Origin of the sequence: Methylorubrum sp. Q1, assembly GCF_004683995.1 — a bacterium.
In the GTDB taxonomy this organism is placed as follows: Bacteria; Pseudomonadota; Alphaproteobacteria; order Rhizobiales; family Beijerinckiaceae; genus Methylobacterium.
The window spans coordinates 1-114001 of record NZ_SRHQ01000002.1; the positions used below are offsets into that span (position 1 = coordinate 1).

The 114001-nt window shown below is 70.3% G+C and carries 102 protein-coding genes, 3 pseudogenes and 1 riboswitch (1 of these 106 cut by a window edge); of the genes and pseudogenes, 38 read left to right on the top strand and 67 right to left on the bottom strand.

Annotated elements, in window-relative coordinates; genetic code table 11:
- The 6 genes and pseudogenes from E4V01_RS01930 to E4V01_RS01955 form a co-directional block, all read right to left on the bottom strand.
- Positions 1 to 473 (bottom strand): annotated as a pseudogene (locus E4V01_RS01930) (transposase); the annotation flags it as partial.
- Positions 474 to 699: 226 nt separating this feature from the next.
- Positions 700 to 3591, bottom strand: coding sequence for an autotransporter domain-containing protein (locus E4V01_RS01940; protein WP_135297213.1), 2892 nt, complete (start codon positions 3589 to 3591; stop codon positions 700 to 702).
- A 21-nt stretch (positions 3592 to 3612) separates the two neighbouring features.
- Positions 3613 to 3747, bottom strand: a complete 135-nt coding sequence (locus E4V01_RS26490; RefSeq protein ID WP_256371237.1) for a hypothetical protein — start codon at positions 3745 to 3747, stop codon at positions 3613 to 3615.
- Between the two features lie 35 nt (positions 3748 to 3782).
- The gene (locus tag E4V01_RS01945) at positions 3783 to 7190 is read right to left on the bottom strand and encodes a hypothetical protein (protein ID WP_135297214.1); all 3408 of its coding nucleotides are present in this window, start codon (positions 7188 to 7190) and stop codon (positions 3783 to 3785) included.
- A 204-nt stretch (positions 7191 to 7394) separates the two neighbouring features.
- Entirely contained in the window at positions 7395 to 10562 is a 3168-nt protein-coding gene (locus tag E4V01_RS01950; protein WP_060769040.1) for an efflux RND transporter permease subunit, read from the bottom strand.
- Positions 10563 to 10570: 8 nt separating this feature from the next.
- On the bottom strand, positions 10571 to 11755 hold the full coding sequence (locus tag E4V01_RS01955) for an efflux RND transporter periplasmic adaptor subunit (protein WP_245517408.1): 1185 nt from the start codon (positions 11753 to 11755) through the stop codon (positions 10571 to 10573).
- Between the two features lie 485 nt (positions 11756 to 12240).
- Here E4V01_RS01955 and E4V01_RS01960 point away from each other — a divergent pair, with 485 nt between their 5' ends.
- The 3 genes from E4V01_RS01960 to E4V01_RS01970 all read left to right on the top strand — a co-directional run bounded on the left by E4V01_RS01960 (position 12241) and on the right by E4V01_RS01970 (position 14982).
- Complete coding sequence (locus E4V01_RS01960; RefSeq protein WP_060769041.1) at positions 12241 to 13317, top strand: sensor histidine kinase; 1077 nt, start codon at positions 12241 to 12243, stop codon at positions 13315 to 13317.
- Positions 13305 to 14057: a LytTR family DNA-binding domain-containing protein gene (locus E4V01_RS01965; RefSeq protein WP_060769042.1), complete on the top strand. Its 753-nt coding sequence runs from the start codon at positions 13305 to 13307 to the stop codon at positions 14055 to 14057. Before E4V01_RS01960 ends, E4V01_RS01965 begins: the two co-directional genes overlap by 13 nt.
- An 82-nt stretch (positions 14058 to 14139) precedes the next feature.
- A complete protein-coding gene (locus E4V01_RS01970; RefSeq protein WP_135297216.1) occupies positions 14140 to 14982 on the top strand; it encodes a hypothetical protein in 843 nt (280 codons plus the stop codon).
- Between the two features lie 121 nt (positions 14983 to 15103).
- On the opposite strand, the gene E4V01_RS01975 is transcribed toward E4V01_RS01970, so the two are convergent.
- The gene (locus tag E4V01_RS01975; RefSeq protein WP_060769044.1) at positions 15104 to 15982 is read right to left on the bottom strand and encodes a LysR family transcriptional regulator; all 879 of its coding nucleotides are present in this window, start codon (positions 15980 to 15982) and stop codon (positions 15104 to 15106) included.
- A 90-nt stretch (positions 15983 to 16072) separates the two neighbouring features.
- On the opposite strand from E4V01_RS01975, the gene E4V01_RS01980 reads away from it, so the two are divergent.
- On the top strand, positions 16073 to 16723 hold the full coding sequence (locus tag E4V01_RS01980) for a cysteine hydrolase family protein (RefSeq protein WP_135297217.1): 651 nt from the start codon (positions 16073 to 16075) through the stop codon (positions 16721 to 16723).
- Here the strand turns inward: E4V01_RS01980 and E4V01_RS26055 are convergent.
- The 3 genes and pseudogenes from E4V01_RS26055 to E4V01_RS01990 form a co-directional block, all read right to left on the bottom strand.
- Positions 16647 to 17438 carry an MFS transporter gene (locus E4V01_RS26055; protein WP_245517388.1) on the bottom strand — a complete coding sequence of 264 codons (792 nt, stop codon included), beginning with the start codon at positions 17436 to 17438 and terminating at the stop codon, positions 16647 to 16649. The two genes, E4V01_RS01980 and E4V01_RS26055, sit on opposite strands and share 77 nt — an antisense overlap.
- A pseudogene (locus E4V01_RS26060) lies at positions 17413 to 18027 on the bottom strand (MFS transporter); the annotation flags it as partial. The pseudogene E4V01_RS26060 and the gene E4V01_RS26055, both read right to left, overlap by 26 nt.
- Positions 18024 to 18197 (bottom strand): hypothetical protein, encoded by a 174-nt coding sequence (locus tag E4V01_RS01990; protein ID WP_245517390.1) that lies wholly within the window; start codon positions 18195 to 18197, stop codon positions 18024 to 18026. The pseudogene E4V01_RS26060 and the gene E4V01_RS01990, both read right to left, overlap by 4 nt.
- Positions 18198 to 18319: 122 nt before the next feature.
- On the opposite strand from E4V01_RS01990, the gene E4V01_RS01995 reads away from it, so the two are divergent.
- Positions 18320 to 18769: a substrate-binding domain-containing protein gene (locus E4V01_RS01995; RefSeq protein WP_245517392.1), complete on the top strand. Its 450-nt coding sequence runs from the start codon at positions 18320 to 18322 to the stop codon at positions 18767 to 18769.
- 182 nt (positions 18770 to 18951) lie between these two features.
- Here the strand turns inward: E4V01_RS01995 and E4V01_RS02000 are convergent, their stop codons facing one another.
- Positions 18952 to 22842: a glycosyltransferase gene (locus E4V01_RS02000; RefSeq protein ID WP_193763130.1), complete on the bottom strand. Its 3891-nt coding sequence runs from the start codon at positions 22840 to 22842 to the stop codon at positions 18952 to 18954.
- 658 nt (positions 22843 to 23500) lie between these two features.
- Here E4V01_RS02000 and E4V01_RS02005 point away from each other — a divergent pair.
- Positions 23501 to 24394 carry a hypothetical protein gene (locus tag E4V01_RS02005; RefSeq protein WP_135297220.1) on the top strand — a complete coding sequence of 298 codons (894 nt, stop codon included), beginning with the start codon at positions 23501 to 23503 and terminating at the stop codon, positions 24392 to 24394.
- A gap of 431 nt (positions 24395 to 24825) precedes the next feature.
- Here E4V01_RS02005 and E4V01_RS02010 read toward each other — a convergent pair whose 3' ends face one another.
- The 3 genes from E4V01_RS02010 to E4V01_RS02020 all read right to left on the bottom strand — a co-directional run bounded on the left by E4V01_RS02010 (position 24826) and on the right by E4V01_RS02020 (position 27870).
- Entirely contained in the window at positions 24826 to 25596 is a 771-nt protein-coding gene (locus E4V01_RS02010) for an anti-sigma factor (protein ID WP_135297221.1), read from the bottom strand.
- Positions 25597 to 25681: 85 nt separating this feature from the next.
- Positions 25682 to 26245 carry a sigma-70 family RNA polymerase sigma factor gene (locus tag E4V01_RS02015; RefSeq protein ID WP_135297222.1) on the bottom strand — a complete coding sequence of 188 codons (564 nt, stop codon included), beginning with the start codon at positions 26243 to 26245 and terminating at the stop codon, positions 25682 to 25684.
- Between the two features lie 320 nt (positions 26246 to 26565).
- The gene (locus E4V01_RS02020; RefSeq protein WP_060769051.1) at positions 26566 to 27870 is read right to left on the bottom strand and encodes a murein L,D-transpeptidase; all 1305 of its coding nucleotides are present in this window, start codon (positions 27868 to 27870) and stop codon (positions 26566 to 26568) included.
- Positions 27871 to 28154: 284 nt separating this feature from the next.
- Between E4V01_RS02020 and E4V01_RS02025 the strand changes: the two genes are divergently transcribed.
- From E4V01_RS02025 to E4V01_RS02050, 6 genes are all read left to right on the top strand, one after another.
- Entirely contained in the window at positions 28155 to 28568 is a 414-nt protein-coding gene (locus tag E4V01_RS02025) for a hypothetical protein (RefSeq protein WP_135297223.1), read from the top strand.
- Positions 28569 to 28647: 79 nt separating this feature from the next.
- Positions 28648 to 29706 (top strand): DUF1775 domain-containing protein, encoded by a 1059-nt coding sequence (locus tag E4V01_RS02030; RefSeq protein ID WP_135297224.1) that lies wholly within the window; start codon positions 28648 to 28650, stop codon positions 29704 to 29706.
- Between the two features lie 110 nt (positions 29707 to 29816).
- A complete protein-coding gene (locus E4V01_RS02035; protein ID WP_135297225.1) occupies positions 29817 to 30341 on the top strand; it encodes a copper chaperone PCu(A)C in 525 nt (174 codons plus the stop codon).
- Positions 30331 to 30978: an SCO family protein gene (locus E4V01_RS02040; RefSeq protein ID WP_135297226.1), complete on the top strand. Its 648-nt coding sequence runs from the start codon at positions 30331 to 30333 to the stop codon at positions 30976 to 30978. The genes E4V01_RS02035 and E4V01_RS02040 overlap by 11 nt, the downstream gene beginning before the upstream one ends.
- 142 nt (positions 30979 to 31120) lie before the next feature.
- The gene (locus tag E4V01_RS02045) at positions 31121 to 31477 is read left to right on the top strand and encodes a hypothetical protein (protein WP_135297227.1); all 357 of its coding nucleotides are present in this window, start codon (positions 31121 to 31123) and stop codon (positions 31475 to 31477) included.
- Between the two features lie 42 nt (positions 31478 to 31519).
- Entirely contained in the window at positions 31520 to 33667 is a 2148-nt protein-coding gene (locus E4V01_RS02050) for a TonB-dependent receptor (protein WP_135297228.1), read from the top strand.
- A gap of 87 nt (positions 33668 to 33754) precedes the next feature.
- On the opposite strand, the gene E4V01_RS02055 is transcribed toward E4V01_RS02050, so the two are convergent.
- Positions 33755 to 34261: a GNAT family N-acetyltransferase gene (locus tag E4V01_RS02055; protein WP_060769057.1), complete on the bottom strand. Its 507-nt coding sequence runs from the start codon at positions 34259 to 34261 to the stop codon at positions 33755 to 33757.
- A gap of 165 nt (positions 34262 to 34426) precedes the next feature.
- Between E4V01_RS02055 and E4V01_RS02060 the strand changes: the two genes are divergently transcribed.
- Complete coding sequence (locus E4V01_RS02060) at positions 34427 to 34669, top strand: type II toxin-antitoxin system VapB family antitoxin (RefSeq protein ID WP_060769058.1); 243 nt, start codon at positions 34427 to 34429, stop codon at positions 34667 to 34669.
- Complete coding sequence (locus tag E4V01_RS02065; protein ID WP_060769059.1) at positions 34670 to 35071, top strand: type II toxin-antitoxin system VapC family toxin; 402 nt, start codon at positions 34670 to 34672, stop codon at positions 35069 to 35071.
- 45 nt (positions 35072 to 35116) lie between these two features.
- Here E4V01_RS02065 and E4V01_RS02070 read toward each other — a convergent pair whose 3' ends face one another.
- From E4V01_RS02070 to E4V01_RS02080, 3 genes are all read right to left on the bottom strand, one after another.
- Positions 35117 to 36589: a carbohydrate porin gene (locus tag E4V01_RS02070; RefSeq protein WP_135297229.1), complete on the bottom strand. Its 1473-nt coding sequence runs from the start codon at positions 36587 to 36589 to the stop codon at positions 35117 to 35119.
- Positions 36590 to 36768: 179 nt separating this feature from the next.
- Entirely contained in the window at positions 36769 to 38229 is a 1461-nt protein-coding gene (locus tag E4V01_RS02075; protein WP_135297230.1) for a hypothetical protein, read from the bottom strand.
- A gap of 181 nt (positions 38230 to 38410) precedes the next feature.
- Positions 38411 to 39082: a GntR family transcriptional regulator gene (locus tag E4V01_RS02080; RefSeq protein WP_083530784.1), complete on the bottom strand. Its 672-nt coding sequence runs from the start codon at positions 39080 to 39082 to the stop codon at positions 38411 to 38413.
- A gap of 163 nt (positions 39083 to 39245) precedes the next feature.
- On the opposite strand from E4V01_RS02080, the gene dctP reads away from it, so the two are divergent.
- From dctP to E4V01_RS02115, 7 genes are all read left to right on the top strand, one after another.
- Positions 39246 to 40268, top strand: a complete 1023-nt coding sequence (gene dctP, locus E4V01_RS02085; RefSeq protein ID WP_135297231.1) for a TRAP transporter substrate-binding protein DctP — start codon at positions 39246 to 39248, stop codon at positions 40266 to 40268.
- Positions 40265 to 40999 (top strand): TRAP transporter small permease, encoded by a 735-nt coding sequence (locus tag E4V01_RS02090; protein WP_135297232.1) that lies wholly within the window; start codon positions 40265 to 40267, stop codon positions 40997 to 40999. Before dctP ends, E4V01_RS02090 begins: the two co-directional genes overlap by 4 nt.
- Positions 40996 to 42348 (top strand): TRAP transporter large permease, encoded by a 1353-nt coding sequence (locus E4V01_RS02095; RefSeq protein ID WP_135297233.1) that lies wholly within the window; start codon positions 40996 to 40998, stop codon positions 42346 to 42348. Before E4V01_RS02090 ends, E4V01_RS02095 begins: the two co-directional genes overlap by 4 nt.
- A gap of 167 nt (positions 42349 to 42515) precedes the next feature.
- Entirely contained in the window at positions 42516 to 42713 is a 198-nt protein-coding gene (locus tag E4V01_RS02100; RefSeq protein ID WP_135297234.1) for a NepR family anti-sigma factor, read from the top strand.
- A gap of 782 nt (positions 42714 to 43495) precedes the next feature.
- Positions 43496 to 43729 (top strand): hypothetical protein, encoded by a 234-nt coding sequence (locus E4V01_RS02105; RefSeq protein WP_060769066.1) that lies wholly within the window; start codon positions 43496 to 43498, stop codon positions 43727 to 43729.
- Between the two features lie 67 nt (positions 43730 to 43796).
- A complete protein-coding gene (locus E4V01_RS02110) occupies positions 43797 to 44843 on the top strand; it encodes a cysteine synthase A (RefSeq protein ID WP_135297235.1) in 1047 nt (348 codons plus the stop codon).
- Positions 44844 to 44955: 112 nt separating this feature from the next.
- Positions 44956 to 45111, top strand: coding sequence for a DUF3309 family protein (locus tag E4V01_RS02115; protein WP_135297236.1), 156 nt, complete (start codon positions 44956 to 44958; stop codon positions 45109 to 45111).
- Positions 45112 to 45210: 99 nt separating this feature from the next.
- Here E4V01_RS02115 and E4V01_RS02120 read toward each other — a convergent pair whose 3' ends face one another.
- Entirely contained in the window at positions 45211 to 46692 is a 1482-nt protein-coding gene (locus tag E4V01_RS02120; protein ID WP_135297237.1) for a serine protease, read from the bottom strand.
- A gap of 153 nt (positions 46693 to 46845) precedes the next feature.
- Here E4V01_RS02120 and E4V01_RS26065 point away from each other — a divergent pair, with 153 nt between their 5' ends.
- The 3 genes from E4V01_RS26065 to pbpC all read left to right on the top strand — a co-directional run bounded on the left by E4V01_RS26065 (position 46846) and on the right by pbpC (position 54761).
- The gene (locus E4V01_RS26065) at positions 46846 to 47043 is read left to right on the top strand and encodes a DMT family transporter (protein WP_245517394.1); all 198 of its coding nucleotides are present in this window, start codon (positions 46846 to 46848) and stop codon (positions 47041 to 47043) included.
- Positions 47044 to 47155: 112 nt separating this feature from the next.
- Positions 47156 to 52474 carry an alpha-2-macroglobulin gene (locus E4V01_RS02130; protein WP_135297238.1) on the top strand — a complete coding sequence of 1773 codons (5319 nt, stop codon included), beginning with the start codon at positions 47156 to 47158 and terminating at the stop codon, positions 52472 to 52474.
- Between the two features lie 4 nt (positions 52475 to 52478).
- The gene (gene pbpC, locus E4V01_RS02135; protein WP_135297239.1) at positions 52479 to 54761 is read left to right on the top strand and encodes a penicillin-binding protein 1C; all 2283 of its coding nucleotides are present in this window, start codon (positions 52479 to 52481) and stop codon (positions 54759 to 54761) included.
- A gap of 6 nt (positions 54762 to 54767) precedes the next feature.
- Here pbpC and E4V01_RS02140 read toward each other — a convergent pair whose 3' ends face one another.
- Positions 54768 to 55433 (bottom strand): hypothetical protein, encoded by a 666-nt coding sequence (locus tag E4V01_RS02140; protein WP_135297240.1) that lies wholly within the window; start codon positions 55431 to 55433, stop codon positions 54768 to 54770.
- 559 nt (positions 55434 to 55992) lie between these two features.
- Between E4V01_RS02140 and sugE the strand changes: the two genes are divergently transcribed.
- Positions 55993 to 56313, top strand: a complete 321-nt coding sequence (gene sugE, locus E4V01_RS02145; RefSeq protein ID WP_135297241.1) for a quaternary ammonium compound efflux SMR transporter SugE — start codon at positions 55993 to 55995, stop codon at positions 56311 to 56313.
- 4 nt (positions 56314 to 56317) lie between these two features.
- Here the strand turns inward: sugE and E4V01_RS02150 are convergent, their stop codons facing one another.
- The 3 genes from E4V01_RS02150 to E4V01_RS02160 are packed head-to-tail and all read right to left on the bottom strand — an operon-like array spanning position 56318 to position 60018.
- Positions 56318 to 57118, bottom strand: coding sequence for a helix-turn-helix transcriptional regulator (locus E4V01_RS02150; protein ID WP_135297242.1), 801 nt, complete (start codon positions 57116 to 57118; stop codon positions 56318 to 56320).
- A 51-nt stretch (positions 57119 to 57169) separates the two neighbouring features.
- Entirely contained in the window at positions 57170 to 57805 is a 636-nt protein-coding gene (locus E4V01_RS02155; RefSeq protein WP_135297243.1) for a class GN sortase, read from the bottom strand.
- The gene (locus E4V01_RS02160; RefSeq protein WP_135297244.1) at positions 57802 to 60018 is read right to left on the bottom strand and encodes a marine proteobacterial sortase target protein; all 2217 of its coding nucleotides are present in this window, start codon (positions 60016 to 60018) and stop codon (positions 57802 to 57804) included. The genes E4V01_RS02155 and E4V01_RS02160 overlap by 4 nt, the downstream gene beginning before the upstream one ends.
- Positions 60019 to 60262: 244 nt before the next feature.
- On the opposite strand from E4V01_RS02160, the gene E4V01_RS02165 reads away from it, so the two are divergent.
- Positions 60263 to 60874 carry a histidine phosphatase family protein gene (locus tag E4V01_RS02165; RefSeq protein WP_135297245.1) on the top strand — a complete coding sequence of 204 codons (612 nt, stop codon included), beginning with the start codon at positions 60263 to 60265 and terminating at the stop codon, positions 60872 to 60874.
- Between the two features lie 87 nt (positions 60875 to 60961).
- On the opposite strand, the gene E4V01_RS02170 is transcribed toward E4V01_RS02165, so the two are convergent.
- From E4V01_RS02170 to E4V01_RS02205, 8 genes are all read right to left on the bottom strand, one after another.
- Complete coding sequence (locus E4V01_RS02170; protein ID WP_135297246.1) at positions 60962 to 61702, bottom strand: hypothetical protein; 741 nt, start codon at positions 61700 to 61702, stop codon at positions 60962 to 60964.
- Positions 61703 to 61765: 63 nt separating this feature from the next.
- Entirely contained in the window at positions 61766 to 62779 is a 1014-nt protein-coding gene (locus E4V01_RS02175) for a nickel/cobalt transporter (RefSeq protein ID WP_135297247.1), read from the bottom strand.
- Positions 62770 to 63447, bottom strand: a complete 678-nt coding sequence (locus E4V01_RS02180) for a DUF1007 family protein (RefSeq protein ID WP_135297248.1) — start codon at positions 63445 to 63447, stop codon at positions 62770 to 62772. Before E4V01_RS02180 ends, E4V01_RS02175 begins: the two co-directional genes overlap by 10 nt.
- A gap of 206 nt (positions 63448 to 63653) precedes the next feature.
- Entirely contained in the window at positions 63654 to 64115 is a 462-nt protein-coding gene (locus E4V01_RS02185) for a cytochrome c-type biogenesis protein (protein ID WP_060769078.1), read from the bottom strand.
- The gene (locus E4V01_RS02190) at positions 64112 to 66112 is read right to left on the bottom strand and encodes a heme lyase CcmF/NrfE family subunit (RefSeq protein ID WP_060769079.1); all 2001 of its coding nucleotides are present in this window, start codon (positions 66110 to 66112) and stop codon (positions 64112 to 64114) included. Before E4V01_RS02190 ends, E4V01_RS02185 begins: the two co-directional genes overlap by 4 nt.
- A gap of 46 nt (positions 66113 to 66158) precedes the next feature.
- Positions 66159 to 66692, bottom strand: coding sequence for a cytochrome c maturation protein CcmE (ccmE, locus tag E4V01_RS02195; protein WP_135297249.1), 534 nt, complete (start codon positions 66690 to 66692; stop codon positions 66159 to 66161).
- Between the two features lie 162 nt (positions 66693 to 66854).
- Positions 66855 to 68417 (bottom strand): c-type cytochrome biogenesis protein CcmI, encoded by a 1563-nt coding sequence (gene ccmI, locus E4V01_RS02200; protein ID WP_135297401.1) that lies wholly within the window; start codon positions 68415 to 68417, stop codon positions 66855 to 66857.
- 148 nt (positions 68418 to 68565) lie between these two features.
- Complete coding sequence (locus tag E4V01_RS02205) at positions 68566 to 69981, bottom strand: ATP-binding protein (RefSeq protein ID WP_060769081.1); 1416 nt, start codon at positions 69979 to 69981, stop codon at positions 68566 to 68568.
- Positions 69982 to 70092: 111 nt separating this feature from the next.
- Here E4V01_RS02205 and E4V01_RS02210 point away from each other — a divergent pair, with 111 nt between their 5' ends.
- Positions 70093 to 70320: a type II toxin-antitoxin system VapB family antitoxin gene (locus E4V01_RS02210; protein WP_245517395.1), complete on the top strand. Its 228-nt coding sequence runs from the start codon at positions 70093 to 70095 to the stop codon at positions 70318 to 70320.
- A pseudogene (locus E4V01_RS02215) lies at positions 70320 to 70718 on the top strand (type II toxin-antitoxin system VapC family toxin). The gene E4V01_RS02210 and the pseudogene E4V01_RS02215 overlap by 1 nt, the downstream one beginning before the upstream one ends.
- 4 nt (positions 70719 to 70722) lie before the next feature.
- Here E4V01_RS02215 and E4V01_RS02220 read toward each other — a convergent pair.
- The 18 genes from E4V01_RS02220 to E4V01_RS02305 all read right to left on the bottom strand — a co-directional run bounded on the left by E4V01_RS02220 (position 70723) and on the right by E4V01_RS02305 (position 84269).
- Positions 70723 to 71400 (bottom strand): response regulator transcription factor, encoded by a 678-nt coding sequence (locus tag E4V01_RS02220; protein ID WP_026105562.1) that lies wholly within the window; start codon positions 71398 to 71400, stop codon positions 70723 to 70725.
- 38 nt (positions 71401 to 71438) lie between these two features.
- Positions 71439 to 71810: a PepSY domain-containing protein gene (locus E4V01_RS02225; RefSeq protein ID WP_245517396.1), complete on the bottom strand. Its 372-nt coding sequence runs from the start codon at positions 71808 to 71810 to the stop codon at positions 71439 to 71441.
- Between the two features lie 189 nt (positions 71811 to 71999).
- A complete protein-coding gene (locus E4V01_RS02230; protein WP_135297251.1) occupies positions 72000 to 72251 on the bottom strand; it encodes a hypothetical protein in 252 nt (83 codons plus the stop codon).
- A gap of 21 nt (positions 72252 to 72272) precedes the next feature.
- Entirely contained in the window at positions 72273 to 72626 is a 354-nt protein-coding gene (locus E4V01_RS02235) for a hypothetical protein (RefSeq protein WP_060769085.1), read from the bottom strand.
- A 49-nt stretch (positions 72627 to 72675) separates the two neighbouring features.
- Positions 72676 to 73266 (bottom strand): hypothetical protein, encoded by a 591-nt coding sequence (locus E4V01_RS02240; RefSeq protein WP_135297252.1) that lies wholly within the window; start codon positions 73264 to 73266, stop codon positions 72676 to 72678.
- 36 nt (positions 73267 to 73302) lie between these two features.
- Entirely contained in the window at positions 73303 to 73866 is a 564-nt protein-coding gene (locus E4V01_RS02245) for a lysozyme (RefSeq protein WP_060769087.1), read from the bottom strand.
- 120 nt (positions 73867 to 73986) lie between these two features.
- Positions 73987 to 75069, bottom strand: a complete 1083-nt coding sequence (locus E4V01_RS02250) for a DUF2793 domain-containing protein (RefSeq protein WP_135297253.1) — start codon at positions 75067 to 75069, stop codon at positions 73987 to 73989.
- Between the two features lie 24 nt (positions 75070 to 75093).
- Positions 75094 to 78996, bottom strand: coding sequence for a glycoside hydrolase/phage tail family protein (locus E4V01_RS02255; RefSeq protein ID WP_135297254.1), 3903 nt, complete (start codon positions 78994 to 78996; stop codon positions 75094 to 75096).
- Between the two features lie 26 nt (positions 78997 to 79022).
- Positions 79023 to 79487 carry an NlpC/P60 family protein gene (locus E4V01_RS02260; protein WP_135297255.1) on the bottom strand — a complete coding sequence of 155 codons (465 nt, stop codon included), beginning with the start codon at positions 79485 to 79487 and terminating at the stop codon, positions 79023 to 79025.
- A 7-nt stretch (positions 79488 to 79494) separates the two neighbouring features.
- Complete coding sequence (locus E4V01_RS02265; RefSeq protein WP_135297256.1) at positions 79495 to 80388, bottom strand: DUF2163 domain-containing protein; 894 nt, start codon at positions 80386 to 80388, stop codon at positions 79495 to 79497.
- 10 nt (positions 80389 to 80398) lie between these two features.
- On the bottom strand, positions 80399 to 81040 hold the full coding sequence (locus tag E4V01_RS02270) for a DUF2460 domain-containing protein (protein WP_060769092.1): 642 nt from the start codon (positions 81038 to 81040) through the stop codon (positions 80399 to 80401).
- A gap of 252 nt (positions 81041 to 81292) precedes the next feature.
- On the bottom strand, positions 81293 to 81919 hold the full coding sequence (locus E4V01_RS02275) for a phage tail tape measure protein (RefSeq protein ID WP_135297257.1): 627 nt from the start codon (positions 81917 to 81919) through the stop codon (positions 81293 to 81295).
- Complete coding sequence (locus E4V01_RS02280; protein ID WP_060769094.1) at positions 81919 to 82149, bottom strand: phage tail assembly chaperone; 231 nt, start codon at positions 82147 to 82149, stop codon at positions 81919 to 81921. Before E4V01_RS02280 ends, E4V01_RS02275 begins: the two co-directional genes overlap by 1 nt.
- A complete protein-coding gene (locus tag E4V01_RS02285) occupies positions 82146 to 82472 on the bottom strand; it encodes a gene transfer agent family protein (RefSeq protein ID WP_060769095.1) in 327 nt (108 codons plus the stop codon). Before E4V01_RS02285 ends, E4V01_RS02280 begins: the two co-directional genes overlap by 4 nt.
- Positions 82473 to 82474: 2 nt before the next feature.
- Complete coding sequence (locus E4V01_RS02290) at positions 82475 to 82885, bottom strand: phage major tail protein, TP901-1 family (RefSeq protein ID WP_135297258.1); 411 nt, start codon at positions 82883 to 82885, stop codon at positions 82475 to 82477.
- A 28-nt stretch (positions 82886 to 82913) separates the two neighbouring features.
- Positions 82914 to 83333 carry a DUF3168 domain-containing protein gene (locus tag E4V01_RS02295; protein ID WP_060769097.1) on the bottom strand — a complete coding sequence of 140 codons (420 nt, stop codon included), beginning with the start codon at positions 83331 to 83333 and terminating at the stop codon, positions 82914 to 82916.
- The gene (locus E4V01_RS02300; protein WP_135297259.1) at positions 83330 to 83671 is read right to left on the bottom strand and encodes a head-tail adaptor protein; all 342 of its coding nucleotides are present in this window, start codon (positions 83669 to 83671) and stop codon (positions 83330 to 83332) included. The genes E4V01_RS02295 and E4V01_RS02300 overlap by 4 nt, the downstream gene beginning before the upstream one ends.
- A 22-nt stretch (positions 83672 to 83693) precedes the next feature.
- Positions 83694 to 84269, bottom strand: coding sequence for a hypothetical protein (locus E4V01_RS02305; RefSeq protein ID WP_060769099.1), 576 nt, complete (start codon positions 84267 to 84269; stop codon positions 83694 to 83696).
- A gap of 33 nt (positions 84270 to 84302) precedes the next feature.
- Here E4V01_RS02305 and E4V01_RS02310 point away from each other — a divergent pair, with 33 nt between their 5' ends.
- Both E4V01_RS02310 and E4V01_RS02315 read left to right on the top strand, forming a co-directional pair.
- A complete protein-coding gene (locus E4V01_RS02310) occupies positions 84303 to 85058 on the top strand; it encodes a trypsin-like serine protease (RefSeq protein WP_135297260.1) in 756 nt (251 codons plus the stop codon).
- Between the two features lie 147 nt (positions 85059 to 85205).
- Positions 85206 to 86054, top strand: a complete 849-nt coding sequence (locus tag E4V01_RS02315; RefSeq protein ID WP_060769101.1) for a trypsin-like serine protease — start codon at positions 85206 to 85208, stop codon at positions 86052 to 86054.
- 6 nt (positions 86055 to 86060) lie between these two features.
- Here E4V01_RS02315 and E4V01_RS02320 read toward each other — a convergent pair whose 3' ends face one another.
- The 15 genes from E4V01_RS02320 to E4V01_RS02390 form a co-directional block, all read right to left on the bottom strand.
- Positions 86061 to 87329: a phage major capsid protein gene (locus E4V01_RS02320; RefSeq protein ID WP_135297261.1), complete on the bottom strand. Its 1269-nt coding sequence runs from the start codon at positions 87327 to 87329 to the stop codon at positions 86061 to 86063.
- Between the two features lie 31 nt (positions 87330 to 87360).
- Positions 87361 to 87831 (bottom strand): HK97 family phage prohead protease, encoded by a 471-nt coding sequence (locus E4V01_RS02325; RefSeq protein ID WP_135297262.1) that lies wholly within the window; start codon positions 87829 to 87831, stop codon positions 87361 to 87363.
- Positions 87832 to 87888: 57 nt separating this feature from the next.
- On the bottom strand, positions 87889 to 89061 hold the full coding sequence (locus tag E4V01_RS02330; protein WP_135297263.1) for a phage portal protein: 1173 nt from the start codon (positions 89059 to 89061) through the stop codon (positions 87889 to 87891).
- Between the two features lie 47 nt (positions 89062 to 89108).
- Entirely contained in the window at positions 89109 to 90374 is a 1266-nt protein-coding gene (locus E4V01_RS02335; RefSeq protein ID WP_135297264.1) for a DNA-packaging protein, read from the bottom strand.
- The gene (locus E4V01_RS02340) at positions 90337 to 90765 is read right to left on the bottom strand and encodes a hypothetical protein (RefSeq protein ID WP_135297265.1); all 429 of its coding nucleotides are present in this window, start codon (positions 90763 to 90765) and stop codon (positions 90337 to 90339) included. The genes E4V01_RS02335 and E4V01_RS02340 overlap by 38 nt, the downstream gene beginning before the upstream one ends.
- 423 nt (positions 90766 to 91188) lie before the next feature.
- Positions 91189 to 91950, bottom strand: coding sequence for a precorrin-3B C(17)-methyltransferase (gene cobJ, locus E4V01_RS02345; protein WP_135297266.1), 762 nt, complete (start codon positions 91948 to 91950; stop codon positions 91189 to 91191).
- Positions 91947 to 92744 (bottom strand): precorrin-2 C(20)-methyltransferase, encoded by a 798-nt coding sequence (locus tag E4V01_RS02350; protein ID WP_060769108.1) that lies wholly within the window; start codon positions 92742 to 92744, stop codon positions 91947 to 91949. The genes cobJ and E4V01_RS02350 overlap by 4 nt, the downstream gene beginning before the upstream one ends.
- Complete coding sequence (locus E4V01_RS02355; RefSeq protein ID WP_060769109.1) at positions 92744 to 93376, bottom strand: precorrin-8X methylmutase; 633 nt, start codon at positions 93374 to 93376, stop codon at positions 92744 to 92746. Before E4V01_RS02355 ends, E4V01_RS02350 begins: the two co-directional genes overlap by 1 nt.
- Positions 93373 to 94668, bottom strand: a complete 1296-nt coding sequence (gene cobG / locus E4V01_RS02360) for a precorrin-3B synthase (RefSeq protein WP_135297267.1) — start codon at positions 94666 to 94668, stop codon at positions 93373 to 93375. The genes E4V01_RS02355 and cobG overlap by 4 nt, the downstream gene beginning before the upstream one ends.
- A complete protein-coding gene (gene cobN, locus E4V01_RS02365) occupies positions 94665 to 98024 on the bottom strand; it encodes a cobaltochelatase subunit CobN (protein ID WP_135297268.1) in 3360 nt (1119 codons plus the stop codon). The genes cobG and cobN overlap by 4 nt, the downstream gene beginning before the upstream one ends.
- 13 nt (positions 98025 to 98037) lie before the next feature.
- Positions 98038 to 98934 (bottom strand): DUF4349 domain-containing protein, encoded by an 897-nt coding sequence (locus tag E4V01_RS02370; RefSeq protein ID WP_135297269.1) that lies wholly within the window; start codon positions 98932 to 98934, stop codon positions 98038 to 98040.
- Positions 98931 to 99965, bottom strand: coding sequence for a cobalamin biosynthesis protein CobW (cobW, locus tag E4V01_RS02375; RefSeq protein WP_060769113.1), 1035 nt, complete (start codon positions 99963 to 99965; stop codon positions 98931 to 98933). Before cobW ends, E4V01_RS02370 begins: the two co-directional genes overlap by 4 nt.
- Positions 99962 to 100369 (bottom strand): DUF1636 domain-containing protein, encoded by a 408-nt coding sequence (locus E4V01_RS02380; RefSeq protein ID WP_060769114.1) that lies wholly within the window; start codon positions 100367 to 100369, stop codon positions 99962 to 99964. Before E4V01_RS02380 ends, cobW begins: the two co-directional genes overlap by 4 nt.
- Positions 100362 to 101135, bottom strand: coding sequence for a CbtA family protein (locus tag E4V01_RS02385; protein ID WP_060769115.1), 774 nt, complete (start codon positions 101133 to 101135; stop codon positions 100362 to 100364). The genes E4V01_RS02380 and E4V01_RS02385 overlap by 8 nt, the downstream gene beginning before the upstream one ends.
- A gap of 30 nt (positions 101136 to 101165) precedes the next feature.
- A complete protein-coding gene (locus E4V01_RS02390) occupies positions 101166 to 101345 on the bottom strand; it encodes a CbtB-domain containing protein (RefSeq protein ID WP_060769116.1) in 180 nt (59 codons plus the stop codon).
- Positions 101346 to 101385: 40 nt separating this feature from the next.
- Positions 101386 to 101587: riboswitch (cobalamin riboswitch) on the bottom strand.
- 66 nt (positions 101588 to 101653) lie between these two features.
- Between E4V01_RS02390 and cobU the strand changes: the two genes are divergently transcribed.
- From cobU to E4V01_RS02415, 5 genes are all read left to right on the top strand, one after another.
- Complete coding sequence (gene cobU, locus E4V01_RS02395) at positions 101654 to 102187, top strand: bifunctional adenosylcobinamide kinase/adenosylcobinamide-phosphate guanylyltransferase (protein ID WP_193763131.1); 534 nt, start codon at positions 101654 to 101656, stop codon at positions 102185 to 102187.
- The gene (gene cobO / locus E4V01_RS02400) at positions 102187 to 102789 is read left to right on the top strand and encodes a cob(I)yrinic acid a,c-diamide adenosyltransferase (RefSeq protein WP_135297270.1); all 603 of its coding nucleotides are present in this window, start codon (positions 102187 to 102189) and stop codon (positions 102787 to 102789) included. Before cobU ends, cobO begins: the two co-directional genes overlap by 1 nt.
- A 230-nt stretch (positions 102790 to 103019) precedes the next feature.
- Positions 103020 to 104801 carry a PAS domain-containing protein gene (locus E4V01_RS02405; protein ID WP_135297271.1) on the top strand — a complete coding sequence of 594 codons (1782 nt, stop codon included), beginning with the start codon at positions 103020 to 103022 and terminating at the stop codon, positions 104799 to 104801.
- 57 nt (positions 104802 to 104858) lie between these two features.
- Positions 104859 to 105251 carry a response regulator gene (locus E4V01_RS02410; RefSeq protein WP_135297272.1) on the top strand — a complete coding sequence of 131 codons (393 nt, stop codon included), beginning with the start codon at positions 104859 to 104861 and terminating at the stop codon, positions 105249 to 105251.
- A 173-nt stretch (positions 105252 to 105424) separates the two neighbouring features.
- Positions 105425 to 105676 carry a type II toxin-antitoxin system HigA family antitoxin gene (locus E4V01_RS02415; protein ID WP_371688503.1) on the top strand — a complete coding sequence of 84 codons (252 nt, stop codon included), beginning with the start codon at positions 105425 to 105427 and terminating at the stop codon, positions 105674 to 105676.
- A gap of 106 nt (positions 105677 to 105782) precedes the next feature.
- Here E4V01_RS02415 and fae read toward each other — a convergent pair whose 3' ends face one another.
- Positions 105783 to 106322: a formaldehyde-activating enzyme gene (gene fae, locus E4V01_RS02420; RefSeq protein ID WP_060772186.1), complete on the bottom strand. Its 540-nt coding sequence runs from the start codon at positions 106320 to 106322 to the stop codon at positions 105783 to 105785.
- A gap of 179 nt (positions 106323 to 106501) precedes the next feature.
- On the opposite strand from fae, the gene E4V01_RS02425 reads away from it, so the two are divergent.
- Positions 106502 to 106771 carry a hypothetical protein gene (locus tag E4V01_RS02425; RefSeq protein WP_135297273.1) on the top strand — a complete coding sequence of 90 codons (270 nt, stop codon included), beginning with the start codon at positions 106502 to 106504 and terminating at the stop codon, positions 106769 to 106771.
- 23 nt (positions 106772 to 106794) lie between these two features.
- Here the strand turns inward: E4V01_RS02425 and E4V01_RS02430 are convergent, their stop codons facing one another.
- Entirely contained in the window at positions 106795 to 107241 is a 447-nt protein-coding gene (locus tag E4V01_RS02430) for a hypothetical protein (protein WP_135297274.1), read from the bottom strand.
- A gap of 228 nt (positions 107242 to 107469) precedes the next feature.
- Between E4V01_RS02430 and E4V01_RS02435 the strand changes: the two genes are divergently transcribed.
- On the top strand, positions 107470 to 108354 hold the full coding sequence (locus E4V01_RS02435; RefSeq protein WP_135297275.1) for an alpha/beta fold hydrolase: 885 nt from the start codon (positions 107470 to 107472) through the stop codon (positions 108352 to 108354).
- A 336-nt stretch (positions 108355 to 108690) separates the two neighbouring features.
- On the top strand, positions 108691 to 110742 hold the full coding sequence (locus tag E4V01_RS02440) for a methyl-accepting chemotaxis protein (RefSeq protein ID WP_245517398.1): 2052 nt from the start codon (positions 108691 to 108693) through the stop codon (positions 110740 to 110742).
- 35 nt (positions 110743 to 110777) lie between these two features.
- On the opposite strand, the gene E4V01_RS02445 is transcribed toward E4V01_RS02440, so the two are convergent.
- A protein-coding gene (locus E4V01_RS02445; protein WP_135297277.1) for a PAS domain-containing protein crosses the window boundary here: on the bottom strand, positions 110778 to 114001 show its 3' portion. 55 nt of this gene lie beyond the right edge of the window; 3224 of the gene's 3279 nt are visible here — the last part of the coding sequence; the start codon falls outside the window, past its right edge; it ends in the stop codon at positions 110778 to 110780.

The window sequence follows — 114001 nt, forward strand, 5'->3', positions numbered from 1 at the left end:
GACCTTGAAGCCGAAGTTGCGCAGCTGGCCGCGCAGGTCGCTCTCGATGTCGTAGGCCTTGCGCTGCAGGAGCTTACGCGAGGTCAGGAGGAGGCGGCGCTGCTGGCTGGCCGGTGTCTTGACGTAGACCGGCTTGAACAGCCCGACCCGCATCATCTGCGCGATGCCCAGGGCGTCGTTGCGGTCGGTCTTGTTGATGCGCGCCGAGAGGGCGGCGTGCATGTGACGGGTCTCGACGCAGATCGCCGGCAGTCCGACCTCGACCAGGCCAGCGTAGAGCCACGGCGAGAGCGGTCCCGCCTCCAGGCCGACCCCGCGCGTAGGCATGGCCGAGATCGATCAGATGCCGGCCGATCACCTCGGGGTGGCTCTCGACGGTGGCGCGGTGCACGACCTTGCCGCGGATATCGACGATGCAGATCGCTGTCTCCTTCACGGAGACATCGAAGGCCGACGTGGTGCTGCTCGCTCATGGTAGCGCTCCGGGATTGGATCGAAGCGCCATCATGCCGCCGCTTCCGCCGCGCGAGGCACTCCGAATACCACATCTGAGCCCCGCGCGCCGACGCGTGTGTGTCGAGCACATCGTTCAGACGATGAAGGTGTCCGAGCGTCGCGCGTGCCGTGCGCTCGGCCAGACAGGCGCACCGTGGCGCTGGATGCCCCACGACCTGCCGCTTTGGGCAGGGGGAGTGCCGACTACATGCGATAGGAGAAGGTCAGGAATCCGCCGTGGCTGATGGCCCGATCCGATAAACTGCCGTCGTACTGCATGCGCAGATCCAGGTTGTCACCGGCGAACACTTGCAGGCCGGCACCGACCCGCGCCGCGGCACGCGCCTGCGGGACGACGGTGGTGAAACCGTCCACCGTGGTCGGCGCGCCGATGAGACGCGTCGTCGTCCGCCACTGGGTGTCCGTGCGAACATCGACGCCAGCCGAGACGAAGCTGCGCAGGACGGTGTTCTCGGTCAGGCCCTTCCGCAGGCCGAACTCGATCGCCGGCGTGACCACCGCGGTAACCTGCTCGGACGCCTCGTGGCGCAGGCCGAACGCGCCGAGGCCCGCCTCCGTGTACGGCCCAAGACGTGAGTGGATCACATCAAGGTTGACGAAGGGGCGGATGTACAAGTCTTCGAACGCCACCGTGTAGGCGGCCCGTATCCGGCCGCCCAGGGTGGTGGGCGCCGTCGAGCCAACGCCCGTGCCGCCGAAGCCCGGCAGGCTGTTGGTGCGCCGCAGATCGATGTTGCCGATGGAGCCGAAGACTGCGCCGGTCATCAGCCAAGGCCCCTCCTGCCGCTTGACGGTCAGCACGGCGTGACCGACGTCGGCGATGCCGTGCACACCGTCGCTGGCGCTCATTCGTCCGTTCTCGTAGGCAAGGGCGCCCCCGAGGAACCAGCCCGGCGCCACCTCGCCCTGGCCGCCGGCCTGCAGGATCGTGTTGTCGGCGTGGAGCCGGCCACGGTCCCCGTCGCCGTTGGCGACGGCCGTGTGCCCCCCGAGTCTGGCATAGGTGCAGGTCCCCTCGGTCAGGAACGCCGTGCTGGCCGCGAAGATTGGGCAGGACATCGCAGCGTTCACGGCGAAGGCGGCGTTCTGCGCCCGCCACGCACCGACGGACAGGCTCGACCGGGGGCCGAGTTGGCCGAGATGCTGCCCGTATTCGCCGGGTGAGGCCGCGGCCCGGTCGAGGGCGGCGAAGAGCGTGCCGAACTGAGGTGTTCCGGCGGTGAACACGCGATCGAGATAGCCCGCCGCCGCCTGTCGTCCCGGCGTCAGCGCGAAGCGGGCGTCCGCAAGGCGTGAGCCCGTCGCGACGAGGTTGAGATGCTGGCCCGCCTGCGTGCTGGAGGGAACGACGGCGAAATCGAACAGCGCCGTGGAGGCGGCGGACAGGCTTCCCGTCGTCCGGCCCTGCACCGTGAGCACCGGAACCGGGCTGTTGGCGACCACGCTTGCGAGGCTGGCCTCGACACTGCCCGCCAGCGTCGCGTCACCGGTCACGACGAATTGCCCCGCAGTCCGCGCGGCGAAGTCGGCCCGCGTCGTCAGCCGCCCCGAGGGCGTCTGGACGAAGCTGCCGGTGATCACGGCCTGGCCCGTATCGGCGGTGGAGGGCTTGAGCGTGCCGTCGTTCGTCAGCGTGTACGCGTTCGAGCCGAGCCGGGTCGAGCCGGCGATCGTGCCGTCATTGGTGACGTTCACGCCCGATCCGCCGGTATAGTTGATCGCGAGGTTCGACAGGGCCGAGACGCTGGAGCCCTGGCCGACCGTGATGCGGTTGCTCGCGTTCCCGCTCTCGATCCAGATGCCCGCGCCCTGGCCGCTGCCGCCCGTCACCTGGGCCGGCGCAACATAGCCGAGATTGACCGTCACCGTGTTCGCGCTGACGTTCTGGCCGTTCACGCTCTGCGCGAACACGCCCACCGCGTTCTCGCCGGTGGCCGAGATGGTGCCCTGCAGGACGAGGGACGCGAGGCCGGCCAGACCGTCGCTGCCGCTCGGGTTGCCCATGGAGGCGGCGTAGAACTGCGAGCCGATCGTGCCGAGACCGCCGCCGCGCCCCACGCTCTGCGCGACGATGCCGAAGGCGCCGGGGCCGGTGGTGGTGATGTCGGCCAGCGACGTGACGAAGACGCTGCCGCCGTCGCCGCGGCTCGTGCCGAACGTCTTGGGATCGACGAGCGAAGGCGTGATACCGGCCTGATAGCCGGCCGCGATGCCACCGCCGCCGCCCACCGACTGCGCGACGAGGCCGTGCGCCCCCAGCCCGGTCGTAGCGATGGTGGCGTTGGAGGGCAGGTTGACCGTGATGCTGCCGCCGTCACCGCTCGACCCCTGGCCGCCGAGCCCGCTCAGGCTCGGCAGCACGCCCGAGCCGGTCGCGAGGCCGCCGCCGCCGCCCACCGATTGCGCGATCAGGCCGTAGGCGCCCATGCCGGCGGTGCGGATGTTCAGGATCGGGTTGTTGACCAGCACATTGCCGCCGTTGCCGGAGCTTCCCGAGGCGCCGCCGAGTCGCAGGTCGATCGTGCGCGCGGTGCGCCCGGCGGTGGACGCGCCGCCGGCCAGCCCGGTCGAACCGGCCCCGGTCAGCCCGCCGCCGGCACCGATCGACTGCAGCACGATGCCGTGCCCGGATTCTCCGTAGGTCGTGACCGTGATCGGGTTGCCGCTCGACGAGGGGGGCAGCGTGACCGATCCGCCGCCCCCGCTCGCCCCGCGGGCGCCGATGGTCAGCGCCGCGTTGCCGGAGAGGCCGCCGCCGGAGGACGCTGCGCTGCCGGACGGTCCGGTGCCGTCCACGGCGGTGCCGCCGCCGCCGCCGATCGACTGGGCCAGGATGCCGATCGACTGAAGGCCGCTGCCGAGGCTGCCCTGGCCGGCCAGGCCCGTGGTCACCGCCGCGCCGCCGATGAGCTTGATCGTGACGTCTCCGCCCGATCCCGAGGCGCCGCCGGCACCGCCCAGCGTCAGGGCGGTGTTCACCGTCAGCGCGCCGTCGGCGTAGGTCAGGCCGCTCGGCCCGTCGGCGACGAAGGCCGTGCCGCCCCGGCCGCCGCCGCCGCCGATCGACTGCGCCACGAGTCCCGGTGCGTAGTCGCCCTAGGTCGTGATCCGGCCGCTGTGCTGCAGGACCACGGAGCCGCCGTTGCCGGCCGAGCCGCCCGCCCCGCCGACGGTGAGGTTGAGCTTGGCGTCGAGGGCGATATCCGAGTCCGACGACGCCTCGGCGGCCATCGTGCGGCTCCCGCCGCCGGGCGCAGGAGACCGGCTCAGGGGCCTGCCGGGGCGCCATCGCCGGCGTCGGTGCCGGCCGAGCCGCCGATGCCGCCACCGCCGCCGACCGACTGCGCGAGCACGCCGGGCGCGTCGTTGCCGACCGTGGTGACCGAGCCGTCGCTGGTCACGGAGACCGCCCCGCCGGATCCGCCCGTGCCGCCGGTACGGCCGAGGCTGATCGTGCTGGCGACGGTCCCCTTCACCGAGCTCCCCTCGGGAAGGTCGATCGGGCCGATTCCCAGCGTGCCGCCGGTGGCATTGCCGCCGCCGCCGCCGATCGATTGGGCGAGGGCACCGATCGCCCCGGAGCCGGACGTTCGGATCGTGGCGCCGGAGCCGATGTCGAGCCCGGCCTGGCCGCCGTCATTGCCCGAGCCACCCGAGGCACCGAGGCTCATGGTCAGGTCGAAGGTGGTCGCGTTGCCGATGGCGTTGAAGCGCGACGCTCCGAGACCGGCATTGCCGCCGCCGCCACCGACCGACTGCGCGACGAGACCGAACGCGTAGTCGCCGGTGGTGAGGATGGAGACCGGACCGCTGCCACCTGCGTTCACGTTCGCCGTGTTGCCCGAGCCACCGTTCGCGGCCGAGCCGCCCATGGCCAGCGCCAGCTTGACGCTCGTCGAGCCGGCGTCCTGGGGGCCGTACTGCGAGACCGACCCGATCGTGCCGGCCATGGCCGAGGAATCGCCGCCCTGGCCGCCGCCGCCGCCTGTCGATTGCGCCACCGCGCCGTGGGAGCCGGTGCCGGCGGTGCGGACCGTCGCGCCGCCGCTCGTCCCGGCGGCACCGTTCCCGAGATTGACCACCGCGACACCGCCATTGCCGCCGCCGCCGCCCGTCCCGCCATTGGCGTAGGCCGCCGCGATCGCCAGCGTCGGCGAGTCCGGCAGCGACGGGCGGCTGATCGCGACGGCGAGCGCGTTGGCGCCGCCGCCGGCACCGCCGCCGCCGCCGATCGACTGCGCGAGCACGCCGATCGCATCGACCGGGGGCGCCACACCGGAACCGCTCCCGGTCGTGACCGTGGCGCTCCCGAGGCTGACGGTGACCGCGCCGCCGCTGCCGCCGTTGCCGCCGGAACCGCCGATCGCCGCCGCGAAGCTGAAGCCGCCGGTCGCCGTGACGGCGGACGCGTTGCCGCCCGAGCCGCCACCGCCGCCGATCGACTGGGCCAGGATGCCGTCCGCCCCCGAGCCGGCAGCGGTGATGGTCGCGCCCTGCGCCGTGGCCGAGACCGTGCCGCCGTTGCCGCCGCCGCCGCCGCTACCGCCCAGGGTGTAGGTGGCGACGACGCCGGCGGCGGGGGCGTTCCCGCCGTTGCCGCCGCCGCCGCCGATCGACTGCGCGATCGCGCCGTGGCTGAGCCCGCCGGCGGTCGAGATCGAGCCGCCAAGCGTCGTGGTGACCGCGCCGCCGTTTCCGCCGGCCCCTCCCGAACCGCCCTTCGAGGAGAAGACCGCACTCCCGTCGCCACCGTCGCCGCCGCCGCCGCCGATCGACTGCGCGAGCAGGCCCGCCGCGGCGCTCCCGCTCGTCACGAGGCGGCCGGTATGCCCGACGCTGATCGCGCCGCCCGTCGCACCCGCGATGCCCGCCCCGCCCGCGGCGCTGAAGATATCCCCGGAGGTGCCGCCGCCGGCGCCGCCGCCGCCGCCGATCGACTGCGCCAAGAGGCCCTGCGCGAAACTCCCCGCGGTCGTGATCGTCCCCGCGTTGTTCACGGTCATGAGGGCGATGGATCCGGGCGACCCGCCCGCGCCCGGGCTGCCGACGAGCGCGTTGGCGTTGGCGCCCGGTCCGCCGTCGCCGGAGACGCTCTGGACCAGGATGCCGCGGGCATTGGCGCCGGTCGTGGTGATCGCGCCCGCGTTGGTGAGGCTGATGCCGGAGGCCCCTCCGCCGTTGCCGCCGGCGCCCGCCGTCGAGAGCGGCCCGTTCGCATTCCGGGCCTCGCCGCCCTGGCCCCCGGCCGACTGAACGACGACGCCGTGCGCGCTGTCGCCCGTCGTGCTGACGACGGTGGGGGCGGCGAGCACGGCCTGCACGCTGCCGCCGTCGCCGCCGTTGCCGCCGTTGCCGCTGGTGATGTCGGAGTTGCTGCCGGCGGTGCCGCCGATACCGCCCACACCCCCGAGGGACCGCAGCGCCAGCCCCGGCGAACCGTTGCCCGTCGTCCGGATGGTGAGGGCGCCGTTCAGGGTGACGTCGATGGCGCCACCGGCGCCACCGGCACCGCCCGAACCGGAACTGCCGCCTCCCCCGGATTGGGCGCTGCCGCCGTTGCCGCCGTCGCCGCCCTGCGAGACCAGCAGCATCCCCGGGGACGAAGCCCCCGACGTCGTCAGCGACTGGGTGCCGGCGCTGCGCACGCTGATCGTGCCAGGGCTCGCGCCCCCGCCGCCGCTCCCGGCGAGGGAGTTGAACTGCAGGCCACCGCCGGTGTCGGCCCCGGTGCCGCCGACGCCGCCCTGGGCCAGCAGCGACACGGCGGCGGCGTTGACCCCCGTAGTCGCGATCGTATTGCCGCGGCTTCCCTGCGCGAGCGAGAGCGAGATGCCGTCCGCCGCCCCTCCCGGACCGCCCGGGCTGTTCTGCTGGCGGTCCTCCAGGCCGCCATTGCCACCGGGGCCGCCGGTCTGGATCGCGACGAGACCGGCGAGGTTGGGGCCGCTCGTCGTCAGGCTGCTGTCGGTGAGGGTGATCGCCTGCGCCTGCGCCGTCCCGCCCCCTCCGCCGCGTCCGTCGTTGTTGCCCTCGCCACCCGTGCCGCCGACCTGCTGGATGCGGATGGCGGCGCCCGTGCTGGTGCTGGTGGTCTGGACGGACAGGCTCGCGCCGCTGATCGAGGCCGACACCGCGCCGGCGGCACCGCCGCTGGCGCCGTTGATGCCCTCCTTCTCGGAGGCGTCGCCCTTGCCGCCCAGGGACTGGATCCAGACGCCGTAGGCACCGTAGGTGAAGCTCGCGATCTGGCTGTTGAAGCTGACCGCGCCGCCGAGGCTCACGGCGATCGGACCGGCCTGACCACCGGTATCGGGGGTTTCACCTTTCGATTTGTCCGTCCCCAGCGCGTAGAGGTTGAGGATGCGAAAGTCGGTCGGACCCGTGTCGGAAGAGGGAGCGGTGATCGACACCGAGCCCTGGTTCGTGAAGGTGAAGCCGCAGCTATCGGGGTCGCCGCCCGCGGAACCGACATTGATCGCGTCGTGCGTCGAGGGTGTCGTCGCGTAGGACACGCTGCCCGCGTTCAGGACGCTGTACGCATCGGGCTGTGAATAGAATGACGGCAGCGCCCCCGGCGGCACCGTTCTCGAAGTCGTCGTATTGGAATTGCAGCTCAGCGCATGGGCCGGGCAGACGAAGGCGAGGGAGAGCGTCAGGCCGCAGGCAATGCGCATCGTCGTCTTTCAATGCTCGGCGGTGAAACCGAATCGAAGTCAGTACTGCCAAGCTTTTGTCCGGCCGGCCCTGACACAGGCCAGAGCTTTGCGACGAACCGGGCGGAAACCGCGACGAACGGGGCAGGCCGCACGGCCGGTCGGCTTGTTGTGGTGTCAGGACGAGCCGTCCTCAGCGCGCCGACGGCTTTCGGCGCGGCGCGGTCAGTGCCGCTCCCCGCTCGTCCCGGCCACGATCCGCGGGATCCGGCCCCGCAGGCGCCATTCCTCGAAGCGCTGCAGCACGACGTAGAACGAGGGCACGAACAGCACCGCGAGACAGGTCGAGGCGGTCATGCCGGACAGCACGGCGATGCCGATCGACTTGCGCGCCGCCGACCCCGCGCCCGTCGCGGTCACCAGCGGCACCACGCCGAGGATGAAGGCGAACGAGGTCATCAGGATCGGGCGGAAGCGCATCCGCGCGGCTTCGAGCGCCGCGTCCGCGATTCCCATGCCTTCCATCCGCCGCTCGCGGGCATATTCGACGATCAGGATCGCGTTCTTGCTGGAGAGCGCGATGAGCAGGATCAGACCGATCTGCGTGTAGAGGTTGTTGGCGATGTGCAGGCCGAGAAGCGCCCCGACCGTGCCGAGCAGCGCGAGCGGCACGGCGAGCAGCACGGCGAGCGGCAGGATCCAGCTCTCGTACTGCCCGGCCAGGACGAAGTAGACCAGCAGGATCGCGAGGCCGAACACGACGTAGAGCTGCGCGCCGACCGCCTTCTCCTGGTAGGACATCGCCGTCCAGTCGGAGCCGGTGCCCGGCGGCAGAACCCGCCCCGCGACCTGCTCCATCAGGTCGAGGGCCTGGCCCGAGCTGAAGCCGGGGCTGGCGGCGCCGACGATCGTGGCGGCCGGATAGAGGTTGTAGAGGCTGATCAGCGACGGGCCGACCACGGACTTCACCGCGACCAGGGTGCCCAGGGGAATCATCGTGCCGTTGCCGGCCCGGACCTTGAGGGCGCTCACGTCCTCCGGCACCAAGCGGGCGTCGGCCGCCGCCTGCACGTAGACCTGGAAAGTGCGGCCGAACTTGTTGAACTGCGTCACGTAGGTCGAGCCGACATAGCCCGACAGCGTCGAGAACACCTGCCCCACCGTGACCCCGAGCGCCTCCGCCTTCACGCGGTCGACCGTGACCGCGAGTTGGGGGACGCCCGCTCGGAAGGAGGTGTTCAGCCGCTGCAGGCCGGACTGGGTGCCGGCATCCGCGACGACGGTGCGCGCAAGACGCTCCAGAAGTGTGTAGTCGAAGTTCCCGTCGCGCAGCTCGACCTGCATGGTGAAGCCGCTGGCATTGCCGATGCCCTGGATCGGCGGAGGGACCAGAACGATGGTGGTCGCGCCCTGGATCTCGGCCAAGCCCGCGTTGAGCCGGTCGTAGAGGCTGCGCAAGTCCTGGCCCTTCGCCTTGGTGCGCTCCTCCCAATCCTTCAGCACGACGTAGGCCACCCCGGCGTTGGTCAGGGTCGCGTTGTTGTCGAGCACCGAGACCCCGCTGATGGCGAGCACGTGCTCGACGCCGGGCGTCTCCTTGGCGAGCGCGATGACGCGCGCCATCACGGCGTCCGTGCGCTCCTTCGAGGCGCCGTCCGGCAATTGCGCGCCGATCAGGACGTAGCCCTGGTCCTCCGTCGGCAGGAAGGCCGTGGGCAGACGCGTGAGGCCCCAGGCGGCCATCCCGATCAGCACGAGGGCCACCGCGACCGTCGCGGCCGAGGCCCGGACCATGCGCCGGATCAGCGCGACGTAGACCCGCTCGGCCGCGGCATAGGCTCGGTTGAAGGCACGATAGACGATGTTGCGCCGCTCGGGCGGCGTCGGATGCCTGAGCCAGAGCGCGCACTGCGTCGGCTTGAGCGTGGCGGCGTTGATGGCACTGATCAGGGCGGTCGCCGCGATGACGAGGGCGAACTGCCGGAAGAGCTGTCCCGTCAGGCCCGGCAGGAAGGCGGCGGGCACGAAGACCGACATCAGCACGAGGGTGATGCCGATGATCGGGCCGAACAATTCCTCCATCGCCTTCTCGGAGGCCTCGCGCGGCGACAGACCCTGCTCGATGTGGTGGGTCACACCCTCGACGATCACGATGGCGTCGTCGACCACGATGCCGATCGCCAGCACGATGGCGAACAGGGTGGAGAGATTGACCGTGAAGCCCAAGGCCGCCATCGCCGCGAACGTGCCGATGAGCGTGACCGGTACGGTCGTCGCCGGCACGAGTGTCGCCCGCCAATCCTGAAGGAAGATCAGGATGACGAGGAGCACGAGCACCGCAGCCTCGAACAGCGTCGTGTAGACTTCGTCGATCGAGGCCTGGACGAATTTGGTCGTATCGAAGGGAATCGCGTGCACGAGCCCCGGCGGGAAGGAGCGGGCGAGTTCGTCCATCCGCTTGCGCACCGCGCTCGCGACCATGATCGCGTTCGCCTCCGGCAACTGGTAGATGCCGATGCCCGCGGCCGGCTGTCCGTCGAGCGTGAACGACTGGCTGTAGGTCTGCGCGCCGAGTTCGACACGCCCGACATCCGACAGGCGCGTGATCCGTCCGCCGTCCTGTGCGTCGGCCTTCAGGACGATGCGTTCGAAGTCGGGCACGTCGTTGAGCCGCCCGCTCACGTTGAGCGTGTACTGGAAATCCTGCCCCTTCGGGGCCGGAGGCGTGCCGATCGCGCCCGCGGCGACTTCCTGGCTCTGCTGGCGCACGATGTCGATCACGTCCGAGGGCGTCAGGCCGCGCGCCTGCAGCAGGTCGGGATCGAGCCAGATGCGCATCGCGTACTGGCCCGCGCCGAGGACGCTGACGCTGCCCACGCCCGGCAGGCGGGCGAGTTCGTTCTGGACGCGGATGACGCCGTAATTCGACAGGAACAGACTGTCGTAGCGATTGTCCGGCGAGGACAGCGTCACGAATTGCAGGATCGCCGTCGATTTCTTCTGCGTCGTGACGCCCTGCACCTGTACCGCCTGGGGCAGCGAGGGCATCGCGATGGCGACGCGGTTCTGCACGAGAACCTGCGCCTGGTCGGCATCCGTGCCGATCGCGAAGGTGACGGTGAGCGTGTAGGTTCCGTCGCTGGTGCTCGTCGATTGCATGTAGAGCATGCCCTCGACGCCGTTGACCTGCTGCTCGACCGGCAGGGCCACCGTATCGACGACGGTCCGCGCGCTGGCGCCGGGATAGCGCGTGGTCACCTGCACGGTCGGCGGAACCACGTTGGGATATTGCGCGACGGGCAGGCCGTAGAGGGCCACGGCGCCGATCAGCAGCATGAGGAGCCCCAGCACGTTGGCGAGGACGGGCCGCTCGATGAAGAAGCGCGAGATCATGGTCGGCCTCAGCGCTGCGAGGCGGCTTGGACGGGTGGCGCCGCTTGGACGGGCGGCGTCGCTTCGGCGGAGCGCGCCTGCGTTCGGACCGGCGCCACCTTGATGCCGGGGATCGCGCGCTGGAGACCCTCCGTCACCACCCAGTCGCCGGCCTGCAATCCGGCCTCCACCACGCGCTCGCGGCCCTCGCGTGGCCCGAGCGTGACGGGCCGCTGCGCGACCGTGTCGTCCGCGCCGACAACGAGCACGTAGGGCCCCTGCTGCCCCGTTCCGATCGCGTCGTCGCGCACGAGCAGCGCCTTCTGAGCCTGCCCGACCGGGATCTGCACCCGCACGAACAGGCCCGGCACGAGACGGTGGTCGGGATTGGCGAGGCGGCCCCGCGCCAGGAGCGTCCCGGTCGCGGGATCGACCTGCGGCGCCACGTAATCGAGATGGCCGGTATGCGGGTAGCCTGCTTCGGTCTGAAGGCCGATCGCCACCGGGATGCGCGCGAGATCGCCCAGGGTGCGCCCCGCCGCGGCCAGCGCTTGCTTGACCTGCAGCACCTGCTGCTCGCTGACGTTGAAGGAGACGTAGAGCGGGTCGATCTGCACGATCGAGGCGAGCTTGGTCGGCCCGCCGACGCCCACCAGGGCGCCGACATCCACGAGGTGATTGGTGACGATGCCGTCGAAGGGCGCCAGGACCTGCGTGTAGCCCAGATTGATCTGCGCGAGTTTGAGATTGGCTTGAGCCTGCGTGACGCCGGCGATCGCCTGATCGAGCCGGGACTTGGAATCCTCGACCCGCGCCTGCGACGCGTACTCGGATCGCCCGAGCGTGGCCTGCCGCTGGTAATCGGACTGGCTGTTGGTCTTCGCCGCCTCCTGGGCGGCCAGGGCACCTTGAGCCTGCTGAAGCTGGGCGTCGTACGTGTCGCGCTGGATCGAGAACAGCGGCGTGCCCCGGCCGACGGTTGCGCCGTCGGTATACGCGATGCCGGTCAGGTAGCCCTGGATGCGCGCTTCGAGATCGACGGAGGCGAACGCCTTAGTGTTGCCGGTCAGCTCGAAGTAGCGCGTCACCGCCCGTTCGACGGGCTGGGCCACCTGCACGACCGGCGGCGGCGGCGGCACGTACTGGTTCCCCTCCTGGCAACCGGCGACCAGAATCGTGAGGCCGCTGGCGATAAGGCCGGCGAACAGGCCGATCCCGCCGGTCCCGACGTCGGCGGGCCCGGCGGCGCGATCGCGCCGAGCGGCGCAGAACACCCGGCGCCTCATCAAGACACCGAAGGGAGAGGATCGTTCGGGGCCTCGTCCCGAACGATGGTCACCGGCTTTCGGAAACAGAGGATGCGAAAACAACAGTCCAGCGCATCGGCCCGGGTCTGTTTTCCCGGATGACATGCCCGAACGCCTCGCAAGAATCCCGGTCACCGACGGCTCTCCGTCTGACACGACGGCGCGGCGGGCGTTTCGAGAGAGACACGGGGCATGCGGCACGGTCGAATCGCTCCACGGGTACAAGCTGAGCTGGTCGCTCATCCGCAGGAGCGCGGGCCAGTCCTTTGCGACGAAACAGGCAGATTCCACGACGAACCAGGTATTGCGAAAACGGCCTGTTGCAGTCTTCGGTCAGCGTGGTTTGATCCGGGGCGCGGCGGCGCCACGGCATCGACCAGTTCGGGGGATGGATGACGGACGAACGCTGGGCAGCGCGGTTACCGGACTTTTGGCAGGCCGACCTCGTCGGCTTCGCCTTGCTCGTCATCGTGAGCATTTTCGTACGCGTGCCGCTCTACGGCGATGCGGGCGCCGCCCTCACGATCACGCTTCTGGTCGATCCCGTGTGCCTGCTGGCCGCACTCTTGATGCGCCACCGACTGACGCGCCCGAACGAACCGGTGCGGGGCGGCCTGCCGAGAGGGCTCGTCGTCGCCATCCGCGTGGTTCTGCGCTGTGTCGGGGCCGCCATTCTTCTCGCCGTCTGGGTCCGGCTCATCTGCCTGTGGGGCAATTGGAGCGTGCCGCACTGGCTGGTCTGGCAGTCCTGGGCCACGCCGATCGGCTTCTATGCGATCGTGCTCCTCATCTGGACCCTCACCTACCTGTGGTGGCACGAGCGCGACGCGGCCCGGACGGCACGCCAACGCGCCGCGCAGGCCGAGACCGAGGCGCTGCGGCTCGAACTCACCCACCTGCGCCAGCAACTCGATCCGCACTTCCTGTTCAACGCCCTCAACGGCATCGCCGCCGAGATCCCGGTTCATCCCGCAGCCGCGACCGCGATGGTGTGCGAACTGGCCGACTACCTGCGCTACTCCCTCGAACAGCGCGACCGGACGGTGATGCCCCTGCGCCGGGAGATCGAGGCGGTCGATTCCTACTTGGCAATCCAGAAGGCGCGATTCGGGCCCGGCCTGCGCTACGTCGTCGAGATCGATGAGGCGGCGCAGGGCATGCTCACGCCGAGTTTCCTGCTCCAACCGCTCGTCGAGAACGCCATCAAGCACGGGGCCACCGAGGGGAAGCAGACGCGCTACGTTCACATCGCAGCCCGTTCCGGACCCGATGGCCTTGCACTCAGCATCTCCAATCCCGGCCGGCTCGATCCCCGCTGGCGCACGAAGGGCAATCCCGGCGTCGGGCTGGCCGTCCTGCGGCGGCGGCTGGAACTGCTTTACCCGCTGAACCACCGGTTCGATCTCCGGCAGGTCGGCGGCGACGTCGTGGCCGAGCTGAGCTTGGCCGGGTCGCCATGCTGCGTCTGATCCTGGTCGATGACGAGCCGCTGTCCCGCCAGCGCCTGCGCTATCTCCTCGACGGGCGGGCGGATGTCACCCTCGTCGGAGAGGCTGGCTCCGTGTCGGACGCCGTCCGCCTGATCGCGCAGGAGCGGCCGGACGGCGTGTTCCTCGATGTCGAGATGGGGGATGGGACCGGCTTCGACGTCCTGGGCCGCCTCGTCCACCCGCCCTGCATCGTCTTCGTCACGGCGTATTCGCATCACGCTGTCGATGCCTTCGGCGTGCAGGCCGTCGATTATCTCCTGAAGCCCGTGCGCCAGAGCCGGCTGGAGGAAGCGTTGCGGCGTCTGGAGGCGGCCCTCCGGCGAGCCGAACCGCGGATTCCGGACAAGGCTCCGGCCATGTTCCACATGCGGCTGCCCGGACGCGCCCTGTCGGTTCCTCATGACGCGGTCGTCCTCCTGAGTGCCGAGCGCGACTACACGCGGATCGTTCTCGAAGGTCGTCCGCCGCTGCTGATTCGCCAGACGCTCGGACGGAGCGCGGCGGAACTCCCCGACCAGACCTTTCACCGGCTTGGGCGGTCCCTCATCGTCAACCTCGACCGTCTCTGCGAGGTCGATCAGAAATCTCGCGACACGACCTGGATCAGGCTCGCGGGATGGGATCAGGGCGTGCTCCTCGGTCGCGCCGCATCCGACGACCTGCGTCGAATCCTTTCCTCATCGAACAAACGACCCGCCGCCGATCGACCCTGTCCGTAGAACGGAGCGGCCGAACGGCGCCACGAGACTCTCATCGCGGACGAACACCGGCACCTTCGGATGGCTGCTTGCCGCGCGCCTCGTGCAGGGCTTCGCAACCGGCGCGGCGATCGGTGCCCTCGCGGCCGGCCTGATCGATGCCGACCCGGAGCGGGCGCCGCTCGTCAACAGCCTCACACCCCTGGCCGGGCTGGCAGCGGGCGCCCTCGGCAGCGGGGGCGCTCGCCGAGGCCGCACCCGCGCCGCTGCACCTGTCCTACGGGCTCCTGCTCCTCGTCTTCGGGGCGCAGGCCGCGACCCTCGCCCGTGTGGCCGAGACGGCGCCCTGCGGCCGCGAGCCCTGGCCTCCCTCGTCCCGCGGATCCGCGTTCCAGCGGGCGCGCGCCGGGCCTTCCTCTCGGTCCTGCCGATCGACATCGCGGTCTGGGCGCGGGGCGGCTTCACCCTGTCGCTGGTTCCGAGCCTCGTGCGCGAGGCCACCGGCTCGGCGTTCGCCCTCGCCGGCCCCGCGGTGGTCGCAGCGCTCAACGGCGCCGGGGCGCTCGCAATCCTCCTCGCCCGCCGGCATCGCCCGGACCGGGTGGTCGCCATCGCCGCGCTCCTCCTCGCCACAGGCACCGCCATGACGCTGGCGGGCGTCGTCGCCGGATCGGTGACGATCATGCGGGCCGGAACGGCGCTCGCCGGCTCCGGCTCCGGCTTCCTCGGGGTATTGCGGACGACGCTGGGCGACGTCGCGCCGACGGAGCGGGCCGGGCTGATGGCCGCCCTTCTGACCGTCAGCTCTCTCGCCTTCGGCCTCCCCGCGATGGCAGCGGGCGTCGCCGCCCGCGCCTACGGCCTCGTACCGACCGCGCTGGGCTACGGGGCCGGCACGATGCTGCTGGCCTTGGCGAGCCTGCCGCTGGCGCGAAGGCAGCGTTGATCAGCAGCGATCCGATTTCGACGCTGCCGGCCCGCAGCCCGGGAAATGCTGGATCGTGGAGACGCGATCCCCTTCAATCCGAGGGAGCATTCTCGATTGCGGCCCCTCGAAGCGCAGAAATTCATTCGACGCGAAATCGCTCATCGTGTTCGAACGCCGCGGTGAGACGTTCGGCGACCAGCCTGACGGCCGGTGCGCGGCGCGTATCCTGGTGCTGCGCGAGCCAGATCTCGCGCCGGGGCAGCGGGGCCTCCCACGGCACGCGCCGCAGCCGATCGTCCGTGGGTCCGACCATGAATTCCGGTAGCAGCGCGATCCCCATCCCGGCGAGGGCCGCCGTGAGCTGACCGGCGACATCGTCGATCCGGACGGCGAGACCGTCGCGGCCAGCCTGCTCGATCAGCCAGCGCTGCTGCGGCAGAGCGTCGAAGCGCTGCGAATAGCCGATGAACCGGCGGCCGGCCGTGCGGAGATCGTAGGTCCCGGCTGCGAAGAGGGCGAAGCGCATGATCCCGAGGCGCCTGCGGGTGTGCGATGCCTCTTCCGGCCGCGTCAGGCGGATCGCCAGATCGGCCTCGAGGCGGTCGAGGGAGACGAGCGGAACGGCACTGGCGATGCTCAGCACGATGCCCGGATGCTCCGCTCCGAGGGAGGCCAGCGCCGGCACGACGACCGCGCTGGCGAGGCCTGGGGTCACGGCCACGACGACTTCGCCCGAGAGCGCCTGCCGAGCTCCCTTCGCCCGCCGGATCAGGGCTACGGCGTCGTCGGCCATGCGGGCGGCCAGACCGCCGAGTTCCCGCCCCTCAGCGGTTAGGACCGCGCCGGTCGCCATGCGATCGACGAGGCGCAGGCCCAGCACCGTCTCGAGCCGCGTCAGGCGGCGGCTCACCGTGGCATGGCTCACACCGAGCCGACGCGCCGAGGCCAGCATCGAGTCCTCCATCGCCACCACATGCAGGATGCGGAGGTCGTCCCAGTCGAGATCGCGTGCGGCCATGGATGCTCGTTTCTGCGCAGGACTTGACCGTCGTTGCGCGTTTCTGCGCACCCGTCCAGCCGCTACCACGGTGTGCGCAAGGAGAACCCCATGCCCAAGTTCCTGATCGCCACCGCATTTCTCGCCGCATCCACCGGCAGCGCGATCCCACGAACCCTGCTCGAGATCGCGGCCGCTGCGCCCCCGTCGTTCGACCGGGACCGTGCTGCGCTCGTCATCATCGACGCACAGCGAGAGTATCGCTCGGGCGTGCTGCCGCTGACCGGTTTCGATCCGGCGCTCGCCCGGATCGCGAGCCTGCGGGACTGGGCCCATTCCCATGGCGTGCCGGTGATCCATGTCCGGCATGTGGCTGGTCCCGGCTCGGTCGCCTTCGCAGAGGGGTCGGCCGGCGCGGAAATCGTTCCCGAACTAACCCCTGCACCGGGCGAGATTGTCGTCACGAAGCGGTTGCCCAATAGCTTCGCGGGAACCGATCTGGAGGCCGTCCTGGCCCGGGACAGGCGCAGCCTGCTCGTTCTCACCGGCTTCATGACCCACATGTGCGTGGAGGCGACCGCGCGGGCGGCCCTGGATCGGAGCTACACGAGTTTCGTCGTGGCCGACGCGACGGCGACACGCGACCTGACGGCCCCCGACGGCGCCCTTCTCCCGGCCGACGAGGTCAAGCGCCATGCCCTGGCCGCCATCGCCGATCGCTTCGGATGGATCGTCTCCAGCCGCTGGATCGGCGCCCGGTAAGCCGGTCCGATCTCCGGCCATCGCCGATCCAGGAATCCCGATAACGAGAGCGTCGGGCTAGAGCATCGTCCCGAAAGGTGGTTGCCGGCTTTCGGAAAAAAGATGATGCGAAAACAAGAGCCTCAAGCATGGCCAGGACACCGAGGCCGCTCGCGGCCGCTCCGGCCCCGACGAAGGCCGTAGCGCTGACATCCCAGGCCGCGATGACCCCGCCTCCGAGCAGCGAGCCTAGGGCGATGCCGGCGTTGAACCCGGCGATGTTGAGGCCCGCTGCCGCGGCGAGCGCCCGGGACGCATGACGCCCGGCAAGGCCGATCACCCGCGCCTGCAGGGCCGGCACCGCCGCGTAGGTGAGCGCGCCGAGAAGCGCGACGAGGATCGCCATCGGGATGACGAAGGAGGCCAGAGCTCCGATCATGGCCAGCACGAGGACCAGACCGGCGAGGATGAGCGCCACCGTCCGGTCGGGCCCGAACCGGTCGGTCAGCCGCCCGCCGAGGCCGTTGCCGATCGCGGCCGCGACGCCGTAGGCGAGCATCAGCGCGCCGACATGGGCGGGTGCGAGCCCCGTCACGTCGATCAGAAGCGGCGCGATGTAGGAGAACAGGCAGAACGAGCCGGTGTAAGCCAGCACCTGTGACGAGGGCTGCCCCAAGCAGCCGACGGTCGAGCAGGGCCCGCAGGCCGATCCAGGCGTCACGGGGCGCTCCGCCATCGGGGGCCGGCGGCATCAGCACGGCGAGGCCGAGGAGACCGGCGACCCCGCACGCCGCCACCGCCCAGAAGATCGCCTGCCACGTCCAGATCCCGCCCAGGAACGTGCCGAGCGGCACGCCGAAGGCGAGCGCCAGGGTCAGGCCGCCGAAAACCGTCGCCACCGCCGCGCCGGCCCGCTCGGGCGGGACGAGCCGCGTCGCTGCGCTCGATGCGACGGCGAGGAAGACGCCGTGCCCGAGCCCCGATCCGAAGCGGGCCGCGAGCAGCGTCGGCAGGCTCGTGGACAGCGCGACGGCGACATTGCCGCGGGTGAACACCGCCATCGCCGCGAGCAGCAGGCGCTTGCGCGGCCACGAAGCGGCGAGCGCCGTTAGGACCGGCGCGCCGATCGTGGCGCCGAGGGCGAAGGCCGCCACCGCCCCACCGATCGCCTCGACCTCGACCCGCAGGCTCACCGCGATGGCCGGGACGAGGCCGATGGTCACGAACTCGGTGAAGCCGAGCGCGAAGGCCGACAGCGCGAAGGCGTAGACGACGGGCGGCATCGCGCGCACGGGGGCGCCTCCGGTGACGGTGGCGCGGCTCATCGGCCCGCCTCCGCGAGCGCATCGAGGGTGAGCCGGGCGGTGAGCGCGGAGGAGGCCGGGTTCTGCCCGGTGACGAGGCGGCCATCGGCGCGCGCGAAGAGCTGGAAGTCGGCCGCGCCCTCGTAGCGGGCGCCAAGGTCGCGCAGGCGGGTTTCGAGAAGGAACGGCACCCGATCCGCGAGGCCGACCGACCGCTCCTCACTGTCGGAGAAGGCGGTGACGCGCCGGTCCCGGACAAAGCCGGCGACCGCGCATCTACGCCGCGCTCGATGAGGGACAGGCCGAGCTCGCCGTGACCGCCTCCGCGCCGGACGCCGAGCGCCACGGCTTCGCCGCACTCGACCGCGAGCGCCTGCTGCTGGTGGCGTCGCCCGCATTCGCCGCGCGACTGAAGGCGCGGGACGTGACGGCGGCGCTGCTCGGGGAGCATCCCTGTGTCGCCTACGACGAGACCCTGCCGCTGATCCGCCCGTTCTTCGACGCGGTGTTCGGAACGCCGCCGCATGGGCAGGCGACGGTCACCGCTCCGGACCTGCGCATCCTGCTCCGCATGGCAGCCTCGGGCATGGGTTGGGCCGTGCTGCCCGACGATCTCTGCGCCGAGGCGCTCGCCTCGGGCCTGCTCGTCGAACTGCCGACGGGGCGACCGGGGCCGGACAACCGTCTCTACCTGGCCTGGAACCGCGGCGCGCTGCGCCATCCGCGCGTCGTCCACGCCCGCGACCGGCTGCTCGCCACGTGAGCACAGCCTTGAGATCCCGGCGCACGAGAGGATCGTTGAGTTGGGAGCGAGAACGCGTCCTGGTGCTTGGACGGCGAACGGCCGGACGAGGTTCAAACCTCCGGAACGCCGGCCATGGACCGGCCGACGAAGGCCCGGCCTCCAGGCTCACAAGGACCGACCGGGTCGGAGACTTGCCGGCTTCACAACATCCGTGAGCGGCCATACCCGGCGTGGGAAGCGGATGCCGCATCACCCGACGGCGCGAGCAGCCTGTCGTAGAGGGCGATCAGATCCTCACCTTGATCCGCCGCCGTCCGGGGCGGGTGCGCGGGTTGCGGTGGGCTCGCACGGAACCGCTCGGGATCGGCATCGATCCGCTGGAACACCGCGCGCAGCCCGTCCGGAGATGTGACATCGACCCGGAAGCCGTTGACGCCTTCCTCGATATCCTCCCCGATCGCACCGAGATGGCTTGCCACCACCCACAACCCCGCTGCCCGCGCCTCCCGCGTCACCAGCCCGAAACTCTCGGGCCAGAGCGAAGGAGCGAGCAGCACATCCATTTCGGCATAGAGTTCGCCGATCTGCTCCTGCGGCACCTTGCCGACGATCCGGACGGCGGTGGCGCCCCAGGTCTCCTCGCCGACGTAATCGGTCGCCAGGGCGTGATCGACGAGGGTCAGGCTGAGGTTCTCGAACCGGCCCGCCCGCAGGATTGCCTCGATCAGGATCGCGCCCTTATGCGCCGTGCGGCCACCGATATGGCCGAGGCGCACGCGGCCGGTCGGGCTCTCCCGCCGTGCGCTCGGCGTCAAAGACGAGACGCCGTTCGGGATCGCGATCGTCTGGGGGAAGCCGGCCTTGCGATAGATGTCGGCAAAGGATTCCGACACCGCGGCGATGGCCGCCGCCGAGTTGAGCACCCGCGCCAGTCCGCGGCGGCGGGCGATGGAGCCGGTCGGGGTGACGGAGCGGCTCGTCGCGTCGGCGAGGAGGTCGGGCGACGGCATCTGCACCAGCCCGTCTTCGTCGATGAGGAACTGGAAGTCGGAGATCCACCACGCGTCGTGAACGGTGACGACGTAGGGAATGCCTCTGGCGCGCACCGCCTCGACCACGCTGGCGGTTAATTGCTGCACGCAGTGGACATGAACGAGATCGGGCTCGAAGCGGTCGAGCAATGCCTCGAATTCCAAGCGGACGCTCGGGTTGAAGGGGCGCCAGTCCATGTTCCGCTCGCGCGGCGTCGCGATGCGGAAGACGGGGATGCCGCGGTAGGCATCGATGCGGGTCCGATAGGGAGGCTCGACCTCCATATCGGACGCCGTCACCGCGAGTTCGAACCGGTCGGCTGCATGATCAAGGATGTGGTCGATGTTGTCCCGGACGACCCGGGTGGCGCCCCCGACGGTCTGAGGCGGGAAGTAGACGTTGACCACCAGGATGCGCGGCCGACCCGCGCGGCGCTTCCGCATGTCGGATCCCGCTGCGGTCGCCGACGGACGCGCATCCCCGGCAGTAAGATCGGCCCATGCCTCGGCGGAGGTCGCACGGGCATCCGACGTCGTATCGGCCGACCGCCGGAGCTTCGGAGGCGGGGCAGCGAGGATTCCCCCGAGAACCTCGACGGCGGCGTCCAGCCCGTAGGACGCCAACGCCTTGTCCCGCGCCCGATCCCCGATCCTTCGGCGCAACACGGGATCGTCGATCAGCGTGGCGAGCGCCTTCGTCCAATCCTGAACTGTTTCGGCCAGAAGGGCATCCTGCCGATCGTCCAGAATCTCCCGGTAGGTGCGCGTCGCGCTGACGATCGAGGGGATGCCGCACATGGCGGCCTCGAGCCACTTGATCTCGCTCTTGGCGTCCGCAAACGGGCCGGGTGCGAGAACCGCGAGGTTGATATCCGCCCCCGAGAGCGCCTCCCAATAGGCTGAAACGTCGTCGGTGAAACCGAGCTGGCGCACACGATGAGCGAACCGCCGGAAGCCCGGGCCAAGGCGCAGATAGCCGGCAATCACGAGCCGGACATGCGGATGCCGCTCCATGATGGCGAGAAGCGCCGGCGCGGCGAAGTCGTTGAAATCCTTGTTATGCGCCCGCGTGCCCGATCCGTAGAAGACCGTCAGCGCCGCGGCCGAAACGGGTGCGTGGGGGCGCCTCAGGAAGGGAAGGTTTCGCGTATCGAGGCCGTTGCGCAGGACATGACAGACCCCTGAGCGGACGAGCGGGCGCATCCGCTCGGCCAGAGCCGGCGTGGAGGCCAGGCCAATGTCGCAGGCCTGCATGGCGTAGCGGAACAGCGGCACGCCGTATTGCAGATCGACGTATTGCTTCGGCGTGATCTGTCCCTCGAAGCTCTCCAGGGGATCCGGGAACAGCGCCGCATCGAAGACGATGTCGTCGATCTCATAAATCGTCGGCAGGCCGAGGGCGCGCGCGTAGAGGATCGCGTGCAGGACGCCGGGAAAGGCCGCCACGCGGTAGAAGATGACCGCCGATGCCCTGTCGATCGCCGGGCGGCAATCGGCGGCCTCGTCTTGCCGGAAGACCTCGACCGTCCAGCCGCCATGCTCGAGCTGCTGGATCTTCTGCACGACGCGGTAATGATCGCATTGCGGAAGGTCGCGGTTGGCGACGATGACGATATGTCCGTTCGCCGGAACGGCAAGCGGTGCCGGCAGCGGATCAACCGCCGCAATCAGGCTTCCGATCTGGTCGAGGCAGGCGGTGAGACGATCGTCCGCTTCCTTCCGCCGGCCGGCGGCGTAGTGGGTCCGCGCCTCCTCGCTTGCGCGGGCGAAGGATGCCACGATGGCGCGGTGTGCGGCAGCGCGCCAATGCGGATTGGCATGCCAATCCGCGGCCGAGCGCCGGACGCGGTCGAGCGCCTCTGGTAGGTTGCCCGGCCGCGCGAGCAGGCCGTCGATGGCGTGGATATGGCTCCACACGACGGCGCCCGGCACGTCCGCCGCATTCACGAAGGCGCGCGCCGCATCGTTGGTGCGGTTGAGCCTGAGAAGCGTGTCGCCGCGCCGATGATGGAGGCGGCCGGAGACGAGACCGGCCTTGAGCGCCCGGTCGAACGCCTCCTTGGCCGCGGCAGCGTTGCCACGGAGGAGATGGTACTCACCGATTCTTTCGAGCAGTTGGGCCGAGCAGGCCTGTCGCACGGCCTCCAGCTCCCAGAGCTGAAAGCCCGTATCGATGAAGTGCCGCAGGGCATTCAGCCGCCCGGGCGGCGGCGGAGCGATACCCTCGGTCAACAGAGAGCGGTAAGCCGCCTCGTCGAAGCTCTCGGGAAAGCGTTCCTCCCCGAGCAGCCGGACCAGCGCCGCGGCCTCGCTCGCAGGCTCGCCCCTCTGGATGCCCTTGCCGAGCCAGTGACGGTACAGATCTGCATCGCTGGTGCCGGCCGACGAATCTGGATTGTTCGAGCGATAGAAATTGGGATCGAAGCGCAGGCGCAGCGAAATCGGGGCGAGCCGCTCCACTCCTTCCGTCAGGAAGGCGACCAGCCCTTCCATGCGGGAGGCGGGTGGGTGTGTCAGCCACCCCTCATTCAGCAACGCGAACTCGTGGAGCACGAAGAGGTCGAGCCACGCTCCCGGCAGGACCCGCGCGGCGACCAGAAGATGGACGAAGCTTTCGGCGGGGCGGCGCCCGTTCAGGGCCGCGCCGGAAGCGAGCATGCGTTCGTATTCCTGCTCGAAGGCCGACAGATCGGCCCCGTGAGCACGCCCCTCGAAGCGTCCGAAACGCAGATAATGCTCTCTGAGCTGCCACGGCTCGGTCAGGCCAGCCAGATCGTCGTAGAGCGCACGGTAATGCTCGGGGATGAAATCGATCGGCAGCGCTCCCTCTTCGGCTTCGAGAGCGGCGACCAGAGCGGCCGCATTGGGGAAGCGGCCTTCGGCCCGACCATGCTTGAGGTAGTGCTGTTTGAGAACCTTGCTCTCGTCCCCGAGGATCGCGAGGTCGGGATAGTACCGGCGGTAGAAGGTGGGATCGAAGCCGCCTCCCTTCCCTACCTCGGATATCCGTGGGTCGAACTGCCGGGAGATCGCCCTGGCTCCGACCTGCTTCGAGAGCATTTGCAAGCTACGCTTGAACAATGTCAGCAACCTCGTGCACAGCCCAGTCGGAACGTCTCGGGGTGATCGTGGACGGATCCTCCGTCTCGGGCACAGCCTCTACATCGGTGGGCCGGCATCGGTTCGATCGTGCAAGACGGAATGGCGGTTCGGCCGCGCCGCCGCTCTCTGGCGGGGCGAAGGCACGGAGTCAGGGGCAAAAACCCGACGATCAGGTCGATTGCGGGGTCATTCTGGAATCCAGGCGCGGCTGCAGGTCCGCCTGCCGGGGAGAGGCTCGGCGCTTCGCCCACACCGCTCTGTATGACGTCCACGTCGGATTGCCGGGCCCCGCATGCTGCCTCCCGCACTGCACCAAACGCAGCAGTAGCCGGAGGGTCGAGCATGAGCAATCCTCATCCCCATCACAGGCCCGCCACCCGGTACCGACGGATACGGCAGGGACCGGCCCACCCTTCTCCCACGGATGAGGCGCGCTATCGAAACTCGCAAGACCTCTACGCCCCTCGGAGCGGCTTGTATCGCTCTCCGCCTGACAGTGTGAAGCGAGGCTGGGCTTCCAAGCCTGTGGCCTCCACTATCAGATGATTGCAACTGCGCTGGCGTGGCGGGTAACGTCAAAACCTGCGATCGGCTGAATAGGTGAGGCTTCCGCGACATGCATTCCGGTTTCCTGTCGCTGGACGCGTTCCTGAACCGTCGGTCCACGGACCGGCGCCTCGCCCGCCTCACGCACGACGTTCCGCTGCCGGAGGCACGGGGCATCGAGTTCGGGCCGGCGAACAACCCGACGGCGCTGCCCGAGGGCATCCGTGTGGCGTATGTCGACCATGCCACGGACGCCGAGGTCGGGCTGCCGGATGCTGTAACGATCGACTATGCCTGGGCGGGCGGGGGCTCACTGGCGGCAGTGATCGGGCAAGAGGGGCTCGACTTCGCCATCGCTGCGCAGGTGGCGCAATACGTGCCGAACCTGCTCGGGTGGTTCCGCGGCATTCACGCCGTTCTGCGGCCAGGCGGGGTATTCAACCTTTCGCTGCCCGATCGGCGCTTCATGTTCGATGTAGGCCGCACCAACAGCACCATCGCCGAACTGGTCGAGGCGGATCTGCTGGACTACACCCGTCCGAGCCTTCGCCAAGTCTTCGCCCACACCTACGAGGCACTGGCCGTCGGACCCGGCGAGATCTGGGCGGGAGAGGACCCGGCCCAGGCAGCGCGGCTGTGCGGCGACGCCGCGCTGGCTTTGGCCTACAAGCAGGCTGGCGACACCTTCACGTCAGGCCGCTATCAGTCGTGTCATTGCTGGGTGTTCACGCCCCTCACCTTCCTCGACGCCGTCGAGGCGGCCGCGCGACTCGGTCTGTTCCCCTTTGTGCTGAATCAGATCGCCGCGGCGGAGCCGGGCGGGTTCGAATTCTACGTCTCGATGCGGCGCGACGCCGAGTCCGATCCGCAGGCGCTTCGCAGCATGCAGGAGGGCGCCATCGCCCATCTGCGCGGAGTCCTGAAACGGCAGCAACGCACGGCAAGATTGCTCGCAACCATCTGAGCCTCTTGTCGCTGACCGCATCGTACCGGGGGCGGTCATCAGGGGGGCGATCCAGAGCGCAATCATCGGAGCCCAATCGCCTGGCGACCGCGGGCTGAAACGCTTTCCGGCGATCAATTGGGCTCATGGCCCGGCGCCGGCGCCCTGTTTCACGCTGCCGGTCGGGGCCGAAGTTGAGCCGGACGGCTGCGTCTGACCAGAAACCGGCCGGCAGCGCGGGGCAGATCCCTCAGGACAGGGACGAGCCCGCCTCATTGCGGTTGCCCAGAGCATCATCCCGAAAGGTGGCTGCCGGCCTTCGGAAAAGGACGATGCTCTAAGCCAAAAGAAAACCGGGTGTTTCGGCCTGGATCGATCCAAGACGAAACACCCGGCGCTTGTTCTAGGGTCGCTCGCCGCCGAGGAACTCGGCGGCCGCGTTCGGGAAACCCTTACTTCCGGATCGCGGCAAGGCGGGCGGCCGCGGCGTGTAGGGCCGGGTTGTCGTGCGAGCCGCTCAGCGCGTAGGCCGTGCCTCCGGTCCGCCAATAGGCGGTCGTCCCGTCGCTCGAGCGTGCAACCGGCTCCGTCCCCTCGGACATGGGCGCGCCACTGCTGTGCTTGGCGAACAGGGCGAGTTCGCCGATCTCGGCCGATTGGATCGAGACCTCGATCCCCGTGCCGCTCCGGCTCGGGAAGATCTGCACGTCCCGGACGATCCACCCCTTCGGGAGAGGCGGCAGATCGACACCGGTCGCGGCTTCGAGATCGGCCGGATCGTAGGCCGAGGCCATGGGCTGGCTGGTCGTGCGGGCGCGGATCTGCACGGCCTCGCGGGCCTGCTTCGCTTCCTCGGCCAGGGACGGATCGATCGGCGAGGCGAAGGAGCCGGGAACGCCGAAGCTGCCGCTCTCGGTGTGGGCGAGCCAGCCAGCCCCGACCAGGACCACCACCGCCGCCGCCCGGCGCAGGCGGGAGCGAACCCGCTGCCACGCGAAGGCGCGGTCGATCCGGCGAGCGCTGGAGCGCAGCCGCTCCGGCGGCAGGCTCGGCACCGGCAAGAAGGCTTCGCGCAGGGCGTCGCGGTCGCGCAGGTCGGCCATGACCTGCAAGGCGTCCTGAGGATTGCGCGCGAGATGCGCCTCGACCTCGACCCGACGCATCGGCTCGAGTTCACCATCGACATACGCGATGAGTTCGGTTTCCGTAACCGGATCGATCATCAGCCCACTCCGACTGCCCTGCTTGCCCACCGTCGAACCTCTTCGTTTTCCGGTGTCTTTGGTTGTTAACGGCTCAACAGGGTCATCAATTCCCACCGACGACGCGCAGATGTGCACGACCACGGTCGGGACCATCGTCGGAGGAGCCGGCGGTGGTCTTGCTCTTGCGGCCGCCCTCCTCGAAGGCGCGCAAGGCCGCCCGGCCGCGGCCGAGCCGCGACATCAGGGTCCCGATCGGGATTCCGAGCACGGCCGCCGCATCGGCATAAGCCATGCCTTCGAGCGTCACGAGGTGGAGCGCGGCGCGCTGCTCCTCGGGCAGTCCTTCGAACGCCTTGCGGATCTGCATGAGCCGCACCTGCCCCTCTTGGGCCGGCGGTGCCACGTCGTCGGAGAGCTGCACCAGCACATCGGCGTGGCGTGCCTCGACGCGTTTGCGGCGCTGCTCATCGATGAAGACGTTGTGCAGCACCGTCATCATCCAGGTGCGCAGGTTGGTATCCGGCCTCAGGTTCGCGCGCGATTCGAGGGCGCGAACCATGGTATCGTGGACGAGGTCATCCGCTTTCAGCGAATCCCGCGTGAGCGACCGGGCGTAGCGCCGCAAGGGCACCAGCAGGTCGACGATTTCGGAGCGTTTCGAGCGCATTCTGTCGGCCACCATAATCCGTTGACGGCTGGCCCACGCCTTTAATCCGGCGCCTCGTTCTTTTTTTCGAAAAAATTCGCGCGCTCCGGAAACCGGGCGCTCGTCACGACACGCGGCCCTGCGGCGAGAGAGCCGCGCGCGGGTTCAAGCGCCCTGAAAACGCGAACAGCCCGGGCGGATGCGAGATCCGGCCCGGGCTGTTCGTATTACCCCAGCAGATGGTTCGAACGAGCCGGCGCTTGGTGTCTCTCACGAAACGCCCGCCGCGCTGTCATCGCCAGAACGAGAACGGTCAGAGACCGGGCGTTTTGTGAGGCACTCTAGTTCTCCTCGTCGCCCGGCTCGTACACTTCGGGCCGGGTCGAGGCGGCGCTGGCGACCGGCGTCGGCGCCTCGATGGTGGAGGGCACGTTCACGCCGTCGCGCTTGTAGATGTCGTCGCGGAACTGCACCGTGCCGTCCGGGGTCGCCCAGGCGGTGATGTAGGTCCAGTAGACCGGCACGGGCTGGGTCAGCGTCGCATCGATGCGCTGGCCGCTCTCCACCGCCTGCTCGACATGGGCACGGTCCCAGCCGGGCGTGTCCTTCAGCAGCCATGTGATGTACTCGCGCACGTTCTGCACGCGCACGCAGCCCGAGGAGATGAAGCGGAAGTCGTCGCCGAACACGCCGCGGGAATTGGTGTCGTGCATGAACACGCCGTGCGCATTCGGAATGTTGATGCGCACCACGCCCATGGAGTTGAAGTCGGCACCGGAATCCTGACGGTAGGTGTAGCGGGTGCCCTCGTCCGAGTTCCAGTTCACGGAGCGCGGCGAGATCTCCTGCCCCCCCGAGAGGATGCGGATCTTGTTGTCCGTGAGGTAGTTCGGATCCTTCTGCATCTTCGGGATCAGATCCTTCCTCACGATCGAGGCCGGGACCGTCCAGGTCGGGTTGAAATTGATCTGCGTCGCCTTGGTGTTCATGATCGGCGATTGGCGGTCGATCTTGCCGACGCCCGCGGCGTGCAGCGTCACGACCTGGCCGTTCTCCACCGTCTGCACCAGGGCGGCGGGGATGTTGGTGATGACGAAGCGCCGGCCGAGATCGCCCGAATAGGAGCGCAGGCGGATCACGTTGGTCTCGAGCTGGCGCAGGCGCACCTCGGCGGGCACGTTCATCGCCGCCTGGGTCGCCGGGCTCATCTGGCCGGTCTGCGACAGGCCGTGCCGGGCCTGGAAACGCTTCACGCCGGCCGCGACGTAGGAATCGTAGACGCCCGCACCGCCGGCCGTGGCATCGAGGTCGCCGGTGACGATCAGGCGCTGGCGCACCGCCGCCACCGCCGGTCCGCGGGAGCCGACGCGCAGGCCGGCCGCGCCGGTCACGTTCTGCCAGCCGCCACGGGAGACGATGGCGCGGTACTTCTCGGCCATCGCCTCGGTCGCCGCGATGGTGTCGGGCGAGAGGATCGGCGTCGAGGAGCGATGCACCTGCATGGTGGTCGGCGAGGAATAGTCCTGCGCCCACTCGGCCTGGGCGAACCCGCCCTCGCGGGCGAGCGCCGGGCCGGCGAGCACCGTCGCCGCCACGAGGGCGGCAGCGAGGGGGCGGAAGTGGGGGTGGCGCGCGCTCTGCAGCATCGATCCGGGCTCTGGATAAAGGTGCGGTCGGTGGATCCGGCCGGGAGTCATGGCTCAAACGCGAGGCGTCAAAGAACCAAGTCTCGGCCAAGTCCTCGTGCCGCGGTTGTCGCGGTCTCGTGGTTAAGAAGCCATGCCGTTCCGGGCTACATTATGGCGTCCGCGTGTGAGGGCGCACGCAGAGCGTCCAGGGATGCTCTCGGGGAGGCCTCGCCGGGGCGCGGCGGCATGGCGCCGGCCCGGCCCCTACCGGAGCGGCACGAAGCGGCGTAAGGCTCGTGTCCATGCCGAGCCCACGCCGCGACCGGACCGGAGGAGCGCCGCGCGTCCTGCGCGGGCTGACCGCCGTGGCCGCCCTCTACGCGCTGGTGCTCCAGGCCCTGCTCGGCAGCATTGCCGCCCTTCCCGTCACGGGCGCCCCCGCCTTCCTCTGCCAGCCGATCACACAACAGATCGCGGACGGAGCCGTCTCCGCCGAGGCGGCGACGGACGGGCTCCCGGGCGCGGATTCACACCACGCCGGCTGCTGCACCGCCGCGCATCACGCGCCCGCCGCCACGCTCCCGCCTCACCTCTCCGCCGAGGCCGCGCGGCCCGAGCGGGACGCCGCCCGTGCCGACTGGTTTCGCGCGCCACACCGGACGGCCCGTCCGCCACCCTTCACCCTCGCCCACGCCCGAGCCCCGCCGGCTGCCTGACCCGCCCGATCCAAACGATCCGTCGCCAAGCGATCCCTCGCCAAGCGATCCTTCGATGTCAGACAACCGGAACCGTCCCATGCCCCGCTTCTGCCTCAGCGCCCCTCTTCGCGCCGCCCTGCCGCTCGTCCTGATCGGCTCAAGCGCTGTTCCTTGCGCCGTCTTCGGCCTCGTCTCGCCCGCCTCGGCCCATGCCGTGCTGGAGCGCAAGGAGGCCGTGCCCAACGCCGCCTATCGCGGCGTCGTCCAGATCATGCACGGCTGCGACGGCCGGCCGACCACTCGCATCAGCATCACCATCCCCGAGGGCGTGACCGGGGCCAAGCCGATGCCGAAGCCCGGCTGGACGATCGAAACCGTCAAGTCGGCCTATGCCCGGTCCTACCCGTCCTTCCACGGACAGGTCTCGGAGGGCGTCACGAAAATCACCTGGAGCGGCGGCAGCCTGCCGGACGAGCAGATCGACGAGTTCACCTTCTTCGCCCGGATTTCCGACGCCTTCGCGCCGGGCGCCACGATCTACTTCCCCGTCGAGCAGGACTGCACCGAGGGCAGCTACCGCTGGAGCGATGTTCCGGCCGAGAACGGGAGCGCTCAGGCCCTGAAGGCGCCGGCTCCGGCGGTGCGGGTCATCGCCGCGCAGGGGACGACGACCCAAGCCACGGCAACGGCGGCGCCGGCTGCCCCCGCCGCGAAGGCCGGAGCGATCGCGATCGAGGCGCCCTGGCTGCGGGCGACGCCGGGCGGCGCGAAGGTCGCCGGCGGCTACGTGACGCTGCGCAACACCGGCCCCGAGCCCGACCGGCTGACGGGCGCCGCGATCCCCCTGGCGGGCCGCGCCGAGATCCACTCGATGACGACGGAGGGCGGCGTGATGAAGATGGCCCCCGTCGAGGGCGGCCTCGCCCTCGCTCCCGGGGCTGGCGTCGTGCTCAAGCCCGGCGGCTACCACCTGATGTTCCTCGATCTGAAGGACGGGGTGAAGGCGGGCGAGACCGTCGCGGGCACGCTGACCTTCGAGCGGGCCGGAACGGTGCCGGTGACCTTCACCGTGGCACCGATCGGCGCGCAAGGACCCGACAGGCAAGGACCCGGCGCCGCCGCGCCCGAGGCCGACAGCCACAAGCACCACCACTGACCGGCGACACCGCCGCGCGGGCCAGAGCCGCGATGGAGAACCGGCGCGCGGGGCTCGAGGCCCGAACTCCGCGCGCCCTCCCCTTTCCCGCTCCGAACGGAGACACGACCATGCGCCTTCACGCTTTCCCGGCCGCCCTCCTTGCTCTCGGCTTTGCCGCGGCCAGCCCGGCCCACGCCCATGACTACAAGGCCGGCCCGCTCAAGATCGGCCATCCCTGGTCACGGGCGACGCCCGGCGGCGCGCGGGTCGCGGCCGGCTACCTCACGGTCACGAATACCGGCACCGAGCCCGACCGACTCACCGGCGGCGCGATCGAGACGGCCGGGCGCGGGGAGTTGCACACGATGTCGATGGAGGGCGGCGTGATGAAGATGGCGCCGCTCGCCGACGGCCTGGCGATCCCGCCCGGCCAGACGGTGACGCTCGCCCCCAGCGGCCATCACCTGATGTTCCTCGACCTGAAGGTGCCGCTGAAGAAGGGCGAGCGGGTGAAGGGGACGCTGAGCTTCGAGCGGGCCGGGACCGTTCCGGTCGAGTTCGCCGTGGAGAGTCTGGCCGCCAAGGCCCCCGAGACACGGTCCGAGAAGGGGCCCGCGGCGCACGATCACGGGGGACACGACCATGGCCACTGAACCCGGGCCCGAGCCCCGGACGGCACCTCCCGCCTCGCAGCGGGGAGGCACGCTGATCCTCGTCGCCTTCGCGCTCGCCCTCGTCGGCATCGTGGCGGCGACGGTCGCCTTCCTGCCGCGGGGGGACAGGCCCTCTGCCCTGTCGGTGGTCGGCGGCCCGTTCCGGCTCGAATCCTCGAAGGGGGGCACCGTCGATTCGCAGGCGCTGAAGGGCAAGCCCTTCCTCGTCTTCTTCGGCTTCACCCAGTGCCCGAACGTCTGCCCGACGACCCTGGCCGACCTCGGCACCCTGCTCGACGCATTCGGGGCCCAGGGCGGCGACATCCAGGCCTACTACATCACCCTCGACCCTGAGCGGGACACGCAGGCGGTGATGCGCGAATACATGGCCTCGTTCACCGACCGGATCACGGGATTGACCGGCACGCCGCAGCAGATCGAGCGGGTGGCGCGCGACTACCGCGCCTATGTGAAGCGGGTGCCGCTGCCGGGGGGCGACTACACCCTGGAGCATACGCTGATGGTCTACATGATGGACCGCGACGGCGGCTTTGCCGGACCGCTCGACCTGAACGCGGGGCACGCCCTCGCCCTCAAGCAATTGCGAAAACTGGTTTCCGACGGCCGCAGCACCTGACCGTTTCGGCCCGCGGGTGCCGTTCCTCCCTTCCGCGGCCGACCGCATCAGAAAACAGCGTTCTCCGAAACCGGCCTGCGTTGACGTTCGAGCAAGCTTGGCCATAGCTGGCGCCATGCGAGGGCGCTTGCCGGGATGGTCCGTGTGCCGCGCGGTCATCGCCGTGGCCGCGCTCTACGCGCTTGCCCTGCAGGTCGTCCTCGGCGGAGCCTCGCTCGCCGGAAGCCTCGGCCCGCAGAACGGTCTCGTCCACATCCTCTGCGCCCCCGATGCCGGGGAGTCCGACGGCCCCCTGAAGTCGCATCCGGGCCACGGGCACCTGCCCTGCTGCCAGGCCGCGCACGCCCTGCCGAGCCTGGACGTTCCGGAGCCTGCCCACGCCATCGTGGCGTGGCCGCGGGAGCGGACCGCCCCGATCGCATGGCGGCCCGAGATCGTCGCCCTCCCTCGTGCGCCGCCCGGCACACGCCCGAACGCACGCGCCCCGCCCGTCGCCTGATCGATCGCCTCTCCCGATCCTTCAGACAACGGACGTTTCCTCATGCCTTTCCGTCACCGGGCCGTGCCGCGTGCCGCCCTGCCCTCGACCCTGCTCGTCTCCGGCCTCGTCCTGTCCGCCCCCGTCCTTGCGCAGGCGCCTCCGGAGCGCGCGACGCTTTCGGAAATCAGCGTCTCCGCTTCGCCCGCCACCGGGCTCCCCGCCGGACCGGCCGAGACCGCCGGCTCGCTCACCGTGCCGAGCGTGGCCGCGCAGCGGGCGGCGGTGAACGCCACCGTCGGCTCGGTCGCCTTCGTCGATGCGGCGACGTTCCAGGACCGCTACGCCAACACCGTGCGCGACGTGCTGAAGGACGTGCCCGGCGTGTACGTGCAGGAGCGCTACGGCCAGGAGATGCGCCTCTCGATCCGCGGCTCCGGCATCGCCCGCGGCTTCCATGTCCGCGGCATCGAACTCTTACAGGATGGCATCCCGCTCAACCTCGCCGACGGCAGCGGCGACTTCTACCAGATCGATCCGCTGAGCCTGCGCTCGGTCGAGGTCTATAAGGGCGGCAACGCGCTCACCTTCGGCGCGACGACGCTCGGCGGCGCGGTGAACTTCGTGACGCCGACCGCCTACACGGCGCTCGCGCCGAACATCGTTCGGATCGACGGCGGCAGCTTCAACACGATCCGCGAGCATTTCCAACTCTCGCGGATCTCAGGGCCGGCCGATATCCTGATCTCCGGCACCGCGACCCATTCCGACGGATTCCGCGATCACGAGACCCAGCGCACCCGCAACGTGAACGCCAATTTCGGCTACCGCCTCGCGCCGGGCGTCGAGACGCGGTTCTTCCTCGGTTTCTATGACACCGACCAGAAGCTGCCCGGCTCGCTCTCGCTGTTCAACGCGCTGAACAATCCACGCCTCGCCAACCCGGCGGCAATCACCGGCAACCAATCGCGAAAGGTCACGACGGAGCGGATCGCCAACCGCACCTCGTTCGAGCTGGAAGTCGGGCGCCTCGACCTCGATTCCTGGGCGATTCACAAGAACCTCTATCACCCGATCTTCCAGGTGATCGACCAGGACGGCTGGACCTACGGCGTCGCGCCGCGCTGGGCCGGCACGTTCGATCTCGGCGGCTTCCGCAACGACCTGATCCTCGGGCTGCGGGCCTTCGCCGGCATCAACGACGCCCGGCAGTTCGTGAACGTGGCAGGGTTCCGCGGCGCTCAGACGCTCAATGCCCGCCAGAGCGCCTCGAACTACGAGGCCTATGCCGAGAACCGGTTCTGGTTCCGGCCCGACATGGCGCTGATGACCGGCGCCAAGCTGTTCTCCTCGAACCGCACCTTCAGCGACAAGGGCGGCCTGCCGGCGAGCCCCACGGCGCGCTTTGCCAACGTCACCTACGAGGGCATCAACCCGAAGCTCGGCCTGCTGTGGCAGCCGCTGCCGGAGATCCAGGTGTTTGCCGACGTCACCCGCTCGCGCGACGTGCCCGACTTCTCCGACCTCGCACAGATGAACCTGCTTGGCACCACCTTCGTGCCGCTCGAGGCCCAGCGCGCCTGGACCTACGAGGCGGGCTCGCGCGGCCGGATCGACCGCCTCGCCTGGGACGTGACGCTCTACCGGGCGGAAGTCCGCGACGCGCTGATCAACTTCACGCCCAATCCCGGCCTGAACATCCCGGCGGCGACCTTCAACGCCCCGCGCACCCGCCACCAGGGCGTCGAGGCCGCCGTGACGCTCGACCTCGCCACCGACCTCACCGGCGTCGGCGACCGGCTCAGCCTGACGCAGATCTGGACCCATAACGACTTCCGCTTCGTCGGCGACCCGGTCTTCGGCAACAACCGCATCGCCGGCGTGCCGGTGAACGTCCTGCGCACGGTGCTGGGCTACCGGCATCCGAGCGGCTTCCATCTCGCCCCCACCCTCGACTGGGTGCCCCAGGGCGCCTTCGCCGACCACGCCAACACCCTCAAGGTGCCGGGCTATGCTCTCCTCGGCCTCCAGACCGGCATCGACTTTGCCAACGGCGTCTCGCTGTTCATGGATGCCCGCAATCTGACGGACGAACGCTACGTCTCCGACATTTCGGTGGTGACCAACGCCGCGACCGTGGCCGGCGGGCCGGTGGCGTTCTTTCCGGGCAACGGCCGCAGCGTGTTCGGAGGCGTGCGGGCCTCGTTCTGAGGGCTCGGGCCCCTCAACCGACGCCGGCTCATGGCCGACGTCGGTTGAGGGTGTGAAGCGAAGGGCTGCCCCTGTCCTTGAATGGTCTCACCACGTCCGCGCCATCATGAGCATATCCTCCGGCTTGCCGCGGATATTGAGAGCTTTGGACTTCCGACCTTCCCGCTGGAAACCCAATTGTTCGTAGAGATGGATAGCGGGCGCATTCCACGGAGCAACTTCAGCCTCGATGCGACAGAACCCCTCCCAATCCGATGTGCGGGCTATCGACGTTTCAACGAGCTTCCGACCGATCCCCTGATTGCGTCGATCTTTCAGGACCGACATGCCGAATCGAGCAGCGTGGCACGTTTCTCTTGAGCTTCCTGTCCAGAAATCCAGGAGACCCACAACGTCATCGCCATCAAGGGCCAGCAAGATAAAGCTGCGATTTGAAACGGCAGCGCGATTGATAAACTCGATGCCCTCTTCGACACCCGGAGGAGACCGGTGTGTGATGGTATCGGGCGCTTCGATCGATAGCGCTCGCATGAATGCCACCATGTCAGCAGCGTCACTTTTCATTGCGGTGCGCACGCGGATCATTGTCAGCATCAAGGCCTTTCATGCAAAGGATTGAGCTTCGTTCTACTGAGGCGTTGCCGAAGTGATCGAGGAAGGTGAATAAATCCTACAGGGTGCTTCCAGACACGGCGCCCTTTTGTATCGACGCATCGCGTGCATAGGTACATACGCGCACTGCATCTGCGGAGGGCCGCCATGCTTAGCATCAGGGATGAGGAAGTCCGGACCCTCGCTGAAACCGTCATGAAGAAATCCGGCGCGCCCAACCTCACCGCCGCGATCAAGCTTGCCTTGCAGCATGAGATCAAGCGCGCCGACGAGGCTCTCCCCCTGATCGAGCGTGTGGCTGCGATCCGCGCGGCGGCGCTGGCGAAGGCCGATCGGGCGCCCGCTCCGCCTCTGAGCGAGGACGAACGCGACGCCTTGTGGTTGCGCTGAATGTTCGTCGACACCTCGGCCGTCGTCGCCATTCTGGCCGGTGAGCCCGAGGCATCCGCCTTCGCTGCCTGTATCGAGGCGGCCGAACGCCGGGAAACCGGGCCGCATGTCCGCCTTGAGGCGGTGATCAACTTGGCGCGCATCCTCGGCCTTCCGGTCGCGGCGGCCCAGGAAATGTATGACGCCTTCCTAGAGGCGGCCGGAATCACCGTCGTCTCGATTAATGATGCCGTCGCCCGCCGGGCGGTGGCGGCCTTCGACACCTACGGCAAGGGCCGGGGCCACCCGGCGCAGCTCAATTTCGCCGACTGCCTCTCCTACGCCTGCGCCGCCACCGGCCGCGTTCCGATGCTCTTCAAGGGTCGGGACTTCCTCCACACGGACTTAGAAATCGCATCGTAGGGTGCCGGCCCAATGGGGCCTTCCGAGCCTCGAAGGCCCGTCCCCTCAATACTGAACCGTCGCGCGAAGCCCCAGCACGGCGGCGTTGCGCACCCGGCGGCCTTCCGGGTCGCGCGGGTTGGCGATGCCGCCGCCGGGATGCAGGATCAGTTGCGCGTCCGGCTGGACGGTGAAGCCCGGCACCACCACCGCCTGATAGGTCGCCTCGATCACCGTCTCGGCCCGCCGCCGCGGCATCGGCATGCCGGTCAGGACGATGGTGTCGATATCGGACCGGCGCGCGTCGTCGGAGAGGCGGGCATGCGCCAGGCTGAGGCCCACCGTGTCGTCGTCGCGGCCGGGCAACAGGCCCTTATAGGCGAGGCCGGTGTCGAGATAGGCGGAGACGAGGCTGGAACGGGTCGGCGACCACGCCGCTCGCACGAAGAAGCCGAGGCCTTCGTCGTCCTTGCCGGTTTCCCGGTAGAGCGTCTGGTCCCAGATCGCGTAGATCCCGGCATTGCCGCGCAGGCGCCGGCCGATGCCGGTGGAGTTCGGGTCGGCGAGCGGCAGGCCGGTCTGATCGAAGCGCAAGCTCTCGAAACGCCCGAAATGCTGCCAGCCCCCGAGGGTGATGTCGCCGGGCAGTTCCTTCGAACCTTCCTGCGTGTTGAAGGCGTAGGTCGCCTCGGCCACGACGAGGGCGGGGTCGCGGGTGCGAAAATTGGTGCCGGTGCGGTCGAGGCGCTGCCCCTCGGGGTCGTCGCCGGGGCGGCTGGCCCCGGCCGGGTCGCCGTCGTAGAGCCCGGCTTGGAGCGAGAAGCCGTTGCCCGGCACGTATTTGGCCCGGATCGCAGGCGCGGCGAGCGGGTAGGCCGGGCCGCCGCTCGGCAGGTCGAGCCCGGTGATCGCCGGCCAGCCGAAGGTCGAATTCACGAACAGGGTCGCGGTCTGGCTGACGAAGAACTCGGTGTCGGCCGCCTGCTGGCCGATCCGGATGCCGAGCTTCCCGTCGAAGAGTTGCTGGTCGAGCCACAGCACGTAGAGGCGGGAGGCCGGCAGCGCCTCGATCACGCTCGCCGGGATCAGGTTGCCGACGTAGTAGCGCGACAGGCCGGTGCCGTGGATGAAGTAGGCGTTGGCGTGCATCGTGGCGCCGTCCCAGCCGGCGAGCCGCTGCAGGTCGAGGTTGAGCCGCAGGTTCAGCCGGTCCTCGACGATCGCCCCCTGGCGAATGCCGCCGACGGGATTGCCGAGCGTCTCGGCGATGTAGGTGAGGCTGTACTCGATGCCCCGCTCCTTCAGCAGGAGCCGCAGGCCGAACGGGTCGCCGAGCGGTCCGAGGGAGGGTTCGATCGAGCGCACGTAGCCGCCCGAGGCCTGGCTCGTCGATTCCGGCTGGGACACCGAGATCCGCGGATCACCGCCCGCGCCCTCGTAGACCGGCCGCCCGGTGGGCTGCGCCAGGGCGGGCGATCCGGCGAGGGCCGTCAGGGCGAGCGCGACGGGAAGGGCGCCTGGAATGGGGCGGCGAGGCAAAAGCCGTTTCCTGCGGGGGACGAGAGAGCATGAGCTTATGGCGTCCTCCGTAATCCTGCCAGGGCATCAGAACGGAAGACTAATTTCAGGGCTTGAAGACCGTCCTCCAAAGATTGAACCGTACCCACACTTGCCACCCAAATTGCCGCAGCAGAATACCCTTACCTGATAATTAGTTTTTATTGCTCTAGATGATACTTAGAAAGATTTTCATGCACTGCGCGCTCAGCCTCTATAAACAAACTATCCGCATTTGGTATAGTTATTGTGCGGGTGAGCACCTCTTCTATGACTTCCTTCGTAATAACGAGTACGCCGAGCCTCTCAGCTTGATCAAGATCGGCTCGAATCTCTTCGCGAGTGCGCGACGTCACCATGACTGGAATGACTTTTAGATGGCGGTTGCCAGATAGCACGATCCGTTCCTTTACAAGCTGCGCTCGTTGTATCAACATTGGAAGCTTGTTGTCAGCCTTCAGCAATCCTGTCGTGCACTCTACTACGAAGAAATGTCCTTCAGGCGTCGTAGCGATGAGATCAGCAAAATCTTGTGTTTTTGCCGTACCTCCTAATGTTGCAGTTGAAAGTCCGAGTAGCCATAAGAGCCAAGATACGCCTATCTCCAAATCTCGAGCATTTTGTCCCCTTCCCTGCTTTGAAAGAAATTCCCGAAGAAGCACGAGCTCAAGGTCAAATACCTCGAAGGCTGTCCTACGAGGATTTTGAGATGTCGTAGGATCTACGATCCAGAAGAAGTGCTGCGCCACGCCGCTGTAGGACGCAAAGCACTGTATTACGGATGACGATGGAACTTCTATTTTTACATTACCAATTTTAAATTTTTCGGACTCTTCCCAGTTAAGCTCTTCACCGCACAATGACGTTCTTGCAAAAACCTTTCCTTGGTGAAGCACACGATATCCTAGCCTAAACCCCTTATTGTCAAGCGAGTTGGCAAGCCTAACTTTAAGAAACGCTTCATTCCCTGAGATATAGGAATCTGTATCTATCAGAGCAACCTGAAATGCAATCACGGAAATGTTCAGATTACCACGGAGAGAGCCAAGCTGTAACGAATGAAGGACATCTTCTAGGCCATGATATGGCTCTAAAGCTGCCCGCAGATGCCAACCGAGCGCGACAACATCTAAATATCCATCTACTATGGCACCATCGAGACGCAGAACATTCAACCGCTGCTGAATCGCGAGCCCATCTTCATGAAACGGCTCGAAGTTGGTGGCATAGCGCCCGGCTTCACCTGATGGAAATCTGAGCTCGCCAAATGGCGTTGAAATGGAGCCAAGCAATGCTCGTCTGATAAATTCTTCGGAAGACATATTAACTTCGGAAATATTGAATCTTCCTGCCAATACATCGCTAGTTTCGAAAGATGATTTCTCTAAATCTATACTTGTATTTCTAAAAAGAGACGCTTGCACAAGGGTGAACACCCCCAAGTGCTTGACTGCTACAAACGCGAATATGTCGGCTTGGTAGCCACCTTCGATGGGACGAAGCGCATCAAAGAAAGCACTGACATTTTGTTGGGCAGGGTCGGTTGAAGCGTTTTTCAAAATCAACTCCTTGGTTTCATCATTATAGAAATTATCGGGCATCCAATCAACTGACAGGTGCATCCTTCTTTATCGAATACATCCATGCCCTATCAATAAAACACGGACGCAATTGCACCAACGCGAATTTATTACGCAATCTCGTCATGATTATGCAAATACAATAACTTTTGCATTTTTGCGATACTGCCGTATAGATATTGTAGTTTTACATGCGTCCAAAGCGTCGCTTACAGGAGTCTTCTCACGCCGCGCTGTGATCCAGCGCCCGCAGGTTCGCCACCAGCTCCGAAAACCCGTCGCCCTGAATCAGGACGTGGCGGCGGAGCTGATCGGCCGCCGCGGCGCCATCGCTGGCGAGGATCGCGGCGACGACCGCCTCGTGCTCGGCCAGCGACTGCGCCATCCGGTGGCGGGCGCGCAGCTGCAGCCGCCGGTAGGGCGAGAGGCGGCGGTGCAGCGCCAGCGCCTGCCCGCACAGGAAATCGTTGCGGCAGGCGCGGTAGATCACCGTGTGGAAGACGTAGTTCTCACCGTAATAGGCTTCCGGATCGCCCGCGGCGGCCGCCCGTGCGCAGGATGCAAGGGCGCCCGTCAACTCCGCCTCGAGCTCCGGGGTGAGGCGGCGCGCGGCGAGCCGGCCGCAGGCCGCCTCCAGCTCCGCCATCGTCTCGAACATCTCCAGGAGATGCCCCGGCTCGGGCGCGCTCACCACCATGCCGCGGCGCGGCTTGGTCTCGACGAGCCCGGTCGCGGCCAGTTGCAGCAGCGCCTCGCGGATCGGCGTGCGCGAGACGCCGAAGCGCTCGGCGAGCTGCGTCTCGTCGAGACGCGCGCCGAGGGCGAGGCGCCCCTCGACGATCTCGTCCTCGATCGTCTGCCTGAGGCGCTGGGTCTGGTTCATCGGTCGAGTCATCGGCGATTTCCTGCCGATCCATATTCAAGGGCGTTGACAAAATATGCAAGATGACGCGATCTTGCATTAAATGCTGCGCTGAAACGTATATTGTGCGCTGCACAAAAGTCCGCGTGAACGGACGAGCAGAATTCCGCGAAAGCGGTATTGGGAAGGAAACGCCATGACGCTGAACCGCCGCCACCTGCTCGCGGCCGGGCTTGCCGCGCCTGCCCTGCTGAAGCTCGGAACCGGTCCGGCCCGGGCCGCGACGACCCTCAAGCTCTCGCACCAGTTCCCCGGCGGCACCGTCGACGAGGGCGACTTCCGCGACCGGATGTGCCGGAAATTCGCCGCCGCCCTGAAGGAGCGCTCGAAGGGCGCGATGGAGGTGCAGGTCTATCCCGGCTCCTCCTTGATGAAGACCAACGCCCAGTTCAGCGCCATGCGCAAAGGGGCGCTCGACCTCTCGCTCTATCCCTCGCCCTATGCGGGCGGCGAGGTGCCGGAGATGAATATCGGCCTGATGCCGGCGCTGGTCTCCTCCTACGCCCAGGCGCTCGCCTGGAAGGACGCGCCGGTGGGCCGCAAGCTCACCGAGATCCTGGAGGCCAAGGGCATCGTGCTGGTGTCCTGGGTCTGGCAGGCCGGCGGCATCGCCAGCCGCGAACGCCCCCTGCTGACGCCCGACGACGCCAAGGGCATGAAGGTCCGCGGCGGCTCGCGCGAGATGGACCTGATGATGAAGCAGGCCGGCGCGGCCACGCTCTCGCTGCCGTCGAACGAATCCTATGCCGCGATGCAGACCGGCGCCTGCGACGCGGTGCTGACTTCTTCCACCAGCCTGATCTCGTTCCGCCTGGAGGAGATCTCGAAGGCCCTGACCTCCGGCCGCGAGCGCTCCTACTGGTTCATGCTGGAGCCGATCATGATGTCGAAGATCGTGTTCTCCGCTCTGCCCAAGGACCAGCAGGATCTCGTCATGGCGGTCGGCGCCGAGCTCGAGAGCTTCGGCCAGGAGGGCGCCAAGGCCGACGACACCCGTGTCGAGGAAGTGTTCGGCAAGGCCGGCGCCAAGGTGGTGCAGCTCGACGAGGTCAATCTCGGCAAGTGGCGCGACATCGCCCGCGACACCGCCTGGAAGGACTTCGCCAACAAGAACGCGAGCTGCGCCGAGCTGCTCAAGCTGGCGGAGAAGGTCGGATGAGCCACGCCTTCGACGCGGCCTCGGCCGCCTCCGAGACGAAACGCGCCGAGGAGCCGCGGATTCCGGGTCTGCTCGGCGTGTTCGAGCGGACCACGCGCCGGCTCAACCACCTCATCCTGGTCTGCGGCGGGCTGGCGCTCGTCGCCGCCTGCCTCGTGCTCAGCTACTCCGTCCTGACCCGCTACGTCTTCCACGAGCCGACCGAGTGGCAGGACGAGACCGCCGTCTTCCTCATTGTCGGCGCGACCTTCCTCTCGGCGGCGGGCGTCCAGGCCAAGCGCGGCCACGTCGCCATCGAGGCGCTGACCGGCCTGCTGTCGCCGGGCGTCAACCGGGTACGCCTGATCTTCGTCGACATCGTCAGCCTCGCCTTCGTGACCTTCTTCGCCTGGAAGAGCTGGAGCCTGTTCCACGAGGCCTGGGAGGACGGCCAGATCTCGCAATCGACCTGGGGGCCGCCGCTCTGGATTCCCTACCTGCTGATGGCCGCGGGCATGAGCCTGCTCGCCGTCCAGTTCGTCCTGCAGATCACGGAGGCCGTCCTCTACGGCCCGCGCGCCGCCGGCTGGGCCAAGCCGAAGATCGGCATCGGGGCGGACGTGAACCGCGACATGCGCGGCCGCCCGGATCTGACGCCCGAGGGGCCGGCCCCCCTGGAGAGCACGATCACACCGACCACACCGACAGCGGCCCCGGTTCGGCCGGTCACGACGAAGGGAGGCAAGGCATGAGCACCGCCGCGATCGGCTTCCTCTATGCCGGGGCGACGCTGGGGGCGATGCTCTCGGGCATCCCCATCGCCTTCGCGCTGGGCTTCGTGGCCCTGGCCTTCATGTACGTGTTCATGCCCGCCGCCTCGCTCGATACGGTGGCGCAGAACGTCTACGAGGAGATGGCCTCGATCACGCTGCTCTCGATCCCGCTCTTCATCCTGAAGGGCGCAGCGATCGGACGGAGCAAGGCGGGCCAGGATCTCTACTCGGCGATGCATGCCTGGATGCACCGCATCCCCGGGGGCCTCGGCATCGCCAACGTGTTCGCCTGCGCGCTGTTTGCGGCGATGGCCGGCTCCTCGCCCGCCACCTGCTCGGCGATCGGCTCGGCGGGCATTCCGGAGATGCGCCGCCGCGGCTACTCGCCGGGCTTCGCCGCCGGGATCATCGCCGCGGGCGGCACGCTCGGCATCCTGCTGCCGCCCTCGATCACCATGATCCTCTACGCGGTGGCCGCCGAGCAATCGCTCGGGCGCCTGTTCCTGGCCGGCATCGGCCCGGGCTTCCTGCTGGTCGCGCTGTTTGCCAGCTGGTCGGTGTTCCGCTTCCGCTCCGAATTCGCGGCGGCCAAGCTCGCCTACGAGCGGACGGGCGCGCAGCATCCGATCCTCAAGGAGGACAGCTACAGCATGCGCGAGCGCTTCTCGACGCTGCCGCGGGTGCTGCCCTTCGTGGTGCTGCTCACCGGCGTCATGGTCGCGCTCTACGGCGGCTACGCCACACCCTCCGAGACCGCCGGCCTCGGCGGCCTGCTGGCGCTGGCGCTGATCGCGGTGATCTACGGCGTGTGGCGCTTCCGCGATCTCGACCCGATCCTCACGGCGACGCTGCGGGAATCGACCATGCTGATGCTGATCATCGGCATGTCGCTCCTCTACGCCTACGTGATGAGCTACCTCCACATCAGCCAGGCGGCGGCCCAGGCCATCGTCGCGATGCAGCTCTCGCCCTGGCTCCTGCTCGCGACCATCCTGGCGCTCGTCATCGCGCTCGGCTTCTTCCTGCCGCCGGTCTCGATCATCCTGATGACGGCGCCGATCATCCTGCCGCCGCTCAAGACCGCCGGGTTCGACCTCGTCTGGTTCGGCGTGGTGATGACGATCACCATGGAGATGGGGCTGATCCACCCGCCGGTGGGCCTCAACATCTTCGTCATCAAGAACATCGCCCCCGACATCCCGCTCAAGGACATCATCTGGGGCACCCTGCCCTTCGTGATCCTGATGGGTGTCGCCATCGTCCTGCTCTGCCTCGTGCCGGGCATCGCCCTCTGGCTGCCGGACCTGCTCCTGCCGACGACCCGGTAAGAACGGCGACCGCACGTGGACCGATGGTCTCGAGGAAGAAGAACCCTCCGTGCCCCGGCACGGAGGGTTAATCGCTTCTTGGTCGCCTCAGTAAAACTCGCCTTAACTTTCGAGCGCGCAGGATCGCCGCCTCACAGCCGCTTCCGGCACCGGACGGGAGACGATCCGTGACGAAGCCCATCGCCGACACGAAACGCGCAGAGGATGCCGCGGCCGCGCCGCCGCTGAGCCCGAGCGTGCGCCGCCATCTCGGCAAGAACCTGCGCAGCCACTATGCCGACAGCCTCACCGAGCCCGTCGGCGAGCGCCTCGAAGCGCTCATCGGCCGCCTGGACACACTGCAGGACCGGGCGCCGCGCGACTGACGCTCTCGAAAAACGGTCCCGGCAAGCCGAAAACCCCGGCCGCGACGGAGCGACCGGGGTTCTTGAAGGATGCGGTGCGGGTTTGCGCGGGAGCGCGGCGCTCAAAAGCGCCTCACGAGACGCCCGGCCGCCGACCGTGTGCTGTCGCCCACGACGGCATGGCGGGTGTCGTCTCGGGAGGCCCTCAGTCGAGGGCGACGGCGACCAGGGAAAACAGGCCCGCCAGCAGCAGGTTGCAGGCGATGAGGGCGACGACCGTCATGGATTGGATTCGCGACTGAGAGAAAACGGGGCAGGCATCGAAGGCGGCGGATGAAACCGCCGCGAGAGAAGCGTCTAGCGGGAGAAGCTTGACGGAGTGCTCATCCCGCCCGATTGCGGCGCCGAAGCGGCTCGGTTCGCCAAAACCGGTGCAGGAACATCACAGTTCTCGACCGGCGGCCACATTGCACCGTCGCGGTTGAACCGGACCTGAACCGAAAGCGCGGGACGGTCGCTCGAAGGGCTCGCGCCGGATGGTCGGGGGTTTCGCTCCGCGTGCAGATCCTCGGAAGCGAAACTCTGAAAGGCAGGCCTTGCGCGGCGCTCTTTTGCAGCGCGAGGCCGATGAACGCGGCGTCAAGAGCGGCCCGCTGGCGCGGCATGATCGGCTTCCATGCCGCCCCCGGCGCTTCGGAGCGATGAAGGCCGACACGCTGTTTTTGGGTTCACCTCGCCAATATTGCTAAGATTTGGTTAACCGATTAGGCTGGCATCGTCCCGTTTCGAGACAGGAGCCGGCCATGATCTCCCTGAACGAGACCTTCCTTACGGCAGCCGGCCTTTTTGGGCTCGGCGCATCCGCGGCATCGGCCGGAAACCCGGCGGAGCCGCAGGACTTCCGGGATTTTGACCGGAGCGATACCGCGTCCGATGGCGAGGGAAGAACGCTGTCGCAGGACGCCGCCGAGGCGGATGACCCCTTCTTTACTGCAGTCGCCGACGCCTTGCGGGAGGCGGGCTACCTGGATTCCTGAAAATCGGTTGGTTAAGCCTGCCTGATCCGCCGCCCCGCGCGGGCGCTCAGGAAGGCCGCCGCACCGCATGTCCGCATCCTCCGCCGTCTCGCCCGACGTGCTCGCCGCCATCGGCGGCACGCCCCTGATCCGGCTGCGCCGCGCTTCCGAAGAGACCGGCTGCACCATCCTCGGCAAGGCCGAATTTCTCAATCCCGGCCTCTCGGTGAAGGACCGGGCGGCGCTCTCGATCGTGCGGGATGCCGAGGCGCGCGGTCTGATCCGGCCCGGCGGCACCATCGTCGAGGGCACCGCGGGCAATACCGGGATCGGGCTGGCGCTGGTGGCCTCGGTGCGCGGCTACCGCACCGTGATCGTGATCCCCGAGACGCAATCGGCGGAGAAGAAGGAGACGCTGCGGCTCGCCGGCGCCCGGCTGGTCGAGGTGCCCGCCGTGCCCTTCGCCAACCCGAACAACTACGTCCACGCCGCCCGCCGCCTCGCCGAGCGGCTGGCGGAAACGCAAGAGGCCGGCGCCTTTTTCGCCGACCAGTTCGACAACACCGCCAACCGCCGCGCCCATATCGAGGCGACCGGCCCCGAAATCTTCGCGCAGACCGGCGGCGCGGTCGATGGCTTCGTCTGCGCGGCGGGCACCGGCGGCACGCTGGCGGGCGTGGCCGAGGCGCTGCGGGCGGCCAAGCCCGGCGTGAAGATCGCCCTGTCCGACCCCGAGGGCTCGGCGCTGCACGCCTATTACAGCACCGGCACGCTCAAGGCCGAAGGCTCCTCGATCACCGAGGGCATCGGACAGGGCCGGGTGACAAAGAACCTCGAAGGCTTCACGCCCGACCACGCGTTCCGGATTCCGGACGCGGAAGCGCTCGGCATCGTCTTCGCCCTGATGCGCGAGGAGGGCCTGTCGCTCGGCGGATCGTCCGGCATCAACATCGCGGGCGCGATCCGGCTCGCCCGCGAACTCGGGCCCGGCCACACCATCGTGACGATCCTCTGCGACGGGGCGGCGCGCTACGCCTCGAAGCTGTTCAACCCCGCCTTTCTGCGCGAGCGCGGCCTGCCGATTCCCGCCTGGCTTGCAGAGACCGGAGGCGCTCTGCCGGACTGGCGGGCCTGAGGCCCGACGACCTCCGGATAAGACCCGAGCCGGCTGAACGAAATCGCCGGCAGAAGCGTTGCTGTTGGCGCTCAGGCAAAGGGGTCTGGGCGGACCAAAGAGGCTTCCGCCGATGACCATCACCACCATCCTCCTGATCCTGCTGATCCTGCTGCTGTTCGGCGGCGGCAACTTCTACGGCGGCGGTCGCTTCCGCGGCCCCGGCTTCGGCCTCGGCGGCCTGCTGATCATCATCCTGATCGTGCTGCTGCTGACGAACCGGGTCTAAGAGTGCCTCGCAAAACTCCCGGTCTCTGACCGTTCCCATTCTGGCGATGACAGCGCGGCGGGAGTTTTGTGAGAGGCACCATAAGCCCGGCAGCACCCCTCACCGGGCGCAGGTGATGGCAACGACGGTGTCGAGAACGGGCGCCGCCGCCCCGCCCAGCGTGGTCGCGGCGCCCTTCGCAGTCTCCCTCGCCACGTCCTTGCCCGCTCCGGCGGGCAGGCCGCTCTCGCTCAGGAAGGCGGCGACGGCCTTCCCCGGTACGACGGCATAGCGGGTGGGCGGCATCACCCCGGCGATCAGGCGGGGCGCGGTGGGAAAGCGGGCGACGAGTCCGACGAGCTGGCCCGACCGGTCGAGCACCGGTGCACCACCGGCGCCGGGCTGGAGCGGGGCATAAACGCCTTCGACGGCAGCGGTGGCGGGGGCGACGCTCGGGCGGCCCTTCGCCTGGGCGCCGAGCACGAGCAGGGCTTCTCCCTCGCTCACCGGCTCTGCGCGGAGCGGCGGCGGCGCGCCACCCGCGAGCCCTTCGGCGGACAGAAGCGCGAGGCTGCCCGCCGCATCGCGCCGCTCGATCCGGGCCGCCGCACCGCCGACGCGCGGCGCGGCGCACGCTTCAAGGGCAGAGGTTACCGTCAGCACCCGCCCGCCGCCCAGCAGCAGGCCGGTCGCGGCAGGGTGCGCCTCGGCCGGCATGCCGGGCAGCGGCGGTGCTGCGGGCGCGGCCGCCATGCCGGAGGCGGGCGCGCGAGGGACCGGGCCGGTGGCCGTCGTCGGAGCGGTGGGAGCCGGCGCGTCCTCGGGAAACGGTGAAAAATTGTTGGCCACCGCGATGACGAGACGATCGACCGTATCCGCCAGCGCCCTGTCGTAGCCGAGGGTGAAGCCGCGGATGCCCTGGGGGCCTTCGGCGTAGCGGATATAGGAGCGCCCGCCCGCGGTCTCGGCGGTGATGACGATGAAGTCCGGCTTCTTCAGCTTGTAGGTGACCTTGCGGCCGGGCATCGCGGCGATGGCGCGCTCGAACAGGGCGTCGAGGCTGGTCTCCCCTTGCGGGAACGACTTGGTATCGAGGGTCACCCGCCCGTCGGTGCTCTGCCAGCGGGTGCCGCCGGGGATCGCGGTCTTTCTCGGCAGCAGCGCCTCCGGCACGCCGACCACCACGCCGCTCGCCGGATCGGGCTGGACCTTGAAGCGCGACGCCCGCCGAGCCTCCTCCGCCTCGCGCTTGAGCGCCGCGCGCTCCGGCGGCGCGAGCAGGCCGGTCGGCGCGGCGCCCGTGCGAGTCTGGTAGGTCTGGATGCCCTCGAAGCTGCGTTTGCCGAAGGCCCCGGTCGTCACGCCGTTATAGTCGCCGGTCCAGACCAGGGCATCTTGCAGGCCCCGCCGCTCCGCCTCGGGCAGTGCCTCGAAAGCCGCCCGCGCCGCCTCGAAGGCGGGATCGGGTGCGGGCGGGGCCGGGGCCGGGGCAGCGGGCCTCGGTCGGGCCGGCGCGGCCGGTGGGAGGGGCCCCTGCGCGAGCGCCCCCGTGACAAGTCCGGCGGCAAGCAGGGCCGGCAGGCCGGCGCGAAAAGCTTTCATCCGTCCCGTCATCACCACCGCTCGATTCGACCTGCGGGCGATGATGACAGCGAGGGCGTGCCCCCCACAAGCCGCGGCGCACCGCCGTCATGCGGGATCGTGATCGCGCCAAGGGGGCCGCATCGGTGGACGGGCCGGCCCCGGGCCACAGCTTTGGCGCAGAAGTTCCAGAGCAACGTCCCGAAAGGTGGTTGCCGGCTTTCGGAAAAAGATGATGCGAAAACAAGAACCTCAAGCATCGTCCTCGACCATTTCGGGCTGCTCGGCGTGCCGCTCCATGAGGCGAACCTTCCGCGGCTCGGCGGGGCGCTGTTTCTCCTCGCCGGCGTTGCCCTGATCTGCATCTTCTGAGGTCTGTCTTCCCCGATGGCCCTGCGCCAGCGTTGCGGCCGGCGCGGCAAGTGATAGCGTGCCGGCCGCGGGCGCCCCTGCTTCGGGCGCACCGGTCGGAGGAGACGCGCACATGTCCCAAGGCAAAAGTCTCGGGCCCCTCGGTGCGACGTTGATCGGCGCGATGCTGCTCGGTGTTCCGGCCCTGGCCCAGGCTCCACGTCCGGCCGCGCCCCCCCCTGCGCCCTTGAGATCGGCGACCGCACCGGTCGCGAAGACCTTTGTGCGCGAGGCGCTGGCGAGCGCGGGCGTCCGATTGGAGACCGCGCTCAAGAGCGAGGCGCCCCCCGGCGCCAAGACGGCGGCGCAGTGGCGGCGCGAGGCGGAGGTCGCCGCCCAGAACGAGGGCGGGGAGCCCGACGCCGAACTGAACGCCCGCGCCGCCGCCGTCGCAGCCGACCCGAACGACGTCCGCAACTGGCTCGACTACGCCAACGCGGCCCTTGCCGCCGGCAATGACGAGGAGCGCGCCGACTATTCCGCCCGGTTCAAGCTGAAGGGCCGCGCGAGCGCCGCCGCCTATCAGGGCTACCTGCGCGCCAAAAACCCGGCGGACGAGGCCCGCGCCCTGGCCCGGCTCGGCGAGATCCAGGCGGCCCAGTCCGAGTGGCGGTCCGCGCTGGAAGCCTACCGGGCGAGCCTCGCGATCCGGGACGAGGCGCAGACCCGTGCGGCCTACGAGACGCTGCGCGCCGAGCACGGCTTCCGCATCCTCGACTACAAGGTCGATTCGGACGCCGCCGCGCCGCGGGTCTGCTTCACCTTCTCGGAGGGTCTCGTCCCGAAGACCGATTATGCGCCCTACATCGCCGTCTCCGGCGCGGCCAACGCCGCCGTCACGGCGGAAGGCTCCCAGGTCTGCGTCGACGGGCTCAAGCATTCGGAGCGCTACGCCTTCGTGGTGCGCCAGGGCCTGCCCTCCTCGGTCGGCGAAAACCTGCTGAAATCGGCCGATTACGAGGTCTACGTCCGAGACCGCTCGCCTCAGGTGCGCTTCACCGGCCGCAACTACGTTCTGCCGCGCACCGGTCAGGCCGGCGTGCCGCTGGTCTCGGTCAACGCCGACAAGCTCGATGTCGAGGTGCTGCGCATCGGCGACCGCGGCCTGCTGCCCGCGCTCCGCTCCGAGGATTTCCTGAGCCAGCTCAGCGGCTCGACGGCCAAATCCATCGCCGACCAGAAGGGCCAGCGCATCTGGAAGGGCACGCTCGATACCGCCAAGGCCGAGACCAACCGTGAGGCGGTCACCGCCTTCCCCGTGCTCCAGGCGGTCGGCAAGCTGGAGCCCGGCCTCTACCTGATGCTGGCCAAGCCCACCGGCACCACCGATTCGTCGGAGGACGAGTACGGCGGCTACGAGACCCAGGCGACGCAGTGGTTCGTGGTCTCCGATCTCGGGCTGACCGCCTTCAAGGGCCGCGACGGCGTGCACGTCTTCGCCCGCTCGCTCGCCAGCGCCAGGACCGTGTCCGGCGCCGAGATCCGGCTCGTCGCCCGCAACAACGACGTGCTCGCGGTCGCCAAGACCGACGGCCAGGGCCACGCCGCCTTCCCCGCCGGCCTCGCCCGCGGCGAGGGCGGGCTGGCGCCGGGCCTCGTGGTGGCGCAGGTCGGCGACGATTACGGCTTCCTCGATCTGGCGCTCGGCGCCTTCGACCTCTCCGACCGTGGAGTGAAGGGCCGCCCGGCGCCCGGCGGCGCGGAGGCCTACCTGTTCCCCGAGCGCGGCGTCTACCGCTCCGGCGAGACGGTGCAGCTCACCGCGCTTCTTCGCGACCCGCAGGGGGCGGCGGTGGCCGGCCTGCCGCTGACGCTGGTGGTCAAGCGGCCCGACGGCGTCGAGTATCGCCGCGCGGCTGTCGCCGACGAGGGGCTCGGCGGGCGCTCGCTCGCCCTGCCGCTGATGGCGGGCGCCATGCACGGCACATGGCGGGTCTCGGCCTATACCGATCCGAAGGCGCCCGCGGTCGGCGAGGCGAGCTGGCTCGTCGAGGATTACGTGCCCGAGCGCCTGGAGGTGAGCCTCACCCCGAAGACGCCGAGCCTGACCCGCGGCGAGGCCGCGACCATCGACGTCGCCGCGCGCTACCTCTACGGCGCGCCGGGCTCGGGGCTCGACGTCTCGGGCTCGGTCGCGGTGCAGGCGGCGGCCAATTCCGGCATCAAGGGGTTGGACGGTTTCTCCATCGGCCTCGACGACGAGGCGGTCGAGGCGACGACCGCCGAGATCGACGCCAAGGCGACGACGGACGCGCGGGGCCATGCCAGCCTCACCGTGCCGGTACAGGAGGTGGCCGCCCCCCGCGCGCTGGAGGCCAAGATCACCCTCGCCGTCGGCGAGCCGGGCGGCCGGGCGCTGAGCCGCAGTGTGACGCTGCCGATCCTGCCGGCCCGGCCCGTGCTGGCGATCCGCAAGAACTTTTCCGCCGATCTTGCCGAGAACGCGACCGCGACCTTCGATGTCGCCATGGCCGCCCCCGACGGGCGGCGTCTGACGCAGGACGGCGTGACCTGGACACTCTCGAAGGTGGATCGGACCTATCAATGGTACCGCGCCGACGGGCGCTGGAGCTTCGAGCCGGTCAAATCCAGCCGCCGCGTCGCCGACGGGCGCGTGGCGATCGGGGCGGAGGCGCCCGCGCGCATCGCCGTGCCGGTGGGCTTCGGCCAGTATCGCCTGGAGGCCAGCGTGCCGGGCCAGCCGCAGGCGGCGGCGAGCGTGTCGTTCACCGTCGGCTGGGGCGGCTCCGAGAGCGCCGATGTGCCCGACCTCCTCGACCTCACCCTCGACAAGCCGGCCTACGCCGCGGGCGAGCGTCTGCGCGCCCGTCTCCAGCCGAAATTCGCCGGCACCGCGACGCTCGCCATCGTCGGCGACCGCGTCCACGAGATCCGCGACGTGACGGTCGCGGAGGGCGGCACCAGTGTCGACATCCCGGTCAAGGCGGAATGGGGCGCGGGCGCCTACCTCGTCGCCACCGCCTACCGGCCGCTCGACCAAGCGGCCAAGCGCATGCCCGGCCGGGCGCTCGGGGTGGCGTGGTTCTCGGTGGACAAGGAGAAGCGCGGCCTCTCCGTCGCGATCGAGGCGCCGGAGAAGGTGCGCCCCCGCGGCACGCTCACCGTGCCCGTGAAGCTCGCCGGGCTCAGTGCCGGCGAGGAGGCGCGGGTGACGCTGGCGGCGGTCGATGTCGGCATCCTCAACCTGACCCGCTACGAGGCGCCGAACCCGTTCGCCTATTTCTTCGGCCAGAAGGCGCTCGGACCCGAGATCCGCGATCTCTGGGGCTACCTGATCGACGGCATGCAGGGGACGCTCGGCGCGATCCGCTCCGGCGGCGACGGCGGCGCGGCGGAACTCGCCGACGCGCCCCCGACCCAGGCCCCGCTGGCGCTCTATTCGGGCGTGGTCACGGTCGGCGCCGACGGCACGGCCAAGATCCCGCTGGAACTGCCCGCCTTCAACGGCACCGCCCGCCTGATGGCGACTGCCTGGACCAAGGCCAAGGTGGGCCAAGCCCAGGCCGACGTGATCGTGCGCGACCCCGTGGTGCTCACCGGCACCCTGCCGCGCTTCCTCAATGTCGGCGACCGCTCGCGCTTCTTCGTCGCCCTCGACAACGTCGAGGGGGCGGCCGGCGACTACACCGTCGATCTCGACCTCACCGGCCCCGTCGTGGTGGCGGGCGAGGCGGTGCGCTCCACCCTGCGCCTGGAGGCCGGCGCCAAGGGGCAGCTCGTGATCCCGATCACCGCCGCCGGCCCCGGCACGGCCCGGCTCGACCTGAATCTCACCGGCCCCGGCATCCAGGGCAGCGCCGGCCAGTCCTTCGCGCTCGGGATCAATCCGGGCACCGGCGCGCTGGTGCGCCGGAGCGTGCGCCCGCTGGAGCCCGGCGCCGGCCTCGACCTGACGCCGGATCTGCTGGCCGACATCCTTCCCGGCACCGGCGCGGTCTCCGTCTCGGCCAACCGCCTGGGCGGCATCGACGTCGCCGCCCTGCTGCAATCGCTCGACCGCTACCCCTACGGCTGCTCCGAGCAGATCGTCAGCCGCGCGATGCCGCTGCTCTACGTCAACGCGCTCGCGGCCGGCGAGAAGCTCGGGCTGGACGGGAAACTCGACGAGCGGGTGCGCGGGGCCATCGAGCGGGTGCTGGCGCGCCAGGATTCGGGCGGCGCCTTCGGTGCGTGGTCGACGGAGAATGCGGGCGACACGTGGCTGACCGCCTACGTCACCGACTTCCTCACCCGTGCGCGCGAGCGCGGTTTTGCCGTGCCGCAGACCGCGTTCAACAGCGCGCTCGACCGCCTGCGCAACACGGTGGCCAACACCACCAATGTCGAGAACGGCGGCATGGATCTGGCCTACGCGGCCTATGTGCTCGCCCGCAACGGCCGGCCGGTGATGGGCGATCTGCGCTACCTCGCCGATACCAAGCTCACCGACTTCGCCACGCCCTTGGGTCGCGGGCAGCTCGCCGCCGCGCTGGCCCTCCTCGGTGATCGCGGCCGGGCGCAAAAGGGCTTCGAGGCGGCGGTGCAGGCGCTCCAGGCCGAGCGCGATCGGGGCACCTATCGCGCCGATTACGGCTCGCGCCTGCGCGACGGCGCCGCCCTGCTGGCGCTGTCGACCGAGGCCGGGTTTTCTCAAGCGACGCTGCAACCGGTCGCCGCCGTGCTCGGCCAGGAGCGGGCCGACGGCCGCTCGACCAGCACCCAGGAGAATGCCTGGATGGTGCTGGCCGCACAAAGCCTTGCCAAGGAATCGGACAACCTCGCGCTCACCATGGACGGCAAGACCGAGACCGGACCGCTCGCGCGGCTCTACCGGGCGCCCGCCCTGGAGGCGCGGCCGGTACGGATCGTCAATGCCGGCCGCGAGGCGGTGCCCGTCGCCATCGGCGTCCAGGGCAATCCGATCGCCCCGGAGCCGGCGGCGTCCCAGGGCTTCACGGTCGAGCGCAGCTTCTATCGGCTCGACGGCAGCCCGGTGGATCTGGCCAAGCCGCTGCGCCAGAACGACCGCCTCGTCGTGGTGCTGAAGGTGACCGAGGCCAAGGCCAGCGCCGGGCGCCTGCTGCTGGTCGATCGCCTGCCCGCGGGCCTGGAGATCGACAACCCGAAGCTGCTCGACGCCGATGCGCTGTCGGGGCTGAGCTTCGCCAAGAGCGAGGTGGCCCCGGTCCATACCGAGTTCCGCGACGACCGGTTCGTGGCCGCCTATGACCGCACCCCGGAGCAATCGGCCTTCTTCTCGGCGGCCTACACCGTGCGCGTGGTCTCGCCCGGCAGCTACGTGCATCCGGGTGCGAGCGTGGAGGACATGTACCGCCCCGAGCGGTTCGGGCGCACCGCGTTCGGATCGGTCGAGGTGACCTCGGCGAAGTAGGGGCATGGCCTCCGACGCAGATCCCCTCTCTCCGCAGGCGGGGAGAGGGCCGAGCCCCCCTCGTCGGGGCCGCGGCGAGGCGGCAGCCGAGGGTGAGGGGCCTTGTCCGAAAGAGGATCGTCCTGAGCCGCCCCGTCACCGCCGCTCCGGCGACGCCTCCGTGACCAGCCTGCACGACAAGGTGCAGCCTGGCCTCTCTCCGCGCGCGGGGAGAGGGGGACGCGTCGGCACGGTTCTCGCCCTCTTCGTCATCGTCGCGCTTCTGCTGGCGGGCGCCCTCTGGCGCTACGCGGACACCCTCCCACCCCTCGACCTGACCCAGGCCTCGCTCCGCTCGACCGTCATCCTCGACCGCAAAGGCCAGTTGCTGCGCCCCTTCGCCACCGCCGACGGGCGCTGGCGCCTGCCCGTCAGCGCGGACGCGATCGATCCGCGATACCTCGCCATGCTCAAGGCCTACGAGGATCGACGCTTCGACAGCCATCCCGGCATCGATCCGGCGGCGACGCTCCGCGCCGCGTGGCAATGGCTCGCGCACGGCAAGATCGTGTCGGGCGGCTCGACCCTGTCGATGCAGGTCGCCCGCCTCGTCGAGCCGCGGGCCGAGCGCTCGCTACGCGCCAAACTCCGGCAGATGGTCCGCGCGGTCGAGTTGGAGCGTGCACTCGGCAAATCGGGCGTGCTCGACCTCTACCTCGCGCTCGCCCCCTATGGCGGGCCGGTCGAGGGGGTGCGGGCGGCGAGTCTGGCCTATTTCGGCCGCGAGCCGGCCCGGCTGTCATTTGCCGAGAGCGCGCTCCTCGTTGCCCTGCCGCAATCACCTGAGGCGCGCCGGCCCGACCGCTTCGCCGCCAACGCGCGGCGCGCCCGCGACCGGGTGCTCGACATCGCCGCCGAGCGCGGCGTGCTGACCGCCGCCGAAGCGCAGGCGGCCAAGGCCGAGCCGGTGCCGGTTGCGCGAAAACAATTCCCGATGCTCGCGGCCCATGCCGCCGAGCAGGCTCACGTCGCCGACCCGGAGGCGCGGCTGCAGCACCTGACCCTCGACGCGCGCCTCCAGGCGAGCCTCGAGGCGCTGGCGACCGAGCGCGCGGCGGCCGCCGGCCCGGCGCTCTCCGCCGCGATCCTCGTCCTCGACAACCGCACCGGCGCGGTGCTCGCCCATGTCGGCAGCACCGGCTACCTCGACGCCGCCCGCGCCGGTGCCGTCGATGCCACGCAGGCGGTGCGCTCGCCGGGCTCGGCGCTCAAGCCCTTCATCTACGCGCTCGCCTTCGAGGACGGGCTCGCCCACCCGGAAACGCTCCTCGACGACCGCCCAGCGCGCTTTGCCGCGAGTTACGCCCCGGAAAACTTCGATATGGGGTTTCGCGGCACGGTCACGGCGCGGGTCGCACTCCAGCAATCGCTGAACCTGCCCGCGGTCGAGCTTCTGGATGCGGTCGGCGCCGCCCGCTTCGTCGCGCGGCTGCGGGGCGCCGGCGCGACGGTCCTGTTGCCGCGCGACACGGCGCCGGGCCTGCCCGTGGCCCTCGGCGGGCTCGGCATCACGCTCACCGACCTCGCCCGGCTCTATGCGGGTCTCGCGCGCTCCGGCACCGTGCCGGCGCTGGCCCGGCGCCTCGACGGCCCCGCCGCCGGCCCGGAGCCGGAGCGGCGGATCGCCGATCCGGTCGCGGCTTGGTACGTCGCCGACACCCTGCGCGGCGCCCCGCCGCCGGAGAACGCCCTGCCCGGCCGGATCAGCTTCAAGACCGGCACCTCCTACGGCTACCGCGACGCCTGGGCGGTGGGGTTCGATGCCCGCGTGACGATTGCCGTCTGGATCGGCCGCCCCGACGGCGCCTCGGTGCCGGGCCTGATCGGGCGCAGCCACGCCGCGCCAATCCTGTTCGATGCCTTCGCCCGGTTCGGCGGCGAGCCGGAGGCCCTGCCCCGCCCCCGCGACGCTCTCGTCGTCGCTACCGCCGCCCTGCCCCCGCCGCTGCGCCACATCCGCCGCGATGCGCCGAAAACCTTCGCGGCGACGCTCGGCGTGCCCCTCAAGATCGCCTATCCGCCGGACGGTGCCCGGGTCGATCTCGGTTTGAGCGAGGGCGCGCAGGCCCGCCTCGCCCTCAAGGCACTGGGCGGCCAGCCACCCCTGACCTGGATGGTCGATGGCCTGCCGGTGGCCGAGGCGATGCGCCGGCAATCGGAATGGAGCCCGGAGGGCGCGGGCTTCGCGCGCATCTCGGTGATGGATGCGGTGGGCGCGAGCGACAGCGTGGTGGTGCGGCTGGAGTGATGTGTTCTATCGCGGCGGCTGACTGATGGGATCGGCAGGGGGGTTGAGGAAGCCTCTGACGCGGCCGCTAAAATTACTGAAATCAAAATTCACATTAAGGCTTAGAAGAACAATAATAACGACTGCCGTCCATAAAAAATTCGCAATCAAATTCTGTCCTACGCTCAGACCCCAAGATACCTTTGTTCTATCAGAAACATGAGATTTTATATCTCCATGCTTTGAAGCTCTGTCCCGATTTGTTGCCTCAATGAGATCATGCAATGATTGAAATTGAGCCTTATAGATCTGATCATTTATTTCATCCTTAGAACTGTCGAGGACAATCTTGGCGAAGCTTCCTATCTCCCCGCGCGCTTGAGAAATAACGGAGTCGATTCGTAAATCCGTCCAGCCACTAACGTAGCTGTCGATTTCCTCCTGGCGGGGGCGTCTACCAAGCTGCTGAGTTCGCTGGACGATCCAATCTCGCTTTTCTTGCTTGTACAAACTGTAGGCGACGCAAGCGACAACGGGCGCTATAGGGTTTTCACCCGCCATGCGCCCCATAATACGTTCAAATACGGTATTATATTCGCCGGAAATTATCCCAGGCAACGTCTCTTCATCATCAGCAATATCAGGGTTTTCTGTCCGATTTTGCTGGATTTTTCCGTCTTCCGGCATGCTCATTTGCCTGGCTCTTCAATGCATTATCAATATGCTTGTCTATATTGACCCGCACAATACCAACCCCAGGCAACCGCATTTCCTGAGTATGAGAAGACGGATTAGCGGGACGCGCAAACCATTTGACCGTCATACCGCTATCTCCACACCATGAGATGTCATTACCGAAAGTCTGAGCCCCTAACGGAGCCATTCCTGCGAGCCACCGCATCGTGTTCAAGGAGCGTCACCACCTTGTGAAAGCCGAAGCTCGAAGGCACCGCAATCGCATAAGCGGACGGGCATGGTTAACGATTGGTATATGCCCTGTGCCAGCCGCGGCAAGGGCAAGAAGGTGCAACCGAGTTCGCCGTGTCAGGCTCTCGCGACTCATTGTAACCGCCACCGTTTCACACATGCCTTCCGTGCTTGCGGCGAGACGTATGATGCGCATTGTCTCAGCGTGCGGCACCACACGTGACTCCCGAGATCCGGAAGTTTGCTGAGCCTGCGAGGCAACGTCCTCCCCCATCCAGGGGTCCAAGTCCGGGACGGCCCGGCTCATGCGCCCCATGAGGCTGCCGTGGCCTGGATCGTTCTCGTCTTCGCCGGTCTGCTGGAGGTCGTCTGGGCCTTCGCGATGAAGCAGTCGGAGGGGTTCTCCCGCCTCTGGCCCAGCGTCATCACCCTCGTCACCATGGGCTTGAGCTTCGCCTGCCTCGCCTGGGCGATGCGCAGCCTGCCGCTCGGCACCGCCTACACGATCTGGACCGGCATCGGCGCGGTCGGCGCCTTCATCGTCGGCATCGCGTTTTTGGGCGAGGCGATGAACGCCACCCGCATCCTGGCGGCGCTGCTGATCGTCAGCGGGCTCGTGCTGATGAAGCTGTCGAGCACCGCCTGACGGCTCAGGCCGCCCCCTCCCCGCAGCCGGGAAACACCGCGAACACATCCTCGCGCACCCGGTCGAGAAGGCGGCGGTAGGCCGGCTCGCAGGCCATGCCGGCGGTGATGCGCCCGTACTGCGCGCCCTCGGCCAGCGCCCCGCGCTCCGGCACCAAGGCGAGCGGGGTCGCGGCCGGCGTGAGCTGCGTGCCGCGGCCGGAGAAGAGAGTCGAGAGGATGCCGAACATCTCGCCCTGGATCGTCGGACGCCCGAGCACGGCGAGCCGGTACTGCCCCTGGAAGTTCGTGACGAGGTAGATCTGGCCCGATTGGTTCGGCACCGAGACGGTGCCGGATTGCGCGAACGGCGCGTCGAGCCGCTCGGCCTCCCGAAAGACGAGCCGGGCGCTCTCGGCGTCCCAGGCGATCTCGGTGCGGTAGGCGAAGATCGCGCCCGCCTGCCCGAACGAGGGGCGGAGCGTCAGGTAGCGCCCGGTCAGGAAGGCCACCGCCTCGCGGGTGTAGGAGCCGAACTCCTCCGGCGCGTGGCGGGCCTTTTCCGCGCTCGCCACCGGCGGCGCGGCGGCTTGCACCTTCAGGGGCAACCCCAACGCCTCCTCCAGGCGGATCGTGGTGGCCAGCGTGAAGGGCCGGCGGCCGGAGAGCGCCTTCTCGAGGGTCGAGATGCTAATGCGGGCCGCGTCCGCGAGCGCCTGCCGGGACATGCGGCGGCGGGCCAGCGCCTCGCGCACGGCGTCCGCGATGGCGCGGCTTTGCCCGGCGGGCAGTTCGGTCTCGGGGTGATCGGCCTCGATCAGCGGCATCGCGTGCGGTTCCGGACGGATCCGCACAGAACCGCACCGAGGCGGGAAGCGTCAAGGCTCGGCGGCTTCGTCGAGCACCGCCTCCACCAGCAACCGCTCCGGTCCCGGCGTCACCGCATCGAGCGGCCAGCAGGTGGCGAGGACGAGGTGCCGGCCCGGCGCGTCCGGGTCGAGGCCGGAGGCGTCCCACCGCGCGACCCGGCGCCCGGTGACGCGGAAGCGGAGCCTGCGGCCGTCGCGGCGCTCCACCGCGATCGCATCCCCGACCGCGAGCCGGCCGAGGCTGCGGAACTGCGTGTCGCGGTGGGCGGCGTAGACCGCCGTTCCCGGTTCGCCCGCCTGCGGCGTGCCCTCGACATGGCCGGGCCCGAAGGCCAAGGCCTGCCCGCTCGATCCAGCGAGCACCACGTAGTACTCGCCGAGCCGCGGGAAGCCGATGCGGGCGACCGGAACCGTGTCGGCCCAGGGCCAGGGTCGGGCGGGCACGCCCTCGGCCAGGGTGCGGGCGAAGGCGCGCTCCAGCAACCCCTGCGCCAGAGCCGCCTTGGCCGGAATCCAGGCCGCCTGCGCCAGCAGAACCGAACCGGCCACGACCAGCAGGAGGGCCGGCAAGGAAACCGGAGGGGCCGCGAGGCCCCTCCGGCCGGAGCGCGGCGATGCGGCGCCCTGTTGTGCGATCCCGCTCACGCTGCGAGCCGGCGGCGGGAAAGGACGAGACCGAGCACCAGCAGCAGCGCCCCGAGCCATGCGCGGATCTCGAAATCCGTGGCGGTCTGCGGCAGCGCCACCGCCTGCGCGGCAGCGATCTGCGTGGCCGGGGCCGTGGCGCGGCGCTGGCGCGGCGGCGGGGGAAGCTGCGGAGCCTCGTCCTGCGTGCCGAACACCGTCTCGAAATCCCAGCCGGCCGGCAGGTTGAGCGGCAGCTCGGTGCTGGTGAGGCGCAGCCCGGCCGGCCGGCGCGGGGTGGCGTCCACCGCCACCAGCGAGGTCAGCCGTGTCGTCAGCCCGTGGTCGAGCGCCAGCCGCAGGATCGCCGCGTCGGCGGCCTGCGCGTCAAGCCCGCCGGTCAGCCGCGCGGTCTCGGCCTCGGCGATCTTCGCCCGCGCCCAGAGCTTGCCGATCCCGGTCCCGTCCTGCGCCGTCTCCAGGTGCAGCTGCGTCTGCCAGGGTTGGCCGCCGATCCGGCCGGTGAGGGTCAGGGTGCCGCGGGCCTGTCCCATCCGGGCCGAGAGGGTGAGCGGCTCGCCGCGGTAGAGGTCGGGCAGGCGAGCCGGCGTCACGTCGATGCCGGGCTCGGAGAAGGTCGCGGTCAGGTCGGTGACGGCGGGGCTTTCCAGCTTCACCAACAGGGCACGCATCCGCTCGGTTACCTGATCGGGCGTGTCGATCTGGGTGAAGCTGCCCTGCCCAAGTTCGGCGGCGTGGCGCATCAGGTAGCCGTTCGGGGCCGAGCCGATGCCCACCATGAACAGCCGCGAGCGCCCGCGCTCCGTCGCGATGGCGGAGAAGATCTGCGCCTCGTTGCCGATGGCGCCGTCGGTGAGGAACACGACCTGGCGCAGACGCCCCGTCTCCTCCGGCGTCGCGTCCCGCAGGGCGGCCTGGAGCGGCGCCAGCATCTCCGTGCCGCCGCTCGCCTGGAGCCCCGCCACGAAGCTTTTGGCCCGCGTCAGATGGCGCGCGTCGGCCGGCACCGGATCGGGAAACAGCGTGTCGAAGCTGTGATCGAAGCGGATCACGTTGAAGCGGTCGCCCGCGCCCAGCCGGTCGAGGCCGATCAGCAGGCTCGCCTTGGCCTGCCGCATCGAGGCACCGCCCATGGAGCCGGAATTGTCGATGACGAACACCACGTCACGGGGCACGGAGGCGGCCGGGCTCGCGGATTCCGGCGGGGTCACCACGGCGAGCACCGCCTCAGCCCCCGCCACCCGTTCGCGGAACAGGCCGACCGCGGGCGCCTCGCCGGGGGCCGCATTCCAGGTCAGCTCGAAATCGCGGTCGGCGGCGGTGGTGCCGTCGGCAAGCGTGACGCGGCGCTCGCTCGCGGACAGTTCCTCGATACGGACCGCATGAGTGGCGCTGCGCACTTGGCCCAGGGGAAAGCCGGCCTTGAGTTCGATGGTGATCGTCAGCGGGTTGATCGGCGCATGGCGGGCCGGGTCGAGCACCGGGGCCGTGATCTTCTCGCGATCCGGGACGGGATCGGCGGCGGCGCCTCGCTCGACGACGGACATCACCGCCGGGGGAGCGGGGCTGTAGCGCGGGGCGGCGACGGTCGGCAGGCGCAAGGCATAGGTGCCGGCGGAGGACCGCACCGGCTGCTGGTACTCGATCTGCACCAGCACGGTCTCGCCGGGGCCGATATTGGCGACCGCGTTGGTGAACAGGTTGGGCCGCTGCTGTTCGGTGAGCGCGGCGGCCTTACCCTCGGCCTTCGCCGCCTCGTAGACGCGCCGCGCCGCCTCGCGCTCGCGGATGTCGGCGACGATGACCCGGTCGCCGACCACGAGCTTCATCGTATCGACTGCCGCATCCTCCGGCAGCGGGAACAGGTAGGTGCCCTCGACCCATTCGCTCGTCGTGTTGCGGAAGGCCTGGGTGATCGTCGCCCGCGCGGTCGGGCCGCTCACGGTGATCGCGGCGTCCGCCTTGAGGCGGGGCGCCTCGACGGGCGCGCCGCCCTCGAAGCGCAGCAGAAGCGTGCCGCTGCCGTCCTGCGCCCTTGAGTTCTGCGCCCTCGAATCCTGCGCGCGAGCGGGCGCGATACCGGCGATGAGGGCGAGCAGGAGGGCGATCAGCGGCCCGAGCAGGAGGTTGCGCGTCAGACCCGGAGCCGGACATGCGAGCGGTAACCGGGGATGCGGCGACTGTGGCAGCGGGGAGTGGGGAAGCGAGAGCATGGGAGCCTCCATCGGCGGATGCCGGCCCTGTGGCCGGTTCCTGCCAAGGCTCCTCCAGCGTGCCCTGCGCCGCCACAGGACGCTTCGCCAACCTTCGGCCCCGCTCCGCACCCGAGCGGCCCGCGATGTCCGGAAAGCGGCGCCATTGCCCGCTTATGGTGACGCTTCGTCCGGATCGGTGCGGAGATCGGGCGCGGCGTCTCGGCCCGCTTCCCGCGGCGCGCGAACCGCCTACATCGGGGCGATGTCCCGCTCGACCCCGCCATCCGCCACCCGTATCGTCTGCATCCGCCACGGCGAATCGACGTTCAACGCGCATCACGAGGCGACGGGGCGCGACCCCGGCCATATCGATGCCCGCCTGTCCGAGCGCGGCCACGCCCAGGTCGCCGCGGCCCGCGAGGCGCTGCGCGCGATCCCCTTCGAACTCGTCGTCACCTCGCCGCTGACCCGGGCGCTCCAGACCACTGCCGGGATCTTCTCCGATCACCCGGCGCGGCCCGACGTGCTGGTGGAGGTGCTCCACCGCGAATGCCAGGAGAGCAGTTGCGACATCGGCCGGGCGGCCTCGGTGCTGGCGCAGGAATTTCCGGCCTTCCAAGTCGGCCATCTTCCCGAGACGTGGTGGTACGCGGACGGCGAGGCCGGGCCCGACGGCTGGCATGTCGAGCCGCGGACCCTGTTCGACCAGCGCGTCTCGGGGTTTCGCGATTGGCTGCGGTCGCGGCCGGAGCGGACCATCGGGGTCGTCGGCCACTGCACCTTCTTCTACCACCTGACCGGGCGCTGGCTCGCCAACTGCGAGGCGCTCGACGTCGACCTCACGGCGGAGCCGCGCCCGCGCGCCTACGGCTGATACGGTGTCCGCTCAATCGAAGCGGACACCGTATCAGCAAGCCTGCGCGGCGCTCGCGCGAAGCCCGAAATCCACGTTGCGAAGCAATCAATCGGATTTCGCATGAACGCTGGCCCGCGCCGCCTCGAGACGCGCATGCGCGGAGATCAGGTCGATCTCCGGGGCCTGTCGGCCGATCCGAAGCGCCGCGTCGAGGATGCCGAGCGCGGTCCGCCATGTCCCATCCGCGAAGGGGGCCGCCCCCTCCGCCACCTCTGCGGCGCTGCGCGGGTCGTCGAAGGCGCGCAAAGCCGCCGTGGCGGTGCGTGACACGGCCGATGCGCGGGCGCCCGCGATCCAAGCGTGGCGGCCGGCGGCGGCGTGGGACAGCGCGCCGCTCTGCATCTCGGCGGCACGGAGCGCAACCATGACCACCCCCGCATCGGAGGCCGTCTCGCAGCGTGCGGCGAGCGCCGGCAATCCGGCGGCGTCCAGCAGCGGCGGCAGGATGCGGCGGGCGCTCTCAAGCGCGAGGAAGGCGGTGCGGGCGGCCTCGACCGCGGGCGCATCCGCCGAGCCGGACAGCCGCAGCACGAACGCCATCAATCCCTGCCGCTCGGCCTCCGGCATGGCGTCGTTGAGGCCGAGCGCGTAGGCTGCGAGCGGTCGCGAGAAGCAGGGCGGACAGTCCTCGCTCGCGGTGATCGCCCGGTAGGGCAGCCCCGCCGCGACCATTGCCGCCTCGTTGATGCAGGTGCCCCCGTCCGGTCCGGGGAAGGGGTGCGAGCCCTTCAAGAGCCGCCAGTTGAGGATGGGCGCGAAGGCGTCGAGGGCGTGGTGTTCGCTCAAGCAGGACTCCTCCCGATCCGGGGCCAACCTGCCACGGCTTCGAGGGATTTGGCGAGAGGGCGTTTAGCCACCCAGGCCAGAGGCCAAACCCGACAGCATGGCGAGCCCGAGCACCAGCACGAAGGCGCCGGCCAACAATTCGAGGCTGCCGACCGCCAGCGCGCCGGCCTGCCCGCGCCCGCCCGCGAGCCGCAGCGCCAGGCCCTTGGCGAACACCGCGAGGCTCGCCAAGACTCCGGTGGTGAGCGCGGTGCCGAGCGCCATGGCGAAGGTCGCGGCGATGCCGGCGGCGAGCAGGCCTTGCGCGGCGCAGAACACGAGGATCAGCACCGCCCCGGCGCAGGGCCGGGAGCCGGCGGCGAGCACTACGCCCGCCCGCTCGCGCCAGCCGCCGAGCCGGTCGAGGGCGGCGGCATCGGTCAGGTGGGTATGGCCGCAGCCGGGACCGCACGCCTCGGCCGGGCTATCGGTGGCAAGGCCGGCAAGTCGCCCGGCCTTGCGCCACGTCACCGCGGCCCCGAGCCCCGCCAAGAGGGCGAAGCTCACGGTCTCGATCAGGGTACCGGCCCGCGTCATCCCGGCGGCGGTCGTGTTGAGGACGAGGACGCCGACCAGCACGATGGCGATGGCCACAACAGCCTGGAGCAGGGCCGCCGCGGCGCTCAGGGCAAAGCCGCGGCGCAGCGTACGCTCACCCGCCACGATGTAGCCGGCGATCACCGCCTTGCCGTGGCCGGGCCCGGCGGCATGGAACACGCCGTAGGCGAAGCCCATCACGATGAGCGGCATCCAGGGGCCTCCAGCCTTCAGCGCCGTCACCGCCGCGCGGAGGTGGTTGGAGAAATTGGACTGGACCGCGAGCAGCCAGCCGCCGAGCCCGGTCGTCGCGGGCGCGGCCTCGCGGAAGCCGATGCCGAAGGGCGAGCGGGGCGGCGGCGCGGCGACGGGGCCGAGCGCCCAGGCGATGCCGCCAAGGAAGCCGGCGGCCGCCAGTATCGCCCCGGCGGCAAGGGCCAGCCGCAGCGGCCAACGGCTGGCCGCCACGCCCGCGGGTCGCAGGGCGGCGGTTAGGGACATGCGACGATGGCCCGGTTGGCGAATTGCTCGCCGTAATTCGAGGCGGCGGTCAGCGCCTCGAACATCGCCTCGGTCATCGACTGGCCGGCGGAGGCCACTGTGGGCTCGGTGTTCTTCGCCCGCGTCACCGTCATGCTGCAGCCGGGGGCGGCGCCGGCGAGGCGCAGCGCGTCGGCGCCCTCGGCGAGACTGAAGGCAATGAAGTAGGTCGGATCGTAGACCTCGACCGCCGCGACGCCCTTGCCCTGGGCGGCGGGAGCCTTCAGCGGCAGCAGGAAGCTCAAGGTGAGCTTGCCGCCCTCCATGGCCATCCGCGCCTCCTGCGGCTCGGCGAAGGCCTGCTCCTTGCCGGCCACCTTGAGCTTCGTGAAGTAGGCGAACTCGGCGAGGTTGCCGGCATGCTCCTTGGCCGAGCCCTGAAGCTCCTCGGGCGAGACCTTGCCGTCACCGTTCGCGTCCAGCCCCTGCGTCAGGAAGGCGGTGTATTCGGGGTCGAAGGTCCAGGCATGGCGGATGCCGGTGATGCGGCCTGCTTCGTAGGCGAGTTCGGCCTTGGCTGTGATCCAGACATGGGGGTGGGCCCAGGCCGGGCTCACGGTCGCAAGACCGGCGACGAGGCCGAGCGCGGCGACAAGGACGCGATGTCTGAGAGAGGCGGCGATCGGCATGGCGCTCGGGGGAGGCTCGCGGCAGGTCGGGGCGGTGACGACGATGCGCCGGATCCTGCCCGTCCGATCGGGCGAAAGCAGGGCGCCCCTGCCGATCCCCGTAAGCTACAGCATCATCCCGAAAGGTGGTCTCCGGCTTTCGGAAAAGATGATGCGAAAACAAGAGCCTCAAGCATCGTCCTGGGTCCGGTATCCAGGGCGATGCTTTAGGGCCGCTTGAGCAGCGCCTCGACCTCCGCTTCCTCCGCCTTGGACAGACCTGCCGCCCGTGTCGGCGGGCGGCGACGCGACAGGCGCCAGATGCCGAAGGCGCCGAGCCCCACCGCGAGCAGCGGGCTCAGCCAGAGCAGCAGCGTGTGCCAGCCGAAGACGGGGCGCAGCAGCACGAACTCGCCGTAGCGGGCCACGACGTAATCGATGACCTGGCCGTTGCTGTCGCCCTCTTTGAGCCGCTCGCGCACCAGCACGCGCAGATCCTTGGCGAGCGGCGCGTCGGAATCGTCGATCGACTGGTTCTGGCAGACGAGGCAGCGCAGGCCCTCCGAGATATGCCGCGCCCGCGCCTCCATGGCGGGGTCCTTCAGCACCTCGTTCGGCTGCACCGCGAGCGCAGGGGCTGCTGCGAGGCTTAAACCGAGAGCGGCGATCGTGGAGCGAAAGCGGGTCATTCGGCGGGCACCGCGGAGGGCGGCAGCTTGGCGCGCGCCTTGACCGGGGCGCCGACACGCATGCGCCGGTCGGTGAGCGAGAGGCCGCCGCCGGCTGCCATGATCAGCGAACCGATCCAGATCAGCAGCACCAGAGGCTTGTAGTAGAGCCGCATGCCGATGGAGCCGTCGGGCATCACCTCGCCGAGGCTGGCGTAGATCTGGCTGACCCCGACCGTCTTCAGGCCGGACTCGGTCACCGTCATCCGGCGGGAGGGATAGAAGCGCTTGCCGGTCTCGGCGGTGCCCACGTAGTCGCCCGCGCGGTTGCGCAGCGTCAGGAAGGCGGTGGTCTCCTCGTAGTTCTCGCCCTTGGTCGGGCCGACGCGGTCGAGGGTGGCGACGTAGGGGCCGGAGGCGACCTGACCGCCCGGCCGGATCGTTGCGAGCCCTTCCGTCGCCCAGCCCTGCCCGGCGATGCCGAGCACGACGACGCCGACGCCGGCATGCGCCAAAGCCGTGCCCCAGGCCGAGCGCGGCAGGCCGATCGCCCGGCGCCATGTCGTTCCGAGGTCGCGCGTCCGGTTGTGGCCGTAGCCGCGGGCGCGCGCCCAGATCTCGAGGACCGACCCGATGATGAGGTAGGTGCCGAAGCCGAGGCCGACCGGCGCCATCACCGGACCGCCCCAGGCCAGAGCCGCCGCACCGAGTGCGACGACGAGGGCCACCGCGAAGGCGGCGAGCAGGCGCTGCGCAGCGGCGGCGGCATCGCCCCGCTTCCAGGCGAGCGCCTGCCCGAACGGCACGATCACGAGGAGCGGCAGCGCCAGGGGGATGAAGGTCCAGTTGAAGAAGGGCGGGCCGACCGAAATCTTTTCGCCGGTCAGCATCTCCAGAAGCAGCGGGTAGAGCGTGCCGACGAAGACGGTGGCGCAGGCGGCGACGAGGAACAGGTTGTTCATCACCAGCGCGCCCTCGCGGGAGATCGGCGCGAACAGGCCGCCCTGGCGCAAGCTCGGCGCCCGCCATGCGAACAGGCTCAGCGCGCCGCCGATGAACAGCGCCAGGATCGCGAGGATGAAGACGCCGCGGCTCGGATCGGAGGCGAAGCTGTGCACCGAGGTGAGCAGGCCCGAGCGGACGATGAAGGTGCCGACCAGCGAGAGCGAGAAGGTGAGGATGGCGAGCAGGACCGTCCAGACCTTGAGCGCGTCGCGCTTCTCCATGACGACGATGGAGTGCAGCAGCGCCGTGCCGGCGATCCAGGGCATCAGCGAGGCATTCTCGACCGGGTCCCAGAACCACCAGCCGCCCCAGCCGAGTTCGTAATAGGCCCAGTACGAGCCCATGGCGATGCCGAGCGTCAGGAAGCTCCAGGCGGTCAGGGCCCAGGGCCGCACCGCCCGCGCCCAGACCGCGTCGATGCGCCCCTCGATCAGCGCGGCGACGGCGAAGGCGAAGGTGACCGAGAAGCCGACATAGCCGAGATAGAGCAGCGGCGGATGGATCGCGAGGCCGAAATCCTGCAGCAGCGGGTTGAGGTCGTTGCCCTCCAGCGGCGCCGGCGCGACGCGGGCGAACGGGTTCGAGGTCGTGATGATGAACAGCACGAACACGAAGGTGACGCTCGCCTGCACCATCAGCGCGTTGGTGCGCAGCACCGGCGGCACGGAGGTCTTGGCGGTGGCGACCCAGGCGCCGAACAAGGCGAGGATGAGCACCCAGAGGAGCATCGAGCCCTCGTGGTTCCCCCAGACGCCGGAGATCTTGTAGATCAGGGGCTTGGCGGTGTGCGAGTTCTCGACGACGTTCTGGACCGAGAAGTCCGAGGTCACGTGCGCGTAGGTCAGCGCGCAGAAGGCGAACAGGATGCAGGCGAAGGTGCCGAGGGCGGCGGGCCCCGCCACCTCGCGCAAAGCCGCATCGCCCGAGCGGGCGGCCCAGGCGGGCATCACCGCCTGCACCAGGGAGAGCGCCAGCGCGAGCGCCAGCGCGTAATGGCCAATCTCGACGATCACCGGCAGTCCCCTCGCGCGGTTTCGGTCCGGACGGTCATGGAATCTTTCACCGCTCGCTGCGCTGGCCGAGGGTGGCGTCGGCCGTCTCCGGCTTGGCCGCGTCCTTCGGAGCCGCCTTGGTGGACTCCTTGGGAGCTTCCTTGCCCCCGCCTTCCTGCCAGCGCCCCTGCGCCTTGAGGGCGTCGGCGACCTCGCGGGGCATGTAGTTCTCGTCGTGCTTGGCCAGCACCGTGTCGGCGCGGAACACGCCGCCGACATCGAGCGTGCCCTCGGCGACGATGCCCTGCCCCTCGCGGAACAGGTCGGGCAGCAGGCCGCGATACTGCACGGGCACCGTGGCGTTGGTGTCGGTTACCGCGAATTCGACGTTCTGGTCGGGCCCGCGCTTCACCGAACCGTCCTTGACGAGGCCGCCGAGGCGGAAGCGGGTGCCCGGTGCGACGCCCTGCGCCGCCACGTCGGCGGGGGAGCGGAAGAACACGATCGAGCCGCTCATCGCCGACAGGATCAGCCCGAGCGCCAGCGCCAGCACGGCGCCGCAGGCGGCGATGAGGATCAGGCGGCGGCTCTTGCGGGTCACGACGGTTCCGTCCCGGTTCGTCGGCTTCTTCTGATTCCTTCAGGCTTGCGAGGGCCTGACGGCGGTCCGACGTCTGCTGAGGATCAAGAGACCGGTTTCGGCCCGCCCGCCCGCGGGGTCAAGGTTGAACGGGCGGGACCGATTGTCAGGGGCCGCATTCCGCTACGGTTGAGCGGGCGTCAGACCGAGTTCCTTGCCGAGCGCGTCGAGGCGTTCGACTGCATTCGGGTTGGCGGCGAGCGCCATCCTGGCCCGGTCGAGGGCCTGGGCTGCCGCAGCCCGGTCGCCGATCACGCCGTAGGAGCGCACGAGCCGCATCCACTCGTCGGCGCTGCCGCCCTTGGCGGCGAGCCGCCGGTCGAGGCTGGCGACCATGCCGCGGATCGCCGCCTCGCGCTCGGCCGGCGGCATCGCCCGGATTGCGGAGGCCGCAGCATCGGGCTCGGCCGCATTCCGCTCGCCGGGCTTTTCGGCGCTCTCGGCCTTCGGCGGTGGCGTCCCGGCCCCGGCGAGGCCGAGTTCGTGGGCCTGCGCATCGAAACGCGCCTGCGCCTCCTTGTCGTCGGGAAACGCCTTGCGCCCGCGCTCCAGCGCGTCGAGCGCCTTGTCGCGCTCGCTGAGCACCGCGTGGGAGCGCACGAGGCGCAGCCACTCGTCGGCGCTGCCGCCCTGCTTGGCCAAGCGCCGCTCCAGCCCCTCGACCATGCCGCGGATCGCATCGATCCGCTCGGAAGGCGGCAAGGCCTGAATGTTGCTGCCCGGCCCGGCCACAGGCGCCTCGGACATCGTCCCATCCTTGGCGCCGTCCTTGGCTCGATCCCCGGAGCCCTCTCCTCCGGCCTTCGGCGCGGCCAAGGTCTCGCCCTTCAACCGGGCGAGGTTCTCGCGCACCGTCGGCAGCCAGGGTGCGTCCGCGGGGGCGGAGGCCGCCATCGCTTCCAGCCGCCGCACGGCGCCGGCCACGTCGCCGGCCTGCTCGTCGCCGCGGGCGAGATAGAACTGGGGCTTGGCCGCCTTCGGATCGGCGGCGAGCGCCCGGCCCAGCACCTTGCGCGCCTCCGGCGAGACCGTGCCGTCGGCCGCCGCGACCAGGGCCTCGCCCCAATCCGAGAGCGCCTGGGCGTCCTCGCCCTTGAGGCGGACGAGCGCCGCGTAGGCACGGGCCGCGTCGTCGAACCGCCCGAGCCGCATGTAGACCGGCCCGAGCACGCTCCAGCCGCGGACATCGTCCGGGTGGTTGGCGAGCCGCGCCTCGATCTGGCCGATGGCGGTCATCAGATCCTGCGCGCCGGCCCGCGTCGCCTTGCGGTCGGCGTCGGTCTGCGACGGGAGATTCGGAGAGCCGTAGAGGCCGTAGACGACGAGCGCGACGAGGGGGACCGTAGACAGCGCGAAGGCGGAAGCCGCCCGGCGCTGGCGCAGATGCGGCTCGGCGATCGGCGCGGCGCCCGACCCTTCGGCCCTCTCCTCGCGGCTCGCCCGCAGCAGCCGGCGCGCGGCCTCGGCGCGCGCGGCCTCGGCCTCCGCCGGGGCGATGAGGCCACGGCCGAGATCGCGCTCGATCTCGGCGAGTTGGTCCTCGTAGAAGCCGGTCTCGGTGGCGAGCCCGTCGCCGCCCTCCGCCTCCGAACCGACCCCTTGCCGGCGGCGGCGCGACATCGGCCAAAGCAGCGCGAACACGGCTGCGCCGGTCATAGCCGCCAGGATGAACCAGATCGCCGTCATCAGACCCAAAGTTTTAAGCTCGGCCCCGTGTAGAGCCCGAGCGGGGCCTGCACGACATCGCTTCCGGGTGACACGTCGTCACGCGCGAGCGAAGCATGGCCATAGCACAGGCCTGCCGGTGCGTAACCTTGGCGAGGCCCGCTGCCACTCAGCGTTGTCCGCCGCCGGCGGGCGCGTCGCCCGGCACCTCGATCACCGCGCGCAGCCCCCCGAGCGCGGCGGCCTCCAGGCGGAAGCGGCCGCGATAGAGCGCGGCCAGATCCGCGACGATCGACAAGCCGAGCCCGGAGCCCGGCTTGGTCTCGTCGAGACGCTGGCCGCGCTTGAGCACCGCCGCGCGGTCCTCCTCGGGCAGACCCGGCCCGTCATCCTCCACCGCCACGAGGAGATGGGGATAATCGTGCTCGGCCGTCGGCACAGCGGAGATCGAGACCCGGCCCGCCGCCCATTTCGAGGCATTGTCGACGAGGTTGCCGATCATCTCCTCGAAATCCTGCTTCTCGCCGCGGAAGCGCAGACCCGGCGGAACGTGGACCTCGTAGGCGATGTCCTTGTCGCGGTAGATCTTGCCGAACGTGCGCACGAGGCCGGCGAGGGCCGGCTCGACCTCCGTCGAGGTGCCGAGCGTGCCCGCGAGCGCGGCGGCCCGGGCACGGTCGAGGTGATAGTTCACCTGATCGCGCATCACCGCCGCCTGCTCGCGAATCTTCTCCGACAATTCCGGCGGGGCGTCGCTGCTGCCGGCCTCGTTGACGATGATCGAGAGCGGGGTCTTCAACGCGTGGGCGAGGTTGCCGACCTGGGTGCGGGCCCGCTCCAGGATCTCGCGATTGGTCTCGATCAGGAGGTTGATCTCGCCCGCGAGGGGCGCGATGTCGCGCGGGTACTCGCCGTCGATCCGGTCGGCCTCGCCGCGGCGGATCGAGCCGAGCGCCGTGCGCAGCTTGCGCAAGGGGGCAAGGCCGAAGCGGATCTGCAGCAGCGCGGTCGCCGCGAGCGAGAAGCCGAGCAGGCCGAAGGTCATGAACAGCGAGAAGCGGAAGCGCTCGACGTCGTTGACGATCTCGTCCGCCGGCCCGGCCACCCGCACGGTGTAGCGCCCGTCGGCCCCGACATCGACATCGCGCTCGACGATGCGCAGGCTGCGGTCGTCCTGCCCTCGGCCGTAGCCCTGGCGGATCTGACCGACGGTCGCGGTGCCGGCCTGATCGGGCCCTTTCAGCGGCACGCCGACGAGCGAGCGCGAGGTGCGCAGATCCCGCGGCTTCGCGTCGGGCCGCCCGACCTGCCAGTACCAGCCCGAGAGCGGCAGGTCGAAACGCGGATCGCCGAGCGAGAAGGAGCGCGTCTCAGGGTCGCTCGGCGAGACGAGATCGGTGGCGAGGTTGTTGGCGAAGACGAGCAGGCGGCTGTCGAAGGCGCGCTCGGTGTTCTCGCGGTAGAGCGTGGTGAGGATGAAGGCCGCGATGACGAGGATCGCGGTGCTCGACAGGAACGAGGAAACCGCGAGCCGGACCGCGATGGAGCGGCGGCGCAGGGGGAGCCAGGCGAGGCGGTCGGTCATGCGTCCTGGCTCGAATCTCGGCTCGCTCGCGACGGTGCGGGCATGGACATCATGCACACCGACTTTCGACACGGCCCGCCCGCGAGACGCTGATGGCCCTGCATATCCGCGATGCGGAAGACGGACCGCCTCGTCCGCCTCGTCCGCCTCCTGGCCGAGCGGAAGGGTGTTCCGCTCACGGAAGCCGTCAAGGTCGCCGTCCGCAACGAACTGGAGCGGGAGGAGCACCGACCCGGCCTGTGGGCGCGGCTGAAACCTCTGCACGAGCGCGTGGCCGCGCGGCCCTCCACGGGCCTCGAGGCCGACAAGGCCGTCTTCGACGGGCTGAACGACGAGTGATGTTCGTCGATGCCTCTGCCCTGATCGCGATCATCACGGAAGAGCCGGAGGGACAAGCTCTCGCCGAACGTCTCGAAGCGGCGGAGGTGCCGATCACCTCGCCCGTTGCCGTCTACGAGGCGGCCCTCGGCATTGCCTGCAAGAAGCAGGATGGGCTCGAGGCGGCTTGAGCGGATGTTGCAATGCTGCCCGATCTCGCCCGGATCGGCCTCGTCCCGATCACCCCGGAGGATGCGGGCCGGGCGCTGGATGCCTTCGAACGCTACGGGCAGGAAACGGGGCATCCGGCCCGCCTCAACACGGGCGACTGCTTCGCTTACGCGGTCGCGCAGAATCACGGCGTGCCGCTCCTCTACAAGGGTGAGGACTTCGCGCGCACCGATCTTGGGAGCCAATGAGGTCTCACCCCCGCCCCGGCGGCTGGTTCGGATCGATCAGATAGCCCAGTCCCCGCACCGTCTGGATCAGGTCCACGGCGAGCTTTTTGCGCAGACGCCCGACGAACACCTCGATGGTGTTGGAGTCGCGGTCGAAATCCTGGTCGTAGAGATGCTCCGTCAGTTCCGCGCGGGAGACGACGCGGCCGGTATGGTGCATCAGGTAGGAGAGCAGCCGGTATTCGTGGCTCGTCAGCTTGATCGGGGCGCCGTCCACGAAGACGCGACCGGAGCGGGTGTCGAGGGTGACGGGGCCGCAGGCGATCTGACTCGACGCGTGACCCGCCGCGCGGCGAAGGATCGCGCGCACGCGGGCCATCAGCTCCTCCATGTGGAAGGGCTTGGTGACGTAGTCGTCGGCGCCCGCGTCGAAGCCGTCCACCTTGTCGGACCAGCGGTCGCGGGCGGTCAGGATGATGACGGGGGTCTTCACCCCGGCCCGGCGCCAGTTCTGGAGCACGGTGACGCCGTCGGCCTTGGGCAAGCCCATGTCGAGAATGATGGCGTCGTAGGGCTCGTTCTCGCCGAGATAGCCGCCCTCCTCGCCATCGAAAGCCTTGTCGGCGACGTAGCCGGCCTCTTCCAACGCGGCGACGACTTGCCGGTTGATGTCACGGTCATCCTCGACCACGAGCAGGCGCACGGTCGGTTACTCCTCATCCCGGCGGCACACCGCCACGGTTACCAATGCCCGCTCACCTGTCCCGATTGAGCATCGACCATGACGTGCATGAAATGCCCATCACGACGCAAGGCCGTCAGCAGGTAGACGAGCCCCGCTTCGTGCCGGCACAGGCTGGCGCGCTGGATCTCGGCCCGCGGAACGATCTGGCGCGCCGCGCGGATCGCGGCGATGGGCGGCACGACACGCTTTTCGGCCACCGCCTCGCGCAGATCGGCCGGCGACAGGCAATCGTCGCCGCGATTCAGCGGCTCCCGCTGCGCCGGGACGGGCGCGAGGGCACCGGTTTCCTCGGCGAGTGGGCCGACCGCCCCCGCCGCGAGGACCGCGGCGGTCGAGACGACGATCAACAGGGCGAAAGCTTGGCGCATCGAGGGTGACTGTCGCGCGAGCGCACTGAATGCGCCCTGAATGTTTGCGAGCGCGGGCGCACTCGGTGGGGAAGCGGCCGTAGAAGATGTCTTGCGGTCGAGGGCCATGTCCGGGTCGGTGATGTTGCCGAGGACAAGGCGGGATCGCCGTCGCGGTTCCGTGGGCATGACTGCGCAGGGCCACCCGCCTCACGCCGCCTCCTCTCCGCCAGCATGCCGGCGGCGGTCACCGCACACCCGCAGGGTCAGGCTCGCCAGATCCCCGCTATCGATGGCGTCGAGGGCGGCCCGGCGCAGCGTGATCAGGGAGCGTTCGAAGCCGTGGCGCGCCGCCTCCAGGCGGCCGGCGGCGGCACGGGACCGGCTTCGACGGGAGGCCTGCGACCCGCCTTCATCCGGGCCGGCGGCGGAAGCATGGGCGGAGGAGGTATGGGCAGGCATGGAAGACGTCCTGTGACCGGGTCAGAGATTCGGCCGGTGCTGCAACTCGCCGATGCGCCGCAGGAGGTCCTCGAACCGCTCCCGCGCGCGCTCGTCACTGCGCGCCACGGCTCGAGCCGTCTCGCCCGTGAGCCGGACCAGATCCTCCAGCACGCGGGTGCGGCTCTCCAGGGCGGCGGCCACCGCCGCGTTGGTCTGGGAGGCGCGCTCCAGCGCCGCGGCGGTGGCGCCCGTCTCGGTGATGCGCGCTTCCAGCACGCGCAGGCCGTCCCGGTAGAGGTGAAGGCAGGCCAGCCCCAGCAGCACCGCGACGATCCAGCCGGCGCCCCCGTCGGCGAAGAGGAGGCGCGCGGCTTCCGCTGCGATCTTGTCCATTGTACCGCCTCCCGGATGGTCGGCTCCGGTCTTGCGCGATACCGGACGATCAGACGGCCTTGCGGGTCCCTCGCGCGGGCCCTTGCCCCAGGGCGCGGTCCAGAGCGGGTTCGAGGGTGTTGCCGGCGGTCGCCGCCGCCTCCAGGGGCAGAGACCGGAACACCTTCTCCGCGACCCCCTCGCCGCCGCCCGCCGCCCGGATCAGCCAGGCCGGCGCCTGATCGAGCGCGCGCTGCACGGCCCGCGCGATCACCGCCGAGCCGACGGAGACGGTCAGCCTGCGCCCTTGGACGGCGCCGGCCACGGCGTTCAGGGCGTAGTCGGTGGCGTTGCGCACGAGGCGCTCGACCAGCGCGTCGGTGACGAGGAGCCGTAGGGGACCGCCGAACCGCGCGAGCGCTGCTGCGAACGCGGCGACGAGCACCGGCATCAGCAGGGTGGACAATCCCTGGACGAGCGCCACGACGGCGTCGCCCCACGGCAGGACCAGCGCGGCGGCGTCGATACCGGGGAGCGGCGTTGCGTGCGCTGGCGCGCAGCAACAGCCGAGCAGGAGGAGGGGCGGCAGGACGGGTCTGATGAGGAAGACCCTGGCCATGGTTCGGGCAAAGCTGCGAGCGAAGACCACGGTGGACGTCATGGCAGCGATCCTTTCGGGGTGCGGGAGGGGAAGCGTTCAGCGGCCGGCGCGCAGCCAGTCCCGCAGGCGCGCGCGCCAGCCGGGCCGAGCGCTGGACGGCGAGGACGGGCGTTCGACGGGGGCGGAGACGGGCTGCGCATCGCCGCGCCGGGCGCGCGGCAGGGCGGTTTCGTAGGGCGTCCGGAACTGGTCGAATTCGCCCTGCCGGCGGGGGATGATCGCGGCCGGGCGGTTCCACATTAGGATCGCTTCGCCTGCGCCCGCCCGGTCGCCGGCCCGCAGGCGCCGCAGCACCGTGGAGCGCCGGAACGCCGCCGGGCCGATGTTGAAGCAGAGCGAGACCAGCGCGTCGAAGGCGTGCTGCGGCAGCGGCTCGGGGATCGTCTCGGCGACGGTGCGGACGAAGGCCGCGACATCGCGGGCGAAGATCGCGTCCGCCTCCCCGGCATCGATGCGCAGGCCCGCCCGCGGCACGGGCGGCCCGGCGGCGGCGGTGTGGCCGATGCCGATGGTCCAGACCCCCACGCTGTCGCGGTAGGCCTCCAGCCGCCGCCCCTCCCGGGCGATCAGCACGGCGCGGCCGACGGCACTGAGGTCCATCGTCAATCTCCGGTCTTGATGGCATGGGTCGGGAGGCAGGCTCGGCGGCCGGCGCCTCTATGTCATTGTTTTCCCGCGCATTCTTTCGACGCGCCGATCACCGCTTCGTCGGAATGCGCTCTAATCCAGGCCCTCGAACAGCAGCGAGAACAGGATGTTGGTCGTGGGCTTCGCCCCGCTGCTCGACACGATCTTGAGGCACCAGCGGTCCGCCGCCTCGAAGACGGCGCTGTTGACGAGGTCGGCCGCTTGGTTGGAACCGGCCCCGGCGATCGTGCAGGTCAGGGCCGTGCCGGTGAACAGGTTCTGGAGCGTGACGGTCCAGCTTGCTCCCGCGCCCGGTGCGTCCTGCGTCACGATCCGCAAATCGCGGAACCGCCCTCGCCGGCCGGCCGCGGCATAGACCTCGCTCTGGTGGCTGCCGACGAGGGCGTTGGTGAAGTACCGCGTCGCCCCGGCCGGAAAGGCGCCCGGCCCGCTGTTGCCGGCGATCACCTGCGCCGTCAGCACCGGCACGTCCGCGACGGTGATCCGACCGGGAAAGGCGACCCGCCCTGTCGCGCGCGCGATCCGCAGCGCCTCGAACCAGTCGCCGCCATTCGGGGAGACCTTCACGCGAAAGTCGTCGTCACCGGTGAGGCCGATCTCGGCGCGGGCGGAGAACCCGGTCTGCATCAGCAGCGAGAGAGTGTTGCCGGCCGCCTGCTTGTTCAGGGTGTAGCGCAGATCGCCGCTGCCACCCTCGGCGACCGTCAGCGCGGTCCAGAGCGCCTTGTTGAGCTTGGCCGCGAAGGGATTGTCCGCATCCGCCCCGGTGCCGAGCCCGAGGCGGGTCAGATTGTTCAGGGCAGCGATGGTCGCGCGGAACGGCATCCAGGCCGAGCCGGTGAAGGTGTAGAGTTCGGCCTCGTCCGCAACATAGGCCGTCCAGCCCGCAAGCGGCTTGAGGGATAGCCACGCACCGTCTTGGAAGCGGGCGATACGCCCGGCCCAGCCGGTCCAGGCCCCGCTCGGGTTGCCGGAGACGATCAGGTAGCGGTCGCCCTCGGCGGGGCTCGCAGGCGGGGCAGCCCGGTCCTTGTCGAGGACGGCGAGCTGCACCAGCGCGTCGAGCAGCGCCAGTGCCTCGTTGTGGGTGACATGCTTCTGCGCTTGCCCTCCCGCGATCAGCGGCAGGGCAAGGCTCGGGGTCGTGTCGGCCATGGGCCACTCCGGACGTGTCAGATGTCAGATGGTCCGCAGGCTCACCCGCGCCCGGCGGGCGGGGCCGGAGCCGGCAAGCGGGCCGATCGGCACCAATGCGGCGTCGATCTCGGTGCGGCGCGCGCCGAAATCGGCGATCTCGTCGGCGCTGGCGTAGAGCGCGCTCGTCGTATCGGTGCTCAGGCTGCGCAGAATCCGCCCGTCCTCGGCGAGGATGTCGAGGCGGTAGGCGTCCTCGCCCGGCGGCACATCGGCCGGCTCCCAGGCGTCGGCATCGCGCCGCGCCCGCCGGGTCCAATGGAAGCGCATGCCGCTGGCCTCGCGCCGAGCGCGCAGGTGAACCGGGCGCAAGGGGAGGAAAGCGGTGAGGTCGGCCGTCGCCGCGAAGCTGACGAAAGCGGGATCGGCCGGATCGCGCTCCGCCGGACCGACCCTGTAGAGGAAGCGGCGGCCGGCCTCGTCGAGCCGATCGACGAGGGGCCGGACGGCGCCGTCGTCGAGGCGCACGATCAGGCTCCCCGCGCCCGCCGAACGGCCTGCCGCGGCCTCGCTGCCGGCCAACCCCCGCAGCAGGCCCGAGAGCCGCCAGGAGCCGGACCCGATCAGTTCGGCTCTCGCCGCGGACAGGATCTCGACCGCCCCATCCGCGCCGATCACCGCGAACAGGTTGCCGCCGGCCAGGGCGGCAGCCTCGCCGATCGCGCTCAACCCATCCGCGTGGCGCAGGGTGACGTCGAGGCGGGCGTTGCGGTCGAAGCGCCAGAGCGGGCCGGGCGGCAGCGGGGTCAGCGTGCGGCCGAGGCAGGCCGGATGCTCGAGGGTGCGGTGGAGCGCGAACGGCGCGCCCTCCCCGGACGAGCGCCAGACCGCGACGGCGCCGGGCCAGGGATCGGCCGAGACCGCGAGATAGGCGAGCGGCACCGGATCGCCGCGTTCCACCGGGAGGACCAGCGGCAAAGCGAAGACCGGCCCCGGCACCGCCGGCGGCCTCCGGCCCGTTCGCGGAACCGGCACGGCGGGCCCGGAATCGGGCCGGGCAAGCGGCACGGCCCGGGTCTCGATCCGACGACCCGTGGGCGCGTCGTCGATCCGCACGATCCGGTAAAGCGTCCCGCCCTTCCCGTCCGGGAGCGCCACCACATCGCCGGGCTCCAGATCGATCCGGCGCGGGCTCACCCCGAAGGCAGCCGTGTCCCGGCCGGCGAGCGCCGCGTCGAGGACGGTTTCCGCCAGCGCCTGCACGGCGTCGCGCCGGGTGACGATGGCCGCGTCAACGCGCACCTCCTGCCGCCGCGCGCCGGCCGGGCGCGCGGCGGATGCGGTCGCGCGGCGGTAATCCGGGCTCTCGCCGTCGGAAAAGCCGATCGCGACGGAGCGCGGCAACTCGCTTTCCTGCGCCCGTATCCGGCGCAGGGGCGCCGCCTCGCCCTCGCCGAGAACGAGGTCGCCCGCGTCCAGCATGGCGGGTGCGCTCGTGCGCCCGTCGCGAATCCGCAGGGTCCCCCCGGAGACCGAGACGTCGAGGTTGAACAGCCGGGCGAGCGGCTCTAGCGCCTCGCGGGCGGAGAGCGGCCGGTCGAGTACGGCCCCATCGAGGAAGCCGGCGGCATGGATGTCGAGGGGCGCGTCGATGCCGAGATCGGCCAGGATCGCCGCGATCAGCCGGTCGAGTTCCAGCCCCTCGATCCGGCCGGTGATCCAGTGGCCGAGCGCCCAGTTGGCGGCGTCCGACCACAGGCTGGTGAAATCGGGGAAGGCCGGAAACGGCCGGGCATCCCAGGCCCAGACGTAGATGTCGTCGGCCGGGATCATCCGGCCGCCATAGACGGGCGAGACCGGATTATGAGCCGGCTCGAAACCATCGGCCTCAGGGTCGAAGCGCGAGAGGATCGCGTCGAGGCCGCGGGCCTGGATCAGGTCATCGCGACCACCACGGGAGAAGGGCGGAGCGGCATTCTCGGACGATTTCGGATCGGGGAAGACGTTGGGCCCGTTGGTGCCGCGATCGACCGCCGGGATGCCGATCTCGGTCAGCCAGATCGGCTTGGAGCCCGGCACCCAGGCCGTCGGCCCGGTCTCGACACCACCGCTGCGCTCGCCATGCGGGTTCGACCACCACGCGACGAGATCCTTGGCCCGGTAGATCCACGGCTTACCGTGGGCGCCGTCGGTGATCGGCGTTCGGCGCTGCGCAACGCGATCCTCGGGGCTGGCATAGTACCAATCGAACGCCTCGCCTGCGCCGAGACGGTTCTTGAGATAGGCGCGGTCGTAGAGGCTCATGGCCTCCGCGGCGTCGCGATGATCGGGCCCGTCGCGCCAATCCGAGATCGGCGGATAGTAGTCGATGCCGACGGCATCGATGGCCGGATCGGCAAAGAGCGGATCGAGGGGGAAGCGCACGGAGGCGCCGCCATCGCGGACATGCGCGCCGTACTCGGTCCAGTCGGCGGCATAGACGAGGCGCACGTCGCGGCCGAGGCGGGTGCGGACCTCCGTGGCGAGGCGCCGGAGCTGCGCGACCGCCAGATAGGCACCGTCCGATCCGCGCACCCGTGTCAGGCCCACGAACTCGCTGCCGAGGACGAAGCCAACGAGCGGCGCTCCGGCCGCCGCCCAGCCGGCGGCGAGGCCGGCATAGTGCAGAATCATGGCCCGGTAACCTTGCGGCCCTTCGAAGAAGGCCGCGACCTGGTCGGCTGCGCCGCCGGTGCCGTCCGGGCTTCCGGCCCGGTCGGGAGCGGGATCGCAGGTGATGCGCCCGCGCCAAGGGTAAGCCGGCTGCGATTCACCGGGCCGGTACGGGTCCGGCAGGGTGTTGCCTGCCGGCACGTCCATCATCACGAAGGGATAGAGCACCACCGCGAGGCCGCGGCGGGTCAGCTCGGCCACCAGCCGCCCGAGCCCCGCGTCGGACGGCGTACCGCCATAGGCGGCCGTGTCACCGGAGCGGGAAACCGCCGGCGCCGCGGCACGGTTCAGCCCGGCAACGGACCAGGGCTCGCCCGTGGTCGCCTTCGCCGTCGTGTCGACCCGCGGCGTCACGGTGCAGTGCCCGGCGCGCACATCGTCGCCGAACCAGCTCGTCACGACCGAGACGCGCTTCAGCCGGGGGCACAAAGCCTGGAGCGCATCAAGCGAGGCGACGACATCGCTCGCGCCCTGGAACTGAAAACGGTTTGCCGGCTTCGTAGCGCCGAGTCCGGCATCCTCGCTGACGGCGAGCGGATCGAGGCCGAACTCGGTCGAGCCCGGTATCAAGCAGACTGCGCGGATCTTGCTCGCCAGCCCGGCAACGGGCCGGATCACCTCAAAGGCCAATTGCGGGATGCGGTTGCCGAAGGCGGCGAGCGGCAGATGCTCGAACACGATGTAGGCAAGCCCGCGATAGGCCGGTGCGTTGTCCGCGCCTTCCTTGGCGACGATCAGCGGATCGGGTGCCTGCGTCGCCGAGCCGGTATGGACGCGCCAGTTGAGCGTCGTCAGGTCGAGCTCGCTGCCATCGGCCCAGATCCGACGGACCAGGGCGATCTCGCCCGCGCAGAGTCCAATGGCGAGATCGATGAAATAGCTGTAGGCGGTGCGCACGGTTTTCTGGCCGCCCGCTCTGCCCTTCGAGCCGGAGGAAGAACGCTCCACGGTGGTGTTGGCGATCTCGAGCGGGCGCGTCGCCCAGATCAGGGTGCCGCCGATGCGGGCCCGGCCGTAGACGCGGGGCACCGGCGCGCCCTCGGTGGAGGCGAGGCCGCCGAGTTCGGTCAGCCGCGGCCCGTCCACGAAGCGCGGGCTGGTGCCGGCGCCGAACAGCGCGCCGTCGAGCGCCGCGCCCCCGGCCGCGCCAGCCACGCGCCCGATCATTCCGCCGAGGGGACCGCCGAGCGCGCTGCCGAGCGCTTGGCCGGCTGTTTGCAGGACGAGCGTCGTCATAGCGGTGCCTCCGGCGGACGGGTGGTTCAGGGCGGATCGGGAAAGCGGAAGGCGTGAGCGAGGTGGCGCCGCCACCACGGCGTGAGCGCAACCTCGGTCACCCCCGCGCCGTCATGGGCATGGATCATCGACGCCGGACCAGTCGCGACGGCACAGTGTTTTGCCGGCAAATGTGCGCGAAACGCGAAGAGCAGGACGTCGCCGGCCCGGGGCTGATAGGCCTTCAGCGGTCCCATAATCGGAACGAGGTGCCGCCGCGCGGCGGCGACCAGCGGGTCGGCACCGTCGAGGGCCGATTCGGCCCAGGCGGCGGCGTAGGGCGGCGCCTCCTCCGGTTCGGGGCCGACGACGGCCCGCCAGACCCCGCGCAGCAGGCCGAGACAGTCGCAGCCGACGCCCTTCAGCGAGGCTTGGTGCCGGTAGGGCGTTCCAGCCCAACGGCGGGCCTCCGCCACGATCCGCTCAGGCAGCGGCAACGCGTCATCATCCATGACGGCCTCATCGGAACAGGCTGGAGCCGTCGAGGCGTGCTCCGGCCTCAGGGCCAGAGCGCAAAACGAAGTCATTGCCGGGCATGTGCGGAAAACCTTGGAAGTTGAGGGTGTTGGCGAACCTGCCGCGGCAGGCGGCGAGGCTCTTGTCGCAGCCGGCGACGAGCGTGAAGGTATCGCCGGTCGCGGCGGGACGCGGCGGCGGATCCCACAGGTCGAGGAGCGTCGCCTCCCCGTCGCGGCGATGGCCGCGCAGATCCGCGGCGTGTCCGGCATTGGCACCCGAATCCCAGGTCAGGCGACCGCCGGAGAACCAACCCACGGCGAAGCTCCCCGCCAGCGCGACGCTGAGCCGGCCGGGCTCGGACGCGGCCCGTACGGTGCCGGTCGCGTGGAAGCGCGGGTCGGCGAGATCGACGCGGCAACGGACATCGCCGAGTTCCGCGTCGCAGGCGGCGCGGAAGCTGCGCCCAACCGTGACGTCGAGGCGGTGCATCAGCCCGCGCAGTTCGGCGACGAAGGCGCCCCCCTCCCGGCGGATCTCGCCCAGGCTCGCCACGTCGAGGAGCAGACGCGCCTCGGGCTCGGCCCAATCGACCAGCCAGGTCTCGACCCCGGCCCCGTCATAGCGCCCCGCCGCGACGTCGTCCTCCGTGATCCCGGCCGAGGTCAGCGCCCCGGCCACTTCGCCGCCGCCGACGGCGAAGCCGAGCTCCGCGCTCACCTCAGCCGCCTCCAGCCCGCTGCGGGCGGCGTAGGTCACGCCACTGAGGACGAGATCGCGGTCGTGGTCGGTGAAGCCGAGGACGAGTCCGTCGCGGCGGCGCAGGGCCCAGCAGCGGCAGAGCGTGGTCGCGCCGCCCTCCATACGGGCGGCGAGACGGGGCGGGACGGCGCGCATCGGCTTCCCCTCAGGGCAGGATCTCGATCAGCGGAATTCGCGGCACCTCGCCGGCGGTGAAGGCGGCGAGATCGACGGTGAGTTCGTCGGTGTCGAAGCGGACCGGCACGTCGAACTCGAAGCCGGCCGTGACGGCGGCGCCCGGCGGCGGCACCGTGTCGGCAGCGAAGGTGACCCGGCCCGTGGCCGGATCGACGGAGAGCTTCGGAGCCGCCACCTCGGCACCGTTCACCGCGACGCGCACCGTACCGGCCACCGGCTTGGCGATGGCCCGGCGGTAGGCCTCCGGCCCGCTCCCGTAAGTCTTGGCGAGAGCGAAGATGCGGGTCGTGCCGTCGCCGGTGCCGATCCGCTGGTCGGTCGGCGCGACGGGGCGCGAGGGCGGGCCGGAGCGGTGATCGACCCGGTCGCGGTAGCGGAACCCGTAGAGCCGCCCGCGCCGCTCCTCGAAGAAGCCGAGCACCGCGTGCAGGGCGTCGAGGGTGCGGATGCCGAGCCCGGCATCGTAGCGGCGGCGCGAATCCGCCCAGCGGCTGTTGCGGTGCTCGCGGCCCGACGCCAGCGTGACGATCTCGGTGCGCCGCACCGGGCCGCCGCTGCCGCGCAGGGCGACATCGAGGGGGAAGCGGATCTCGTGAAAGTCGGATGCCATGGCAAAAACTCCGAATTCCGGGCGCGAAGAGCGCCCCGCGGAGCGGCCTCAGCTTTGCGGAGGTGTCGAGAGCGCATTCCGACGAAGTGATCACCGGTTCGTCGAAAGAATGCGTGTCAAAACAAGGGGCTAGAGACGCCGACCTGATACAATCAGGTCGGATACGGCTCTAGCCAAGCGAAAGCCAATGCCGCGAAGGCGGCTGCCGGCCTCGAGGCAGGACAGGAAATGCTGTGATCACGCGCGGCGTGATCACAGCGCGCGTCGGCCGCGTGCCACGGCGCGGGCGAGACGAGCGGCGACCTGGGCCTCGGAGCGGCGGAAACCCTCGATGTCCGGCGTGGCGATGTTGACGGTGACCGCGACCGGACGCTCGGCCCCGCCCGCGGCGACGCCGAGGCGGCCGTCGCTGCCGCGCCTGAGCGGAAGGATGGCCTCCGGCCCGGCCTCGCCCATCAGGCCGGTGTCGCCCCCAGGACCAACGAGCGGAAAATAGGTGGGTGCCGCCACGACCCCGCCGGCCGCGAAGGGGCGCACCCGTCCCCCGCCGAGAACGCCACCGAGGCGGAACGGCACGATCCGCCCGTCGGAGACGACGCCCCCCTTGGCGAGCGCCGTCGTGCTGCCGCCTTCGGATGCCGCGCTCAGCAGGCTGTTGACGAGGCTCGTCACGCCCGCTTTCACCGGAGCCAGCGCCGCCTTGACCGCAACGTTGGAAAGCTTGCTCGCCAGCGAGGCCAGCACGCCGTCGAGCTGGCGCCCGGCATTGAGATTGCGGTCGAAGGCCGAGGACAGACTCTGGCCGAAGCGTTGGGCCAGCCGGTCGAGGGTTTCGAGCTGCCTGGTGCGCTCGGCCGTGCTGCGGTCGCTGTCGGTCATCATGAGGTCTCCGGATCGGGATGGGCGGCGAGCAGGCGGTCGAGATCGGCCCGGCTCGGTGCGTCGGGTACTCGGTGGGTCAAGCCCGCGGCCGCAGCCAGTTCACGGGGCGTGGCGGCCCAGAGGTCGCGCGGGCGCCAGCGCAGGGTCGCGAGACCGAGCGTCAGCACCGCATCCCACGGGAAGGCGGAGACGGGTGTCTCCGGCGCGTGGCTTCCCGCGGGGCTCAAGGGCCCGTGGGCGGAGCCTCGCCGAAGGCCGCGACCAGAGCCTCCCCGAGCGCCGAAGTCACGGTTGCCAATCCGCCGGAGAGCGGCAGCCGCGCGACCGCCTCGTCGTCGAGGGTGTGGCCGCCGCCGCGGAGCGCCGCACCGAGCAGCGCGATCACGTCGCGGGCGGCGAGCCGCCCGCCGGCAAAGCGCTCGGCAAGGCCGGCGAGATCGCCCGCGCCGAGCGCGTCTTCCAGTTCGGCGAGTGCGCCGAGGGTGAGGCAGAGCGTGTAGCGCTCTTGTCCCAAGGTGAGCGGCACCTCGCCGCGTCGGCGGTTGGCCATCGTCATGCTCCCGCAAAGCTCAAGGGGCCGGCGGAATCGAGGGCCATGTCGAAGGTGACCTCGCCCGCATGCTCGCCGCGATACTCAAGGCTCGTGATCTGGAAGAGGCCCTCGATCGTGCCGAAATCCGGCACCACGATCTGGAACAGGCCGATCACGCCGTCGAAGAACATCTGGCGCAGGCGTGCGTCGGAGGCCTCGTCGCGGAACACGCCCGAGCCGGCGACCGCGGCACGGCGCACGCCCGCCCCCGCCAGCAGCTCGCGCCAGCGCCCCGTGGAATCGGCGTTGGTGACGTCCACCGTCTCGGCGTTGAAGGCGAGCTGGCGGGCGCGCAGACCCGCCACCGCGGCGAAGCCGCCGGCCCCGTTGCTCACCCGGACCAGCAGGTCCCTGCCCCTCTGTGCGCTCATGTCCGCGACTCCGGCATTCCTGGAAAGATCAGGCGGCGACCTCGGTCACCGCCTCGAAAGAGAGGGTCGCGCGCGCCTCACCGGTGCGCTCGTCGCGCAGGCCGGCGAGACTCTTGAGGCGCAGGAGGACGAGGGCGTGGCCGCTCAAGGCGAGGCCGGCCTCGTCGAGGCGGGCGGCGATACGCTCGGCCACCTCCAGGGCCGAGCGGGCCGAGCCCGGCTTGGCGAAGACCGTCAGCGCGAAGGCGTGGCGGTGGCGCTGCGCACCATCGACGGAGTCGTCGCTCACCTCGCTCGGTCCGAACAGCGCGTAGACCGGAGCGGCGCCCCGCGGCGGCTCGTCGTAGAGGCGCAGCCGGCCGCCCATCAGCACGGCGAGCGGCGTATCCGCGGCAAGGTGAGCGAGAAGGCCGGCGCGCAGGGCCAGCAGCGGGCTCGATCGCATCATGGGGAAGCCTCCTCGATCACCTCTTCCACCTCGCAGACGAGGTCGCGGCGGCGCCCGTCGGGGTCGTCGGCCGCGCGGATCGCGAAGCGGCGGGGGCCGTCGGCGAAGCGCATGGCCGGGGTGACGCCGGGGCGGTAGCGCAGGCCGACGCGGTAGAGGCCGGGCCGGTCAGCGCGCCCGCCACGGGGCGGAGCGGCGCTGCCGAGCGATTCCAGCGAGCCCCACAGCAGGGGTCCGGCGACGTAGCGGCGGAGCCGGCCGCCGAACCCGTCGGGCTCGTCCACCGGCAGTTCGAGCACGAGGCGCCGCCGCCGCGCGCCGAGCGGCCTGTGTGTCATGGTCGGTCTCCGTGGATCAGGATCAGAGCCGCATCCGGCGGCACGCGGCGGCGAGCCCCGCCGCCTCGGGCGGCAGCGGACGGGGGGCGCGCTCGCCGCCCGCATCGCCGCGGTTCTCGAACCAGTCGGTGATCGTCAGACGCAGGGCCTGAACCAGCGGCTCGGGGACCGGCGGACCCTCGCCGCCGCAGCCGGCGCCGACCTCGACCAGAGCCGAGGCCGTGCCGAGCGGCGGCAGGTCCGGCCCGAACAGGAGGCAGGGCGCCTCCCACGGATCGGGGCCGACCCGGATCGGGCCAGGCTCGATTTCGGTGAGGGCGCCGCGCCCATCGATCAGCCCGGCGCGAAGCACGGCGACGAGCGGACTCAGCGGCAGCGGCATCAGCCCGAGCCGGGGCCAAGCCGCCAGCACCACCCGGAAGCGGGCGGGCCGCAGCAGGCGGCGCGCGGTCGCTTCGACCGCCGCCCGCGCCGCCGGGATCAGGCGGGCGATCAAGGCGTCCTCGATGGTCTCGTCGGAGGACAGCCGGAGATAGCCGCGCATCTCGGCCACGCTCACCGGCTCGACGCCGGTCTCCTCGACGCGTATCGGGGTCATGCCAGCCTCTCGTGAAAGCGTTCTTCGCAAAAGATGCGCGCGCCGAACCCATCTCTTCCGCGCACGGCGCGTCTTGCCCTCGGAGCGGCGGCCCTCACGCTCCTGCTCGCGGCCACGCCGGCGACCGCCATCGTCGGCGGCCGGGAGGGCGCGGCGGTGCCGGGCGCGGCCTCGGCGGTGATGGTGCTGACCTCCGGCGGCGGGGTCTGTTCGGGAATCGTCGTCGCGCCGGACGCGGTGCTCACCGCCGGCCATTGTGTGGCGGGCGTGGGCGAGAACCGCGTCCATTACCGCGACGAAACAGGCCGCCCGGTGCTGGCCGAGACGGCTGCCCGCCTGCTGCATCCGGCCTATGATGGCGATGCCATCCGCGGGCGCACCCGCTCCATCGACCTTGCGCTGCTGCGCACCCGCGAGCCCTTGCCCGCCCGGTTCGTGCCGGCCGCGTTGAGCGCCGCGATGCCGCGGACCGGCCAGAGCCTGACGCTGGCCGGCTACGGCGCCGCGCGGGGCGGCGACCGGCGCTCGATCGGCCGCTATCGCGGCGCAACGCTCGCCGTCGTCGAGCCCTACGGCGCGAGCCGCATCCTGGTTTGGCTGAAGGCACCGGGAGCGGGCGGCTGCCAGGGCGATTCCGGCGGCCCGGTCCTCGAGGGCGCGGCGGTGGTCGCGGTCGCCGCATGGGTGAAGGATGCCTGCGGCGGCCTGACCCAAGGCATCCTGCTCGGGCCGCAACGGGACTGGATCGACCGGACGCTGTCCGGCTGGGGCGCCTCCGCCCGCTGGTGACGTCCTTGACCGATCGTGATCCGCGCGCCGCGGCGCATGAGGAACCGGACCTTGGCCGCCGAATTGCCTTCGGATACGCTTCAACCGGTCCGGGATTCGTTCATGGAATCCGGCGCACCGCGCCAGGACCCTGGGAGAACAAAAAAGATGGTTGCGAGCCCACTTCGCGCGTGCGTGCTTGGTGCCTTGCTGGGTCTCGTCCCCCTCTCGGCGCAAGCCGTGGTCGAGGGCCGCACCTCCCGTGATCCCGGCGGGCTTCGCGCCTCGGTGGTGCGCATCGAGAGCACGCAGGGCGAGATCTGCTCGGGCACCCTGATCGCGCAGGACATCGTGCTGACGGCGGCCCACTGCGTGATGCACAAGGCCGGCTACAACGTGGTCGTGGTCGATCCGAATTTCCGCCAGCGCCGCCTGCGGGCGGTCGCGGTTTCGATGCATCCCGAATTCGTCCCCGGCACGACGCCGGAGGAGCAGCCCGGCATCGACCTCGCCCTGATCAAGCTGGAGCAGCCGGTCGGTGCCGGCTTCCGACCGCTCGATCCCCGCGGCGGTTCGATCACCACGGGCGACAATGTCGACATCGCCGGCTTCGGCGTTCTCGCCGAGAACCGCCGCAACACCGCGCGGACGCTGCGCACGGCACATCTCGTGTCGATCGGCTCGTTGCAGGTCGCCAACCGCGTCACGGTCGTGACCGACTCCCGGCGCATGGCCGAAACCGCCGGCGCGGGCGCGTGCCTGGGTGATTCCGGCGGCCCGATCCTGCGCGGCGGCCAGATGGTCGGCGTGGTGAGTTGGTCGAGCGGCGCCATGCGTCAGGACCGGCGCGCCCGCACCGCCTGCGGCGGCTTCACCGCCGTCACCCCCACAGGCGAGCACGCGAGCTGGATTTCCTCGCGCACCGCCGAGATGGAAGCGATGACCGCCGACATGGCGGCCGCGCAGGCCGGGCGCACCGAATGGATGGCCCGGCCCGCCCGGCGGCGGATGTACTGAGAACGATCAGGCGGCGAACCGGAGCAGCTTGATCGCGCTGAAGTCCTGCACGCCGCCGCCGACGCGCTTGGTGGTGTAGAACAGCACGTAGGGCTTTGCGGAGTAGGGATCGCGCAGGGTCCGCAAGCCCGCGCGGTCCACGACGAGGTAGCCGCGCTTGAAGTCGCCGAAGGCGATCGAATGGTTGCCGGCGGCGATGTCGGGCATCGCCTCGGCCTCGATCAGCGGAAAGCCCATCAGCGTCGCGGCCCGGTCGGCGGCGAGCGGCGGCTGCCAGAGGTAGTTGCCGTCCGCGTCCTTGAACTTGCGGATCGCGCTCTGCACCCGCCGGTTCATCACGAAGCTCGCGCCCTGGCGATAGCCGGCGCGGAGCGCGTAGATCAGGTCGAACAGCACGTCGCTCGGGTTGCTTGCGGGGAAGGCGCCGGCCGCCCCCGTCGCGATGAAGCCGAGCTTGCCCGAAGCCCAGTTCGCGTTGGCGACGGTGTCGTAGCTGAGAAAGCCCTTCGGCCGGCCGACGCCGTTGCCGGTGACGAAGGCGACGCTCTCCTGCTCGGCGAAGGCCGTCTCGACCTCCTCGGCGAGCCACGCATCGATGTCGAGGACGGCGTCGTCGAGCAGCGTCTGGGTCGCTGCCGGCATGGCGTAGAGTTCCATCGCCGGAAAGCTCAGCTCCGACAGACTCGGCGCATCGGTCTGCGGCCGGGGCGCGGTCTCGGCGACCCAGCCCGCGGCAGGACCGTTGACCGAGACCGCGCGCTTGTACTGGCCGCCGGAGACGAGCCGCACCGTGGCGATGGCGCGGATCGGCGAGATCTCTGCGAGCCGGCGCAGTACCTCGCGCTCGATCGTCGGCGGCACGAGATAGCCGCCATCCGGCCCGGAGCCGGCGGAGAGGGCCTTCTCTTCCAGCCGCTTGAGGCCGGCGCTCTCGCCGGCCCGAACATAAAGGTCGAAGGCCGCCTTGTGCTCGGTGGCAGAGGCGTCACGTACCGGTTCCGCCCCGCCGAGCGGCGGCCGGGCGCGGTCGAGGCTGATCCGGTCGAGGCGGTTCTTCGCCTGATCGAGGGCGGCGTCGATGCGGATGAGCTTCTCCTCCGTCACCACATCCGCGGTGAGCCGGGTCTCGATCTCGGAGAGGCGCACATCATTGGCCTCCTTGAACGCCTCGAAGGCGCGGGCGAACTCGTCGAGCACCGCCTCGGTGCCGAAAGTCGCCGCCTTGTTCTCGGGCAGGCCGATCGGGGCCTTGGTCTCGAAACGCATCTCGGTCATGGCATCCTCGTGGGTGGTGAAAGGCGAAGGCTCAGGCGCGCGCCGCGAGCGGCGGGGCCGCGAGGCGCAGGCGCGGTGGGGCGAAGGGGCGGAGTGCTGCGGCGCGGATCACCCGCGCGTCGGGCTGCAGCGGGAAGGTCACCAGCGAGACCTCCCAGAGATCGACGGCGAGCAGCCGACGCCCGCCTCGCTCAGGCGAAGACCGCATGACGCGAAAGCCGATGGAGAGCCCATCGAGGGCACCCTCGCGCATCAGCGCGTCGATCTCGCGGGCGCGCTGAACCGCGAGGTTGAGCCGACCGGCGACGCGCAGGCCCCGGCCATCCTCCTTGAGGGAGAGCCAGGAGCCGATCGGCTCGGCCGGATCGTGCTGCCACAGCATCCGCACCCCGCCCGCGCCCCGCCGGCCGAGGCTCGCGGCAAACGCCCCTGGCGCGACGGTGTCGCGGCCGAGATCGGGCACGCCGAACAGGCTGGCGTAGCCGGTGAAATGGCCATCCATGACAAGACCTCGACAAGAGGAGTGAAGAGCGGGCTCTGCCCGAATCCCGGCGGGGCCTCAGCCCGGAGAGCCGGTGCCTTGCGCCGGACTTTGGGAAGGATAGCCGACGGCCTCGCGCTTCTCCGCGACCGACAGGAAGTCCGCGCCCTGGACCCGCCGCCAGAGCGACTCGCGCTCGGTCGCCAGCGCCTCGACCGCGTCGAGATCCGGCTCCAATCGAGCGGGGCCGAAGGCGGGTTCCAGCCAGCGAGCCAGCGAATCGGTGGTGCGGCGCACCAGCGGGATCACCGTCTGGCGGTAGAAGGCGCGGTTGGCCTCGGCGTAGTTCGCGTGGGTGTTGTCGCCGGGAAGACCGAGCAACAGCGGCGGCACGCCGAAGGCGAGCGCGATCTCGCGGGCGGCTGCCGCCTTCGCCTCGACGAAGTCCATCTCCTTGGGTGAGAGCGAGAGCGGCCGCCAATCGAGCCCGCCGTCGAGGAGGAGCGGCCGACCGGCATTGGCGCTGCCCTGATAGCTCGTTTCCAGCTCGGCCTTGAGCCGCGTGAACTGCGTGTCGCTCAAGGCGGCGCCGGTCGAGGGCGCGAAGACCAGGGCGCCGGAGGGGCGGGCCGCGTTGTCGAGCAACGCCTTGTTCCAGGCGCCGGCAGCGTTGTGGATGTCGAGCGGCACCGCCGCCGCCTCCATCGGCGAGAGGCCGTAATGGTCATCGAGCGGGTTGAACAGCGTCAGGTGCAGGATCGGCGGCACGGCGCCGGTCTGCTGATAGCGGAGCCGCCGCCCCCCGACACTGTACTCGTAAGCCGCGGGCCAGCCGTCGGCGCCGGCCACGACCTGCATCCGGTCCGGACGCAGAGAGAAGAGTTCACGGGGTCGACCATCGATCTCGACCGCTTCGATGTAGGCATTGCCGGAGACGAGGAGGTGCCCGTAGATCCCGTCGAGGAAGCGCATCCCGCCTTCGCGCGGATTCGGTCGGGCGAGCAACTCCAGCAACGGATGCGCATCCTCGGCGCCGGCGAGCGTCAGCGGCAGGGAGGCCGCGGCTTCGGCGACGAGCCGGACCGAACGGTGGACGACAGCGTTGCGCTGAAAACCCTCGCGGGCCAAAGCGGTGTAATCGCGCGCGGTCCAGATCGCTCGTCCCTCGCCGTAGAGTGCAAAAGCCGCGCTCGCTTTCGCGTCGGGTATGAACCCGGCCGCTTTGGCGAACCGCGCGATGAATCCAGGCATGGCACGCCTCCCGCTTGCAATGTTTCACGTGAAATTAACCGCGGCTGTCAGAGCCGGCGGATGCGCGGCTCGACTGACGGCGCGAGCATCAGGTGCGTGAGCGCCCAGACCAGCGCATCGAGCCGATCCGGCGAGCCGCCCCCAGGCAGACCGCCGGGACCGAAAGCGCACATCTCGTCCTCCAGCGCCGGTAGCGGACCGACATGGCGGACGCGCCCCTGGGCGTAGAGCAGCGAGACCGGCTCGGCCCGCAGCAGCTTGCCCCGCGTCGCCCGCACCGTCGCCACGGGTACGCTCGGATCGGCCTCCGCCAACACCGCGACGACCATCTCGCCGCCCTGGTTGACCTCGGCCACCAGCGCGTCGGCCGCCAAGCCGTGGTACAAAGCCAATGCGGCGCGCGCCCAGACGGCGGGTGCGGCCTGCTCCAAGGTCGCATCGGCCAGCACGTAGGCGGTTCCGTCGGCCGCGAGCCCGGCCGCGACGATGCCGCAGGCGTCTGCCCCGACGCGGGAGGAGGCCGGCGGATCGACGGCGACGGCGATGCGTTGCAGCGGCGGCGCCTCCGAAACACGCGCCCGCTCGATGGAATCACGGGTCCAAAGCGCGTCCGGCCGGTCCTCGATCAGCTCCCCGTCGAGTTCCTGCCGCCCGAGACGGGTGCCGGCGTAGCGGCCGACCACCTCCTCCAAGAAGCTCGGCGCGAGGTTCTGAGCATTGTCGGCCGTGCGGGAGCGCGTCACCACCGTGCGCGGGTCGGCGAGTAGCCGGCGGATCAGCGGCATCGGACGCGGCGTGGTGGTGACGAGACCGCGCGGATGCGTTCCGAGCCGCAGGCCGAACTGAATCATGTCGTAAGTGGCTTCGGCCTCACGCCACTTGGCGACCTCATCGGACCACACGGCACCGAATTGCGGGCCGCGCAGCGAATCCGGCTCCTCGGCGGAGAAGGCCAGCGCCACCGCGCCGTTGCCGAACACCACCCGCCGCCGTGACGGCTGCCAGACCGGCGGCGCACCGCCGAGACGCGGTAGCGCGAGAAGCCCGGACGGCCCCTCGATCATCACGTCGCGCACATCGGCGAAGGTCTCGCCGACGAGGGCGATCCGCGCCACCGGCTCCGGTGAGAAGACCGGATCGCCGAGGGCGAGGCCGCGCACCCATTCGGCGCCGGTCCGGGTTTTTCCGGAGCCGCGCCCCCCGATCACCGCCCAGGTCGTCCAGTGTCCCGGCGGCGGAAGCTGGTCGTGCCGCGCGAGATGAAGCCAATCGGCCTCAAGCAGGCGCAGGTGGTCCGGCGAGAGACGGGTCAAGAATGCTGTCGTCCGGCTCCGCCGCCGCGAATGCAGCATAGCGGCGCGCGATATCCGTGCGCATCGCCACGAGGTCGGCGGCGCGCAGCGGTGGTCGGCTGGCTGCACCATCCGTCCCTCCCTCGCGCGCCGTCCGGTCGGCCGCCTTCATGTCGTCGAGCATGGTCTTCAGACCGCCGAGATCGCGCAGCACTTTCGCGGAATCCAACCCGGCCGGTGGTGCCTCGGTATCGAGTGCCGCATCGAAGCGTGCGATCTGCCGTTCGATATGGGCGCGCAATTGCGCCCGCAGCTGCCGGGCATCTGGCACGCGCTTGCGGGCTTTCTTGGAACTTGGCTTCGAAGGAGCGGCCGGCTCGGCTTCACTGCGTGGCTCGGAGGGGGCCGGCATCGCGGTGTCTCCATCCACACTTCTTGAGCGTGCCCTTTACCTACATGAGGAGCGTCGCGGTGTCAATACATAAATTCCTATAATTGCCGAAATCAAGGAATTTGGTCAGGAAGCATGCGTCCGCGGCGTGTGGGTGCCGTCGTTCCGGGCACGCCCGGCTATGAATTTTTCCATAAAACAGGAACGCCAACCGAGCCTCATCGGTAGATAAGCTAAGGAGTGCGCGTCACCGCCTCCATCACACGGGAGACAGCACGGTGCTCAAAGGTGGACTTCTCTGGTTGATCGGCATTCCGCTGCCGATCATTCTTCTACTGTGGTTCTTCAACGTGTTCTAAAGCTTGGGTCGCACCGGATTCGGGGGCTTGAACCTCTCGGAACGACACATCCTTCGATTGAAGAAGCGCTGCGGAGGCGTCCGCGTCAGAGCGTGACGCTCCGCGGCGTGTAGACGAAGGGCAGACGCCCTTCCCGCTCGATCAGCCGCGTCGTGGCGGCGCCGATGATGACCATGGTCGCCATATCGGCCGGCGCGGTGCGGGCCTCGTTCAGGGTCAGTACCCGCAACGCTTCGTCCGGCCGTGTCACGGCGCGGGCGAAGATGACCGGCGTCGTGGCAGGCAGGATCTCGGCAGCGAGCGCCAGCGCCCGGCCGAGCTGCCACGGCCGCGCCGAGGAGATCGGATTGTAGAGGGCGACGCTGAGCCCTGCCCGCAGCACCGCTTCGAGCCGGGCGGTCACGACCTCCCAGGGCTTGAGGTTGTCGGAGAGCGAGATCGCGCAGAAATCACCGCCGAGCGGCGCGCCGAGACGGGCTGCGGCAGCGAGCATCGCGGTAATGCCGGGCTCAACCCGGATATCGAGATCGCGCCAGTCCGCGGGTCCGTGCTCGACCGCCTCGAACACGGCGGCGGCCATGGCGAACACGCCGGGATCGCCGCCCGACACCACCGCGACATGCCGGCCGGCAACGGCGAGTTCGAGGGCATGCCGGGCGCGGTCCACCTCGACCCGGTTGTCGCTGGCGTGGCGGGTCAGTCCCGCGCGCTCCGGCACGCGGGCGACGTAGGGGATGTAACCGATCAGATCCTGCGCCCGGTCGAGGGCGGCGCGCGCCGATTCGGTGAGCAGGCGCGGATCACCGGGCCCGAGGCCGATGATCGTGACGCTTCCCGGATCGCTCACGGGCGGCGGCCCTCTCCGGGCACCAGCACCATGGAGAAGTAGGGCGCGACGTCGTCCTCCTTCTCGGCCAGCGGCACCACCCGCTCGCCGGCCATGGTGCCGCGCTCGACATAGACCGCGCGGGCGAGAAAGCCGGTCTCGGCCAGCACGCCGCGCACCTTCGGCAGGTGCCGGCCGAGCTTCATGATGACGGCCGCATCCGTACCCTTCAGCCGCTCCACCAGCGCCTCGCGCGGCAGCGTCGCCGGCAGAATGGTGAGCACGTCGTCGCCCCAGGTGATCGGCGTGCCGGCGCGGGTCCAGCAGCCGGACATGCCGGTGACGCCGGGGATCACCTCGACGGGGAAGCGGTCCTTGAGGCGCCGCCACAGATGCATGAACGATCCGTAGAAGAAGGGGTCGCCCTCCGACAGGATCGCCACGTCGCGGCCCGCACCGAGATGGTCGGCGAGCCGTCCCGCCGCCTCGTCGTAGAAGCCGGCCAGAGCCGCGACGTATTCCGGGTGATCGGGGTGAAGCTCGGTGGTGTAGGGATAGGCCAGCGGAAACTCGCGGGTGGGATCGCACATCACCGCGTCGGCGATGGTGCGGGCGTTGCCGCGCTTGCCCCGCTTGCAGAAGTGGACGAGCACGGGGGCGTGCTCCAGCACCCGCATCGCCTTCACGGTGAGGAAATCCGGATCGCCCGGCCCCATGCCGACGCCGTAGAGCGTACCGGTTCTGGCCGCGGCGGGGGTCTCGCCCGCGCCGTCCGTGGTCTCGGCCGGGGCGTCGATGCGCACGCTCCCCTCCATCACTCGATCTCGTTCGCGAGCGCGTTGACGGCGGCCGCCGTCATGGCGCTGCCGCCGCGGCGGCCATGGACCACGACGAAGGGCACGCGCCCGTCCCGCGCCAGCGCCTCCTTGGATTCCGCCGCGCCGACGAAGCCGACGGGGATGCCGATCACCGCCGCCGGGGGGGCGACGCCCTCGTCCAGCAGTTCGAGCAGGCGGAACAGGGCGGTCGGCGCATTGCCGACGGCGACGACGCTGCCGGGCAAATGCGCGCGCCACAGCTCCATCGCCGCGGCCGAACGGGTGGTGCCCATCTCCACCGCCAGCCCCGGCACCCGCGGATCGCCGAGCGTGCAGATCACCTCGTTCTTCACCGGCAGCCGGGCGCGGGTCACGCCGTCGGCGACCATGCGCACGTCGCACAGGATCGGCGCGCCGGCCTTCAGAGCCGCCTCGCCGGCCGCAGCGAAATCCTCCGACATCTCCACGTCGCGCGGCAGGTCGGTCATGCCGCAGGCATGGATCATCCGCACCACCACGCGCTCGGCCGCGCCGGACCAGCGGGCGAGATCGGATTCGGCGCGGATCATCGCGAAGGAGCGCGCGTAGATCGCGCCGCCGTCGCGGATGTAGTCGTGGCGGGCACTCATCTCACGTCGTCCTGAAACACGGGGTCCAGCGCCGGAAGCCCGGCGGCTGCGGCCTTCCTTATCCGGTCCAGCGCCACCTCGAAAGCGAGACGCGTTGCCGGCTCGGCGGAGGGGGGCCCGGCGAGCACCACGTCGTAGGCGCCGTCGCGGCCCACCAGGGTCAGATCCGCGGGGCCCGGATGGGCGCAGCCCTTGGCGCAGCCCGAGACATGAGCGGTGAGGCCGGCCAGCGGCGCCAGCGCCTGCGCCAGCCGGGCGGCGTGGTCGGGCACCGGGGTCGTGCCGGAGCGGCAGGCCGGCGCACCGGGACAGGCGGCGACCCGGCGGCGCGGATCGTCCGGCGTCACGATGAAGCCGGCCCGCGCCAATTCGGCCTGGAGGACCGCGGCGCGGCGCGCGGGAACGAGGAGGGCGAGGCCGCGCTCCGCGCTCAGCCGCACGTCCTGCGCCCCGGCCAGCGCGGCGACCTGTTCCAGCCGATCCGCGGTGCAGCGGCCGAACGGCGCCTGGACGAGGAGCGCCGCTCTGTCCGCGGTCAGGGCGGCCAGCCCCGGCGCGGCCGGAGCAGGAGCCGGCGCGAGCGGCGTCGGCTCGAACGGGAAGAAGCCGGCCACCGCTGCAATCACGGCCCGTCCGTGGGCGTCGAGGTCGCGCATCCGGCGTCCGCCGATCTCGGCGAAGACGGCGAGCGCAAGGCCGATGGCGCCCGCCGCCTGTTGCTCGGGCAGCACGCCGCAGCGCAGGGGTCCGGTTTCGGTCGCAAGGCCGAAGGCCACCTGCCCCTGCCCCTGCCTCTGCCCTTCGGCGAACAGGAAGAAATCGGCCTCGACCGTGCCGAGACCGTGGGCGCCGCCGCCATCGATCGCCACCAGCGTCTTGGGTGGCAGGCCCGGCACGGCGAGCCCCGCCGCCTCCACCGCGCGGGCGAGCGCCGGCACGTCGATCTGTTCCGTGGGATCGAGGCCGGCGAGCGGCGCCGTCAGGGTCAGGCGCTGCGGGCCGCCATCGTCGCGGGTGTCGCCGAGGCCGGCTTCCGCGAGGGCGCAGGCGAGCGGCGCGGCGCTCGCCTCGCTGACGCCGCGGATCTGGAGGTTGCCGCGGGCGGTCACGTCGATATGGCCGTTGCCGTGGGCCCGCGCGCCGTCCGCCACCGCGCGCAATTGCGCCGGCGTCAGGCGCCCGAGCGGCGGGTGGACGCGGGCGAGCAGCCCGTCGCCGGTCGGCATCGGCCGGGCGAGCGAGGGGCACCAGCCGCGGCGCGCGCCCTCGGGCAGGGTGCGGCGGGCGCTCATTCGGCGGCCATCATTTCGTCGGCCGGCGCCGCGTTGCGCCGGCTCTGCCACAGGCCGCGGGCGCGCAATTCGTCGAAGCGCTCGAGGATGGCGCGGGTCGCCTCCGGGTTGGCGGCCTTCAGGGCATCGAAGGTTTCCGGGTCGGCGATCCAGGCGCCGTAGAGCCGGTCGAGATCTTGGCTCGACACCGCATCGGTCGCGGCGGCGAGCACGAACACCGCATCGATGCCTTGCGCGAATTCCTGCGCGCCGCGGTAGCCGTGGCGGAGCTGCGCCGCGATCCAGCGCGGATGGCCGAGCCGGCCGCGGATCAGCCGGGCGACGTCCTCGCGGGCGGTGCGGGTGCGCGGCGCCTCCGGATTCGAAACGTCGAGGCTGTAGAGCGCGGGCGCCCTCCCCTCGAACGAGGCGGCGGCAAAGAATCCGCCCATGGCGTCGGCGGCGGCGTCGCCGTCGAGCAGGTCGCGCTCGGCGACGTCGAAGGCGTGGACATAGGCGTCCGCCGCCGCGACGCGGGCGGCGAAATCCGCGTCCGCGCCTTCCGCGTCGCCGTAGGCATGGGTGGTGGCGGCAAGGTAGGCGGCACCGAGATCGGTCCGGCCTTCCCAAGCGCCGTCGAGGGCGGTCTCGGCCGTCCCCGCGCCGTAGCGGCCGGGCGCGGCGCCGTAGATGCGGGCGGCGGACTCGCCCCGGCGACGGGCGGCGGCAAGCGGGTTCTCCTCGTCCTCCTCCTCGCGGGCAGCGACGGCCCGCGCGGCGCGGTCGAGCAGCGCCAGGGTCTCGGGAAAGGTGTCGCGGAACGCGCCGGAGACGCGGCAGGTCACGTCGATGCGCGGCCGGTCGAGGAGGGCCAGCGGCAGCACCTCGAAGCCGGTGACGCGGGTCGAGGCATGGTCCCAGACCGGGCGCACGCCCATCAGGGCGAGCGCATGCGCCACGTCCTCGCCGCCGGTGCGGAGCGTCGGCGAGGCCCAGAGATCCATGACGATGCGGGCCGGGTACTCGCCCTCGTCCTGAAGGTAGCGGCGCACCACCGCATCCGCGGCCTTGCTGCCGAGCATCGTCGCGGCGCGCGTCGGCAGGGCGCGCGGGTCGAGGGTCGTCAGGTTGCGGCCGGTGGGCATCACGTCCTGGCGCCCGCGCGAGGGCGAGCCGGCCGGGCCCGGCGCGACGAAGCGGCCGTCGAGCGCCGCGGCGAGCGCGGCGCGCTCCGCCTCGGCGCTGGCGCGAACCGGCTCGGTGGCCTCGGCGGGCGCGCGGCCGAACACGTGCAGGCCATCGCGAAACGGGGTCTCGCCGAGGTCGCACAGATGCGCGTCGAGCGCGGTCAGCGCGTCGGCCATCGGCGTGTCGCCATCGACGCCCGCGCCTTCGAGCAGGCCGGCGGAGGCCGCCTCGTCAAGGATCGCCGTGGCGATCAGTCCGGCCCGGCGCGGATCGAGCACGCTGGCGGCAGAGTATTCCTCGACCAGTTCGCGCAGCGCCGCGGCCTCGGGGGTGAGCCCGGCCGCCTCGACGGTGGGAGTGAGGTGGCCCAGCGCAATCCCGCCGAGCCGGCGCTTGAGCGGCGCGGCCTCGCCGGGATCGTCGACGATGAAGGGATAGACCACCGGCAGCGCCCCGACGGCCAGGGCTGGCCAACAATCCGGCGACAGCGCCACCGCCTTGCCGGGCAGCCACTCGGTGGTGCCGTGGGTGCCGAGATGGATCAGCGCGTCGAATGCTCTCCGAACGCCGAGGTAGAAGGCGAGGTAGGCGTGGGTCGGCGGCTCGTCGGGGTCATGGTAGCCGGCCTTGCGATCGGTGCTCCGGCCGCGGTCGGGCTGTAGGAACAGGGTGAGGCCGGCCTCAAACTCACGCGACGGGTCGCCGAAGCCCTGTCCCTGGGCGCGGGGCGAGGGGGTCCGAGTTGCGGCCGCGCGCACCATCCGGAACCGGAACGCCCCGTCGCGGCAGGCCGGATCGTCCTTCGGCGCGCCCCAGCGCTCCACCAGTTCCGCCCGGCGCTCTTCCGGCAATCCCCCGAACCACGCCGCGTACTCGGCCAGCGATACCGAAAAGCCCGGTTCGCCCTCCGTCAGTGCCGCCATCAGCGTGCCCGCCTCCGGCAGGTCGCCCGCGGCGAACCCCACCGCCGCGAGGTCGGCGGCGATGGCGCGGGCGCTTTCCGGCGTGTCGAGGCCGACCGCGTAGCCGGCGCGGCCGCCGCGGGCGGGATAATCGGAGAGCACCATCGCCAGCCGGCGCTGCTCGCGCGGCGTTCGACGCAGGCGGATCCAGGCGGCGGCGCGCTCGGCGAGCGCGGCGATGCCGGCGGGATCGGGCACCGCGCGGCGCTCCGAAAAGCCCTCGACCGCCGCGGCCTCCTCCTTGAACGAGATCGGGAAGCCCGAGAGCCGCCCGTCGAATTCCGGCAAAGCCACCTGCATGGCGAGGTCGGACGCGTTCATGCCCCGGCCCGAGGCGGCCCAGGCGTCGCGGGGCGCGCCGATCGTGTAGGCCTGGATCACCGGGCAATCGGCGGCATCGAGCACGAAACCGGCATCGTCGCGGGCGGAGAAGGCGGTGGCGGCGAGCACGATGTCCGGGCCGCGCAGGGCCAGCGCCGCGCGCAAGGTCGCCACGGCCTCCGGATCCTTCAGGCTCGACACCGCGAGCGTGACGCTGCCGATGCCGCGCTCGGTCAGCGCGGCGGCAAGCTGCACGGCCGGCGCCGTCTCGCCGGAGAGCACCGCCGAGCGGTAGACCAGCAGCAGCGCCAGCGGGCCCGGCCCGGCGGCCCGCATCGCCCTCTCAAGCGCGACGGGCCCGCAGCCGGGGCACCACGCGAAGCCCCGCGGCAGCGCCTTCGGCGGCGCGGGTTCGAAAGCGGCGCCGGCCTCCGCCGCGAGGCTGCGCAGCAGGTTCTTCAGGTTCTCCGGGCCGCCCGCGCGAAAATAGGCATCGAGGCGGATGCAGGTCTCGGGCGGCAGGGTCGAGAACGCGTCGAGGCGCGGATCCGGCCGGTCGTCACCGGGCAAAACCGCAAGTTTGACCCCCTGCGCCCGTGCCGTCGCGGCGGCCCGCTCGATGCCGTAGCGCCAATAGTCGAGCCCGCCGAGGCAGCGGATCACGCAGATCCTGGCGCGGGCGATCACCGCATCGACGTAGAGATCGACCGACATCGGGTGGCGCAGTTGCGCCATCTTGGCGAGCCGCAGCGAGGGCAGCCCGGGCTCGTCCGCGTGGGCCCGGGCGACGGCCGCGAGGTCCGTATCGGTAAATGACAGAAAGACGATGTCGCCCGGGCTCTGGCCGAGATCGACCGCCGCCTCGCCCTCGTCGAGGGAGACCGTATCGAGGCGGATCAGGTGCATGGCGCGGGCGCCCTCACGGCTCCGATTGGACGCGCGCCGGATGGGCCCGCTTGCGCCGGATGCGCCAGACCAGCCGGAGGAGCAAGGCGGCAAAAAGGACGATCGGCAGCCAGGGCAGGCTCGCGACGGTGAAGCGGAGGGCCGAGGCCGCGCTCTCGCCGAGGATCGGGCCGCTGCGGGCCCAGACCTCCTGCACCGGGGCGAAGGCGCCGGCCCGCGCCCGGCTGGTGCGGAAATCGACCGTGACGATCTCGGTGTCCACGCGCTCGTCGAGGCCGCGGCGCGTCCCTTCCGCCTCCTCGATCTGGCTCTGGACCTGCGCCAGTTCCCCCGCGATCTTGATCAGATCCTCGGCCCGGTTGTCCGGCTTCTCGGCGAGCGCGGTCAGGCGGGTGCGGTAATCGTTGAGCTGGGCCAGCCGCCGGCCGGTATCGGCGATGGAGGCCGTCAGATCCTCGGCGCGGGTCGCCTGCTCGATCAGCACGACATCGCCCGCCGCCTCGCCCGGCAGGGGCGCGGTGACGGAGGCGACGTAAGGAGCGACCGCGGCATGCGGCAGCCGCACCTGAACCTGCGCCTGCGGCTGGCGCGTGCCGCCGCCGTCGCGGATCGAGGAACTCAACAGCGTGCAGGTCGCGGCCGCGTCGAGGCAGCGGTCGCGGGCGGCGGCGAAGTGCGGCGCCACCCGGTCCGGCCCGAGGCCGACGGTGAGATCGTGGCGGTAGGCGAGCTTGGCCGTGCTCCCCTCGCGCGCGGCGGGGACGAAGGGCGCGGGCGCAGGAGCCTGGGCCATCCGCATCGCCCCGTCCGCCTCATGCCGGCTGTCGGAACAGCCGGCGAGAAGGGCGAGGACGGGGACCGCGAGCCAAAGCCCGCGCGGCAGCCGGCCTGCGGCTTCGCCCCGGCTCATCCGCGCAGGGCGGCGGCGACCGCGTCCTGATCGAAGCCCTTCAGGCCGATGACGACGAGGCGTCCGTCGCGGGGCTCCGCGCCCTTCCACGGGCGGTCGTAATGGGAGGCGACGCGCCGGCCGACACCCTGCACCACGAGGCGCATCGGCTTGCCCTTCACTTCGGCGAAGCCCTTGATGCGCAACACGCCCTCGGTCTCGGCCGCCTTCTCCACGCGGGCGGAAAGATCTTCCGGGCTGCCGGCGATGCCGACGGGGATCGCGACCGATTCGAAATCGTCGTGGTCGTGATCCTCGCCCTCGCCGTGATGCGAGGGGCGCGCGTCGAGGTCGTCTTCCGCCCCCGCACCGATGCCGAGCAGCACAAGCGGGTCGAGGCGGCCGTGCTCGGTCTCGACGATCTCGACGGCGCGCGGCAGGTGCGCCTGGATGTCGGCGCGGACCTTATCGCGGCCCGCCGCGTCGAGGAGATCCGCCTTGTTGAGCACCACGAGGTCGGCGCAGAGGATCTGGTCCTCGAACACCTCCTCCAGCGGATTGTCGTGATCGACCGATTGATCCGCCGCGCGCTGGTTGGCGAGGGCGTCGGGGTCCTCGGCGAACATCCCCGCGGCGACCGCCGGGCCGTCCACCACGGCGACCACGCCGTCCACGGTGACCCGCGAGCGGATCGCCGGCCACTGGAAGGCCTGGACCAGAGGCTTGGGCAGGGCGAGGCCGGAGGTCTCGATCAGGATGTGCTCCGGCGGCTCGGGCCGGTCGAGCAGCTTGGTCAGCGCCGGCACGAAATCGTCGGCCACGGTGCAGCAGATGCAGCCGTTGGGCAGCTCCACCACTGAATCCTCGTTGCAGCCCTCGATGCCGCAGGCGGCGAGGAACGAGCCGTCGAAGCCGAGATCGCCGAACTCGTTGACGATGATGGCGAGCCGGCGCCCGCGGGCGTTCTCGACGGTGTGGCGCACGAGCGTCGTCTTGCCGGCGCCGAGGAAGCCGGTGACGATGGTGCAGGGAATTTTTTCGACGAGGCTCATGATGGGGTCTCCCCTCGGGCCGCCTTGAGCGGCGGGATGCGGGCGACGACGCCCTTGCGAAACGCCTCCGGCCGTTCGCGCCAGGGCACGACGCCGTCGGGGGTCTCGAGGTAGCGACGCAGACCCGCCAGGATAGTGCGGGCGGAAGCTTCGGGGTCTTCGAGCGCGTCGAAGTCGCCGTAGACGTAGGTCCAGCGGTCGGGCGAGACGACCGCGACGGTGCAGGGCCGCTTGCAGACCGAGAGGCACTCGGCGCCCTCGATCGTCAGGCCCGGCACGGGCTCGCGCCCGACTTCCGCCAGCAGCGCGGCGAGGAGCTTGGCCCCGGCGCGCGGCTCGGAGACATCGCCCGCCGCGCGGCAGGTGGTGCAGACCGACAGGATGGCGGTATCGGGATCAGGCATTCGCACGGGCACCCGCCTCGCGGCCGAACAGGCCCCAGGCCCAGCCATAGGCGAGCCCGATCACCGCCCAGAACACGAAGCCGATGGCCAGCGAGCGCGCGGCGAACTGCGCGGCCGTGGCCGGCGGCACCTGCGAGGAGACGGTGTCGATCGATTGCGGCGCGCCTGCGAGATGCGGCGCGACGATGAGAACGAGGCCGCCCAGAATCGTCAGCGGCACCCGCCGCACGGCGATCAGGTAGAGGCCGAGCCCGGTCGCCACCACCGTCATGAGCCACCACGACTGGCGCAGCACGAGCGGCGCCGCGCCCATGCCGGGCAGTTCCGGCGGCAGGCCGATGGCGGGGGCCAGCGCCACCGCGAGGAAGCCGGCGATGCCGACGACGAGTCCGCCCTGGGGGGTCGGCTCGCGGCGGAGAGCCAGCATCACCGCCGCGAGCAGCAGCGCGTAGCCGACGCCGCCGACCAGCGTGGCGAGCCCGGTGAAGGCCATGCGCTGCAGGCCCGGCGCGGGCTGCCATTCGTCGGCCGTGCCGTGGTCGTGCCCGCCCTCGCCGTGGCTGTGCTGGGATGGCGCATGCGCCGGCACGATCAGGGCGGCGAAGGGGGAATCGGGGGACGGCGCGAGGGCGGCATGCGCGCCCTCGCCTTCATAGGTCTCCGCCTGAAGGATCAGCGGGGAGGTCAGCGTGAGCTGCAGGCCCGTCGCGACGACGGACGCGAGGAAGCCGGCGACAAGCGCCGCCGACAGCAACCGGATGATCATGGAGCTGCTTGAAGCCGCAGGATGCGCGGATCAGTGGCAGGGGAAGTTCTGCGCGTGGCGGAAATCGTGCGCCGCATTGTGCAGCACCGAGGCCGGGGCGAAGCCCGCCACGAAGACGAGACCGAGGCCGAGGAAGGCGGCGACGAGAAGCGCACGGGCGCCCTCGGCGGAACGGGTGGCGGCCTGGGTCTGAAGGGTCGCAGTCGTCATCGGGTCACGGGCTCCGGCCGCCCCACCGGCGGCGTTCGAGAACAAAACTTCGCCGGACGGCAGGTCTCCTGGCTCGCGGCTGGTATCGTGCCTGCCGCCTTCCCGGATCACCCGGTGGCTCGTGGCAGGAACTCGCCGCTTACAGTTGCGGGGGCAGCCGCGGAATCGGGGTTTTTGAACAACCCTCTCACCGCATTCCCTTTTCACCCCGTTTCCGGGGCACCGTCACCCGCCGCTTGTAACGCGGAGTCGGGGCGCATGCAAAGCGCCATTGCGTGAACGGACGCGCCCGGTGCAAACCGGCCGGCATGACGGAGGCTGCACCCGACCGGATGACCCTGGTGCTCGGCGGCGCGCGCTCGGGCAAGAGCGCCTATGCCGAGCGGCTGATCGAGGCCTGTCCCGCGCCCTGGCTCTACATCGCCACGGCGCAGGCCTGGGACGAGGAGATGCGCGTCCGCATCCACGAGCACCGGGCGCGGCGCTCCGGCTCCTGGCACACCCTCGACGTGCCGACGGCCCTGCCGGAGGCGGTGGCCGCCGCAGCCGGGCCGGTGCTGGTCGATTGCCTGACGCTCTGGCTCACCAACCTGCTGCTGGCCGAGGCCGATCTCGATGCGGCGACCGAGGCCCTGGCACGGGCCTGCGCCGCGGCGCCGGGCCCGCTGGTGCTCGTGGCCAACGAAGTCGGCCTCGGCATTGTGCCGGACAACGCGCTCGCCCGCCGCTTCCGCGATGCGGCCGGGCGGCTGCACCAGCGGCTCGCACGCGACGCCGACCGGGTCGTGCTCACCGTCGCCGGCCTGCCGCTGACGGTCAAACCCTTACGTGAGAATCCTTGATGACCGAAGACGATACCCGCCACCGCGAAAAGATGGCCAAGCGCAAGGCGGTGCAGGACGCCGAGGTCGCCTCGAAGAAGATCGAGAAGGGCCTGCTCATCGTCCATACCGGCCCCGGCAAGGGCAAGACCACGGCCGCCCTCGGCCTCGTGCTACGGATGCTCGGGCGCGGCCACCGGGTCGGCGTGGTGCAATTCATCAAGGGCGCCTGGGACACGGGCGAGGCCCGCGCGCTGAAAAGCTTCGGTGACCAGATCGTCTGGCAGGCGCTCGGCGAAGGCTTCACCTGGGAGACGCAGGACAAGGCCCGCGACATCGCCGCCTGCGCCAACGCCTGGGACACGGCCAAGACGCTGATGGCGGATTCCAGCATCCGCCTGCTCGTCCTCGACGAACTGAACATCGCCCTGCGCTACGACTACCTCGACCTTGAGGCGGTGCTCGCGGATCTGGCCGCCCGGCGCCCCGACCTCCACGTCGTGGTCACCGGCCGCAACGCCAAACCGGCGCTCATCGAGGCCGCCGACCTCGTCACCGAGATGGGCAGCGTGAAGCACCATTTTTCCGCAGGCGTGAAGGCGCAGGAGGGGATCGAGTTCTGAGTTTGCGCGTCGTCGCGCGATTCTGGATTCCAAACCCAATCTGATTGACGCGGCAAAGGGCTGCTCAGGGCGGAAAGCAGATGTTGATGTCATGACTGCGAGCGGACACGTCGCATTCATTGCATCGGAAGCGCACGAAACCAACATCGATCAATTGACCCGGCCGACGGCGTCCGCCTCATGGATCCATGACGCAAGTTTCTGAGCCGTGGATCGGCCGCGAATGTGGGATGCCCGCCTACATCCGTGACCATGACTGGAGCGCGACGCCGCTCGGCCCGGTCGGGCGGTGGACGGAGCGTTTCAAGCTCATGGTCGAGCAAGTGCTCGCCAGCCCGCTCATATCGGGCCTCACCTGCGGACCCGAGCGCATCCTCGTCTATAACGAGGCGGCCGCGCGGCTGTTCGGTGACCGACACCCCGGCGCACTCGGCCGCCCTCTGTCCGAAGCGTTCCCCGACACGTGGCCGGTCGTCGCCCCCCTCTACGAGCGTGTGTTCCTGGGGGAGAGCGTGCATGTGCCGGCTCAACCGTTCGACCTGGGCGGGAGCGAGGTGTTCGACACCTACCTGACGCCCATGCGGGACGAAGCCGGCGCGGTGATTGCAGCACACATGGTTGGCTTCGAGATCGGCGGCCGGTTGCGCACCGAGGCGGCGTTGCGGGTGAGCGAGGAGCGGCTCGCGCGTGCATTGGAGGCGGGCGATGTCGGCGTGTGGGAGATCGACCTCGCCACGCTGGACGCTTGGCGCTCACCGCAGCACGATCGCATCTTCGGGTACGAAGCACTCCTGCCCACGTGGACCTACGACACGTTCCTCAATCATATTACGCCGGAGGATCGGGACTCAGTCGACGCCGGCTTCCGAGACGCCATCGCCGCGGGCGGGCAGTGGAACTTCGAGTGTCGAATCCGGCGCGCGGACGGTCAACTCCGGTGGATTGGGGCGCAGGGTCGGATCGATGCCGGCGCGGGAAGACACCTCCGGCGCATGAAGGGGACGGTGCGCGACATCACGGAGCGCAAGAGTTCCGAGGCGGCTCTGCGCGAAAGCGAGGAACGGTTCCGCGGGCTCGTCGAGGGCTTCGGCCAGTTCAGCTGGGAGGCGCACCCAGACGGGTCCATCGTCGCCGACAGCCCAGGCTGGCGCGCCTTCACCGGCCAGCGGCTGGACAAGTGGCAAGGCTCCGGCTGGCTGGATGCGATCCATGTCGATGACCGGGCGGCGACCGAACAGAAGTGGCGCGCGGCGGTCGCCGCGGGGAGCGCGGTCGATGCCGAGTATCGCTTGTGGCACGCGTCCAGCGCGTCGTGGCGGTGGTCGAACGTTCGCGTTGTGCCGATCACGCGCCCCGACGGCACGATCCGTAAATGGGCGGGCGTCAACATCGACGTCAACGATCGGTGCATGCTGCAGGCACGCCTGGAGGTTCTGGTCAACGAGTTGCAGCACAGGGCGCGCAACCTGCTGGGTGTCGTCGCCGCGATCGCCGACAGGACGGTCAAGCGCGGCGGGTCGGTCGAAGCGTTCGAGGAACGGCTCCAGGCGCTCAGCCGGGCACAGGGCCTGCTCAGTCGAAGCGGCAGCGATACCGTCGAGGTCGGTGCGCTGGTGCGAGCGGAACTCGCTGCACACGTGGACGAGTCATCGGACCGGATCGAGGTCGGCGGGCCGCCGGTGCTCCTGACCGCGCGGCAGGTGCAGAACTTCGCGCTGGCCCTACACGAGCTAGCCACCAACGCCGTCAAATACGGCGCACTGAGAAACGATACCGGCCGTCTCGCCGTCACTTGGGATGTGACGCGGGATCAGCGCGGACGGCCTCGGTTGGTTTTAAGCTGGATCGAGACCGGTATCCGCGTCGATCCTGGGCAGACCACGCGTCGCGGCTACGGCACCGAGCTCATCCAGCAGGCCCTGCCCTACGCGCTCCAGGCGAACGTCGATTATGCGCTGGGCGAGAACGGTGTGCGCTGCCAGATCGACATGCCGATCACTTGCCCTGTGTAAGCGACAACACCCTTACGAGGATGGAGGATCGCGGATCGAGCGCTTCCAGAGCCTGCAATGCCCGACCTTGCCCAGCCCCTTGCCGGCCGCTTCATTCTGGTGGTCGAGGACGAGTATCTGATCGCCATGCACCTGAAGCGCTGGCTCGAGGAAGCCGGTGCGACCGTGATCGGACCTGTGCCGAGCGTGGATCGGGCGCTGGACCTGATCGAGAATGTCACACTCGATGCGGCGGTGCTGGATGTGAATCTCGGCGACGGGGATACGGTGTACCCGGTGGCCGAGACGCTGACGGGCATCGCTGTGCCGTACCTATTCGCCACGGGGGAAACGGAGCGGTCTCATGCGAACAGCCGTTGGGAGCAGCCATCTCTAGCGAAGCCCTTCTCGAAGGACGAGTTACTGCGCACACTGACCGGGCTAATGACATCCCCCCTACAATCCTCCTGAGGAGCTCTCCGTCGTTTGCACGGGGGGATGTGGTCCACGATCGGCGGAGGTCTTCATGGACTGCTATGGGGCGCAAACGGTCTCTCACAAAGCCATGCTGATTGGCTTTAGAATCCTAGGCGCCCGCCCAGGATATCCGCCCGATCCGCACGGATGCCGACCTGACCGAGGCCTTGCGGGAGATCGATCGGCTCTGGGGCGTCCCTGTGGGCACGCCGGAGGGCGACAAGCTCGATGTGCTGGCCCCGCTCGCGGAAGCCTATGAGCGGGCACAGCATCCGGTGCCGGAGAGCGATCCCACCGAACTCCTCCACTTCGCCATCGACGAGACGGGGCGCGCGCAGGCGGAGCTGGCCGAGCTTCTCGGCTCGCGTTCACGCGCGTCCGGGATCCTGAACCGCAAGCGACCGCTGAGCCTGGAGTAGATCGGGCGGATCGCCGAGGCGTGGAAACGACCGCTGGCCGCCTTGGCGAAGCCGTACCGGCTGGAGCGGGACGCGGCCTGAGTCGCGCCCCGCCACCAACACAGAATCAATACTCGATGATGTCTTCGAGCGCGTAGTGCTTCACCGTCTTGCGGTTGGCGATGAGCTCGTCGATCGTCGGCTCGCCCTTCATCGCGCGGGCGATGGCGAGCTTCGTCGCCTCGTAGTTGGTGCGGTAGAGATCCTTGCGGTCGAGGTTCTCGTCCGTGCCGCAGCGCTCGTCGAGCCAGATCGTGATGATCATGCACAGCTCGTCGAGGCCGTCCTTCGGCAGGATGCCCTCGATCACGCAATCGACGATGGCGTCGCCCGTGGCCGCCTGGACCACGCCGCCCAGAAGCTCGGCGTATTCGGCGGTGTGGATCGTGACCTTGGTGGTCATGATCGTGGAGGGGCGCACGAGCTGGTTGAGGTCGCGCACCACGAACATGCGGGTATGGCCCTGCACCTGCCCCAGCAGGCTCGCGAAACCGTGGCCCACGGGCCCGCGGGTGGAGCCGATCAGCACCTCCGGCATCGCGTCGGTGAACTGCCCTTCGGCCGCGAGCACGGTCGCCTCGCCGGTGCGGAACCAGATCTCGGACATGTCGGTCATCCCTTGCGTTGTCGTGTGGCGTCGCGCCCGGCGGGCGGTCGGCGCGCAGACATCATCCCCGGCCGTGCGCGTCAATCACCTTCGCCGAGCGGCCCGCCCGCGCCGCGCCCCTGGTCTGCGGCGGCGAAGCCCTCCATGTCAGGCTCGGCAAGGACCGAAAGGATCGATCGATGAGCGAGCCCGGCAAGGGCGATGGAATGCGCGATGGAATGGGCGATGGATCAGGCGGCGGGCCGATGGGCGAGCGCGGCTGGAGCTTGTCCGCCACGCCGGAGGGCGAAGGCGTACGCCTGGAACTGGCACTGCCCGATCTCGGCGGCCGTCCCGTCACCGCGATCCTCAGCCTCGACCGCGCCGAGGCGCGGGCCTTCGCCCGGGCGCTGCTCGCCGCGGCGGGTGATGCGACGGAGCGGACCTTCGTCGGTCCGCACGAAGCCTGAAGACGGGCCTGACCGCGCCCCGATCAGCGCTGGTTGCGCCGTCCGGGCAGCCGCGGCGCCACCGTGCCGCGCGGCTCCACCGGCACGTCGCAGGCATAGGCGAACTCGGTTTGCAGATCGCTGAACACGGTCTCGCCGGTGATCCTGCAATCCTCGCGCACGGTCTCGTCGAGATAGGTGCGTGCGGCCGTGCGGAAGCGCGCGGCCCGTGTCTCGGCCGGGGGACGCCCGTTGCCGACCTGGCCGACATCGCAGCCCGTCACCTCGCGCAGGGCGTTCGAGACCACCAGAACCCGGCGGCGCTGGCGGTTGTCGTAGATCTCGTAGGGCTCGTTACAGCCGATCGTGACGACCTGCGGCACCTGGGTGACGTAGGTCTGCGAGATGTAGCCGAAGCCGGTGCAGCCCGAGACGGCGAGGCTGCCGCCCAGCACGAGCGGGAGCGCGAGCCACCGAACCGTCGTCGCCATCTGCCGCCTCATACGGTGCCATCTTTCTCCCGCGACCGGCAGGAATGGACGCATTGAAACGGTCCAGCTTGCCCGGTCAAGCCGGCCCCGTTCCGGATCGGTCCGACGAGACCTCACGGCACGGACCTGTGACGGCTCGCTACGGAACGGACCGCCGGGGCCGCCGCGTTGCCGGCCGACGGCTTCGCGGCCGGCAACGCGGCACGACGGGAATAGGGACGGCCGAGCATGGTGGAGATCCGGCACGACACGGTGACGGGCAACGGCGTGCCGTTGCACGTCGCCCGGGCCGGAACCGGCAGCCCCCTGGTGCTGCTGCACGGCTGGCCGGAATTCTGGCTGACCTGGGAGCCGGTGATGGCCCGGCTCGCGGACCGCTTCAGCCTGATCGCGCCGGACCTTCGCGGCTTCGGCGCCAGCGAGAAGCCCGATCACGCTCCCTCGGACAAGGCCGGTCCGGAGGTCCACGCCGCCGACATCGTCGGCCTTCTCGATGCCCTCGGGCTCGCGCGCGTCGGGATCGTCGGGCACGATGTGGGCGCCTCCATCGGGCAAGCCCTCGGGCGGTCGCATCCCGACCGGCTCAGCGGCCTGTTCTTCTTCGATTGCCCCTATCCCGGCATCGGCCCGCGGCTGGCCCGGCCGGAGATGCTGGCCGAGATCTGGTACCAGTCCTTCCACCTCAAGCCGTTCGCGGCGGAGGTGGTCGGCGCCAGCCGCGAGAGCTGCCGCGCCTATATCGGCCATTTCCTGCGCCATTGGGCCGGCGGGAATCCGGCCGCCTTCGACGCGGTGCTCGACGCCTTCACCGACAACTTCCTCGTGCCGGGCAACCTGCAGGGCGGCTTCAACTGGTACCTGAGTCAGCAGGCGTCCCGGCTCGCCATGCTACGGGACGAGGCTCCGGCCCTACCGCCGATCCGCGTGCCGACCTGTATCCGCTGGGGCACGCAGGATCCGCTCTTCCCCTACGCCTGGACCGACCGGCTCGGGGAGACCTTCGCAAACCTCGACCTCGCCCCGTTCGAGGGCGCCGGACACTTCCCGCATCGGGAACGTCCCGAGGCGGCAGCGGCGGCGATCGCGAAGTTCTTCGTGGGGCTGGAGGCTTGAGGCGGGCGGCACCTTCGGGCGCGGGCGCATCGTCCCGATTGGCACGGCCGGACCAATTTTCGAAGGTTCGATGCCGGCGCGGCGTTCCCGGCGTACCGGGCCGTGAACAGGCCCGCGAGCGTCAGCCTTTCGCGAAAGACACGCACGACGTCGCCCATGGATTGACGCCCGATGGGCTCAAGCAAACAAAGCGGCAACGGGCTATACGCAGATCGACTCCCAATCAACCGATCGTTCACAAATATCATTGCGTAATCGCCGCCGACTTTGACGTGGCGAACATTTCGAAAAGCAATTGGGTGGCCGATGCGCGTCCGGAATCTTTTCGTTTCGTGCATGGCTACCGTCGGACTCGTGACGGCGGGTTCGAGTTCCTTCATCGCTTGGCAGGAATGGCAGCGCTGGTCGCAGGCCGACGCGGCACGTCAGCTCGTCGGGGTTCTGGGCGAGATCGCCCGCCTCAACGAGCGACTCGCCCTCGAACGCGGTTCCTACAATCAGCTCCTGCTCTCGGACAGCGCCGAGCAGGCGCCGATCCGGGCCTCGGCCGAAGCGAACCGCAAGGCGACCGAGGCCGTCACCGGTCGGATCACGGACGCCGTCGCGGCCATGCCCTCCGACAAGCGGGCCGTGCTCGAGCAAGCCCTGCAGCCGGCGATCCGCCAACTCGAGGGTGCGCGTGCGACGGCGGACAGCGAGATCGCCAAGCCGCTCAAGGAGCGCGACGAGCAGGCCGCGAAGAACTTCCAGAAGGCCGTCGTCGCCATCGTCGCGCTGAACGCGAAGACGCTGGGCACGATCGAGATCGACATCGCCCGGAAGAATCCGGAAATCGCGCGCGCGGTGCCGGTCGTCAGCCTCGCGATGGAGCTGCGCGACATCGGCGGCACCCGCTCGGTCTGGTTCAGTCAATACGCGGGAGCCAAGCAGCGCTTCTCTCCGGCCGTGATCGTCCAGATCCACGAGATGAACGGCCGGATCGAGCAGGCTTGGCAGCGGCTGCAGCGCAGCGTGATGCAGGTCCAGACGCAAGGCTCTCTGGTCGACGCCCTCACGATGGTGGAGCGCAGCTTCATCGCCGATCCGGGACAGGTGGTGGCAGCGATGTTCGCGGCCAGCCGGGACGGGACCGAGCCGCCGATGACCCTCACGGAATGGCGGCCCCACACCACCAAGATGCTCCAGTCGATCCTCGTCGTCAGGGACGCCGCCCTGCAATCGGCGCTGGCCACCGCCGACGAGACGATCGCCTCGGCGCTGCAGCGCCTCGCCGTGGCGGGTGCGACCCTGCTCCTCGTCATCCTGTGCACCTTCGGCATCGTGGTCCTCTTCACCCGCCGCGTCGTGCAGCCGCTGGCCTCGCTGGCGCGGACCATCACGCAGCTCGTGGAGGGCACACGGGACGTCGCGGTGCCCGGAACGGACCGCCGTGACGAGATCGGCGAAATCGCCCGCGCGGTGGATGTCCTGAAGGCGCACGGTGCCGAGGCGGAGCGGCTGAGAGGGGAGCGCGAGGGCCTGCGGCAATCCGCCGAGCTGGAGCGGCGCCAGAGCCTGGAGCGAACCGCGGACCAGTTCGGGAGTTCGGTCGGCGGCATCGTTGGCCAAGTCGCGACGGCGGCGGGCTCGTTCGAGGCGCAGGCCACGAATCTGGCCGGTACGGCCCGGGAGGCCGACCTGCGTTCGGCGGAGGCCGCACGGCTCGCCCGCTCGGCCTCGCAGAACATCGAGGCCGTGGCCGCGGCCGCGGAGGAGCTGTCCGCTTCGATCGATCAGATCCGCGAGCAGGCGCGGGGGTCGTCCGCGGCCGCCGCCGAGGCGGCTCAGGAAGCCTCCTCGACGGAAGCCAAGGTCGGCGATCTCGGCGCCGCCGCCGCGCGGATCAGCGAAGTGCTCGGCCTCATCCGCGGCGTGGCGGAGCAGACGAACCTGCTGGCGCTCAACGCCACGATCGAGGCCGCCCGTGCCGGCGCCGCCGGCAAGGGCTTCGCCGTCGTCGCCGCCGAGGTGAAGGCGCTGGCGGGTCAGTCGGCCCGGGCCACCGACGAGATCGCGGCGCATATCGGCTCGGTCCGCGTGGCCACGGAGCAGACGGTGCAGGCCATCGGCAACATCACGCAGGCGATCCGGCGCGCCACCGGCATGGCGGACGCGATCGCCCACGCCATCGACGAGCAATCGACGGCGTCCCAGGAGATTGCCCACAACATCTCGGCCGCCTCGCACGGCATGCGCTTGGCCACCGGCGAGATCGAATCCGTCATCGGCGCCTCCAGCGCCACGGGACGTGCGGCGGACATGGTGCTGCAGGACGCCATCGCGCTGAACGGGCAATCCATGCAGCTCCGCAGTTCCGTCCGGCACTTCGTCGGCTCGATCCGGGCCTGACGGGGCAGGACGGATGCGGCCGGGAAGCCCCGGCCTTATCCCCGCGCGATGATCTCGCGGATGCGCAGGCCCAGGGTCTCGACCACGAACGGCTTGGTCAGCACCGCCATGCCGGGCTCCAGATGGCCGTTGCCCACCGCCGCGTTCTCGGCATAGCCGGTGATGAACAGCACCTTGAGGTCGGGGCGCGAGAGACGGCCCGCATCGGCCATCTGGCGGCCGTTCATGCCGCCGGGGAGGCCGACATCGGAAATGAGCAGGTCGATGCGCACGTCCGATTGCAGCACCTTGAGGCCGCTGGCGCTGTCGGCGGCCTCGATCGCGTTGTAGCCGAGGTCTTCCAGCACCTCCGTCACCAGCATCCGCACGGTCGGTTCGTCATCGACCACGAGCACCGTCTCGCCGTGCTCGGCGCGCGGCGCATCGACCAGGGGGCCGAGCGGATCGAGCGCCTCCGCCTCGCCGTGGAAACGGGGCAGGTAGATGCAGACCGTCGTGCCCTGGCCGAGTTCGGAGTAGATCCGCACCTGCCCGCCCGTCTGCTTGGCGAAGCCGTAGATCATCGAAAGGCCGAGACCCGTGCCCTGGCCGGTGGGCTTGGTCGTGAAGAACGGGTCGAACGCCTTGGCCCGCACGTCGGGGGTCATGCCGGTGCCGGTATCGGTCACGCACAGCGAGAGGTACTGGCCCGGCGGAACGTCGTGCTGGTGCGCGGCATGGGCGTCGAGCCACTTGTTGGCGGTCTCGATGGTGATGCGCCCGCCCTCGGGCATCGCGTCGCGGGCGTTGATGCAGAGGTTGAGCAGCGCGTTCTCGAGCTGCGGCGGATCGACGAGGGAGGGCCAGAGCCCGGCCGCCCCCACCACCTCGATGGTGATGGTGGGACCGACCGTGCGGCGGATCAGATCCTCCATCCCCATCACCAGCCGGTTCACGTCGGTGGGCCTCGGGTCCAGCGTCTGGCGGCGGGAGAAGGCGAGCAGGCGGTGGGTCAGCGCGGCGGCGCGCTTGGCCGCTCCTTGGGCGGCACCCATGTAGCGGTCGACATCCTTGAGCCGGCCTTGGGCAATGCGGGTCTGCATCAGTTCCAGGCTCCCCGAAATGCCGGCGAGCAGGTTGTTGAAGTCGTGGGCGAGGCCGCCGGTGAGCTGGCCCACCGCCTCCATCTTCTGCGACTGGCGCAGGGCCTCCTCGGCCTCGGCCAGGGCGCGGGCCTGCCCCTTGATCGCGGTGACGTCGCGCACCGAGGCGTAGATGAGCCCCTGGCGCGGCACGGTGTTCCAGGAGAACCAGCGGTAATCCCCGTCGCGGGTCCGGTAGCGGTTCTCGAAGCCGAGCTGCATCTCACCGCGGGCGAGGCCAGCGGCGGCCGCGAGCGTCACGTCCCGATCCTCGGGATGGACGAAATCGAGGAAGGGGACCGCCTTCAACTCGGCCTCGCTCCAGCCCAGCGTGGCGCTCCAGGCCGGGTTGAGGCTGACGAAGCGGCCCTCGAAATCGGCCACGGCCAGAAGGTCGCTCGACGCCTGCCAGATCTGGTCGCGCTCGGCGGTGCGGGCGGCGACCTGCTCCTCCAGGGTCTCGTTGAGCCGATGCAGGGCATCCTGGACCGCTCGCAGATCGGTGATGTCGGTGTTGGTGCCGAACCAGCGCACGACGGTGCCGGTCTCGTCGCGGATCGGCACGATGCGGGTCAGGAAGGGGCGGAACGTGCCGTCCCGGCCGCGCAGCGGGAAGGTCATCTCGAAGCGCTGGCCCGTGGCGATGGAGTGCTGCCAGCGCTCGGTCACGCCCGGCAGCGCGGCGGGATCGTGCACCGCCTTCCAGCCCCAGCCCTGCATGCTCTCGGCATCGGTGCCGGTGTAATCGTACCATCTGCGGTTGTACCAGTAGATATGGCCGTCGGCCCGGGCCATCCAGCACAGGGTCGGAATGTTGTCGGCCAGGGTCTCGAACTCCACCGCCTTCTCGCGCAGGAGCGCAGTGGCCCGGTCGCGCTCGGCCGCGACGGCGCGACGCTCCTCCACGTCGATGAGCACGCCGGGAAAGCTGAGCGGCGTGCCGTCGGGCGCGTGGTCGACCCGGCCGTTGGCCTCGATCCAGTAATAGCGCCCGTCGGCGCGGCGCACCCGGTACTGGTGGGCGTAGGCGCCGCCGCGGGCGATGGCCTCGCCGATCGCTTCCGCCAGCCCGGCCTTGTCGTCGGGATGGACCGTCTCGACCACCTGGGCGAGGCTCAAGCCCTCGCGGCCGAGCGCCGGATCGAGGCCGAAGGCGCGGGCGAAGGCCTCGTCCACGGTGAAGCGGTCGGTGGGCAGATCCCAGAACCACGTGCCGACGATCGCGCCGGCCGAGAGCGCGAGCTGGACCCGCTCGGCGTTGACGCGGGCGAGCGCCTCGCTCTCCCGCAGGCGCCGCTCGACCTCGATCCGCTGGGTCACGTCGAGTTCGGCCACCACGCCGCCGACGATGGCGCCCGATCCGTCGCGGATCGGCGCGGCGTTGTTGAGGAACAGCCGCCGCCCGCCGCCGTCGAAGCGCTCGATCTCGATGAGTTCGCTGCGGACGGTCTCGCCGTGCAGCAGGGCGCGGGCCATGCCCCATTCCTCGGCGCGCAGGCGCTCGCCCGTCTCCGGCCAGTAGCCGACCCAAGCGCCGTAGCTTTCCCAGTTCGCGGTCAGCGGCGGCACGCCCCAGATCTCGCGGTTGGCGGCGTTGTCGTGCACGATCCGCCCGTCGGCGTCGGCGATGATCACGCCGACCGGCAGCCCCTCCAGGGTCGCGGCCAGGAGGGACTCGCTGCGGCGCAGGGCCGCCTCGCTCTCCCGCTGCAGCGCTTCCGTGCGGATGCGCTTCGTCGTCTCGTTGGTGAAGATGAACAGGCCGGCGATGCGGCCCTCCCCGTCGAGCACCCGCGAGTAGGAGAAGCTCCACCACGTCTGTGCCTCGCCCCGGTCGGTGGCGAGCGTCCAGGGCAGATCCTCGAAGCGGCGGCTCTTGCCGGCGAAGGCGTCGTCGATGATCGGCTTGGCCTGATCCCAGCCATCGGCCCAGACCCGGTCGAAGCGCTCGCCCATGGCCCAGGCGAGGCGCGGCCCGAGCAACGGGAAGTAGGTGTCGTTGAAGAAGAAGTGCAGATCCGGGCCCCAGGCCAGGATCATGCTCTCGGGCGAGTTCAGCACGAGGCTGAGCGCCGTGCGCAGGGATTCCGGCCAGGTCTGCGGGGGCCCGAGGGGATGATCCGACCAGTCGCGCTCGG

Coding starts and splice junctions, on each gene's coding strand:
- E4V01_RS26490 (WP_256371237.1), bottom strand. CDS start 3,747: ATGGCCGCCGAGGCGTCGTCGGACTCGGATATCGCCCTCGACGCCAAG.
- E4V01_RS01945 (WP_135297214.1), bottom strand. CDS start 7,190: ATGCGCATTGCCTGCGGCCTGACGCTCTCCCTCGCCTTCGTCTGCCCG.
- E4V01_RS01950 (WP_060769040.1), bottom strand. CDS start 10,562: ATGATCTCGCGCTTCTTCATCGAGCGGCCCGTCCTCGCCAACGTGCTG.
- E4V01_RS01960 (WP_060769041.1), top strand. CDS start 12,241: ATGACGGACGAACGCTGGGCAGCGCGGTTACCGGACTTTTGGCAGGCC.
- E4V01_RS01965 (WP_060769042.1), top strand. CDS start 13,305: ATGCTGCGTCTGATCCTGGTCGATGACGAGCCGCTGTCCCGCCAGCGC.
- E4V01_RS01975 (WP_060769044.1), bottom strand. CDS start 15,982: ATGGCCGCACGCGATCTCGACTGGGACGACCTCCGCATCCTGCATGTG.
- E4V01_RS01980 (WP_135297217.1), top strand. CDS start 16,073: ATGCCCAAGTTCCTGATCGCCACCGCATTTCTCGCCGCATCCACCGGC.
- E4V01_RS26055 (WP_245517388.1), bottom strand. CDS start 17,438: ATGGCGGAGCGCCCCGTGACGCCTGGATCGGCCTGCGGGCCCTGCTCG.
- E4V01_RS02000 (WP_193763130.1), bottom strand. CDS start 22,842: ATGCTCTCGAAGCAGGTCGGAGCCAGGGCGATCTCCCGGCAGTTCGAC.
- E4V01_RS02005 (WP_135297220.1), top strand. CDS start 23,501: ATGCATTCCGGTTTCCTGTCGCTGGACGCGTTCCTGAACCGTCGGTCC.
- E4V01_RS02010 (WP_135297221.1), bottom strand. CDS start 25,596: ATGATCGATCCGGTTACGGAAACCGAACTCATCGCGTATGTCGATGGT.
- E4V01_RS02015 (WP_135297222.1), bottom strand. CDS start 26,245: ATGCGCTCGAAACGCTCCGAAATCGTCGACCTGCTGGTGCCCTTGCGG.
- E4V01_RS02020 (WP_060769051.1), bottom strand. CDS start 27,870: ATGCTGCAGAGCGCGCGCCACCCCCACTTCCGCCCCCTCGCTGCCGCC.
- E4V01_RS02025 (WP_135297223.1), top strand. CDS start 28,155: ATGCCGAGCCCACGCCGCGACCGGACCGGAGGAGCGCCGCGCGTCCTG.
- E4V01_RS02030 (WP_135297224.1), top strand. CDS start 28,648: ATGCCCCGCTTCTGCCTCAGCGCCCCTCTTCGCGCCGCCCTGCCGCTC.
- E4V01_RS02035 (WP_135297225.1), top strand. CDS start 29,817: ATGCGCCTTCACGCTTTCCCGGCCGCCCTCCTTGCTCTCGGCTTTGCC.
- E4V01_RS02040 (WP_135297226.1), top strand. CDS start 30,331: ATGGCCACTGAACCCGGGCCCGAGCCCCGGACGGCACCTCCCGCCTCG.
- E4V01_RS02050 (WP_135297228.1), top strand. CDS start 31,520: ATGCCTTTCCGTCACCGGGCCGTGCCGCGTGCCGCCCTGCCCTCGACC.
- E4V01_RS02055 (WP_060769057.1), bottom strand. CDS start 34,261: ATGCTGACAATGATCCGCGTGCGCACCGCAATGAAAAGTGACGCTGCT.
- E4V01_RS02060 (WP_060769058.1), top strand. CDS start 34,427: ATGCTTAGCATCAGGGATGAGGAAGTCCGGACCCTCGCTGAAACCGTC.
- E4V01_RS02065 (WP_060769059.1), top strand. CDS start 34,670: ATGTTCGTCGACACCTCGGCCGTCGTCGCCATTCTGGCCGGTGAGCCC.
- E4V01_RS02075 (WP_135297230.1), bottom strand. CDS start 38,229: ATGCACCTGTCAGTTGATTGGATGCCCGATAATTTCTATAATGATGAA.
- E4V01_RS02080 (WP_083530784.1), bottom strand. CDS start 39,082: ATGACTCGACCGATGAACCAGACCCAGCGCCTCAGGCAGACGATCGAG.
- dctP (WP_135297231.1), top strand. CDS start 39,246: ATGACGCTGAACCGCCGCCACCTGCTCGCGGCCGGGCTTGCCGCGCCT.
- E4V01_RS02090 (WP_135297232.1), top strand. CDS start 40,265: ATGAGCCACGCCTTCGACGCGGCCTCGGCCGCCTCCGAGACGAAACGC.
- E4V01_RS02095 (WP_135297233.1), top strand. CDS start 40,996: ATGAGCACCGCCGCGATCGGCTTCCTCTATGCCGGGGCGACGCTGGGG.
- E4V01_RS02105 (WP_060769066.1), top strand. CDS start 43,496: ATGATCTCCCTGAACGAGACCTTCCTTACGGCAGCCGGCCTTTTTGGG.
- E4V01_RS02110 (WP_135297235.1), top strand. CDS start 43,797: ATGTCCGCATCCTCCGCCGTCTCGCCCGACGTGCTCGCCGCCATCGGC.
- E4V01_RS02115 (WP_135297236.1), top strand. CDS start 44,956: ATGACCATCACCACCATCCTCCTGATCCTGCTGATCCTGCTGCTGTTC.
- E4V01_RS02120 (WP_135297237.1), bottom strand. CDS start 46,692: ATGAAAGCTTTTCGCGCCGGCCTGCCGGCCCTGCTTGCCGCCGGACTT.
- E4V01_RS02130 (WP_135297238.1), top strand. CDS start 47,156: ATGTCCCAAGGCAAAAGTCTCGGGCCCCTCGGTGCGACGTTGATCGGC.
- pbpC (WP_135297239.1), top strand. CDS start 52,479: ATGGCCTCCGACGCAGATCCCCTCTCTCCGCAGGCGGGGAGAGGGCCG.
- E4V01_RS02140 (WP_135297240.1), bottom strand. CDS start 55,433: ATGAGCATGCCGGAAGACGGAAAAATCCAGCAAAATCGGACAGAAAAC.
- E4V01_RS02150 (WP_135297242.1), bottom strand. CDS start 57,118: ATGCCGCTGATCGAGGCCGATCACCCCGAGACCGAACTGCCCGCCGGG.
- E4V01_RS02160 (WP_135297244.1), bottom strand. CDS start 60,018: ATGCTCTCGCTTCCCCACTCCCCGCTGCCACAGTCGCCGCATCCCCGG.
- E4V01_RS02165 (WP_135297245.1), top strand. CDS start 60,263: ATGTCCCGCTCGACCCCGCCATCCGCCACCCGTATCGTCTGCATCCGC.
- E4V01_RS02175 (WP_135297247.1), bottom strand. CDS start 62,779: ATGTCCCTAACCGCCGCCCTGCGACCCGCGGGCGTGGCGGCCAGCCGT.
- E4V01_RS02180 (WP_135297248.1), bottom strand. CDS start 63,447: ATGCCGATCGCCGCCTCTCTCAGACATCGCGTCCTTGTCGCCGCGCTC.
- E4V01_RS02185 (WP_060769078.1), bottom strand. CDS start 64,115: ATGACCCGCTTTCGCTCCACGATCGCCGCTCTCGGTTTAAGCCTCGCA.
- ccmI (WP_135297401.1), bottom strand. CDS start 68,417: ATGACGGCGATCTGGTTCATCCTGGCGGCTATGACCGGCGCAGCCGTG.
- E4V01_RS02205 (WP_060769081.1), bottom strand. CDS start 69,981: ATGACCGACCGCCTCGCCTGGCTCCCCCTGCGCCGCCGCTCCATCGCG.
- E4V01_RS02210 (WP_245517395.1), top strand. CDS start 70,093: ATGCGGAAGACGGACCGCCTCGTCCGCCTCGTCCGCCTCCTGGCCGAG.
- E4V01_RS02225 (WP_245517396.1), bottom strand. CDS start 71,810: ATGCGCCAAGCTTTCGCCCTGTTGATCGTCGTCTCGACCGCCGCGGTC.
- E4V01_RS02230 (WP_135297251.1), bottom strand. CDS start 72,251: ATGCCTGCCCATACCTCCTCCGCCCATGCTTCCGCCGCCGGCCCGGAT.
- E4V01_RS02235 (WP_060769085.1), bottom strand. CDS start 72,626: ATGGACAAGATCGCAGCGGAAGCCGCGCGCCTCCTCTTCGCCGACGGG.
- E4V01_RS02240 (WP_135297252.1), bottom strand. CDS start 73,266: ATGACGTCCACCGTGGTCTTCGCTCGCAGCTTTGCCCGAACCATGGCC.
- E4V01_RS02245 (WP_060769087.1), bottom strand. CDS start 73,866: ATGGACCTCAGTGCCGTCGGCCGCGCCGTGCTGATCGCCCGGGAGGGG.
- E4V01_RS02250 (WP_135297253.1), bottom strand. CDS start 75,069: ATGGCCGACACGACCCCGAGCCTTGCCCTGCCGCTGATCGCGGGAGGG.
- E4V01_RS02255 (WP_135297254.1), bottom strand. CDS start 78,996: ATGACGACGCTCGTCCTGCAAACAGCCGGCCAAGCGCTCGGCAGCGCG.
- E4V01_RS02260 (WP_135297255.1), bottom strand. CDS start 79,487: ATGGATGATGACGCGTTGCCGCTGCCTGAGCGGATCGTGGCGGAGGCC.
- E4V01_RS02265 (WP_135297256.1), bottom strand. CDS start 80,388: ATGCGCGCCGTCCCGCCCCGTCTCGCCGCCCGTATGGAGGGCGGCGCG.
- E4V01_RS02270 (WP_060769092.1), bottom strand. CDS start 81,040: ATGGCATCCGACTTTCACGAGATCCGCTTCCCCCTCGATGTCGCCCTG.
- E4V01_RS02275 (WP_135297257.1), bottom strand. CDS start 81,919: ATGACCGACAGCGACCGCAGCACGGCCGAGCGCACCAGGCAGCTCGAA.
- E4V01_RS02285 (WP_060769095.1), bottom strand. CDS start 82,472: ATGGCCAACCGCCGACGCGGCGAGGTGCCGCTCACCTTGGGACAAGAG.
- E4V01_RS02290 (WP_135297258.1), bottom strand. CDS start 82,885: ATGAGCGCACAGAGGGGCAGGGACCTGCTGGTCCGGGTGAGCAACGGG.
- E4V01_RS02295 (WP_060769097.1), bottom strand. CDS start 83,333: ATGATGCGATCGAGCCCGCTGCTGGCCCTGCGCGCCGGCCTTCTCGCT.
- E4V01_RS02300 (WP_135297259.1), bottom strand. CDS start 83,671: ATGACACACAGGCCGCTCGGCGCGCGGCGGCGGCGCCTCGTGCTCGAA.
- E4V01_RS02305 (WP_060769099.1), bottom strand. CDS start 84,269: ATGACCCCGATACGCGTCGAGGAGACCGGCGTCGAGCCGGTGAGCGTG.
- E4V01_RS02310 (WP_135297260.1), top strand. CDS start 84,303: ATGCGCGCGCCGAACCCATCTCTTCCGCGCACGGCGCGTCTTGCCCTC.
- E4V01_RS02315 (WP_060769101.1), top strand. CDS start 85,206: ATGGTTGCGAGCCCACTTCGCGCGTGCGTGCTTGGTGCCTTGCTGGGT.
- E4V01_RS02320 (WP_135297261.1), bottom strand. CDS start 87,329: ATGACCGAGATGCGTTTCGAGACCAAGGCCCCGATCGGCCTGCCCGAG.
- E4V01_RS02325 (WP_135297262.1), bottom strand. CDS start 87,831: ATGGATGGCCATTTCACCGGCTACGCCAGCCTGTTCGGCGTGCCCGAT.
- E4V01_RS02330 (WP_135297263.1), bottom strand. CDS start 89,061: ATGCCTGGATTCATCGCGCGGTTCGCCAAAGCGGCCGGGTTCATACCC.
- E4V01_RS02340 (WP_135297265.1), bottom strand. CDS start 90,765: ATGCCGGCCCCCTCCGAGCCACGCAGTGAAGCCGAGCCGGCCGCTCCT.
- E4V01_RS02350 (WP_060769108.1), bottom strand. CDS start 92,744: ATGGAGGGGAGCGTGCGCATCGACGCCCCGGCCGAGACCACGGACGGC.
- E4V01_RS02355 (WP_060769109.1), bottom strand. CDS start 93,376: ATGAGTGCCCGCCACGACTACATCCGCGACGGCGGCGCGATCTACGCG.
- cobG (WP_135297267.1), bottom strand. CDS start 94,668: ATGAGCGCCCGCCGCACCCTGCCCGAGGGCGCGCGCCGCGGCTGGTGC.
- cobN (WP_135297268.1), bottom strand. CDS start 98,024: ATGCACCTGATCCGCCTCGATACGGTCTCCCTCGACGAGGGCGAGGCG.
- E4V01_RS02370 (WP_135297269.1), bottom strand. CDS start 98,934: ATGAGCCGGGGCGAAGCCGCAGGCCGGCTGCCGCGCGGGCTTTGGCTC.
- cobW (WP_060769113.1), bottom strand. CDS start 99,965: ATGAGCCTCGTCGAAAAAATTCCCTGCACCATCGTCACCGGCTTCCTC.
- E4V01_RS02380 (WP_060769114.1), bottom strand. CDS start 100,369: ATGCCTGATCCCGATACCGCCATCCTGTCGGTCTGCACCACCTGCCGC.
- E4V01_RS02385 (WP_060769115.1), bottom strand. CDS start 101,135: ATGATCATCCGGTTGCTGTCGGCGGCGCTTGTCGCCGGCTTCCTCGCG.
- E4V01_RS02390 (WP_060769116.1), bottom strand. CDS start 101,345: ATGACGACTGCGACCCTTCAGACCCAGGCCGCCACCCGTTCCGCCGAG.
- cobU (WP_193763131.1), top strand. CDS start 101,654: ATGACGGAGGCTGCACCCGACCGGATGACCCTGGTGCTCGGCGGCGCG.
- cobO (WP_135297270.1), top strand. CDS start 102,187: ATGACCGAAGACGATACCCGCCACCGCGAAAAGATGGCCAAGCGCAAG.
- E4V01_RS02405 (WP_135297271.1), top strand. CDS start 103,020: ATGCCCGCCTACATCCGTGACCATGACTGGAGCGCGACGCCGCTCGGC.
- E4V01_RS02410 (WP_135297272.1), top strand. CDS start 104,859: ATGCCCGACCTTGCCCAGCCCCTTGCCGGCCGCTTCATTCTGGTGGTC.
- fae (WP_060772186.1), bottom strand. CDS start 106,322: ATGTCCGAGATCTGGTTCCGCACCGGCGAGGCGACCGTGCTCGCGGCC.
- E4V01_RS02425 (WP_135297273.1), top strand. CDS start 106,502: ATGAGCGAGCCCGGCAAGGGCGATGGAATGCGCGATGGAATGGGCGAT.
- E4V01_RS02430 (WP_135297274.1), bottom strand. CDS start 107,241: ATGGCGACGACGGTTCGGTGGCTCGCGCTCCCGCTCGTGCTGGGCGGC.
- E4V01_RS02435 (WP_135297275.1), top strand. CDS start 107,470: ATGGTGGAGATCCGGCACGACACGGTGACGGGCAACGGCGTGCCGTTG.
- E4V01_RS02440 (WP_245517398.1), top strand. CDS start 108,691: ATGGCTACCGTCGGACTCGTGACGGCGGGTTCGAGTTCCTTCATCGCT.